117 protein-coding genes and 1 riboswitch (1 of these 118 only partly in view) are annotated in these 112,263 nt (G+C 57.8%); of the genes, 56 read left to right on the forward strand and 61 right to left on the reverse strand.

The window, feature by feature from the left end:
• The 4 genes from V7730_RS04760 to V7730_RS04775 form a co-directional block, all read right to left on the reverse strand.
• Positions 1-271, reverse strand: a 271-nt coding sequence (locus tag V7730_RS04760; protein WP_443070188.1) for a helix-turn-helix domain-containing protein, incomplete at its 3' end; no start/stop codon positions are given.
• A gap of 152 nt (positions 272-423) precedes the next feature.
• Positions 424-1,548 (reverse strand): aminotransferase class V-fold PLP-dependent enzyme, encoded by a 1,125-nt coding sequence (locus tag V7730_RS04765; protein ID WP_335746450.1) that lies wholly within the window; start codon positions 1,546-1,548, stop codon positions 424-426.
• Between the two features lie 132 nt (positions 1,549-1,680).
• Positions 1,681-2,136 carry an Lrp/AsnC family transcriptional regulator gene (locus V7730_RS04770; protein WP_335746451.1) on the reverse strand — a complete coding sequence of 152 codons (456 nt, stop codon included), beginning with the start codon at positions 2,134-2,136 and terminating at the stop codon, positions 1,681-1,683.
• Complete coding sequence (locus tag V7730_RS04775) at positions 2,133-2,588, reverse strand: Lrp/AsnC family transcriptional regulator (RefSeq protein WP_335746452.1); 456 nt, start codon at positions 2,586-2,588, stop codon at positions 2,133-2,135. The genes V7730_RS04770 and V7730_RS04775 overlap by 4 nt, the downstream gene beginning before the upstream one ends.
• Before the next feature lie 130 nt (positions 2,589-2,718).
• Between V7730_RS04775 and ilvC the strand changes: the two genes are divergently transcribed.
• Together ilvC and V7730_RS04785 are read left to right on the forward strand one after the other, a co-directional pair.
• On the forward strand, positions 2,719-3,741 hold the full coding sequence (gene ilvC, locus V7730_RS04780) for a ketol-acid reductoisomerase (RefSeq protein ID WP_335746453.1): 1,023 nt from the start codon (positions 2,719-2,721) through the stop codon (positions 3,739-3,741).
• A 293-nt stretch (positions 3,742-4,034) separates the two neighbouring features.
• On the forward strand, positions 4,035-4,955 hold the full coding sequence (locus V7730_RS04785; protein ID WP_335746454.1) for a DMT family transporter: 921 nt from the start codon (positions 4,035-4,037) through the stop codon (positions 4,953-4,955).
• Between the two features lie 75 nt (positions 4,956-5,030).
• On the opposite strand, the gene glmM is transcribed toward V7730_RS04785, so the two are convergent.
• The 8 genes from glmM to V7730_RS04825 form a co-directional block, all read right to left on the reverse strand.
• Positions 5,031-6,380, reverse strand: coding sequence for a phosphoglucosamine mutase (gene glmM, locus V7730_RS04790; RefSeq protein WP_335746455.1), 1,350 nt, complete (start codon positions 6,378-6,380; stop codon positions 5,031-5,033).
• A 1-nt stretch (position 6,381) separates the two neighbouring features.
• Entirely contained in the window at positions 6,382-7,383 is a 1,002-nt protein-coding gene (gene folP / locus V7730_RS04795) for a dihydropteroate synthase (RefSeq protein WP_335746456.1), read from the reverse strand.
• A gap of 2 nt (positions 7,384-7,385) precedes the next feature.
• Entirely contained in the window at positions 7,386-8,309 is a 924-nt protein-coding gene (locus tag V7730_RS04800; RefSeq protein WP_335746457.1) for a dihydroneopterin aldolase, read from the reverse strand.
• Between the two features lie 93 nt (positions 8,310-8,402).
• On the reverse strand, positions 8,403-9,077 hold the full coding sequence (locus V7730_RS04805) for a cell wall hydrolase (RefSeq protein ID WP_335746458.1): 675 nt from the start codon (positions 9,075-9,077) through the stop codon (positions 8,403-8,405).
• Positions 9,078-9,209: 132 nt separating this feature from the next.
• Positions 9,210-11,777 (reverse strand): putative PEP-binding protein, encoded by a 2,568-nt coding sequence (locus V7730_RS04810; protein ID WP_335746459.1) that lies wholly within the window; start codon positions 11,775-11,777, stop codon positions 9,210-9,212.
• Between the two features lie 66 nt (positions 11,778-11,843).
• Positions 11,844-14,081 (reverse strand): glycine--tRNA ligase subunit beta, encoded by a 2,238-nt coding sequence (gene glyS / locus V7730_RS04815; protein ID WP_335746566.1) that lies wholly within the window; start codon positions 14,079-14,081, stop codon positions 11,844-11,846.
• A 29-nt stretch (positions 14,082-14,110) separates the two neighbouring features.
• Positions 14,111-14,647, reverse strand: a complete 537-nt coding sequence (locus tag V7730_RS04820; RefSeq protein WP_335746460.1) for a DUF6446 family protein — start codon at positions 14,645-14,647, stop codon at positions 14,111-14,113.
• Between the two features lie 22 nt (positions 14,648-14,669).
• Positions 14,670-15,599, reverse strand: a complete 930-nt coding sequence (locus tag V7730_RS04825; RefSeq protein ID WP_335746461.1) for a glycine--tRNA ligase subunit alpha — start codon at positions 15,597-15,599, stop codon at positions 14,670-14,672.
• Between the two features lie 190 nt (positions 15,600-15,789).
• Here V7730_RS04825 and V7730_RS04830 point away from each other — a divergent pair, with 190 nt between their 5' ends.
• Positions 15,790-17,598, forward strand: a complete 1,809-nt coding sequence (locus V7730_RS04830; protein ID WP_335746462.1) for a serine protease — start codon at positions 15,790-15,792, stop codon at positions 17,596-17,598.
• A gap of 91 nt (positions 17,599-17,689) precedes the next feature.
• On the opposite strand, the gene V7730_RS04835 is transcribed toward V7730_RS04830, so the two are convergent.
• The 5 genes from V7730_RS04835 to metZ form a co-directional block, all read right to left on the reverse strand.
• Complete coding sequence (locus V7730_RS04835; RefSeq protein WP_335746463.1) at positions 17,690-19,288, reverse strand: 5-guanidino-2-oxopentanoate decarboxylase; 1,599 nt, start codon at positions 19,286-19,288, stop codon at positions 17,690-17,692.
• Complete coding sequence (locus V7730_RS04840; protein WP_335746567.1) at positions 19,288-20,733, reverse strand: TrkH family potassium uptake protein; 1,446 nt, start codon at positions 20,731-20,733, stop codon at positions 19,288-19,290. Before V7730_RS04840 ends, V7730_RS04835 begins: the two co-directional genes overlap by 1 nt.
• 131 nt (positions 20,734-20,864) lie before the next feature.
• Positions 20,865-21,143 (reverse strand): hypothetical protein, encoded by a 279-nt coding sequence (locus V7730_RS04845; RefSeq protein ID WP_335746464.1) that lies wholly within the window; start codon positions 21,141-21,143, stop codon positions 20,865-20,867.
• A 217-nt stretch (positions 21,144-21,360) separates the two neighbouring features.
• Complete coding sequence (gene folE2 / locus V7730_RS04850) at positions 21,361-22,455, reverse strand: GTP cyclohydrolase FolE2 (protein WP_335746465.1); 1,095 nt, start codon at positions 22,453-22,455, stop codon at positions 21,361-21,363.
• 100 nt (positions 22,456-22,555) lie between these two features.
• Positions 22,556-23,740, reverse strand: a complete 1,185-nt coding sequence (gene metZ, locus V7730_RS04855; protein WP_335746466.1) for an O-succinylhomoserine sulfhydrylase — start codon at positions 23,738-23,740, stop codon at positions 22,556-22,558.
• Between the two features lie 94 nt (positions 23,741-23,834).
• Positions 23,835-23,911: riboswitch (SAM riboswitch) on the reverse strand.
• 101 nt (positions 23,912-24,012) lie between these two features.
• Here metZ and V7730_RS04860 point away from each other — a divergent pair.
• On the forward strand, positions 24,013-24,669 hold the full coding sequence (locus V7730_RS04860) for a glutathione S-transferase N-terminal domain-containing protein (protein ID WP_335746467.1): 657 nt from the start codon (positions 24,013-24,015) through the stop codon (positions 24,667-24,669).
• Positions 24,670-24,694: 25 nt separating this feature from the next.
• Here the strand turns inward: V7730_RS04860 and V7730_RS04865 are convergent, their stop codons facing one another.
• From V7730_RS04865 to ftsY, 3 genes are read right to left on the reverse strand one after another with little or no spacing between them, the layout of a single operon-like run.
• The gene (locus V7730_RS04865) at positions 24,695-25,309 is read right to left on the reverse strand and encodes an inner membrane-spanning protein YciB (RefSeq protein WP_335746468.1); all 615 of its coding nucleotides are present in this window, start codon (positions 25,307-25,309) and stop codon (positions 24,695-24,697) included.
• A 2-nt stretch (positions 25,310-25,311) separates the two neighbouring features.
• The gene (locus V7730_RS04870; RefSeq protein WP_335746469.1) at positions 25,312-26,214 is read right to left on the reverse strand and encodes an EamA family transporter; all 903 of its coding nucleotides are present in this window, start codon (positions 26,212-26,214) and stop codon (positions 25,312-25,314) included.
• Between the two features lie 11 nt (positions 26,215-26,225).
• A complete protein-coding gene (ftsY, locus tag V7730_RS04875) occupies positions 26,226-27,749 on the reverse strand; it encodes a signal recognition particle-docking protein FtsY (protein WP_335746470.1) in 1,524 nt (507 codons plus the stop codon).
• Between the two features lie 104 nt (positions 27,750-27,853).
• Here ftsY and V7730_RS04880 point away from each other — a divergent pair, with 104 nt between their 5' ends.
• Positions 27,854-28,744: a lytic transglycosylase domain-containing protein gene (locus V7730_RS04880; RefSeq protein ID WP_335746471.1), complete on the forward strand. Its 891-nt coding sequence runs from the start codon at positions 27,854-27,856 to the stop codon at positions 28,742-28,744.
• 12 nt (positions 28,745-28,756) lie between these two features.
• Here the strand turns inward: V7730_RS04880 and V7730_RS04885 are convergent, their stop codons facing one another.
• Positions 28,757-30,457, reverse strand: a complete 1,701-nt coding sequence (locus tag V7730_RS04885) for an NAD(P)H-dependent oxidoreductase subunit E (protein ID WP_335746472.1) — start codon at positions 30,455-30,457, stop codon at positions 28,757-28,759.
• A gap of 168 nt (positions 30,458-30,625) precedes the next feature.
• Here V7730_RS04885 and V7730_RS04890 point away from each other — a divergent pair, with 168 nt between their 5' ends.
• Positions 30,626-31,021 carry a hypothetical protein gene (locus V7730_RS04890; RefSeq protein ID WP_335746473.1) on the forward strand — a complete coding sequence of 132 codons (396 nt, stop codon included), beginning with the start codon at positions 30,626-30,628 and terminating at the stop codon, positions 31,019-31,021.
• A gap of 55 nt (positions 31,022-31,076) precedes the next feature.
• Here V7730_RS04890 and xseA read toward each other — a convergent pair whose 3' ends face one another.
• Positions 31,077-32,570 carry an exodeoxyribonuclease VII large subunit gene (gene xseA, locus V7730_RS04895; RefSeq protein ID WP_335746474.1) on the reverse strand — a complete coding sequence of 498 codons (1,494 nt, stop codon included), beginning with the start codon at positions 32,568-32,570 and terminating at the stop codon, positions 31,077-31,079.
• Between the two features lie 72 nt (positions 32,571-32,642).
• Here xseA and purD point away from each other — a divergent pair, with 72 nt between their 5' ends.
• A complete protein-coding gene (purD, locus tag V7730_RS04900) occupies positions 32,643-33,908 on the forward strand; it encodes a phosphoribosylamine--glycine ligase (protein ID WP_335746475.1) in 1,266 nt (421 codons plus the stop codon).
• Positions 33,909-33,947: 39 nt separating this feature from the next.
• Here the strand turns inward: purD and V7730_RS04905 are convergent, their stop codons facing one another.
• From V7730_RS04905 to V7730_RS04915, 3 genes are read right to left on the reverse strand one after another with little or no spacing between them, the layout of a single operon-like run.
• Entirely contained in the window at positions 33,948-34,346 is a 399-nt protein-coding gene (locus V7730_RS04905; RefSeq protein WP_335746476.1) for a hypothetical protein, read from the reverse strand.
• Positions 34,343-35,065: an FG-GAP repeat domain-containing protein gene (locus V7730_RS04910; RefSeq protein WP_335746477.1), complete on the reverse strand. Its 723-nt coding sequence runs from the start codon at positions 35,063-35,065 to the stop codon at positions 34,343-34,345. Before V7730_RS04910 ends, V7730_RS04905 begins: the two co-directional genes overlap by 4 nt.
• A 25-nt stretch (positions 35,066-35,090) precedes the next feature.
• Complete coding sequence (locus V7730_RS04915; protein WP_335746478.1) at positions 35,091-35,414, reverse strand: 2Fe-2S iron-sulfur cluster-binding protein; 324 nt, start codon at positions 35,412-35,414, stop codon at positions 35,091-35,093.
• Between the two features lie 155 nt (positions 35,415-35,569).
• On the opposite strand from V7730_RS04915, the gene V7730_RS04920 reads away from it, so the two are divergent.
• Entirely contained in the window at positions 35,570-36,106 is a 537-nt protein-coding gene (locus tag V7730_RS04920; RefSeq protein WP_335746479.1) for a peptidoglycan-binding domain-containing protein, read from the forward strand.
• Between the two features lie 65 nt (positions 36,107-36,171).
• Here the strand turns inward: V7730_RS04920 and V7730_RS04925 are convergent, their stop codons facing one another.
• The 4 genes from V7730_RS04925 to V7730_RS04940 form a co-directional block, all read right to left on the reverse strand.
• Positions 36,172-38,493 (reverse strand): xanthine dehydrogenase family protein molybdopterin-binding subunit, encoded by a 2,322-nt coding sequence (locus V7730_RS04925; protein WP_335746480.1) that lies wholly within the window; start codon positions 38,491-38,493, stop codon positions 36,172-36,174.
• Positions 38,486-38,959, reverse strand: coding sequence for a (2Fe-2S)-binding protein (locus V7730_RS04930; RefSeq protein ID WP_335746481.1), 474 nt, complete (start codon positions 38,957-38,959; stop codon positions 38,486-38,488). The genes V7730_RS04925 and V7730_RS04930 overlap by 8 nt, the downstream gene beginning before the upstream one ends.
• Before the next feature lie 18 nt (positions 38,960-38,977).
• On the reverse strand, positions 38,978-40,279 hold the full coding sequence (locus tag V7730_RS04935) for a c-type cytochrome (RefSeq protein WP_335746482.1): 1,302 nt from the start codon (positions 40,277-40,279) through the stop codon (positions 38,978-38,980).
• 234 nt (positions 40,280-40,513) lie between these two features.
• Positions 40,514-42,001, reverse strand: coding sequence for a DegQ family serine endoprotease (locus V7730_RS04940; protein WP_335746483.1), 1,488 nt, complete (start codon positions 41,999-42,001; stop codon positions 40,514-40,516).
• Between the two features lie 232 nt (positions 42,002-42,233).
• Here V7730_RS04940 and V7730_RS04945 point away from each other — a divergent pair, with 232 nt between their 5' ends.
• Positions 42,234-43,562, forward strand: a complete 1,329-nt coding sequence (locus V7730_RS04945; protein WP_335746484.1) for an aspartate aminotransferase family protein — start codon at positions 42,234-42,236, stop codon at positions 43,560-43,562.
• Between the two features lie 81 nt (positions 43,563-43,643).
• Here V7730_RS04945 and hflC read toward each other — a convergent pair whose 3' ends face one another.
• From hflC to rpiA, 4 genes are all read right to left on the reverse strand, one after another.
• The gene (gene hflC / locus V7730_RS04950; protein ID WP_335746485.1) at positions 43,644-44,543 is read right to left on the reverse strand and encodes a protease modulator HflC; all 900 of its coding nucleotides are present in this window, start codon (positions 44,541-44,543) and stop codon (positions 43,644-43,646) included.
• Entirely contained in the window at positions 44,543-45,754 is a 1,212-nt protein-coding gene (gene hflK, locus V7730_RS04955) for an FtsH protease activity modulator HflK (protein ID WP_335746486.1), read from the reverse strand. Before hflK ends, hflC begins: the two co-directional genes overlap by 1 nt.
• A gap of 80 nt (positions 45,755-45,834) precedes the next feature.
• Positions 45,835-47,196 (reverse strand): glutathione-disulfide reductase, encoded by a 1,362-nt coding sequence (gene gorA / locus V7730_RS04960; protein ID WP_335746487.1) that lies wholly within the window; start codon positions 47,194-47,196, stop codon positions 45,835-45,837.
• 11 nt (positions 47,197-47,207) lie between these two features.
• Positions 47,208-47,996 carry a ribose-5-phosphate isomerase RpiA gene (gene rpiA / locus V7730_RS04965; RefSeq protein WP_335746488.1) on the reverse strand — a complete coding sequence of 263 codons (789 nt, stop codon included), beginning with the start codon at positions 47,994-47,996 and terminating at the stop codon, positions 47,208-47,210.
• A 236-nt stretch (positions 47,997-48,232) separates the two neighbouring features.
• On the opposite strand from rpiA, the gene V7730_RS04970 reads away from it, so the two are divergent.
• The 6 genes from V7730_RS04970 (at position 48,233) to V7730_RS04995 (ending at position 53,694) form a co-directional block, all read left to right on the forward strand.
• Positions 48,233-49,282 (forward strand): type III polyketide synthase, encoded by a 1,050-nt coding sequence (locus V7730_RS04970; RefSeq protein WP_335746489.1) that lies wholly within the window; start codon positions 48,233-48,235, stop codon positions 49,280-49,282.
• Positions 49,279-49,767, forward strand: a complete 489-nt coding sequence (locus V7730_RS04975) for an isoprenylcysteine carboxyl methyltransferase family protein (RefSeq protein ID WP_335746490.1) — start codon at positions 49,279-49,281, stop codon at positions 49,765-49,767. The genes V7730_RS04970 and V7730_RS04975 overlap by 4 nt, the downstream gene beginning before the upstream one ends.
• A gap of 75 nt (positions 49,768-49,842) precedes the next feature.
• Positions 49,843-50,544, forward strand: coding sequence for a glutathione S-transferase family protein (locus V7730_RS04980; RefSeq protein ID WP_335746491.1), 702 nt, complete (start codon positions 49,843-49,845; stop codon positions 50,542-50,544).
• Positions 50,544-51,917 (forward strand): L-serine ammonia-lyase, encoded by a 1,374-nt coding sequence (locus V7730_RS04985; protein WP_335746492.1) that lies wholly within the window; start codon positions 50,544-50,546, stop codon positions 51,915-51,917. The genes V7730_RS04980 and V7730_RS04985 overlap by 1 nt, the downstream gene beginning before the upstream one ends.
• 101 nt (positions 51,918-52,018) lie before the next feature.
• Positions 52,019-52,690 carry a type 1 glutamine amidotransferase domain-containing protein gene (locus V7730_RS04990; RefSeq protein WP_335746493.1) on the forward strand — a complete coding sequence of 224 codons (672 nt, stop codon included), beginning with the start codon at positions 52,019-52,021 and terminating at the stop codon, positions 52,688-52,690.
• 83 nt (positions 52,691-52,773) lie between these two features.
• Positions 52,774-53,694 carry a DMT family transporter gene (locus tag V7730_RS04995; protein ID WP_335746494.1) on the forward strand — a complete coding sequence of 307 codons (921 nt, stop codon included), beginning with the start codon at positions 52,774-52,776 and terminating at the stop codon, positions 53,692-53,694.
• Here the strand turns inward: V7730_RS04995 and V7730_RS05000 are convergent.
• Positions 53,603-54,322 carry a thiamine diphosphokinase gene (locus V7730_RS05000; RefSeq protein ID WP_335746495.1) on the reverse strand — a complete coding sequence of 240 codons (720 nt, stop codon included), beginning with the start codon at positions 54,320-54,322 and terminating at the stop codon, positions 53,603-53,605. The two genes, V7730_RS04995 and V7730_RS05000, sit on opposite strands and share 92 nt — an antisense overlap.
• Before the next feature lie 138 nt (positions 54,323-54,460).
• Here V7730_RS05000 and V7730_RS05005 point away from each other — a divergent pair, with 138 nt between their 5' ends.
• Together V7730_RS05005 and V7730_RS05010 are read left to right on the forward strand one after the other, a co-directional pair.
• The gene (locus V7730_RS05005) at positions 54,461-56,692 is read left to right on the forward strand and encodes a hypothetical protein (protein WP_335746496.1); all 2,232 of its coding nucleotides are present in this window, start codon (positions 54,461-54,463) and stop codon (positions 56,690-56,692) included.
• A gap of 781 nt (positions 56,693-57,473) precedes the next feature.
• The gene (locus tag V7730_RS05010; protein WP_335746497.1) at positions 57,474-57,989 is read left to right on the forward strand and encodes a L,D-transpeptidase; all 516 of its coding nucleotides are present in this window, start codon (positions 57,474-57,476) and stop codon (positions 57,987-57,989) included.
• Positions 57,990-58,068: 79 nt separating this feature from the next.
• On the opposite strand, the gene V7730_RS05015 is transcribed toward V7730_RS05010, so the two are convergent.
• Together V7730_RS05015 and V7730_RS05020 are read right to left on the reverse strand one after the other, a co-directional pair.
• Positions 58,069-58,302 (reverse strand): DUF2842 domain-containing protein, encoded by a 234-nt coding sequence (locus tag V7730_RS05015; protein WP_335746498.1) that lies wholly within the window; start codon positions 58,300-58,302, stop codon positions 58,069-58,071.
• A 71-nt stretch (positions 58,303-58,373) separates the two neighbouring features.
• A complete protein-coding gene (locus V7730_RS05020; protein WP_335746499.1) occupies positions 58,374-59,666 on the reverse strand; it encodes an adenylosuccinate synthase in 1,293 nt (430 codons plus the stop codon).
• Positions 59,667-59,830: 164 nt separating this feature from the next.
• On the opposite strand from V7730_RS05020, the gene V7730_RS05025 reads away from it, so the two are divergent.
• On the forward strand, positions 59,831-60,226 hold the full coding sequence (locus tag V7730_RS05025; protein WP_335746500.1) for a DUF6524 family protein: 396 nt from the start codon (positions 59,831-59,833) through the stop codon (positions 60,224-60,226).
• A 32-nt stretch (positions 60,227-60,258) separates the two neighbouring features.
• Here V7730_RS05025 and V7730_RS05030 read toward each other — a convergent pair whose 3' ends face one another.
• The 3 genes from V7730_RS05030 to nthA are packed head-to-tail and all read right to left on the reverse strand — an operon-like array spanning position 60,259 to position 61,876.
• The gene (locus V7730_RS05030) at positions 60,259-60,588 is read right to left on the reverse strand and encodes a nitrile hydratase accessory protein (protein ID WP_335746501.1); all 330 of its coding nucleotides are present in this window, start codon (positions 60,586-60,588) and stop codon (positions 60,259-60,261) included.
• The gene (nthB, locus tag V7730_RS05035; RefSeq protein ID WP_335746502.1) at positions 60,585-61,259 is read right to left on the reverse strand and encodes a nitrile hydratase subunit beta; all 675 of its coding nucleotides are present in this window, start codon (positions 61,257-61,259) and stop codon (positions 60,585-60,587) included. The genes V7730_RS05030 and nthB overlap by 4 nt, the downstream gene beginning before the upstream one ends.
• Complete coding sequence (gene nthA, locus V7730_RS05040) at positions 61,256-61,876, reverse strand: nitrile hydratase subunit alpha (RefSeq protein ID WP_335746568.1); 621 nt, start codon at positions 61,874-61,876, stop codon at positions 61,256-61,258. Before nthA ends, nthB begins: the two co-directional genes overlap by 4 nt.
• Before the next feature lie 135 nt (positions 61,877-62,011).
• Between nthA and secG the strand changes: the two genes are divergently transcribed.
• Together secG and V7730_RS05050 are read left to right on the forward strand one after the other, a co-directional pair.
• Positions 62,012-62,371 (forward strand): preprotein translocase subunit SecG, encoded by a 360-nt coding sequence (gene secG / locus V7730_RS05045; protein WP_335746503.1) that lies wholly within the window; start codon positions 62,012-62,014, stop codon positions 62,369-62,371.
• A gap of 195 nt (positions 62,372-62,566) precedes the next feature.
• The gene (locus V7730_RS05050) at positions 62,567-64,213 is read left to right on the forward strand and encodes a CTP synthase (RefSeq protein ID WP_335746504.1); all 1,647 of its coding nucleotides are present in this window, start codon (positions 62,567-62,569) and stop codon (positions 64,211-64,213) included.
• Positions 64,214-64,242: 29 nt separating this feature from the next.
• On the opposite strand, the gene V7730_RS05055 is transcribed toward V7730_RS05050, so the two are convergent.
• Entirely contained in the window at positions 64,243-65,727 is a 1,485-nt protein-coding gene (locus V7730_RS05055; RefSeq protein WP_335746505.1) for an inorganic phosphate transporter, read from the reverse strand.
• Between the two features lie 70 nt (positions 65,728-65,797).
• On the reverse strand, positions 65,798-66,271 hold the full coding sequence (locus tag V7730_RS05060; RefSeq protein WP_335746506.1) for an NUDIX hydrolase: 474 nt from the start codon (positions 66,269-66,271) through the stop codon (positions 65,798-65,800).
• A 184-nt stretch (positions 66,272-66,455) separates the two neighbouring features.
• Between V7730_RS05060 and V7730_RS05065 the strand changes: the two genes are divergently transcribed.
• From V7730_RS05065 to V7730_RS05125, 13 genes are all read left to right on the forward strand, one after another.
• Positions 66,456-67,235 (forward strand): 23S rRNA (adenine(2030)-N(6))-methyltransferase RlmJ, encoded by a 780-nt coding sequence (locus V7730_RS05065; protein ID WP_335746507.1) that lies wholly within the window; start codon positions 66,456-66,458, stop codon positions 67,233-67,235.
• A gap of 30 nt (positions 67,236-67,265) precedes the next feature.
• Positions 67,266-67,562, forward strand: a complete 297-nt coding sequence (locus tag V7730_RS05070) for a DUF1330 domain-containing protein (protein ID WP_335746508.1) — start codon at positions 67,266-67,268, stop codon at positions 67,560-67,562.
• Between the two features lie 81 nt (positions 67,563-67,643).
• Positions 67,644-68,081: a tellurite resistance TerB family protein gene (locus tag V7730_RS05075; protein ID WP_335746509.1), complete on the forward strand. Its 438-nt coding sequence runs from the start codon at positions 67,644-67,646 to the stop codon at positions 68,079-68,081.
• Positions 68,082-68,110: 29 nt separating this feature from the next.
• On the forward strand, positions 68,111-68,545 hold the full coding sequence (locus tag V7730_RS05080) for a tellurite resistance TerB family protein (protein ID WP_335746510.1): 435 nt from the start codon (positions 68,111-68,113) through the stop codon (positions 68,543-68,545).
• A 110-nt stretch (positions 68,546-68,655) separates the two neighbouring features.
• A complete protein-coding gene (locus V7730_RS05085) occupies positions 68,656-69,432 on the forward strand; it encodes an ABC transporter ATP-binding protein (protein WP_335746511.1) in 777 nt (258 codons plus the stop codon).
• A 31-nt stretch (positions 69,433-69,463) separates the two neighbouring features.
• A complete protein-coding gene (locus V7730_RS05090; protein ID WP_335746512.1) occupies positions 69,464-70,201 on the forward strand; it encodes a transporter substrate-binding domain-containing protein in 738 nt (245 codons plus the stop codon).
• A gap of 108 nt (positions 70,202-70,309) precedes the next feature.
• Positions 70,310-71,191 carry an ABC transporter permease gene (locus tag V7730_RS05095; protein ID WP_335746569.1) on the forward strand — a complete coding sequence of 294 codons (882 nt, stop codon included), beginning with the start codon at positions 70,310-70,312 and terminating at the stop codon, positions 71,189-71,191.
• A gap of 160 nt (positions 71,192-71,351) precedes the next feature.
• Positions 71,352-72,158, forward strand: a complete 807-nt coding sequence (locus V7730_RS05100; RefSeq protein ID WP_335746513.1) for an ABC transporter permease — start codon at positions 71,352-71,354, stop codon at positions 72,156-72,158.
• A 97-nt stretch (positions 72,159-72,255) separates the two neighbouring features.
• Complete coding sequence (locus tag V7730_RS05105) at positions 72,256-73,590, forward strand: glutamine synthetase family protein (protein ID WP_335746514.1); 1,335 nt, start codon at positions 72,256-72,258, stop codon at positions 73,588-73,590.
• Positions 73,591-73,594: 4 nt separating this feature from the next.
• Complete coding sequence (locus V7730_RS05110) at positions 73,595-74,278, forward strand: type 1 glutamine amidotransferase (RefSeq protein WP_335746515.1); 684 nt, start codon at positions 73,595-73,597, stop codon at positions 74,276-74,278.
• Complete coding sequence (locus V7730_RS05115) at positions 74,278-75,636, forward strand: glutamine synthetase family protein (protein WP_335746516.1); 1,359 nt, start codon at positions 74,278-74,280, stop codon at positions 75,634-75,636. The genes V7730_RS05110 and V7730_RS05115 overlap by 1 nt, the downstream gene beginning before the upstream one ends.
• Before the next feature lie 36 nt (positions 75,637-75,672).
• Positions 75,673-76,977 carry an NAD(P)/FAD-dependent oxidoreductase gene (locus tag V7730_RS05120; RefSeq protein ID WP_335746517.1) on the forward strand — a complete coding sequence of 435 codons (1,305 nt, stop codon included), beginning with the start codon at positions 75,673-75,675 and terminating at the stop codon, positions 76,975-76,977.
• Positions 76,978-77,085: 108 nt separating this feature from the next.
• A complete protein-coding gene (locus tag V7730_RS05125) occupies positions 77,086-78,246 on the forward strand; it encodes a DegT/DnrJ/EryC1/StrS family aminotransferase (protein ID WP_335746570.1) in 1,161 nt (386 codons plus the stop codon).
• A gap of 90 nt (positions 78,247-78,336) precedes the next feature.
• On the opposite strand, the gene phaR is transcribed toward V7730_RS05125, so the two are convergent.
• The 3 genes from phaR to V7730_RS05140 form a co-directional block, all read right to left on the reverse strand.
• Positions 78,337-78,885, reverse strand: a complete 549-nt coding sequence (gene phaR / locus V7730_RS05130) for a polyhydroxyalkanoate synthesis repressor PhaR (protein ID WP_335746518.1) — start codon at positions 78,883-78,885, stop codon at positions 78,337-78,339.
• A 136-nt stretch (positions 78,886-79,021) separates the two neighbouring features.
• Complete coding sequence (locus tag V7730_RS05135; protein ID WP_335746519.1) at positions 79,022-79,471, reverse strand: phasin family protein; 450 nt, start codon at positions 79,469-79,471, stop codon at positions 79,022-79,024.
• Between the two features lie 175 nt (positions 79,472-79,646).
• A complete protein-coding gene (locus V7730_RS05140) occupies positions 79,647-81,452 on the reverse strand; it encodes a PHA/PHB synthase family protein (RefSeq protein WP_335746520.1) in 1,806 nt (601 codons plus the stop codon).
• Between the two features lie 112 nt (positions 81,453-81,564).
• Here V7730_RS05140 and phaZ point away from each other — a divergent pair, with 112 nt between their 5' ends.
• Both phaZ and V7730_RS05150 read left to right on the forward strand, forming a co-directional pair.
• A complete protein-coding gene (gene phaZ, locus V7730_RS05145; RefSeq protein ID WP_335746521.1) occupies positions 81,565-82,845 on the forward strand; it encodes a polyhydroxyalkanoate depolymerase in 1,281 nt (426 codons plus the stop codon).
• A 7-nt stretch (positions 82,846-82,852) separates the two neighbouring features.
• Complete coding sequence (locus V7730_RS05150; protein WP_335746522.1) at positions 82,853-83,419, forward strand: DUF6151 family protein; 567 nt, start codon at positions 82,853-82,855, stop codon at positions 83,417-83,419.
• Between the two features lies 1 nt (position 83,420).
• Here V7730_RS05150 and V7730_RS05155 read toward each other — a convergent pair whose 3' ends face one another.
• From V7730_RS05155 to V7730_RS05170, 4 genes are all read right to left on the reverse strand, one after another.
• Positions 83,421-84,131 (reverse strand): alpha/beta fold hydrolase, encoded by a 711-nt coding sequence (locus tag V7730_RS05155; RefSeq protein ID WP_335746523.1) that lies wholly within the window; start codon positions 84,129-84,131, stop codon positions 83,421-83,423.
• Positions 84,132-84,197: 66 nt separating this feature from the next.
• Positions 84,198-84,806 carry a hypothetical protein gene (locus V7730_RS05160; protein ID WP_335746571.1) on the reverse strand — a complete coding sequence of 203 codons (609 nt, stop codon included), beginning with the start codon at positions 84,804-84,806 and terminating at the stop codon, positions 84,198-84,200.
• A 17-nt stretch (positions 84,807-84,823) separates the two neighbouring features.
• The gene (locus tag V7730_RS05165; protein ID WP_335746524.1) at positions 84,824-85,249 is read right to left on the reverse strand and encodes a VOC family protein; all 426 of its coding nucleotides are present in this window, start codon (positions 85,247-85,249) and stop codon (positions 84,824-84,826) included.
• Positions 85,250-85,286: 37 nt separating this feature from the next.
• Positions 85,287-86,039, reverse strand: coding sequence for an alpha/beta hydrolase (locus tag V7730_RS05170; RefSeq protein ID WP_335746525.1), 753 nt, complete (start codon positions 86,037-86,039; stop codon positions 85,287-85,289).
• A 122-nt stretch (positions 86,040-86,161) separates the two neighbouring features.
• On the opposite strand from V7730_RS05170, the gene V7730_RS05175 reads away from it, so the two are divergent.
• From V7730_RS05175 to V7730_RS05185, 3 genes are all read left to right on the forward strand, one after another.
• Positions 86,162-86,311 (forward strand): helix-turn-helix domain-containing protein, encoded by a 150-nt coding sequence (locus tag V7730_RS05175; protein WP_335746526.1) that lies wholly within the window; start codon positions 86,162-86,164, stop codon positions 86,309-86,311.
• Between the two features lie 15 nt (positions 86,312-86,326).
• Complete coding sequence (locus tag V7730_RS05180; protein WP_335746527.1) at positions 86,327-86,920, forward strand: SRPBCC domain-containing protein; 594 nt, start codon at positions 86,327-86,329, stop codon at positions 86,918-86,920.
• 73 nt (positions 86,921-86,993) lie between these two features.
• Complete coding sequence (locus tag V7730_RS05185) at positions 86,994-87,347, forward strand: MAPEG family protein (RefSeq protein ID WP_335746528.1); 354 nt, start codon at positions 86,994-86,996, stop codon at positions 87,345-87,347.
• On the opposite strand, the gene V7730_RS05190 is transcribed toward V7730_RS05185, so the two are convergent.
• Positions 87,344-87,574 carry a hypothetical protein gene (locus tag V7730_RS05190; protein ID WP_335746529.1) on the reverse strand — a complete coding sequence of 77 codons (231 nt, stop codon included), beginning with the start codon at positions 87,572-87,574 and terminating at the stop codon, positions 87,344-87,346. The genes V7730_RS05185 and V7730_RS05190 overlap by 4 nt on opposite strands.
• A 50-nt stretch (positions 87,575-87,624) precedes the next feature.
• Entirely contained in the window at positions 87,625-88,899 is a 1,275-nt protein-coding gene (locus V7730_RS05195; protein ID WP_335746530.1) for an MFS transporter, read from the reverse strand.
• Positions 88,900-89,009: 110 nt separating this feature from the next.
• Here V7730_RS05195 and V7730_RS05200 point away from each other — a divergent pair, with 110 nt between their 5' ends.
• The 6 genes from V7730_RS05200 to V7730_RS05225 all read left to right on the forward strand — a co-directional run bounded on the left by V7730_RS05200 (position 89,010) and on the right by V7730_RS05225 (position 94,945).
• Entirely contained in the window at positions 89,010-90,185 is a 1,176-nt protein-coding gene (locus V7730_RS05200; protein WP_335746531.1) for an MFS transporter, read from the forward strand.
• Between the two features lie 86 nt (positions 90,186-90,271).
• Complete coding sequence (thrS, locus tag V7730_RS05205) at positions 90,272-92,218, forward strand: threonine--tRNA ligase (RefSeq protein WP_335746532.1); 1,947 nt, start codon at positions 90,272-90,274, stop codon at positions 92,216-92,218.
• 193 nt (positions 92,219-92,411) lie between these two features.
• Positions 92,412-92,714, forward strand: coding sequence for a BufA1 family periplasmic bufferin-type metallophore (locus tag V7730_RS05210; protein ID WP_335746533.1), 303 nt, complete (start codon positions 92,412-92,414; stop codon positions 92,712-92,714).
• Between the two features lie 73 nt (positions 92,715-92,787).
• Positions 92,788-93,648 carry an MNIO family bufferin maturase gene (gene bufB / locus V7730_RS05215; RefSeq protein ID WP_335746534.1) on the forward strand — a complete coding sequence of 287 codons (861 nt, stop codon included), beginning with the start codon at positions 92,788-92,790 and terminating at the stop codon, positions 93,646-93,648.
• A complete protein-coding gene (locus V7730_RS05220; protein ID WP_335746535.1) occupies positions 93,648-94,400 on the forward strand; it encodes a DNA-binding domain-containing protein in 753 nt (250 codons plus the stop codon). Before bufB ends, V7730_RS05220 begins: the two co-directional genes overlap by 1 nt.
• Positions 94,397-94,945 (forward strand): DoxX family protein, encoded by a 549-nt coding sequence (locus V7730_RS05225; protein ID WP_335746536.1) that lies wholly within the window; start codon positions 94,397-94,399, stop codon positions 94,943-94,945. The genes V7730_RS05220 and V7730_RS05225 overlap by 4 nt, the downstream gene beginning before the upstream one ends.
• Here the strand turns inward: V7730_RS05225 and V7730_RS05230 are convergent.
• Positions 94,942-95,262 carry an ArsC/Spx/MgsR family protein gene (locus V7730_RS05230; RefSeq protein ID WP_335746572.1) on the reverse strand — a complete coding sequence of 107 codons (321 nt, stop codon included), beginning with the start codon at positions 95,260-95,262 and terminating at the stop codon, positions 94,942-94,944. The two genes, V7730_RS05225 and V7730_RS05230, sit on opposite strands and share 4 nt — an antisense overlap.
• A gap of 179 nt (positions 95,263-95,441) precedes the next feature.
• On the opposite strand from V7730_RS05230, the gene V7730_RS05235 reads away from it, so the two are divergent.
• On the forward strand, positions 95,442-95,648 hold the full coding sequence (locus V7730_RS05235; RefSeq protein ID WP_335746537.1) for a cold-shock protein: 207 nt from the start codon (positions 95,442-95,444) through the stop codon (positions 95,646-95,648).
• Positions 95,649-95,702: 54 nt separating this feature from the next.
• Here V7730_RS05235 and V7730_RS05240 read toward each other — a convergent pair whose 3' ends face one another.
• The 4 genes from V7730_RS05240 to thyX all read right to left on the reverse strand — a co-directional run bounded on the left by V7730_RS05240 (position 95,703) and on the right by thyX (position 98,177).
• Positions 95,703-95,879 carry a hypothetical protein gene (locus V7730_RS05240; protein WP_335746538.1) on the reverse strand — a complete coding sequence of 59 codons (177 nt, stop codon included), beginning with the start codon at positions 95,877-95,879 and terminating at the stop codon, positions 95,703-95,705.
• 521 nt (positions 95,880-96,400) lie between these two features.
• On the reverse strand, positions 96,401-96,700 hold the full coding sequence (locus V7730_RS05245) for a hypothetical protein (RefSeq protein ID WP_335746539.1): 300 nt from the start codon (positions 96,698-96,700) through the stop codon (positions 96,401-96,403).
• Positions 96,701-96,822: 122 nt separating this feature from the next.
• Positions 96,823-97,260: a DUF4062 domain-containing protein gene (locus V7730_RS05250; RefSeq protein WP_335746540.1), complete on the reverse strand. Its 438-nt coding sequence runs from the start codon at positions 97,258-97,260 to the stop codon at positions 96,823-96,825.
• Positions 97,257-98,177: an FAD-dependent thymidylate synthase gene (thyX, locus tag V7730_RS05255; RefSeq protein WP_335746541.1), complete on the reverse strand. Its 921-nt coding sequence runs from the start codon at positions 98,175-98,177 to the stop codon at positions 97,257-97,259. Before thyX ends, V7730_RS05250 begins: the two co-directional genes overlap by 4 nt.
• A 191-nt stretch (positions 98,178-98,368) precedes the next feature.
• On the opposite strand from thyX, the gene V7730_RS05260 reads away from it, so the two are divergent.
• The 5 genes from V7730_RS05260 to V7730_RS05280 all read left to right on the forward strand — a co-directional run bounded on the left by V7730_RS05260 (position 98,369) and on the right by V7730_RS05280 (position 102,890).
• Positions 98,369-99,514, forward strand: a complete 1,146-nt coding sequence (locus tag V7730_RS05260; RefSeq protein WP_335746542.1) for a hypothetical protein — start codon at positions 98,369-98,371, stop codon at positions 99,512-99,514.
• A gap of 47 nt (positions 99,515-99,561) precedes the next feature.
• Positions 99,562-100,959: a surface lipoprotein assembly modifier gene (locus tag V7730_RS05265; RefSeq protein WP_335746543.1), complete on the forward strand. Its 1,398-nt coding sequence runs from the start codon at positions 99,562-99,564 to the stop codon at positions 100,957-100,959.
• Between the two features lie 76 nt (positions 100,960-101,035).
• Entirely contained in the window at positions 101,036-101,470 is a 435-nt protein-coding gene (locus V7730_RS05270; protein WP_335746544.1) for a VOC family protein, read from the forward strand.
• Positions 101,467-102,177 carry a DUF1194 domain-containing protein gene (locus tag V7730_RS05275; RefSeq protein ID WP_443070187.1) on the forward strand — a complete coding sequence of 237 codons (711 nt, stop codon included), beginning with the start codon at positions 101,467-101,469 and terminating at the stop codon, positions 102,175-102,177. The genes V7730_RS05270 and V7730_RS05275 overlap by 4 nt, the downstream gene beginning before the upstream one ends.
• Positions 102,174-102,890 carry a DUF1194 domain-containing protein gene (locus V7730_RS05280; protein WP_335746545.1) on the forward strand — a complete coding sequence of 239 codons (717 nt, stop codon included), beginning with the start codon at positions 102,174-102,176 and terminating at the stop codon, positions 102,888-102,890. The genes V7730_RS05275 and V7730_RS05280 overlap by 4 nt, the downstream gene beginning before the upstream one ends.
• Positions 102,891-102,933: 43 nt before the next feature.
• Here the strand turns inward: V7730_RS05280 and V7730_RS05285 are convergent, their stop codons facing one another.
• Positions 102,934-103,755 (reverse strand): class II aldolase/adducin family protein, encoded by an 822-nt coding sequence (locus V7730_RS05285; protein ID WP_335746546.1) that lies wholly within the window; start codon positions 103,753-103,755, stop codon positions 102,934-102,936.
• A gap of 172 nt (positions 103,756-103,927) precedes the next feature.
• Between V7730_RS05285 and V7730_RS05290 the strand changes: the two genes are divergently transcribed.
• Positions 103,928-104,383: a YHS domain-containing (seleno)protein gene (locus tag V7730_RS05290; RefSeq protein ID WP_335746547.1), complete on the forward strand. Its 456-nt coding sequence runs from the start codon at positions 103,928-103,930 to the stop codon at positions 104,381-104,383.
• Positions 104,384-104,486: 103 nt separating this feature from the next.
• Here the strand turns inward: V7730_RS05290 and V7730_RS05295 are convergent, their stop codons facing one another.
• The 3 genes from V7730_RS05295 to V7730_RS05305 all read right to left on the reverse strand — a co-directional run bounded on the left by V7730_RS05295 (position 104,487) and on the right by V7730_RS05305 (position 105,785).
• Positions 104,487-105,005, reverse strand: coding sequence for a MarR family winged helix-turn-helix transcriptional regulator (locus tag V7730_RS05295; protein WP_335746548.1), 519 nt, complete (start codon positions 105,003-105,005; stop codon positions 104,487-104,489).
• Between the two features lie 80 nt (positions 105,006-105,085).
• Positions 105,086-105,376, reverse strand: coding sequence for a succinate dehydrogenase assembly factor 2 (locus V7730_RS05300; RefSeq protein ID WP_335746549.1), 291 nt, complete (start codon positions 105,374-105,376; stop codon positions 105,086-105,088).
• Positions 105,369-105,785, reverse strand: a complete 417-nt coding sequence (locus V7730_RS05305; protein WP_335746550.1) for a helix-turn-helix domain-containing protein — start codon at positions 105,783-105,785, stop codon at positions 105,369-105,371. Before V7730_RS05305 ends, V7730_RS05300 begins: the two co-directional genes overlap by 8 nt.
• Before the next feature lie 118 nt (positions 105,786-105,903).
• On the opposite strand from V7730_RS05305, the gene V7730_RS05310 reads away from it, so the two are divergent.
• Positions 105,904-107,106: a pyridoxal phosphate-dependent aminotransferase gene (locus V7730_RS05310; RefSeq protein WP_335746551.1), complete on the forward strand. Its 1,203-nt coding sequence runs from the start codon at positions 105,904-105,906 to the stop codon at positions 107,104-107,106.
• Between the two features lie 198 nt (positions 107,107-107,304).
• On the forward strand, positions 107,305-107,706 hold the full coding sequence (locus V7730_RS05315) for a hypothetical protein (protein ID WP_335746552.1): 402 nt from the start codon (positions 107,305-107,307) through the stop codon (positions 107,704-107,706).
• Here V7730_RS05315 and V7730_RS05320 read toward each other — a convergent pair.
• The gene (locus V7730_RS05320) at positions 107,703-109,073 is read right to left on the reverse strand and encodes an MATE family efflux transporter (RefSeq protein WP_335746553.1); all 1,371 of its coding nucleotides are present in this window, start codon (positions 109,071-109,073) and stop codon (positions 107,703-107,705) included. The two genes, V7730_RS05315 and V7730_RS05320, sit on opposite strands and share 4 nt — an antisense overlap.
• Before the next feature lie 129 nt (positions 109,074-109,202).
• On the opposite strand from V7730_RS05320, the gene V7730_RS05325 reads away from it, so the two are divergent.
• Positions 109,203-110,381 (forward strand): alpha/beta hydrolase family protein, encoded by a 1,179-nt coding sequence (locus V7730_RS05325; protein ID WP_335746554.1) that lies wholly within the window; start codon positions 109,203-109,205, stop codon positions 110,379-110,381.
• Positions 110,374-111,243 (forward strand): alpha/beta fold hydrolase, encoded by an 870-nt coding sequence (locus tag V7730_RS05330; RefSeq protein ID WP_335746555.1) that lies wholly within the window; start codon positions 110,374-110,376, stop codon positions 111,241-111,243. The genes V7730_RS05325 and V7730_RS05330 overlap by 8 nt, the downstream gene beginning before the upstream one ends.
• Here V7730_RS05330 and V7730_RS05335 read toward each other — a convergent pair.
• A complete protein-coding gene (locus V7730_RS05335; RefSeq protein ID WP_335746556.1) occupies positions 111,240-111,848 on the reverse strand; it encodes a carboxymuconolactone decarboxylase family protein in 609 nt (202 codons plus the stop codon). The genes V7730_RS05330 and V7730_RS05335 overlap by 4 nt on opposite strands.
• A 254-nt stretch (positions 111,849-112,102) precedes the next feature.
• Between V7730_RS05335 and V7730_RS05340 the strand changes: the two genes are divergently transcribed.
• Positions 112,103-112,263 carry the start of a LacI family DNA-binding transcriptional regulator gene (locus tag V7730_RS05340; RefSeq protein ID WP_335746557.1) on the forward strand. Its footprint extends 877 nt past the window's final position, so the window shows 161 of its 1,038 coding nt (coding positions 1-161); it begins with the start codon at positions 112,103-112,105; its stop codon lies beyond the right edge, outside the window.

The following is a 112,263-nucleotide window of genomic DNA, read 5'->3' on the forward strand; positions in this document are numbered from 1 at the left end:
GTCGCTTCAAGGTGCGCGCGATGGATCGCAGGGACATCTGCGCCCGCAGGCCTCTCGATATCTCTTCTCGGTCGATCAAGGTCAGAGAAAGCCGTGACCTAATGCGGTCCCGCGGACGGATGCCGCCAGTGCGCCCTAACAGCGGTAAAATTGATGATGACCCCCGATCAAACACCCGACCAATCGAGCTCATCGACTCTCCGCGTTGCCATCTGTCCCAGATCTCTGACTTCTGTTTGTCCGTAAGAAATATGTGGCGGCGATACTTCACGTTCATCACTCCATCTTTGGCTAAAGATTAAAGTGTTGCGTCGACCCGTTGAAATCACCGCGCATAGCAGACCTTTCCTTACAGGACGATTACTTTCTTAAAGAGAGGCCCCCCAACAAAGGGGGCGCCCAATTTCACATTCCCAATCTGTGTTAAAGAACCTTATCAATCACAGCTTTCAGCCGCGCCAATGTGCCGTCCACGTCATACAGCTTGTCCAACCCGAACAGCCCGATGCGGAAGGTGCTGAAGCTGTCGGGCTCTCCCACTTGCAGCGGCACACCTGCGGCGATCTGCATGCCTTCGGCGGCAAACGCTTTGCCGGTTTTCACGTCCGGATCATCGGTGTAGCAAACCACCACGCCCGGCGCGCCGTAGCCGTCTGCGGCTACAGGCTTCACGCCCTTTTCCGCCATCATTGCACGAACGCCATCGCCGAGCCGCCACTGCGCTTCTTTCAGGCGCTTGAAACCGTATTCCTTGGTCTCAACCATCGTGTCGCGGAAGACCCGCAGCGCATCTGTTGGCATGGTTGCGTGATACGCGTGGCCGCCGTTCAGGTAGGCTTGCATGATCGCGTGCCATTTACCCAGATCAATGGCGAAACTGTCCGACGTTGTTTCGGCAAGCCGCGCCACGCCGCGCTCTGACAGCATTACCAGACCGGCACAGGGTTGCGCGCTCCAGCCTTTTTGCGGGGCAGAGATCAGCACATCAACGCCAAGCGCCTTCATATCGACCCAAGCACAACCCGAAGCGATGCAATCCAACACCAACAACGCCCCTACTTCATGGGCGGCGGCGGCCATTGCCTTAATATAGTCATCGGGCAGGATCACGCCGGCCGAAGTCTCGACATGCGGGGCAAAAACGACCTGCGGCTTTTGCTCACGGATCGCGGTAACTATATCTTCGATCGGAGCTGGCGCATAGGGTGCGGGAGCGGCGTTGCCCTGCGGGCACGCTTTCATCACGGTTGTGTTGGCGGTCAGGCCACCCGTCTCGATGATCTGGCTCCAGCGGTAGGAGAACCAGCCATTGCGCACCACAAGCACATCATTCCCGCGTGCAAACTGCCGCGCTACGGCTTCCATCCCGTAGGAGCCGCCACCGGGGATAATCACAGCGGACTCAGCGCCGTAAACTTCGCACAACATCGCGTGGATATCGCGCATCACCTGCTGGAACGCCGCGCTCATGGAATTGAGCGAGCGGTCCGTGAAAACTACCGAGAATTCTTCCAACCCTGTCGGGTCAACTGTATCAAGCAACGCCATTCTTCGTCCTCCATCGGATCATTTAACTATTGCATAGAAACTGCGCCCGCCGATGGCAAAGTCTATCTGGGCAGAAAAAAGCGAATTTTCCCGCCTTCACCCTGCCAGTGGCGCACAAAAGTTTCCTTTAGGTCAAAGTGGTCCGGCCAGACGTTCCTCACTGAGCAAGACGTTGGCCTCAACCTCCCCTGCCCCGGGGAGCGTCATGATCCGCCGCCGCAATACCCGCTCAAAGTCCGGCAAGTCCCGCGCGACCACCCGCAGCCGGTAGTCATAAAGCCCCAGCACATGCTCTACAGTCTGCACTTCGGGGATCGCTGTGACTGCACGCTCAAAGTCATCGAGGCTGACGCGCCCACGAAGGGCCAGCTTAACCCCCAGAAAGACGGTCACGCCAAACCCCAGCTTTTCGGCATCCAGACGCAACTGCCGACCGCGGATAACCCCCGCTTCCTCAAGCCGCTTGATGCGCCGCCACGTTGCAGGCTGGCTCAGTCCAAGGCGTTTCCCCAAAACTCCGGTGCTCTGCCCGGCGTCCCGCACGAGCGCTTTCAACAGGCGGCGGTCTGTCTCATCCATCTCGATCACAGCGGCAACCCCTCGCTCGCCTTGATCCGTGCGACATGCATCAACGCCTCGATCTCCGAGATATGCGGCAGCGTCAGGATGGAGGCGCGGTAGATCTGCTGATAATGCGCCATGTCCCGCGCAATGATCGAGAGGCGCACATCCACACGGCCCAGAAACGTCTGCAGTTCGATCACTTCGGGCACTTTGCGGGCCTCAGCCATGAAAGCGTCAAAGGCGTTGCCTTGGGTCTTATCCAGCGTGATCCTCAGCGACACTTCCACCGCATAGCCAAGCGCAGCCCAGTCAATCACGGCACCGACACCGCGCACGATCCCCAGCTCTTGCATCCGCGCAATCCGCCGCACGGCCCGTCCTGTGGTCATGCCTGCGCGCTCTGCCAGTTCGCCCTGACTAAGACTTGGCTCTGCCTGCCAGTACCGCAACAATCTCCGATCCGCATCATCAAGCATTGATTTCTCACATATATTTAGTATCGCGCATTAAATTCTCTAATATGCCTTCTAATACCAGCTCCAACCAATAGCAAATGGCGCAGTTTTCCTTATGGTGACCCTCAGAACAAACTCAAAGGATAAAATCATGCGCGTTTATTATGACCGTGACTGCGACGTAAACCTCATCAAGGACGCCAAAGTGGCGATCCTCGGCTACGGCTCACAAGGCCATGCCCACGCCCTCAACCTGCGCGACTCCGGTGCGAAGAACCTTGTTGTTGCTCTGCGCGAAGGCTCCCCTTCCGCTGCAAAAGCCGAAGGCGAAGGCCTGAAGGTTATGGGCATCGCTGAAGCAGCTGCATGGGCTGACGTGATCATGTTCACCATGCCCGACGAACTGCAGGCGGACACATACAAAAAATACGTGCACGACAACATCCGTGAAGGTGCGGCCATCGCATTCGCCCACGGCCTGAACGTACACTTCGGCCTGATTGAGCCGAAAGAAGGCGTTGACGTGATCATGATGGCGCCAAAAGGCCCGGGTCACACCGTGCGCGGCGAATACACCAAAGGCGGCGGCGTGCCTTGCCTTGTTGCTGTGAACCAGAACGCATCCGGCAAAGCGCTGGAAATCGGCCTGTCCTATTGCTCCGCCATCGGTGGTGGCCGCTCCGGCATCATCGAAACCGACTTCCGCGAAGAGTGCGAAACCGACCTGTTCGGTGAGCAGGCTGTTCTGTGTGGCGGTATCGTTGAACTGATCCGCATGGGCTTTGAGACACTGGTCGAAGCTGGCTACGAGCCAGAGATGGCCTATTTCGAATGCCTGCACGAAACCAAGCTGATCGTTGACCTGATCTATGAAGGCGGCATCGCCAACATGGACTACTCCATCTCCAACACAGCTGAATACGGTCAGTATGTTTCCGGCCCACGCATCTTGCCTTACGAAGAAACCAAGGCAAACATGAAAGCCGTGCTTAGCGACATTCAATCTGGCAAATTCGTGCGCGACTTCATGCTCGAAAACGCTGTTGGCCAGCCAACGCTCAAAGCGTCCCGCCGTGCAAACGACGAGCACCAGATCGAAATCGTTGGTGGTAAGCTGCGTGACATGATGCCTTGGATCTCCGCAGGCAAAATGGTCGACAAAACAAAGAACTAAATTGACCTGAAGTATGCGAAAGGCCCGAGGATAATCCTCGGGCCTTTTTTTTGCGTCACGAGTCCGCCTCCTTGACGGTGACCATTCTGGACGCTGATTTTAGGACAGAGTGATGAAGAGGACGCCTATTCACTTCACCCATGAAGGTTGTGTTCGCTCCGTGAGAACTGTCCAAATATACGATCTACCTGTCTAACGACGAGCGGATGCGCCGGATCAGTTCCATTCCCGCCCACCTTTCTTGTTTTGCGACGGCCCTTGCCCCTCCTGTGGCTTTGCCCCTATCTGACCATATGAATACATCCCCCCAGATTACCCCGCTCAGTTGGCTCATGATCGCAATCCTCGGTCTGGTTTGGGGTGGCACGTTTATGGTGACCGAGGTCGCGCTGGCCGGTGGCATGCCGCCGTTCTGGCTCGCGGCTTCACGTGTCGGTTTTGCCGCTTTGCTGATGAGTGCAATCTGGATCTACATGGGTCGCCCGCTTTTTGAAGAGCGCACGACAACTGCGGACAAACGCAATCTGGTGATCATCGGCGCGCTGAGCTCCGCAATTCCGTTTTCTCTGCTGGCGTGGGGCCAGCAATATGTCACTTCGGGATTTGCCGGTGTGTCGATGGCGTCTGTCGCCTTGATCATATTGCCTCTGGCCCACTTCACCGTACCAGGCGAACAGATGACGCGGCGCAGGACTGCAGGCTTTCTGATCGGTTTTGTCGGTGTCGTGATCCTGATCGGAGCGCAGGCCTTTCAAACCACCGGTGCCGCCTTTGAGACCGCAGGGCGCATCGCCTGTGTGCTGGCGGCAAGCTGCTATGCGATCGGGTCTATCCTGTTACGCCGACTGCCCGCCGCCCATCCCATTGGCTTGGCTACGGTCTTGCTGATTGTCGGCGCTAGTTTAACCATTCCTGTCGCCTTAGTCGTCGAGGGACCGCCCCCCGTACCCTCGCCCCACATTCTGGGGGTTCTGATATTCCTCGGGCTTGTGCCAACGGCGGGTGCGAACTTCCTCCGCGTGCTTGTGGTGCGCAGCGCGGGGCCGGTCTTCATGTCGCTGGTCAACTATCAGGTGCCAGCCTGGTCCGTGATTTTGGGCGCCTTGATCCTCGGAGAGACCCTGCCGAAATCCTTGCTCTTGGCAATGACGCTGATCCTGATTGGTGTGGGCCTTAGCCAATATGGCGCCCTGCGACGGCTCTTCACCCGCTAAGGCAGCCTCCGGCGCGCAAGGATGACACCCGCGCGCCCTGAAACATGGCGTGCAGGCATAGCCTGCACCGTGTGGTCAGGTCTTGACGGCATCCTCAACGGCAGCGAGCACGCTACTCACGGCGCGCTGCATCAGGCCTGCATCTTCATGCTCGGCCATGACGCGCACCAAAGGTTCTGTTCCAGACTTGCGAATTAATAGACGCCCACCACCTGCCAGATCACTCTCGGCCTGAGCAATCGCGGCCTGCACCTGCGCATCCTCCAGCGGTGTCTGCCCCGCAGCAAAGCGGACATTTTCCAGCAACTGCGGCACGGGTTCAAACTGGTGCATCAACTCTGAAGCTGGTTTTCCCGCACGGATCATCTCTGCCAGAAACTGCATCCCCGCCATCAAACCGTCACCAGTCGTGGCATAATCGGTCATCACGATGTGGCCAGACTGCTCTCCGCCAAGATTGAAGCCGCCTTCGCGCATCCGCTCTACCACATATCGGTCGCCAACATTGGTCCGCTCAAGCCGAACGCCGCGATCCGCAAGGAAATGCTCCAGTCCGAGATTGCTCATCACTGTCGCCACCAGCGCATTGCCCTTCAGCCACTCTTCGGCTTTCCAGCGTGCGGCCATCAGCGCCATAAACTGATCGCCGTCCCCGATCCGGCCGTTTTCATCCAGCAAGATCACGCGGTCTGCGTCGCCATCCAGACAGATGCCTACATCCGCGCCATGTGAGACGACGGTCTCAGCCGCGATTTGGGGCTGGGTCGAACCACAGCCTTCGTTGATATTGTGTCCGTTGGGTGACACGCCGACAGGGATAACCGTTGCCCCCAGTTCCCACAAAGTCATGGGCGCGACATGGTGCGCGGCGCCATTGGCACAGTCGATCACCACCTTCAGCCCATCCAGACGCATCTGGCGCGGGAAGCTGGATTTTACCCGCTCGATATAACGAAAGCGGCTGTCATCAATCCGTTTAGCCCGCCCGATTTCAGGTGCTGCCGTTGGCTCCACCCCAGCGGCCACCAGTGCTTCGATTTCCGCCTCTACCTGATCGGAAAGCTTGAAACCGTTGGGTCCAAAAAACTTGATCCCGTTGTCCTGCGCAGGATTATGACTGGCTGAAATCATGACCCCCAGATCGGCACGCATGGAGCGTGTAAGAAGCCCGACAGCAGGTGTTGGCACTGGCCCCAGCAACAGCACATTCATCCCCGTAGAGGTCAGACCCGCCGTTAGAGCGTTCTCGAACATATAACCCGACAGGCGCGTGTCCTTGCCAATCACCACACGGTGCACCGAGGATTCGCCCTCGCGCCGGAAGTAGCGCCCAACCGCCGCACCAATGCGCAGCGCCATTTCAGCGGTCATAGGATGGACATTGGCGCGTCCGCGCACGCCATCGGTCCCGAAAAGTTTTGTCATCTTAAATTTCTCCGATGCTCGCCCGCCAAAGGGCAAGCGCCTGGGCTGTCTCGCCCACATCATGCACCCGTGCAATCTGCACGCCCTGCGCGAAAGCTGCAATAGCGACAGCAATTGAACCGGGCGCGCGGTCACGCGCTTGCGGTGCATTTCCAATCGTTCCGATAAATCGTTTGCGCGATGCGCCCAGCAATACCGACACCCCCAAACTGTGAAACAAGCTAAGCCGCGCCAATAGCGTCAGATTGTGATTTTGTGTCTTTCCAAAGCCAATGCCGGGATCTGCGATGATGAGATCACGCGCGATGCCTCGGGCCTCAAGTGCGGTGATACGCTCTTCCAGAAAATCATAGACATCCAGAAGCACGTCATCATATCGCGGGTCGTTTTGCATTGTCGCCGGATCATCCGGCCCATGCATGACGCAAACCGGCACGCCGGCATCTGCCGCCACTCCAGCCAGTTCGGGATCATAGGTAAAGCCGGATACATCATTCACCAGATCAGCGCCCGCTTCCAGTGCCGCCGCCGCAACCACCGCTTTGCGCGTATCAACCGAGATCACACCGCTAAAACCGGCGGCTCGCAGGCCCGCAATGACTGGTGCTGTGCGCGCGATCTCTTCCCCGTGCGCCACGGTTTGCGCGCCAGGCCGCGTGCTTTCGCCGCCTATATCAAGGATATCAGCGCCAGCCAGTGCCATAGCCAGTCCGCCAGCAATCGCATCGTCAGTCGCTGCGTGCAGCCCGCCATCAGAAAAACTGTCAGGCGTCGTGTTCACGATCCCCATAATGCGCGGTTGGTGAAGATGCTGCGGGCGTGGTGCAACAAGCGATTGCGCCGCGCTGTCGGGCAGTTGGCTTGCCGGAACAACAATCGGCGTTTCCCCACGCCGCAACACTTCAACGTCAGAGAACCACCCCCACCCGCCAGCAAGCGTCATAGCACTCTCAGGGCGCGCGACATCACAGCTCACGATAGGACGGTAATAGATTCTTGTCATGGTCAGAGTGTCTCGGTGTCCAATGACACCGCGCGCAATGGCACGCAGGCGTCCTGCGGCACATCCGCGCCAATGACCAGCATCTCACGCGCTTCAAAGGTTCCTGCAAACCACGCCGCCAGCGCCACTGCGTCACGCGGTTGCGCAAACAGGGAATCCACACTGTCGAGCACGATTTTCGAGGGGGCCCAAACACAGGTCTGACCATTCTTCATCGCCCAATCGAGCTCGGTCCGGGTTTCTACGACTACGCAGCGATCATCACGCGCGGCAAGCACCCATGCGTTTTGTTCAATCGCCAAAAGATCAATCCGGCGTTGCGCCATCTTATGCGCAACCTGCGGCGCAGGCACATCGGATGCGCCAACACACAGCACCAGCGGACTTCCTTGCGCATGCAATTGATCAAGCCAGCCGTTCAGAAGCGGAGACGCTATCGCGGCATTACTCAGAAACACCAGTTCCGGATGTGGTGTGGTCTCAGGTGCCACTTCGGCTGGCGGGGCACCATCACGGGCCCGCACGATCTCGACACCCAGCGCGCCGGGTCCACGGTCCAGCTTTTCGATACGAACAAAAACCCGCATCGCTTGCGGTTCAAGCAGAATGCGTTCTGCCACCCGTTCTGCCAATGTCTCAAGCAAGGCCAGACGTTCGACCGACAGTTCCGCCTGAATGGCTTCGGTCACTCGGTCATAAGAAAGAATGCGGTCCACATCGTCGTCAATCGGCCCCTTCAGAGGCTGCACTTCGACAACGATATTAAAACAGATGCGTTGCCTTACGCCCCGCTCGGCCTGAAAAGCCCCGATCTCAACCTCGACGGTGTGATCCCGGACCGAGATACGGTCCAACGTATCAGACGTCGAAGTTGCCGCCGCCCTTTCGGACGGGTGGGCAAAGGCAAGTCGGGTTTCGGATGACATGGGCGCGCTCCCGTCTGATCTGGTACTGGCGCGTTTATACTGCTGTTTCCCCCGCGTCGAGGGTCGCATGCGCCCTAAAGGCGGCGCTTTGCGTCAGTTACTCGCGGTACGAACGCCACGACTGTAGAACAGGTGAACACCAAAACGCGCGGTATTTGTGAATTTACGGGCCCAGCTGGGACGTACGGCAGTGGTGTGATAAAAGGTGGCGCCACTGGTGATATCGGGCGATCTGCCGTCCATGGTGGCACGCGCCACTTTTGCCACGCGCACATAGGCGGCAGGCTCGGCGATGACTTCGGCGCGACCATCACAGGTATAGCTGAACTGGCACTGGTGCTTTTTGCCGGTGCCCTGATTGATAACCGCACAGTAGGAATTCGGGAAGCGGCTGGATTTGACCCGATTACGGATCACTTCGGCGACCGCGAACTGACCTTTGACAGTTTCGCCGCGCGCCTCAAAGTAGAGCGCTTCAGCGAGGCAATTGAATTCGGAAGAGCCGGTGGCCTTGGGCTGGCTCGCAAGCCATGCGCGGGAAAAGACAACATCCGGAACGGTTCCCTTACGAGCCGACGCAGGTGTCAGCACCGCCGCGGGGGACGCAAGGCTTGCCATACGTTCAGCACCGACAGAGGCCAAACCGCGCGCTTCAATCTTGGCGAGGTTCTGGGCGGTGTTGTTCGCCATAGCACCGACAGGCAGCCCAGCAATCAGGCATGCTGCAAGGGCGAATTTCGTTGAACGTAGATATTTCAATGACCACATGGTCGATTTCTCCGGCATCGTTATTCCGATGCCGCGCCTAGCCTGATTGCACTAATGCAACAACCCGCGCCGCCCCTTTTGGGCAAGCTACCGCCTAAGGTGTCCACATACTGTAGCTAAACACCCGAAATATCACTGTATCTTGTCGGCGATTGCCAGCTGAGCCGCAGCGAGCCGTGCAACCGGAACGCGAAATGGCGAGCACGAAACGTAGTCAAAGCCCGCTGCGCGGCAAAAAGCTATCGATTCGGGGTTGCCGCCGTGCTCTCCGCAGACCGAAAGCGTGATGTCGGGCTGTGCCGCGCGGCCACGCTGCGCGCCGAGGGTCAGCAGCTCTCCGACGCCGTCATGGTCAAGCGTGTGGAACGGATCTTCGTCAAAAACGCCTTTTTGTACATAATCGGACATAAAGCGTCCTGCGTCATCGCGCGACAGACCGTAGGTCATCTGTGTGAGGTCATTGGTCCCGAAGCTCAGGAACGAGCAATAGGGCGCAATTTCGCCCGCGCGCAAGGCGGCCCGCGGAGTCTCGACCATTACGCCAAGGCGGTATGCAAAATCCACGCCGCGCTCCTGACGCACGGCTTGGGCAACTGCATCAATGGCGGTTTTGACCAGCTCGACTTCGCGGCGCGCAGACACAAGCGGGATCATGATCTCTGCCATGACCGGATCGCCATTCTGTCCGGCATCCACAATCGCTTCAAAAATCGCACGGGCCTGCATTTCATAAATTTCAGGCACCGTGATACCCAAACGCACGCCGCGTAGGCCCAGCATCGGATTGTATTCGCGCATCGCCTCAATCCGCCGCGTCACGTCAGAGCGTGGTAGACCAAGCGCCTCTGCAAGCTCCCGCTGGCCGCTGGCGTCCATCGGCAGGAATTCATGCAAGGGCGGATCGAACAGGCGAATGCAAACCGGCTGGCCCTGCATGATTTGAAACAGCTGGGTAAAGTCATCGCGCTGCATGGGCAGCAAACGCTCCAACACGGCGCGGCGGCCGTCCGAGGTATCGGCAAAGATCATTTCGCGCATCACGGTCAGGCGACCACGATCAAAGAACATATGCTCGGTCCGGCACAGGCCAATGCCTTCGGCGTTGAAGTTGCGTGCCGTCTGCGCATCTTGCGGGGTGTCTGCGTTGGCGCGCACCTTGATGTCTGCACTATCGGTGGCCCAGACCATCAACTGTTTGAAATAGTCGTCCAATGCAGCTTCTTGCATCGCTGCAGCACCGGCAAGGATTTGACCGGTTGAGCCGTCTACCGTCATCTCGTCACCAGCGCCGAACACGCGGCCGTCTTTCGACGTGATCGTTTTGTCTCGCTGGTTGAAGATAAGGCTGGAGGCCCCAACCACACAGGGCAGACCGATACCGCGCCCGATCACGGCAGCGTGGCTGGTGATGCCACCGCGTTCGGTCAAAACGGCCTTGGCCGCATGCATGCCCCGCACGTCTTCGGATGATGTTTCGCGGCGGACCAGAATACATGCCTCCCCCCGCGCGGCACTTGCCTGCGCCTCGGCAGAGTCGAACACCAAACGCCCCGTGGCGGCACCGGGACTGGCAGCGATGCCCTTACCAACGATGTCACGTCGTGCAGATGGATCAATCTGGCGGTGCAGCAATTCTGTCAGCAAACGCGGCTGAACACGCATCAGCGCCTCTTCGCGGCTGATGATGCCATCCTCCGCCAGCGTCACTGCGATGCGGACCGCCGCGCGAGAGGATCGTGAGACCCGTACACCGTCAAGGATATGCACCACGCCGTCATCGATCGCGAATTCCACCTGCATCTCGGCGCGCAGGCGGTGGCGCATCAGGCTGGCGTATGTCTTGAGCGTCTCGAACGCCTCCGGCAGCTTCTCTTCCAACGAAGGTCCACGCGGATCACGGGTGAGATACAGCGCGTCCGAGTTCCCCTCCAGCGCATCACGGCCCTGACTTTGGCTCAGATAACGACCCGTCACTTGCGGCGCACCCGTGTCACAGTTCACCAATTGCAGCACGCCAGAGCCACACTCCCCGGCGCCCACGCCAAAAATCATCTGCTGCACGACCAGCCCAAGGCCCGCATCTGCAGGCGCGCCTTTGGCCTGCCGCAGCAGGCGGGCGGACGTCCCGCTCCATGCCCGCGCCATCGAGCGTAGGACAGCGGCCAGTTGAATGCTGCGCGATTGCGGGAACTTTTCGTCTGTCTCAAGCTCGTAAGCTTCGAGCGTCTGCGCAAGCGCTGCGCGGCCATCGCCTTCGACATCGTCGAACATGTCGGGGTCCAGACGGGCAACGTTGACCGCATATGACTGGATAAAACGGCTGTATATCGCGGCGGCCGCTTCTTCGCCCATCTTCTGGCTAAAGCTGGCAAATCGCGCATCGTTCATCCCGATGTTCAGCACGGCCCCCGGTCCGCCCCAATCAGGATCCTGACTGGAAGGACGCACACACACCAGCGCATCCTCAGGAAACTGGTCCATGATCCCGCTGACATCAGGCAATTCGCCCTGCGCGATACGCTCAACCGTGCCAAAGGACAGCGCCACCGTTTGTGGCACAGGCAGATCAAGGCGCACCAGCCGTTGCAAACACTTCGCACGCCCGCCGTGGGTCACGGTAGCGATGGGCGCGTTTTGCGTTACAACGGTGGTATCTGGATCATTCTGCAATGCGGCATCCCTTTGGTTCAGGTGCAGCATAGGCCGAATACGGCCCAGAGCAAGCGTTAGCTTACCAACCGGGCCGTAACGTCAAATCGTGTTCGATCAGCCCTCGATCCGCGTCAAATCCGCGACAGATGTACACAGCGTGCGGATGCGGCTGAGCAGGTTGAGGCGGTTGCGACGCAGGGTGCTGTTGTCGGAGTTAATCTGCACTGCGTCAAAGAACGCATCAAGCGCGGGACGCAAGCCCGCCATGGCAGACATGGCCGTGGTGAAATCCTGCGCGGCCATCGCGGGGGTGATCGTCGCCTCTGCTGCGTCGAGGGCGGCGAAAAGCGCACGTTCCTCATCCGTTTCGGCAAACTTCACGTCCGCACCGAAGGAGTATTCAACCCCGTCCGCATCTTCCGCTTGGGAGAGGATGTTGTTGGCGCGCTTGAACGCCTGCAACAGGTTTTCACCATCGACGGTTTTCAACGTGTCCGACAGCGCACGGGCGCGTTTGACCAGAAGGGTCAGATCATCATTGCCTTCCATCGCAATGCACGCGTCGATGATGTCGTGACGGATGCCTTGATCTTTGAGGTAGACCTTAAGGCGGTCATGGAGGAAGGCGAGGAGGTCTCGCGCCTTTTTTACGATGCTCTCAGCTACTGCCATTGATTGGACATCGCCAAATTTCAAATGGTACTTCTCTGCTCCGACCTTTTCAATCTCTTCAGCTACGTCATCCATGCCAATAGCTAAAAGGGCCTCTTCCGCTTTTTGATCCTGCTCAGCGCCCAATTTCCCCCGCATCACACCAGTATGAATTGCAAGCTGCTTAACTATTAGCTGAAGTAAGGGAACACTGAGGTTGTTCTCATTTCCGGCCCGAATAACGCCCAGCGCGGCGCGGCGCAGCGCAAACGGGTCTTTGCTGCCGGTGGGCTTTTCATCAATGGCCCAGAAGCCCGTTAGCTTGTCGATCTTCTCGGCCAGTGCCACAGCGACTGACACTGGTGCAGTTGGCACGTCGTCTGACGGCCCAAGCGGCGCGTAGTGCTCTTCGCTGGCTGCGGCGATTTCATCGCTAAGACCTGCGGCCTGCGCATAGTAGCGGCCCATGAGGCCTTGGAGTTCGGGGAACTCATAGACCATTTCAGAAGAAAGATCGGCCTTGGCGATTTTCGCGGCCTGCTCGGCGGCATCAGGATCAGCACCAACCATCGGGGCCAGTTCACGCGCCAGAACGGCCATACGTTCGATCAACTCGGCCTGTGTGCCCAGCTTGTTGTGGAAGGTCACGTTTTTGAGGTTCTCGACCCATGCGCCCATGCCTGCCTCGGATTTCGCAATCCGCAGATCGTTGTCCCAGAAGAACTTGGCGTCCGCCAAACGGGCGCTCAGCACTTTTTCGTTGCCAGCAAGGATCGTGGCACCATCGTCGGCGGTGGTGCGGTTGGCGACCGTGACGAACCGTTCAATCCGGCCTGTCTTGGGGTTGCGCACGGAAAAGAATTTCTGGTGCTCTTTCATGGAGGTCTGCAAGACCTCTGGCGGCAGGTTCAGGAAGTCATCCCCGATCCGGCCCATCAGAACCACGGGCCATTCGACCAGACCTGCGACCTCGGCCAGAAGGCCTGCATCTTCGACAACTTCCAGACCGCTGGCGAATGCCATGTTGGTCGCGTCATGCCAGATGGCATCGCGCCGCTCAGCCGAGTCCAGCACCACAAACGCGCGTTTGAGCTTGGCTGTGTAGTCGTCAAAGCTGTTTACCGTGATCGCATCAGGCGCAAGGAAGCGATGACCGCGCGTACTGTTGTCAGACACGATCCCGTCGACCTCAATCGGGACGACTTCGGTGCCGTTCTCACGGCTGAGGATGCACAGGATGGAATGCAGCGGGCGCACCCATTTCAGTGTGCCTTCTCCCCAGCGCATGGATTTTGGCCATGGGAAATTGCGAATGGTCTGCTCAAGCACTTCGGCGATGATCTCGGCGGCCGGACGCCCTTCCTTGGTGATCTTTGCGAACAGGATCGCGCCCTTGGGCGTGTCGCGTTCTTCCAGATCATCGCGGGTCAGACCCGCGCCGCGAAGAAACCCTTCGATGGCTTTTTCAGGCGCGTCGGCCTTGGGGCCTTTGCGTTCTTCCACGGTGCGCGGGCTGGCATCCAGCAGGCCCTCAACGGTCAGGCACAGACGGCGCGGTGTGGCGAATGCAGCAGCGGAGGCATAGGTCAGCCCTGCCTCAACCATGCCATCCGTCATAAGCTTTTTCAGGTCGTCCGCCGCGCGCGCCTGCATGCGGGCGGGGATTTCTTCGGAGAACAGTTCAATCAGCAGATCAGCCACTGGAATACCTCTGGTTTGCCGGATCGGCGTTATTGTGTTGGCGCATTTTGGCTTGGTGCGGGCGGGCATTCCTCGCCCACCACGGTGCCGTCATAGGCCTTCTCGCCGCAGTCGTTCAGCTCGTGCCAGACATAGCCGCGCCCGTCGTCGGTGATGGCCACAATGCGGTCCACACCGTAATGCACGTTCTTGGCGCTTAGAAACGTCAGGGCGGTGCCTGCTTCAAGCTCGGCACCGATGGCTTCCGCGTCAAAGCAGTCAAACCAACCCGGAGCGTTGCGCGGTGTTATGTCGTCGACCATCTGAAACGTCTCGGTCAGCAAGGCAAGACTGTAGGGCGTGGTGAAACAGGCGCGGTAGCGGATCGGAGAACTGTCAGCGTCAATCGCACGATACCCTTCAAGCGGGATCACCTCGGGCTGGCCGCTCAAGAGCGACATCAGCGTTATCCCGTCCGCGGGCGCGGCCACCTCGCGGTAGAAACCGTAGATTTGCAAATAGTACAACGCCGCACCGGCGGTCAGAGCAGAGACCATAATAACAATCCCGATTATTTTACCGCTCATGTGCGGGTTCCTGTCATCTTGTTCATGCTGCATCCTCGCGCCAGCCGCCGGCGCGGGTTTGCACAAACGCGTCCGCGCACATCTTTGTCAGCGCACGTACGCGACCGATATAGGCCTGACGTTCAGTCACCGAAATAATGCCGCGCGCATCCAGAAGGTTGAACATATGGCTGGCCTTGATGGCTTGGTCATAGGCGGGGTGTGCCATGACGATCCGCTTGCCGGTTTTTGGGTCTTCGTAGGGCTGTTCGATAATGGCTTTGCATTCGGCCTCTGCCTCTTCGAAGTGGCGCAGCAGGACCTCCGTATTAGCGACATCAAAGTTCCAGCGGGCGTATTCTTCTTCTGTCTGCTTGAACACATCACCATAGCTCAGCGGGATCGGCGCGTCCGGATCGTTGAACGGCATGTCCATCACGTGATCTGCACCAAGGATATACATGGCCAAGCGTTCCAAACCATAGGTCAGCTCCCCCGAGACGGGGTGGCAGTCGTGCCCGCCAACCTGCTGGAAATAGGTGAACTGGCTGACTTCCATACCGTCGCACCAGACTTCCCAGCCCAAGCCCCATGCGCCCAGCGTCGGGCTTTCCCAGTCATCCTCAACAAAGCGGATATCATGCAGGGCCATGTCCACCCCAATCGCCTCAAGCGAGCCGAGGTACAGCTCTTGAAGGTTGGGCGGGCTTGGTTTGATCAGCACCTGATATTGGTAATAGTGCTGCAGGCGGTTCGGGTTCTCACCATAGCGGCCATCGGTGGGGCGGCGCGAGGGCTGTACATAGGCCGCGGCCCAAGGTTGGTCGCCCAGACTGCGCAGGGTTGTGGCGGGGTGAAAGGTCCCTGCCCCTACTTCCATGTCATAGGGCTGCAGAATCGCGCAGCCGTGGCGTGCCCAATAGCTCTGCAACCGCAGAATGATTTCCTGAAACGAACGGGGTGTATCGGCCATCTGTGTGTCCTTTGCCATTTGGCGCTCTTACTATGGTGCAGGCGGCCAAGGGTCAATCAGTGCCGACACAGCACGGGGGCCGAAGCGCCACGAAACTGAAATGTCTGTGAAACACGTGCATCAGATATGGGAATCACAGCAAAATACTGTTTATGTGCCGCAATGTAATTTTTTGAGAGCTTATCCGCCGATGCTGCGAATTTTGACGATCTGTCTGGCCGCCCTGTTTCTGGCCTATACGAGTACCGCCCACGCCCAATCCAATGATCCTGACGAGGTGGTGTGGGTCCAGATCGAAGCGCAGCAATCACTAGCGCGAGCGACTGATCGCGCGCGCGCCTACACAACGTTGTTGCAGGATGTGAACGGTTTTGCCGTGGGTGGTGGCTGGTATGCCATCGTGGTCGGTCCTTACCGCCGCGCAGACGCAGAGCTTGTTTTGCTGCAATATCGCAATGACGGCCTGATCCCCCGCGACAGTTTTGTTCAGCTCTCTGACCGGTTGCGCCAGCAGTATTGGCCTGTGGGCGCAAACATCTTGGGCACAGGTGCCGTTGCCGCACCAGACGGCACTGTTCCAGAGCAGACCGAAACGCCAACGCCCGAAGTGGAAGCTCCGCAAGTGGCCGAAGTCGCGCCGACACCGGAACCTGAGCCAGAGCCTGAAGTCGCAGACGAGACACCCGCTCAGGCCCAACGCTCCGAAGCCAACCTGAGCCGTGATGAGAAAAAAGACCTGCAAAAAATGCTGCAGTGGGCCGGCTTCTACTCCGCAGCGATTGATGGCGCTTTCGGGCGTGGCACACGCAATTCGATGGCCGCATGGCAGGAAGCCAACAATTTCGAAAAGACAGGCATCCTGACAACCCTACAGCGCGCCGATCTTAAGAAGCAGTACAATGCTGTCCTGCAAGGGCTTGGCTTACAGACAGTGCGGGACGCGCAAGCAGGAATCGAGCTGACGTTGCCGACCGCCGTAGTTGCGTTCGACCGCTATGAGCCACCCTTTGCGCAATACAAGCAGATCGGCGATATCGACGCACGGGTGCTGTTGATCAGCCAATCCGGCACCCAAAACACGTTGTTCGGCCTTTACGAGATCATGCAAACGCTTGAAATCGTGCCGCTGGACGGCCCACGCGAGCGCAATAATTCCAGCTTCACACTGGTCGGCGAAAATGGCCGGATGATCAGCTATACAGAGGCGTCGCTAGAAAACGGTGAGATCAAAGGCTTCACCCTGATCTGGCCCGCAGGTGATGAAGAGCGCCGCCGCCGCGTGCTGGCGGAGATGCGCAGCAGCTTCACCCGTATGCTTGGCGTACTCAGCCCATCGGCTGGCAATACCTCTCAGCAGTCGATTGACCTGCTGTCCGGCTTGCAGATCCGCAAACCTAAAATGTCCCGCTCAGGCTTTTTCGTGACGCAAGGCGGGGACGTTGTTACCACTTCCGCCGCTGTTCAAAGTTGTTCACGGATCACATTGGACGGGGATACCGATGCCGAGGTGATTGCAGACGATACAACGCGCGGCGTGGCGCTGTTGAAACCAAAGGTGGCACTGGCCCCGCTGGCGGTCGCCAGCTTTGCCACACAGCCCGCACGGTTGCAAAGCGATATCGCGCTGGCCGGCTATTCCTTTGAGGGCGTGCTCAGCGCGCCTTCCATGAGCTTTGGCACGCTAGCGGATGTGCGTGGCCTTCAGGGCGAGACAAACATCAACCGCCTTGCCATGACCGTGCGCGCAGGCGATGCGGGCGGGCCGGTGCTGGACCGCACAGGTGCCGTGATCGGGATGCTGACCTCACAGCCCGACGGTGGCCCGGTGCTGCCCGAAGGTGTCAGCTTCGCCCTCAATGCAGAGACCGTTGTTGCGGCAAGCACAGATGCGGGCATCAAGCTTCCAGCCGCCGCCGCTGAAGGTGCGGCAAGCCTCACCGCGTTCCAACTCTCAGAAATGGCAAGTAGCATGACCGTGCTGGTCAGCTGCTGGGAATAACAAAGCGCTACAGCGCCAATTATTCAAAAAGCAGGGGCCGGAATTCTCAAAATTCCGGCCCCTGTTTTATGTATTTCTCAGGGTGTATTTCTCAGGCCTTGAGTGCTGGCGTGATGTAAATCAGCGTTGGCCCATCGGCATCAAACGCATCACGTACCGCAATTTGGAACGCTTCGATTGTCTGTGGCGCAGCGGACCTTGCACCAAAAGCCTCTGCCAGTTTGCAGAAATCGGGGTTGCGGGCGACCACAGCATTCGGCGCAATCTGGGCGCGCACCATGCTGTCCTCGATCTCACCCAGCTTGCCATTGTCCCACAGGATGATCGGCAGGCTCAGGCCCAGCTCTACGGCGACGCCCAGTTCCTGCATGGTATAATGGAATCCGTAATCTCCGATGATCGCCATGGTCGGCGCGCCCTTGCGCGCGATTGCTCCGCCAATTGCAGCAGGCGTGGCATAGCCCAACGTGCCAAACCCGTAGGGGTGGTGCCAATGACCAGGGCGGTCCATGTCCCAGACCTCTTTGGCGACATAGGCAAACTGCGTCATATCAGAGTAAATCATCGTCCCGTCAGGGATCGCCACGCGCAAAGCATCGCAAAGCGGCACAATACCCGGACGCTCTGCATCCGTTTCCGCCCGCCAGCGCGCGCGTGCTGTTGTTACTTCCTCAACCGTCCATTCGAAACGCTCGGGCAGACTGGTGTCAGCCGCTAGAATGCGGAAAACACTGCGGGCGTCAGCGTTGTAACGGTGCGTATTGCCCGCTGTGTCCGACAAAACCTCAGGGTCGATATCAATGCGCACCAATGTTGCGCTTTGTCCCAGCGTGTCGCGCCAAATATCAACTTCGGCCAGCTCTGTCCCGACAGCGATCACCAGATCGGACTGGGCAAAGATCGCCGCACTATCGCGGCGTGCCAGCGTGCTGCCGTAGAGATAGGGGTAATTCGCGCCGACAATCCCACGCCCAGCATAGGTCGTGAAGACGGGCACCGGACAGCGTGCTAGCATGGCGCGCACTTCCTCTGACGCCTCCTTGGCGCCGCCTCCCAGAACCAACAGCGGGCGCTTGGCATTGGAAAGCATCCCCGCAATGTCGCGCACTTGGGCGGGATCGATCTGTGCCGCGCCTTCGCTAAGTCCCAAATCACCGCCATCATGGGGCGCGGCCTGCCCTTCCAGAACCGAGATCGGCACCTGAATATGTTTGGGACGACGGCGCTGGCTGTTCATTTCCTGAAAGGCGCGATTAACCAACTGGTATGCAGCCTGCGGCGTGCGTGCCTCAAGCGACCAGCCGCACACTGTATCAGCCGCAGCGCGCTGGTCCTTCATCTGGTGCAACTGCCCGCGCCGTGCTGACGTCTCGTCCAGACAGCTGGAAATCACCAACATTGAGACGGAATCGCTATAGGCTTGGCCCATAGGCGTCATGATGTTGCACAGGCCCGGACCGGTGATCACGTAGGCCAAACCGGGCTTGCCGCTGGCGCGGGCGTAGCCGTCGGCCATAAAGCCTGCACCCTGCTCATGACGGGCCAACACATGGGTGATGCCCGCCTCTTCGATGCCGCGGTACATTTCCTGATTATGCACACCCGGAATGCCGAAAATCACATCAACCCCGCGCGCCTTGAGCATATGGGATATTTGCGCGCCCAGCGGGCGGGTTGGCGTATCGGGCATCAGGCTCTCCAGAAATTGACGGTAAAAATGACGTAGACCACCATAAGCTCCAGACGGCCAACCAGCATGGCGAGCGTCAAAATCCACTTGGCAGGATCGTTGAGCGTGGCAAAGTTGCCGGCCGGTCCGATGATATCTCCAAGACCGGGGCCGATATTGGCCAACGCCGCCGCAGCGCCGGACACAGAGGTCACGAAATCAAGCCCCGTCATCGACAGCGCGACCGAGATCACACCCAATGTCAGAATAAAGAACACAAAGAACGACATCACCGAGGACAGAACTTCGTCAGTTACGGGTCTGCCATCATAGCGCGGCGTGAATATCCCGTGCGGAGACCGGATACGCCGCAGCTGTGCGCGGATGGAGGCAAACAAAAGTTGGTAGCGGAACACCTTGATGGAACAAGCGGTCGAGCCCGCGCAGCCGCCGATCAGCCCCATAAAGAAGAACAGCGCCACCGCAAAGCTGCCCCACTGCATGTAATCGACCGAAGCATAGCCTGTGCCCGAGATGATCGACGTCACGTTAAACAGCGCCTCACGCACAGCTTGCTCGTTGTCCAGATGCACGCTCTCTTCCAGCAAGACAATCAGCAACAGCACCAACACGAGGATGGTCAATACAAACCCGCGCACCTGCGGATCACGGTGCAGCGCCAGCGGGTTGCCGTTGATCAGTTGGACATAGCGCACGAACGGCAGCGCTGCGAGAACCATGAAAATTGACGCCACATATTCGATTGGGCCGGAGAACACGCCGAACGACGCGTCATAGTTCGCAAATCCGCCGGTTGAGATGGTCGTCATCGCATGCGCTGTTGCATCAAACACGTTCATCCCGAAATACAGGTAGGTGAGCGCACAAATCAGGGTGAACAACACATAAAGTCCTGAAATCTGGGTCGCAATCTGCCCTGCACGGGGCAGGATTTTCCCGAAGGTATCAAAGCTTTCAGATTTGAAAATCTGCATACCGCCGACGCGCAGTTCAGGCAGGAAAACCATCGCTACAACAATGATACCGATGCCGCCCAGCCATTGCAGAATGGCGCGCCAGATCAGCAATCCTTTGGGCAGATCGTCCAAACCCGAAAAAACAGTGCCCCCTGTGGTGGTCATCCCGGACATCGCCTCGAACACCGCATCGACAAACCGGGCGTCTGTCTCCCCCAGAATAAAGGGGATCGCGCCAAACAACGGCAGCGCCACCCAAACAGAAGTCGTGAGCAAGAAGGTCTGCTGGATTGTCAGCCCTTCCTTGACGCCACTGGCACAGGCCAGCGCAATCGCGGTGCCGCCCAGAATAGTGATAACAGAGCTTTGAAGAAACACTGGCCACTGCTCTCGGCCTTCGGCAAGATCGACCAGCAAAGGCACCAGCATCGCCGCGCCCAGCACAGCCACCAACAGGCCAATTACATATCCAACAGGGCGCAGGTCCATTGCGCAGGGTTGGCGCGCCCGGGCGTCAGTGTCAAGCAACCGCGCGCACGCAAGGCCCTCAAAACGCAAAAGACCCGTCACGTCACCCTTCGGGGATCTGTGCACGGGCCTTTTTAGCAAAGCGTCAAGGATCAGACGTAGAAGAGATCCTTGAACACGTGGTACGCGATGTCGTCGCGCTTGATGCCGAGTGCGGCCAGTTCATCGTCAGATTTGGACTGCAGCACTTCGACTTGGCGTGTGCGTGAGGAAGCTTCAGCAGCTTTCGCCAGACCGGTGCCAATGCTTGTGAACATGGAGACGACCAGATCCAGACCACGGCGCGCAGTCAAAAATGGTGCGGATGTAATGCTTTGGCCGCTGGCTGGGATGCGGGCGGCGAAGTGTTCGGATGCGGATTGATAGGTCATTTGATATGCCTTCCGTTATTCTAATCAGTAAGGGATCATTCCCTTGCTCCATCAGATAGGGTTCGCTGCAGCGCAGCACCACCTTCAAAACTGCATAGCCGTTGCGCGTTTTCTGCACTCATCTTTTGTATCGTTTCCTCAGTCAGATCAGCCCGACATGAAAATGGCTGCCCCTTGAGGGAGCAGCCATTAGAGTTATTTGAAGGAGTTGCGAAATCTAACCTACGTGAAACAACGTGTTAAAAAGCTTCGGGTCAAGGCTGGCCTGCGCGAACGTCGGACCTTCGGTCAACACGCTTACCGCGTCGTGGCTGTGCAGGCTTTCCTGATGGCTGGCCACAACACGGAAGTCTGAAATGCGTTCATCGGCCAACAATTGCTCACAAAACAAGCGCGCTGCATCCTCGACAAATATTGGATTGGCGGCGTTGAGCTCTGCAAAGGCCTGCTCGTCTTCGCGCTTTACCATTACTTGGGTTTCTGTGGGGACGGCGCGGCGGCAAGCCTCGATCAGATCCTCGAACCACAGGCAATTTGCGCCGTCTTCCAACAGCACAGAAATCCGCGCGACAGAGCGTTGCGAGTGCGGCGTAGCAAGCTGATTGCGCATAGCGCGCGCGTGCTCGGATAGTTCCAGCGAGCATGGGCATGTGCTGGAATAGACGTAATCAAGGTGGATAATCTGTTGGCGTACACCCGCCTGCTCTACCAACTCAAGCGCCACGTCGTAATATTGGTAGCCCTCCAGCCCAGACCGCAGGCTGGCAATCTTCATCGGGAAGGAAAACCGCATCTGGATCCGCGCATCAAAGCTTTCCAGATCGGTGATGTAGTCATCGAGAGCTGCTTCTATCACTTGAAAGCTGAATGTCTGCTCTGCGTGTTTGTAAAAGCTGCGCATGATGCGGGACATGTTGATGCCCTTCTTATCCGCATCAAGGCTCACTGTGCCCGTCACCGATGTTTCCAGCGTGAGCGGACTATTATCGCGCGTCTCATACCGGACCGGTAGGCGGAAATTGGAGATGCCGACGTGCTGGATCTGCTGGTTGGCGCCTTTGATCAGGCTTGAGGGGCCGTTTTGCAGGTCAGGCAGGCTCGCTTTATACTCCGGCTCAATCTCGAAATCGGCGGGATATTCGCGTTGGAACAGCGGATAGGCTTCCCCGCCCTTCAGGAGTTGCAGAATTGCAGGGTCAAGCGTCGCCAGATCGACCGCATCTGCCGAAACAGCCCATTGGCGCAGTGTTTCCAGCGCAGCCTCAGCCGCTAAACGGTCCGGTGTCGGAGTGATCGGTGTTGCGATATTCATGGGTCGGCCCCCTTGTAGGTCATGAGCCATATGTAGGCGTCCTGACCCATATTGCCAAAAAAATATTCGCATCAAACGGGGAAATGTTGCTGCGTGGTCTTTAATTGATGCTGTCCAGCGCCTGCAGGAGGTCTGCGATCAGATCACTTTCGTCCTCAAGGCCCACGCTCATCCGCACCAAACCGGGCGTGATACCCAATGAAAGCTTCTGCGCATCAGGCAAGCGTTGGTGAGTGGTGGTGGCAGGATGGGTCACGATTGTCTTGGCATCGCCGAGGTTATTGGAGATGATCGCAATCTCCAGAGCATTGAGAAATTTGAACGCCGCTTCCTTGCCGCCTTTGACATCAATCGCAAGCACGGTGCCCCCTGCCCCCATCTGGCGCTGAACCAGCGCGTTCTGAGGATGACTGTCAAGCCCTGGATAAATCACCTGCTCCAGCGCAGGATGCCCTGCAAGTGCGCTCGCGATGCCCAAAGCCGCGCTTGCCTGTGCGCGCACCCGCAGGCCCATGGTTTCCAGACCTTTGAGCATGATCCACGCAGTAAACGGCGACATCGAGCCGCCTGTATGCTTCATGTAGGGCTCAACCGTTTTGCGAATAAACTCCTTACTGCCAAGGATCACACCGCCCAGCGCGCGGCCCTGGCCGTCTATGTGTTTGGTAGCTGAGTAAATCACCACATCAGCACCTTGTTCAAAAGCGCGTGAGAAAACAGGTGTCGCAAATACGTTATCAATCAGCACAAGCGCGCCTTTTGCATGGGCAAGCTTTGCCACTGCTTCGATGTCAATCACCTCAAGTGTGGGGTTGGAGATGGACTCAAAGAACACGGCCTTTGTATCGCTGCGGATCGCAGCCTCCCACTTGGCCAGATCGGTCCCGTCTACAAAAGTCACCTCGACACCGAAACGGGTCAGAATGTCCTCCAGCACATAAAGGCAGGACCCAAACAGCGCGCGCGACGACACCACATGATCCCCCGCCTTCAGCATTGAGGTCAGCGCGCCAGAAACAGCCGCCATGCCAGAAGCCGTTGCAAAAGCGTCTTCTGCGCCTTCAAGTGCGGCAATCCGCTCCTCGAACATCTTGACGGTCGGGTTGCCATAGCGGGCGTAGATGAATTCATCCTCACCGGACGCGATAAAACGCTGCTCGGCGTGCTCGGCGCTTTCATAGACAAAGCCCTGCGTGAGAAAAATTGCCTCCGACACTTCGCCGTATTGGCTGCGCCGTGTGCCTGCGTGCACCGCTTTGGTGCCGGGTTTCCAAGTGTTGCCCATGATCATTTTCCTTTGCACACCGTTAGTGCGACCTTCTGTGCGCCCGAGGTGAGGGGCCGGGCACAAAAAAAACCCAAACGCGGTCAAGCGAAAGGGGGCTTTCATCCTGACCTTTTAGCGGAATGTTTAACGTGGCCCGCAATCCGGTAACAAATCGCCACACCGCCGGATTAGGCCAAAGCGCGATGCAGGTCAAGCAATGCGCGCCTCTCTTGCCCTGTGCGCAAAAAACGGCACAGTGGTGATTGTATTCAAAGCAAGGGCCGACAGACATGAGCGCACCAATTGATCTATATTACTGGCCCACGCCGAACGGCTGGAAAGTCTCTGTTTGCCTTGAGGAAATGGGCCTGCCCTACAACACGCATCTGATCAACATCGGCAAAGGCGACCAATTCGCCCCCGATTTCCTGAAGATCGCCCCCAACAACCGGATGCCAGCCATCGTTGACCCGAACGGGCCGGATGGCGCTGCGATCTCGATCTTTGAAAGCGGGGCGATCCTGCAATATCTGGCGCGCAAGACTGGCCTCTTTTACGGCGAGACTGAACGAGAGCGGATTGCCGTGGACCAGTGGTTGATGTGGCAAATGGGCGGGCTTGGCCCCATGGCCGGTCAAGCGCATCATTTTCTAAAATTCGCGCCAAAGGCCAGTCCACCGCAAGACATACCCTACGCCAAAGACCGCTACCGCGCGGAAACTGCGCGGCTTTACGGCGTTTTGGATCGTCAGTTGGCGCAGAACGAATATGTTGCGGGTGACTTTATCTCAATCGCGGATTTCGCGATCTGGGGGTGGGCATCGCTGTGGGAAGGCCAGCAGCAAACACTGGAAGACAAACCCCACATGGGGCGCTGGCTTGATCTAATGGGACAGCGCAAAGGCGTGCAAGCCGGCCGCGCGTTGTTCGCCGAACTACGCGGCTAGGGCGAACTTCCGCAGAAGAATTGCCTCAGTGTGCAGCGTCCTCGCTGTCTTCGATGACATAGTGTTGCAACTGGGCGAACTGCCAAAACAGGAAAGCCATCAGCGCGATCGGAAAGCCGAACGTCTCAATCTTGACCCAAGCGTCTGTGGACATCGTGCGCCAGATCAACTCGTTTGCGACTGCAAGCGTCAGAAACGCCATGGTCAGACGCTTTGTCAGGATCATCCAGCCCTCGTGCTGCATGGGCAGCATGTCTGCCATGACAAATTCCAGATAAGACCGCCCGCGCATAAGGCCGATACCAAGAATCACCGCCAAGAGGCCATAAACGATGGTTGTCTTCATCTTGAAGAACCGCTCATCGTTGAACCACGCGGTCAGTCCGCCAAAGAAGATCACCATAAACGCCGTGAACACCTGCATCCGGCTTAGCTTACCCGTAAGAGCCCACAGCGTGGACATAGCAACCAATAGGATCGGGACAAAGACCACAGCAGACACGATAAAGCCGCTGTATTCTGTTCCGCCGATGGTGAACGTGTCCTCCTTGATCCTGATATATAGGACAAAGAACGCCACCGTGGGGCCCAGTTCCAGCACCTGATTCAGGATCGGGTTGATCTCACGCTTGTTCGCCATCACTAGCCTCCGAATTCTACGATTACAGCGCCTGCAGCGATCAACGCCATCAGCGCAATCCGGCGCGGGCCGACTGTTTCTTTAAGCACCAGCCACCCGATCAGGGCGGCAAATACTGTTGAAGTCTCTCTTAATATGGCGGCCTCGCCGACCTTATCCAGACGGGTGGCCAACATAATCGAACCAAAGCTGAGAAACGCGACCAATCCGCCAAACACGCCGCGCTGCATAAGAGGGCCTATGGCGGGTGCATCCGGCATCGCACGCCAACGCCGGAATGCGATGATCGGGAACAAGAACCCGTCAATCATGAAAAACCATGCAAGGAAGGTAAAGGGATTGGCCGTGGCACGGATGCCGTAGGCGTCATACGTTGTGTAAAGCGCCACAAACAGCCCCGTCACCACCGCCAGCCCAAGTGCAAGGTTCAGCGTCTCCCGTTCGGAAACCAGATACATCAGGTTGTACAAAGCCAGCCCGAAGATGCCCGACATCAGGACGGCGACACCAAACCATTGTGCGCCGTTAAAAACCTCACCAAAGAGGAAATACGCCCCGATAACAGTGAACAGCGGCCCCGTACCGCGCACGACGGGATAGACCACCGTATAGGCGCCCTTGGTGTAGGCCGCCGCCTGTAAGATTTTATAAAGCGAGTGAATGATCCATGCGCCTATCAAGATGGGCCACATATGCGGCTCTGGCCACGGCACCACGAATAGCGCAAAGGGGGCGGCCATCAGGCAGTATGATCCGTCAATCGCCCCACGGGTCAGCCAAGGGTCATGGCGCCCCTTTTGCAGCGCGCCAAACACCGCGTGCAAGAACGCTGCCATCAGGGCAAGTACCAAAGCAACGCTATGCCCTGCCTCAGTTCCCTCGATGCTTAAAAGCCAATCGGTCATATGCGGTGCACTTAGCGGTCCAGCCCTGTCAGCGCATCTGCAAATTCTTGGGGGTCAAACGGTTGTAGGTCATCAATCTGCTCGCCGACGCCGATGGCGTGGATTGGCAGACCAAATTTATCCGCCAACGCAACCAGCACGCCGCCTTTGGCAGTGCCGTCAAGCTTGGTCATCACAAGGCCGGAGACGTCGGAAATTTCCTGAAACACTTTCACTTGGTTCAGCGCATTCTGCCCCGTAGTCGCATCCAGCACCAACAACGTGTTGTGCGGCGCATCTGGGTCCTTCTTACGAATAACGCGGACAATTTTCGCCAACTCTTCCATGAGGTCGCTGCGGTTTTGCAACCGGCCTGCGGTATCGATCAGCAACAGATCGGCACCGTCCGCCTCGGCGCGGCCCATCGCATCAAAGACAAGGCTGGCCGGATCGGACCCTTGAGGCGCTGTCAGCACAGGCACCCCTGCCCGCTCTCCCCAGACCTGCAACTGCTCAACAGCTGCGGCGCGGAATGTATCGCCGGCAGCGATCACAACCCTCTTGCCCGCAGCGCGGAATTGGCTTGCCAGCTTGCCGATAGTCGTCGTCTTACCCGAACCGTTCACCCCTACCACCAGCACCACCTGAGGTGTCTTCTCATAAAGTGGCAGCGGCTTTGCGACAGGCTCCATAATGCGGGCAATTTCGTCGCTCATCAGGGCTTTGATCTCTTGCACTGACAGCTTTTTACCCAACCGGCCTTCGGCCATGTTTGCAGTGACACGCAGCGCGGTATCCACGCCCATATCGGAGGCAATCAACAACTCTTCAAGTTGTTCCAGCATGGCATCATCAAGGACACGGCGCACAACAGGAGCGGCATCAGCACGGCCCATTAGACGGCCCAAAATGCCGCGCTTTGGCGCTTCCGGCTCTGGCGCTGCATCCGCTAGCATAGGCGCAACAGGCGTCAAAGTGGTGCGCAACGGCTCAGCTGTTTTTTCTGCGGCGGCGATCTCTGCCTGCCGTGCAGCTTCCTCTTCAGCGCGTTTTACGGCTTCTTCTTCGGCGCGCTGTGCAGCAAGGGCTTCTTCAGCAGCTAGGCGGCTCGCTTCTGCGCGCGCTTGACTGTCCTGCTCGGCCTGTGCAGCTTCGGCAGCGGCTTGCGCCTTTTGCGCGGCCTGCGCTGCCTCGCGTTTTTCATCTTCTTCGGCGGCAGCAGCAGCCACCTCAGCCTGCCGTGCAGCCTCAGCCTTTGCGCGCGCGTCCGCTACGGCCTGCGCTGCGGCTTCTGCCTCATGGGCACGCCGTGCCTCTTGAGCTTGGCGGGCAGCTTGCTCTGCCGCATCGTGTTCAGCGCGCAGCCGCGCTTCTTCGGCGGGATCAGGTTCAACGGCCTCGGGAATTTCTTGCAGAGCCAGTGCAGGGGCGTCCATCACCTCGTCCACGGCAGCAGCTTCGGCTTCGCCGCCATCGCTGACAATCGCCTCAAGCCCCTCGTCGATCTTCGACGAGGATTTGAACAGACGGTCTTTGAGCTTTTTGAAAAACGCCACGCGAGGGTCTCCGGCTTGTGCTTCTTACTTGATCTAACCCCTTGAGACACAGGATGGAAGGGTGTGCGATTGACAAGCGTGCCACTGCGCGCCACCACAGCGTTATGCGCCTTATTGTTATCTTATTATCACTGTTTTGGGCGGGTTCGGCGCTGGCCGATCCCCGCACTGGGCACTGTAGCAGCGGCAAGTGGGGCCATGTGCAATGCATCAGGCCTGACCACTTTGTTTACGACACCTGCAACGCGATTGAGGTCTTCTCGAAGCGGCACGGTTTGAACAACGGGTTTTTCGCGCGCCTGATCTGGCAGGAAAGCCGGTTCGACCCCAACGCGCTCAGCCATGCGAACGCGCGCGGCATCGCACAATTCATCCCTTCCACGGCGCGGCTACGAGGCCTGAAAAACCCTTACAACCCGGCAGATGCACTGGAGCATTCCGCGCAATATTTGGCTGAAATGGTGCGCCGCTACGGCAACGAGGGCATGGCCGCTATTGGCTATAACGGCGGTGAACGCCGTGCAGAAGGATTTCTGGAGGGCAAGGGTCTTGCCCCCGAAACCGTCAACTATGTGCCCATCATCACCGGCCTGCCCGCCGAACAATGGCGTGACGCACCGCCCAAGGATCACGATTTTCGTCTCGCACCGGACAAGAATTTCTACGCAGCCTGTAGTGACATGGCCCGCAAGCGACGCCTGACGCCAATGAAACAAGCGAAGCCCGCGTCTCCTCCGGTCAAGCCGTGGGGCGTTCAGCTTGGGTTCGGCACCTCGCAGAAAGCAGCCCGCGCCAAGATCAAATCACAAACCACCATTTGCCGTGCGCAGGTGGGCCGCGAAAAGCTGGATCTGATCTATGTGAAAAACCGCGTGTCAGGCAAAAAGGGCTACTTCTTTGCCCGCATCGGGCGCAACACCCGCGATGGCGCTCAAGACCTGTGCAAAAGCCTTAAGCGCCAACGGTGTTCGTGCCTTGTGGTGCAGAACAAATAGCTCTGCCCAAACTTAGATTTCGTCCGGAAAATGCTTCATTGTCATAAGGATGGGGTTTGGCGCCGCCTGTCCAAGCCCGCAGATAGACGCATCGACCATCGCGGTTGAGAGTTCCTCCAGCAGCCCCTGATCCCAGCGGTCCGCCTGCATCAGCTTGACGGCTTTTCCACACCCGACACGGCAAGGCGTGCATTGTCCGCAGCTTTCATCCTCAAAAAACCGGAGCATGTTGAGTGCTGCATCGCGCGCGCGGTCATTCTGGGACAGCACAACTACTGCCGCTGAGCCAATAAAGCTGCCGTGCGGTTGTAGGGTGTCAAAATCAAGCGGGATGTCGCTCATGCTGGCTGGCAGTAGACCCGAAGATGGGCCGCCAGGCTGGTAAGCTTTGAACGTATGGCCTTCTGCCATGCCGCCTGCGGCCTCGATGATATCGGTAATGGTGGAGCCTGCGGGCAACAAATGCACACCGGGCTTCGCCACGCGACCAGAAACCGAATAACTGCGCAATCCCTTGCGGCCGTTTTTCTCGACCGAGGACAGGATTTCCGGCCCCTCGCGGCAAATGCGGGCAACCCAGTGCAACGTCTCGATATTATGGACCAGCGTCGGGCGGCCAAAGATGCCGACCTGCGCTACAAAGGGTGGACGGTGGCGCGGCATGCCGCGCTTGCCCTCAATGCTCTCGATCATCGCGGATTCTTCGCCACAAATGTAGGCACCGGCTCCACGGCGCAGCTCGATATAGCCCAGTTTGACGATGCCAGCATCCTCGAGCGCGGCGATCTCGTGCGCAAGGATGTGCAGTACGGCAGGATATTCGTCCCGCATATAGATATAGGCACGCTCTGCCTCGACGGCCCACGCGGCGATTAACATCCCCTCAAGGAACAGATGCGGCGTGCGCTCTAGGTGGTAGCGATCTTTGAACGTACCCGGCTCGCCTTCGTCGCCGTTCACGGCGAGGTAGCGCAGGCCTGCGTTGGCGCGCACAAAGCCCCATTTCTTGCCCGATGGAAAACCTGCGCCCCCGAGGCCGCGCAGACCGGAGGCCAGCACTTTTTCTTGCACGGCTTCCCAGTCACCGTTCTGGCGCAAGTCGGCCAGCGTCGTGTACCCACCGTTTGCGGTGTAGGCGTCATAGTTTTCATACGCGGGGATATGGGCATGCGTGTGGCCAGCGGCAATTGCAGCATGGACCTTCTCTGGTGTCGCATGATCGATGTGGGAATGCCCCAGCTCCAACACTGGCGCGGTATCACAGCGGCCCATGCAGGGCGCACGCAGCACGCGGACCTCTGCCGGATCTAGACCATCCTCAAGCGCGGCCTTCAACGCTTGGGCACCCGCCAGCTCACAGCTCAACGAATCGCAGACACGGATGGTGAGTGCGGGCGGGGGCGCTTCGCCTTCTTTGACCACGTCGAAATGGGCATAAAATGTCGCGACCTCATAGACTTCGGCCATGCTCAGGCGCATTTCCTCGGCCAGTGCCCGCAAATGCGCGGCGGACAAATGGCCAAAGCGGTCTTGAATGAGATGCAGGTGCTCGATCAACAAATCACGGTCTCGTGGCTCGGCCCCCAGCAGGTCGCGCACTTGCGCCCACGCTGTGTCGTCCAACTGGCGCCCCTTGGTGTGGCGTCGCCCTTTACCCTTGCCCGATTTCCAAACACCTTTGTCCGGCCCGTTCTTATCTGAATCCAGCGCCATGGCCACGTCCCCTTGTTTATTGCGCTGGTTTAGCAAAACCGGCCCGTCAGGTTGAGGCGAAAAGCGACAATTCAGCAGCCCTTTGCGCGGTGCGCGGCGCCGTGCCGATCCCTATCGGAAACCTTTGTCCCTCTGGCCCCTCCTGAATGCTTCTGTCATTATGCCGGTATGAGAGCTTTTTCCCTGATCTTTTTGTTGTCCTTGCCCCTGCCTGCGTTTGCGCAATCGTTGATGAACGCAGAGCAGTTTGATGCCTACACCCGTGGCAAGACACTTTATTACGGGAACGGGCCGGAGCCCTATGGTGCCGAGATTTACCTACCGAACCGTCGGGTGCGGTGGTCGTTTCTGGATGGTCAGTGCAAGAATGGAGAGTGGTACGAGGCGGACGGTTTGATTTGCTTTACCTACTACGACAATCCCGACCCGCAATGCTGGAGCTTTGAACAAGGCGCGCGCGGGTTGATCGCCCGGTTCGAGAATGACCCAGCCGTCACCCCGCTTTATGAGGCAAACGAAAGCACCGAAGAGCTGCTTTGTCTGGGACCAAAAATCGGGGTGTAATCGCACCGCCTTTGTAGCGCCAAAATCTCCCGAGATTTTCCACAAAAATTAACCGCTAGAGTTTAACGGTAATTTTGCCGTCTCTGAACTGGATTTCCAGTGACGTGTGCTGTTGGGCGGCTTGGGTGGTCGTTATAAGGGTATCGCCGCTGCGCACGACCGCAAAACCGCGTTCCAAGGTTGCCTCGTAGCCGAGAGTGAGCCGCAGGCGTTCCGCGGCATCAATCTGGTTGCGCCATCTGTCGATCTGGCGCCGCGCCACATCAGACAGGGATTTGCCTGCACGGTCAAATCTTGCCTGTTGCAACATCCGCTCGCGGGTAAGCGCAGGACCAAGGCGCATGGACCGGCTTGCAAGGCGTTCTTTCTCTTGGGCGATTCTGTTGCGCAGGGTCGCGGGGCGCAGGCCACCGGAAATGCCTGCAAGCCGCATCTTGCGTCGTTGCACACCAGTCATCAGCGCCGGATCAAGGCGCGCTGCCGCACGCTCCAGCCGCAGTTTTGGCGCTTCGGTCAGTGTTGCGGCACGGGCAAGGCGGTCGCCGGCGCGATCAAGGCGCTGGCGCGGACTATCAAGCAGGCTATCGGGACGCGGCAGCGCGCGCGCCATATCGCGCAGGCGTTGGCCACGCTGGACCAAACCCTGGCTCAGTGCACGGCTCATCCGGGCGTGTTGCTGATCGAGATAGGCCATAAGCTCCACCCTTACCGGCACGGCAAGCTCGGCTGCTGCCGTGGGGGTCGGCGCGCGTTTGTCAGAGGCAAAGTCGATCAAGGTTGTGTCTGTCTCATGCCCGACAGCAGAGATTAGCGGGATATCGGAGGCGGCAGCGGCGCGCACCACGACTTCTTCATTAAAGCCCCACAAATCCTCAACGGAGCCACCACCACGAGCAACGATGATCAAATCGGGGCGCGGCAAGGCCCCGCCCGGTGTCAGACGGTTGAACCCGGCAATGGCATTCGCCACCTCGGGCGCGCATTTCGCACCCTGCACGGCCACCGGCCATATCAACACTTTGCGCGGGAAACGGTCCCGCAGACGGTGCAGGATATCGCGGATCACGGCACCGGAGGGCGATGTCACCACGCCGATAATTTCGGGCAGATAGGGCAAGGGTTTCTTGCGTGCTGGATCAAACAGGCCTTCAGCGGCCAGTGCTGCCTTGCGCTTTTCCAGAACAGCCATCAGCGCACCCATGCCGGCAGGTTTAATATCTTCAATGATGATCTGGTATTTGGACTGTCCCGGGAACGTGGTGATGCGCCCTGTGACGATCACCTCCATCCCCTCTTCGGGCTGTGTGTCGAGCTTTGAGGCGACGCCCTTCCAGACGATCCCCGCCATCACAGCACTGTCATCTTTGAGATCTAGGTACAGATGCCCTGATCGCGGACGGTTCACACGGCCAACTTCGGCGCGCAAACGCACGTGGCCGAATTCATTCTCGATCACCCGTTTGATCGCACCAGAGAGCTCAGCCACCGTGTATTCGGGGCGGTTACCCTGTTCAGGGCCATCTTCGGGCTGGTCGTCAAACAGATCCATCTATCGCATCCTTGTGCATGGCGCGCGTGCAGCATAAAACGCCCAGCAAGTAAGGCCAAGGGAGTGCGTGCGATGAATATTCTTATCTTGGGCAGCGGTGGTCGTGAGCACAGTCTGGCTTGGGCCGTGTTGCAGAACCCCAAATGCGACAAGCTGATCGTGGCACCGGGCAATGCAGGCATAGCGCAAATCGCTGATTGTGCGGCAATTGACATTAATGATGGTGGCACAGTGGTCGAGTTTGTTGCCCGCAACAACGTGGATTTTGTGATCATCGGCCCCGAAGCCCCCCTAGCCAACGGCGTGGCGGACCGCTTGCGCGAGTCGGGCATTCTGGTCTTTGGCCCCTCCAAAGCAGCGGCGGCGTTGGAAGCATCCAAGGCATTCACCAAAGAAATCTGCGACGCTTGCGACGCCCCCACTGCCGCCTACGGCCACTTCACCGATCTCGCTGCCGCCAAAGCCTATGTGCAAGAACAAGGCGCACCGATTGTCGTGAAGGCCGACGGGCTGGCCGCAGGCAAAGGCGTGATCATTGCAGAGACCGTGGCGCAGGCCGAAGAGGCGCTTGAGGATATGTTCGGCGGACAATTCGGTGCAGCTGGCGCCGAAGTGGTGATCGAGGAGTTCATGAGCGGCGAGGAGGCATCATTCTTCGTGCTGTGCGACGGCGAGAACGTAATGCCTATCGGGACAGCCCAAGATCACAAGCGCGTGGGCGACGGCGACACCGGCCCCAATACCGGCGGCATGGGCGCATACTCTCCCGCGCCAGTGCTGACAGATGAGATTGCCGAACGCGCATTGGCCGAAATCATCCGCCCAACCATGGCCGAGATGGCGAAGCGCGGGATGCCCTATCAGGGCGTGCTTTACGCGGGCCTGATGATTGAGGATGGCAAGCCCCGACTGGTTGAATACAACGTGCGCTTTGGCGATCCGGAGTGTCAGGTGCTGATGATGCGTCTGGGTGCGCAGGCATTTGACCTCATGCATGCCGCAGCCGAAGGGCGGTTGGCCGATATGCAGGTTCACTGGGCCGATGACCATGCCCTGACAGTGGTAATGGCCGCAGCCGGCTATCCGGGTGACTACGAAAAAGGGTCGGTCATTGGCGGGCTTAAGGGTCTGGCAGAGGATAGCAGCAACATGGTGTTCCACGCAGGCACCGCAGAGCGTGATGGCGATATTGTTGCTGTGGGCGGGCGCGTGCTGAACGTCACCGCGCGGGGCGAGACGCTGGCGCAAGCGCGGGCGAATGCCTATGCCGTTGTGGACAAGATCGACTGGCCCGAAGGCTTTTGCCGCCGTGACATTGGCTGGCGCGCACTGACCTGAACTTGCCGGAAACGGGTCAAGAACCCAGGCAAATACTATTCAAGAGCTCGGAGCGCCTTCGCAGACGACCGGCTTGTCGCTGATGTCTGAAATGCGCTGCACTTCTCTTGAGCCTTGCGAAAGCACCAGAAGTTTGCCTTTGTCGTAGAACGGTATCCAGCAATTGTTCGGGTCCGGCGCGTCCTCATACACAAAGCAAAGCAGCGGGCCGCGAATTTCGATCCGGCCATAGGTGCAGCGTCCGCTCCGATCGGCCCATACGGACAAATCGCGTCGCAAGAACTGTTCTACACCGACCTCACCGCCCCTGATCATGCTGGAAAAGGTCAACGTGCGGCCATGAACAAGGTCAAGAAACCCGTCAGGTGTCATCTGTTCCTGAGCGTGTGCAGGCAGCGCCGATAGGCCGAGCAGAAATATCAACGCAGACCGCTTCATTCACACGCCAACGCATTGGCAAAGCTGTTGCGGTCTTGGTGTGGCCCGATATCACGTGCCGTCAGTGCCGTGCCGTTGAACGTCACCGCCTTAAGGCGCTGCCAATCCGCACTTGCGACGACCATTTCGGGTGACGCGCCGCACAGCCTGAGACCACCTGCAATATCACGCTCTCCGCTGCGGTGGTTGGTCAGCCCCTCAAGCGCTGCGATCTGGGTCAACTGACCCTCAGCAAAGCGCCAGACGCGCAGGGTCTTGGCCAGATGCGGCCTGTCTATATAGGCAAGTTCGACAAACCCGTCGCCATCCAGATCAGCGACGGCCACAGGAGCAAGCCAGCGGTTGGGCTGCCCGATATAGGGCGTGGCCGCGACCAGTCCGTCACCATTGTAAATCGCCAATCGTGCGCCTTGGGATCGGTGGCTTTCCACGACAATAACGTCGCGCTGGCCGTCACCGTACACATCAAATATGCGCGGTTCGGTGTCTTCAAACACGCGATCTTCCGGCAGACGCAAAACAATGCGCTTGGCGATGCCCTCGTAAGTAAGCACCAGCGCGCCGTGCTCGATTTCATCCCCCAACACACCGTGAGGGTAGCGCGTAGTCGGCTCGGCATAGGTTGCCGAGACAAGCGGTGTTTCGGGAGCCTGCGCATTTCCGATGGCAGGCAATAGCGCAAGGCAGAAAACGCTTATCGCTGGCAGAACGCCCCGCATCAGCATGCCCCGCCCTGTTGGCGCATCAGATCTGTTTTTCCGGCATCTGCACGCGCAGACCGTCCAGCGCGTCTGTCACTTTGATCTGGCAAGTCAGGCGAGACTTTTCCGCGTCGGGCTCATACGCGAAATCTAGCATGTCTTCTTCCATGTCGTCTTTTGCCGGAATCTTCTCAACCCAAGCCGCATCCACATAAACGTGGCAGGTCGAGCAGGCGCAAGCGCCCCCGCAATCAGCTTCGATGCCGGGGATGTTATTGTCGCGTGCGCCTTCCATAACGGTGAGGCCGTTGGCGACTTCTACAACATGTTCGGTGCCATTGTGTTCGACGAAGGTAATCTTGGCCATCAAAGCTGCCCTTTTTCAGATGAATTTTCCCTTTTCTACGCAAGGCCCTGCCTGCGCGCCAGCCCCTTTTGTGACAAGCGATCGGGGTTCTAGGCAATTACTCCAAATCACGCTAGTATGTGGCAACACAACACAGACCCAAAAGGCATTGGGCAATGAAACAGGTACGCTTCCATCACACCGCGTCGCGCGTTGCTGCTCTTATGGGCGCTGTCGCGCTGTCCGGCTGTCTGCAAACCCAGACAGTCTCTCAAAGCGGTATGGTCCTTGGAAACGGGCTGGCGCCAGTTGGCGCGCCTCCCGGCACATGCTGGGGAAAAATTCCGACGCCTGCTGTGATCGAAACCGTGACGGGGCAGGTTCTTGTTACTCCGGCCAAGATGAATGCAGATGGCACGATCGCCACCCTGCCCGTCTACCGCGAAGAAAGCCGTCAGCAAATCTTGACCCCGCGCACCGACCGCTGGTTCGAGATCCCCTGCCCGCCGGCTTTTACGGTTGAGTTTGTTTCGACTTTACAGCGAGCCTTGCAAGCACGGGGCCTATATAGCGGTGCGGTCAACGGAAACATGGATGACGCCACGCGGCGCGCAGTGCTCGCGGTTCAGAGCGCGCGCGGATTGCCAAGCGACGTGTTATCGATTGAAACTGCACGGGAGTTGGGCATCGTGGCTGTACCGCGCAAGCCCTGACATCGCAGCAAACATCAAAGAAAAAGGGGCCCGAATTTCTTCGGACGCCTTTCGATTTTTCAAAATCAGGCCTTCAAAGCTGACACGATATCGTCAGGCTTGATCGGCAAATGCCGCAGGCGCGCGCCGACTGCGTTGTAGATCGCGTTGGCAATGGCAGGCGCGATGACGGTTGTACCCGGCTCGCCCAAGCCTACCGGCACCTCGGTGCTCTCGACAAAAGAGATGTCCATCTCTGGCGTATCGATCATGCGAAGCGGCGTGTAGGTGCCAAGGTTGCGGTCAACGACGTTACTGTCCTCGATTTTCGTGCCTTCATAGAGCGCCATGGAAAGCCCCCAAAGGGCCGCCCCTTCACATTGGGCAAGGGCACTGTCAGGGTCGACAACGGTGCCGCAATCAAAGGCGAGCCACATCTTCTGCACGTCAATCTGACCCGATACACGGTCTACATGTAATCGCACAGCACCAGCAGTCCATGTCGGCATGCTACGCGACTGGCCAAAGGTAGTGGCAATGCCAATGGCCGTACCCTCGGGCAAATCAGTGGTGCCATAGCCCGACATCTTCGCGACCTTTTCCAAGACCGCCGCCTGACGCGATGCGCCGCCAACAGCATTCGGCGCAGAGCCGGCATTATAGCCTTCTGCCTTGAGGTGCTGCAGACGGAACTCCAGCGGATCAACACCCGCCCTATGCGCCGCCTCATCCATAAAGCTTTCTACCGCGAAGTTGGTCCAGCCGGGTCCGACCGAACGCAGAAATCCGGGGCGGAAGGTCTTGTTGGCAAGGTCATTAAAGATCGCTCGCACGCGGTGCGCGCCGACAGTGTACCAGTGGTCAGCCCCGTCAACCGCGAAGGGATCGTAAGGCTCGCCGTTTGCGCCTTTGGGCATGAAGGAAGGCACCATAACGGCCGTGGGCCAGCCCGCAGCGGCGTGATGCTCCATCCCGAGGACTTTCTTATCACCGTCGAACGCCATCCGCAACTTTTGCACGCTAGGCGAACGCGGGCTGTCGAATTTGGCATCATCTTCACGCATGAACACCAGCTTGACTGGTTTGCCGCCCAACGCTTTGGATGTCAGAGCCGCAGGCACAGTGTAGTCGCCGTTTAGACGCCGACCAAAACCGCCGCCCAACATATAGGTGCGCATCACAATCTTGTCCGCAGGCGCTTCTAACGCCGCCGACAATGTCGGAAGGATCAAGGACTGCCACTGGTTGCCAGTGTGGATTTCCCAGATGCCCTCTTCGTTTTGGAAGGCGGTCGCATTTACCGGCTCCAATTGGAAGTGCAGCACAGTTTGAGTGACATATTCGGCCTCAAGCACCTCCGCAGCGCCGTCGAACGCGGCTGTCGTATCCGGCGTTTCCGTGTGCAGGATACTGCCGGATGTACCATCTGCGATCAGCTCGCGGGAGCGGTTATTGATGTCGGCCTCGGACACGGCTGCTGTTTCGCCTGCATTCCAGCTAACCTTTACAGCTTCGGACGCCCATTTCGCGGCCACGAGGGATGTGCCCAGTACAACAACCCAGCCTGGCACTGTGCCTGAAGGATCTTCTAACGCAAGCGTCTGCAGATATCCCTTCACGCCCTTTGCACCGCTGTCGTCGATGGACGCCACGGCAGAGCCAAGACGCGTTGGCGGGATCATCGGGACAGCGTAAACCATCCCCTCGACCTTGGCGTCGAGGCCGTAGATCGTTTTGCCATTGATCTTGTTCTCGATATCAAGCGCGGTCACGTCCTTGCCGACCAGACGCAGTTCCGAATGCGGCTTGAGCGGCAGCGCCTTCAACTCATCCTCGGTAAAGCTGCGTTCCAACCCAGCCCCTACAAGTTCGCCATAGGTGATAGAGTTCGTGCCATCAGTGACAGTGCCGTTGCGCGCAGTGCATGTTGCAGCATCGACGCCCCATTGCGAAGCAGCAGCTTCGATCAGCGCCGTGCGGCCCGCAGCGCCCGCCTGACGGTAGACAGGCCAGCTTTGCCAGACCGACCAGCTACCGCCGGTGACCATGGTGCCCCATCTCTCAGCAGTGTCGACGTGGGTGATGTGAACATCTTCCCATGCGACTTCCAGCTCATCCGCAAGAATGCGCGCGATGGCTGTGCCAACGTGCTGGCCCATCTCAGCGCGAATGATGTTGACATTGACGCGCCCGTCACTGTCGATCCAATACCACAGCGTCGGCTCAAATGTCTGCCCGTTGCTCGAGACAGGGAAGCCGTCCGCAGCGGCAGGATCCATCGCGGCGCTTGACGCGCGCGGGAACCCGAAAGCAACGCCTGCGGCGGTCATTGAGACCATAAAACCACGGCGGTTCATCTCGGATGAATTGTCGGAGCCGGTGAGGCGTGAAAGCAATTTGTTACCCATTGTCTTGTGCTCCGTTCATTGCAGTAGCCGCATTGCGCACAGCTTGGCGGATGCGGGTATAGGTCATGCAGCGGCACAGATTGCCGGTCATTACCGCATCAATGTCTTCGTCAGTCGGCGTGGGAATGTCCTGCAACAGCGCTGCGGCCTGCATGATCTGGCCGGATTGGCAGTAACCACACTGCGGTACCCGCAGATTGCGCCATGCTTCTTGAACGGGGTGGTTTGCCTCTGCGTCGAGACCTTCGATCGTTGTGATCTTGGTGTCGGCGACATCCGACAAAGGCGTGATGCACGACCGCGTCGCGCGGCCGCCCACATGCACGGTACACGCCCCGCACATGCCGATGCCGCAGCCAAACTTCGTGCCCGTCAATCCGATCTCGTCCCGGATGGCCCACAGCAGTGGTGTATCGGGATCTGCGTCGACGCTCTCGCTGCGTCCGTTGATCTCAAACTTTATCATGGTTCATTTCCTTCGGTATTAGTGCGATGTGGGGCCGTTTTGACGGATATCGGCAACGGTCTCAGATAGGTTAGGCCACGCAGGCTGATTGGCACGCTTGTCGCGCAGGTAGGCGGCGATGGCCGTGACCTGCTCATCATTCAATGCACCACGGAAGCCCGGCATGACCACGCCCGCCATGCCTTCAGGGGCATTCACCCCATCCAGAATGACGTGAATCAGGTTGTTCGGCGTATCAAGGTTGGTGGCAGAGTTGATCCCGAGGTCAGGACGCCCCGCCTTGATCAGCTCGGCGTTGTAGTGACACGAGGCGCAGGCAGTTGCGTACAAGCGCTCTCCCAATTCGCGGCGGTACTGCGGATCAGGCTGGTTGCTGCGCAGGCTGGCGAGTACGATTTCGCTCTGGCTTGGATCGTCTTCGGTCGCGCCAACCTGATCGGCCAGATAAATAGCGAGCGAGTCGATGTCACTTTCGGGAAGGTCGCGGACACCTTCATGTACAACCGGCCCCATGGGACCTGCGGCGATGCCGTGGTAGGTTGTAACACCCTCAATGAGGTATGATTTGAATTCAGGTGCAGTCCACGGCACTGACGATTGGTTCGCGGCTGTCAGGGCTGGTGCAATCCAGCTGTCGATCTCGGCGCCAGCATATTGCTCAGTGGATTTCTCTGCCCCGACGATGTTGCGCGGCGTGTGGCACGCGCCACAGTGCGTCAGACCCTCCGCCAAATATGCGCCACGGTTCCATGCCTCGGAATGCTCTTCGTCAGGCTCGAAGCGGCCAAGATCAGCAAAGAGCATCTTCCACCCCGCTTGCAAGAAGCGTTGGTCCAGAGGGAACGGCAGCTCGTTCTCTTTTTGGACAGTTTTGACGGGCTCAACTTCGGCCATGATGTAGGCATAGATCGCGTCGACGTCTTCATCTGTCATCTTGGTGAAATGATCATAGGGAAAGGCAGGGAAAAGGTGGCGGCCTTCGCGATCGACGCCTTCGTGCATCGCGCGGCGGAAAGCCTCTTTTGAATAGGTGCCGATACCGGTCTCCACATCAGGCGTCAGGTTGGTGGAATAAAGCGTCCCGAACCCTGTCTCCATCGCAAAGTTCCCTGCGTAGGGCTCTCCGTCTGCTGCTGTGTGACAGGTTGCGCAGTATCCGGCAGAAGCAAGGATGCGGCCCTTTTCGACTTCTTCCGGTGTGAAGCTGGCGGTCTGGTCGGGGCTGATCGGATCAATGGGGGATTTGTACACGTAAAGCCCGAAGCCGGCTGCGCCGACAATCACGACAGCAAGCCCTCCAAGAATGAGATTTTTTGTCATGTGCCAGTTTCCTCGAATTTGTAGTACCAAATCATCGCGACGCAGCCCGAAAGGGTCCGTGCCTGATAACAACAGGTCAGACCCAGTAGGGTTCCATAATTCATTAAATTAATTCTATTTTTTAGCGGCCACTATGGACGCGACGACGAACCGGAGGACCGAAGGATTGGGGAATGCCCTAGAAACGCAAAAGGCGCCCACAAAGGGCGCCTTAAGTTGCCTTGGTTTAGGCGATTACTCTTCGTCGAGCGTAAGCGCGACAAAGCGGGGGTCACCAGCGCGCCGCACCAGAAGCAGAAGAGATTTGCGGCCAGCCTCGCGTGCAGCATCAATACGGCTGTTCAGATCAGCGATCGTTTTGATCTCCTGCTGGCCGGCTTCTGTGATGATGTCGCCTGCACGCAGGCCCTTTTCAAACGCCTCCGAGCCATCCTCGACCTCAGTTACAGCCAGACCTTCCATATCGTCCGCTGCACCAAGTTCTTGACGCATCTCGGCTGTCAGTGGTGTCACGGTCAGGCCAAGCAGTGATGTTACCTCAGGTGCGTCCGAACTATCGGGCTCTTCTTCCGCATCTGGCGTCTCTGCGCTGTCGGCATCCTCACGGCGGCCCAAAATTACAGCAATGGTCTGGCTCTTGCCTTCACGCATCACGGTGACACGCACGGTTGCACCAACGGGGCTATTGCCAACCTGACGCACCAAACCGCGCGTATCGGCCACATCCACGCCATCAAAGGACAAGATGACATCGCCAGTCTTAAGCCCTGCCTGTTTGGCCGGACCTTCAGGAACATCAGTAATCAGCGCGCCAGTGGCAGCTTTGAGGCCCATGGCGTCGGCCACATCCTGTGTGACGTCCTGAATTCGCACTCCCAGCCAGCCGCGCCGCGTCTCTCCGAACTCTTTGAGCTGGTCCACAACGCGGGTCACAACATTGGACGCCATTGAAAACCCGATGCCGATGGAGCCGCCGTTTGGCGACAGTATTGCTGTGTTCACGCCAATCACGGCGCCGTCCATGTTGAACAGCGGACCACCGGAGTTACCACGGTTAATCGCCGCGTCGGTCTGGATGTAGTCATCATAGGTGCCTGACAGCGCCCGGTTGCGGGCGCTCACGATGCCGGCCGAGACGGAAAAGCCCTGACCCAGCGGGTTTCCCATGGCAATTACCCAGTCGCCCACACGGGCCGCATCGCTGTTGCCGAAGCTCACGAATGGCAGCGGACGATCAGCTTCGACCTTCAGCAGGGCAATGTCCGTGTTGGGGTCTGTTCCAATCACCTTGGCAATCAGCTCGTCCCCTGAGAAAAATTCGATTGTGATCTCGTCAGCGCCCTCAATCACGTGATTGTTGGTCACCACATAGCCGTCTTCAGAAATGACAAAACCCGACCCCAGCGCAGAGGAGCGCCGCGGTGCGGGTGTATCGTCATCACCGCGGTTTCGGTCCTGAAATTCACGGAAGAAATCTTCGAACGGCGATCCTTCGGGAACGATGCCGCGCGGGCCTGTGCGGCCTTCGACCAGCGTCGATGTTGTGATGTTAACCACCGACGGGCTGATCTTTTCTGCCAGCGGTGCCAAGCTTTCCGGCTTTGCCAGCGCCATGACGGTTTGTGCCACCACCATCGTTAGCGCCATAAGCGCAATAATAGCTGCGCGCAGGGCTGGTGAGGGTGAATTGACTTGTGTCCGGGCCACCACTTTGGGCTGCATATATCGTCTCCTGATCGAAATCTGACCCTCTTCGGGGCGATTTTACTTAACGGCAGAGTGCATGGTGACTGCACCATCCGCAATATTAAAGATGTGCCTTCGTGGATTGATTTCAAGCGCTGCTAACAATGCTGTGACAGGCAGGTTGCAATGAGGTGAAATTCCAGCGCCCTCTCCTTATACCTATGCCACAAATGTCCAGACTCACCCGATCACAAGAAAGCATTCCAGCATGAGCCATGTCCTTCGCCGAAGTCTCACAGCCGCGCAACCAAGCATTGTCGGGGGAGAAGGCGCCTATCTGATTGATGACAGTGGCAAACGTTATCTGGATGCCTGCGGAGGGGCTGCGGTGTCCTCATTGGGCCATGACAACGCGGCAGTGCGCAAGGCGATCTGTGATCAGGTCAACACATTGGCATTCGCGCATACGGGTTTATTTACAAACCAATGGGCAGAAGAATTGTCAGATTATTTGGTCGCCCATGCGCCCGAAGGCACGGGCGAAGGCCGCGTGATGTATCTGGGCAGCGGCTCTGAGGCGATGGAAGCAGCGCTGAAACTCGCGCGGCAGTACCATGTGGAGCGTGGTGATACCGGCCGCGCCCATATCATCGCGCGCGCGCCTTCCTATCACGGCAACACCCTTGGCGCTTTGGCTGTCAGCGGGCATGCGGGCCGCCGCGCGCCGTTTGCGCCGTTGCTGATCGAGACACAGCACATCGACGCGACTTACAACTATCGCCTGCAGCACGAGGGTGAGAGCGACACCGATTTCGGCCTGCGGATGGCCAACCAGCTTGAAGCCAAAATCCTTGAATTGGGCGCCGAAACCGTCTGCGCTTTTGTGGCGGAACCTGTTGTGGGCGCGTCGCTGGGTACCCAGCCTGCGCCTGTCGGATATTTCAAACGTATCCGCGAGATTTGTGACACTTACGGCGTGCTCTACATCGCGGATGAGGTGATGTGCGGAATGGGCCGGACCGGTAGCTTGTTTGCGCTGGAGCAGGAAGGCATCTGCGCCGACATTACAACGATGGCCAAGGGGCTTGGAGCAGGTTATCAGCCGATCGCGGCGGTGATGGCCTCGCAAAAAGTCTGTGATGCGATCATCGCAGGCTCGGGCAAGCTGTGGAACGGTCATACGTACATGAGCCACGCAGTGGCCACGGCTGGCGCGATGGCCGTCATGCGCGAGATTGAGGTCCATGATCTGTTGGGCGCGGTCCGTGAGCGCGGCGCGCAGCTTGAAGCAGGTCTGCGCGCACGGCTCGGCCAGCATCCCCATGTGGGCGATATACGTGGGCGCGGACTATTCTGGACCACAGAGCTTGTAGCGGACCGCGCAACCAAAGCGCCGTTTGACGTCAGCCGCAATGTGGCGGGCAAGGTCCAGCAGGCTGCGATGGATGCGGGCATGATCTGCTACCCTGCGCAGGGCTGTGCGGACGGCTCGTCAGGCGACCACGTTTTACTCGCGCCCTGCTTCACCTCAACACCTGAAGAAATCGACATCATCATCGAAAAGCTCGCGGATGCGATTGATCTGGTAACTGGCTGATCCGCTTCCTCGCAGTGATCGACAAGGAAAAGGGGCCGCATTTTCATGCAGCCCCTTTTGAATTGGTTTCACGCTGTCAGTTTAGCGCGTTTCACCCTCATCAGAGCGTGAGCCCTGATCGGAGCGCAGGTAGTTGAAGAACTCGCTGTCAGGCGACAAAACCATAGTGGAATTGCTGCCCTTCAGGGATACTTCATACGCTGCCAGTGAGCGGTAGAATTCGAAGAATTCCGGGTCTTTGGAGTAGGCCTGCGCAAAAATGCGGTTCCGCGCGGCGTCTGCTTCACCCTCGATGATACGCGCATCGCGGCGCGCCTCGGAGATGATTTCCTCGAATGTACGGTCCGCAAGGGCGGTCACACGCTGGGCAGCTTCACGGCCCCGCGCCCGCTCGTCCGTCGCTTCGCGATCACGCTCAGCGATCATACGGCGCAAGGTTGCGTCAAAGTTCTGCTCCGGCAGGTTGGTCTGGCGCAGACGCACATCGACCACTTTGAGGCCCAGTGCATTTGCACGCGCATCGGCCCGCACACGAATCTGGTCCATCAGCGCGGAACGCTCTGGCGACAGGATCGTGTTTGACGTCACGCCCTGCGAACCAAGTACCGCACGGATCTGGGATTCCAGAATACCGCTGAGGTCATTGGCCGCGCGAGCTTCACCGCCGGAACCGACAGCCTGACGGTACTGCACCACATCATCGATACGGTAGAGCACGAAAGCGTCGACCCGCAAGCGGCGGTCATCCGCAGGCGTGACTTCGATTACAGGCGTCTGTACGGACAGAATACGGTCCTCGAAACGAGCAACTTCGTCGATCAACGGCACCTTAAAGCCGATGCCCGGCTCGGTTAGCACCTGTTTGATCTGGCCAAAGCGCAGCACAAGTGCCTTTTCACGCTCGTCCACCACAAAGATTGAGGACAGCAGCGCTGCACCAATGATCGCGACAATCGGTATCAGAAAGCTGGTCTTGTTCATCAGTTATTCCCTCCGCTGCGGCGCAGCTCATTCAGTGGCAGATACGGGACAACACCCTGTGCGCCGCCATCGCCGCCGTTTTCAAGAATGATCTTGTCTACCTGACCAAAGACCTTTTCCATGGTCTCGATGTACAAACGCTTGCGCGTTACATCGGGAGCGGCTGTGTATTCGGTCAAAACCGCTTCGAAACGCGATGCCTCACCAATGGCGCCGTTGACCTCGCGTGCACGGTAACCTTCGGCAGCTTCCAGCAGCTTGGCGCTTTCACCACGGGCTTCCGCAGTTTTCTGGTTGGCGTAGGCATCCGCCTGACGCTCCAGACGGTCCCGCTCCTGCTCGGCAGCTTGCACATCACGGAACGCATCCACAACGGATACGTTGGCCGTGTTACCGCTTGCGTCCGTCACCGCAACCGTCTCTTGCGGCGGATCGACTTTGTTCACGTTCACACGCAGGATATTGATGCCCGTCTCGCGGTTATCAAGCGTCGTCTGAATGAGCTCTTTGACCTGCTCTTCCACCAGACCACGGTCACGGTTGAGAATTGGTGCCAGCTCGGATTGAGCAATGACTTCGCGCATCGCCGATTCAGAAATCGCCCGCACGGAAGCATCTGGAGCACGCAGCGAGAATTTGAACTGCTCGGCGTCCTTGATGTTCCAGACAACCTGAAAATCGATATCGACGATGTTTTCGTCCGTGGTCAGCATCAGGCCGTTGTTGTCGTCCTCGCTCCGGCTTACGCCTAGCGTCTCGGTGCGGTTGGTGGTGACGTCAAACACTTCGGCTGTGACCACCGGCCATGGCGCAAAGTTCAGACCTTCGGTGCCAATACCAGAGAACTTGCCAAGGAAAAGCTCGATGGATTGCTGTTCGGGGCGCACTGTGTAGGTGGAGGCAAAAAGCCATGCCGCCGCTGCAACCAATACACCGACACCGATGGTGCCACGCGTCAACGCTGGACCGCCTTCGCCGCCGCCGCCGCCAGAGCCTCCTGTCCCGTTTGAGCGGCTACCGCCACCCATCAGAACCCGCAACCGTTCCTGGCCCTTCCTCACCAACTCGTCGATCTCGGGGATCGGTGGTTTCTCTCCGCCACCCTTGTTGCCACGGTCGCCGCCTTGATTGCCGCCCCCCGGATCTCCGCCGTTGTTGCCGCCGCCCTGATTGCCGCCGCCGCCCCAAGGACCGCCTGTGTTTCCAGCCATAGTTATTTCCTTCTTTAAGTCGCCCCGTTGCGGAGCAGGCTTGTAGTCTTATGTGTAAACTGGGCGCTTACACGTTGAATTCAAGATGTACGTACCGGTGTGCGCATCGTTACCAGCTCTTCGGACATTGTTGGATGTACCGCACAAGTCTGGTCAAACTGTTCTTTTGTTGCGCCCATCTTGATCGCAATCCCAGCAAGTTGGATCATCTCACCCGCTTGTGGTGCGACGATATGACAGCCCAGAACAGTCCGGTTCTTCTTGGACACGACCAGCTTCATCATCACACGATCCTCGCGCTCTGCAAAGGCTGTTTGCATCGGCTTGAAGGACGTCGCATAGACCTCGATCTCTTCTTGCTCGCGCGCGGCCTCCTCAGTCATGCCCACAGTTCCCATTTCGGGCTGGGTGAATATGGCTGACGGGATGAGTTCGTGATCGACTGGGGTTGGATTGCCGCCAAAGACGGTTTCGACAAAGGCCATGCCTTCGCGGATCGCTACTGGTGTCAGGTTCACGCGGTTTGTTGAATCGCCAATCGCATAGATTGAGGGCACACCTGTCTGGCTGTATTGGTCAACCTCGACCGCGCCATTGCGACCCAGCTTTACGCCCACATCTTCCAGACCCATGTTATCTGTGTTCGGACGGCGGCCAGTTGCGAAGAACACCTTATCGAAGATTTTTTCATTACCCAGCGTCGACTTAACGCAGATGCCGCCTTCGCGCTCGTCCATTTGAAGAATGCTCGCGCCGGAGTGCATGCCGACACCGCGCATGCGCATCTGCTCTGCCACCAGCCCGCGCGCCTCGTCGTCGAACCCGTTGAGGATTTGACCGCCGCGATAGTACATGGAGACGTCCACGCCCATGCCATGCAGGATGCAAGCAAACTCACACGCAATGTAACCGCCGCCCACAATCAGCATGGATCGCGGCAGCGCGTCCATGTGGAAGATATCATCCGACACAAGGCCCAGCTCTGCGTTCTCAAGCTCGGGGCGAACAGGGCGACCGCCAGTCGCGATGAGGATATGCTTGGCCATCTTTTCCTCGCCGGTGGAGAGGGTCACGGTATGGGCGTCCTTGATGGTCGCACGCGCATCGAATTTTTCAACACCGGAGTTATCAAGCAGGTTGCGGTAGATGCCTTCGAGGCGGTCCAACTCACTGCGCATTTTTCCGGCAAAAAGGTGCCAGTCGAATGGGCCGTCGCTGATTTCCCAGCCATAGTTGCGCGCGTCCTGAAACGTGTCTCGATATGAGGAGGCGAAGACCATGAGTTTTTTTGGCACACAGCCACGGATCACGCAGGTACCGCCATAGCGGTCTTCCTCAGCCAGTCCTACACGTGCGCCATATTCACCAGCAGCCACGCGGGCAGCTCGCACGCCACCAGAGCCACCACCGATGACAAATAGATCATAATCAAAATCGCTCATATACTGGCCTCTCAGTCACTCAGGTCGGAAAACAAGTTATCACTCTCAACGAAATCAAGTCGCTCTGTGTCGATCGTGCCATCGTTGATATCGCGCACTTCCACCCGGCCGTCGCCATAGCCAATAACAACTGTGTCACAGATGTCTATGAACAGGCCGTTCTCGACCACGCCGGGCATCTGGTTGATCGCAAGCGCAAGCTGGCGCGCATTGCCGATACGGTTAAGGTGGAGATCAAGGATATAGTTACCCTCGTCGGTATGGAAAGGTCGGCCGCCATTCATGCGCAGAGTGCTGTTGCGTCCCAACACATCCATCGAGATCAACGTTTCCTCAACCAATGCTTGCGTTGTTTGCCAGCCGAAAGGAATAACCTCGATTGGCAGCGGGAACGCGCCCAGATGTTCGACTTCTTTGCCGATATCCGCGATCACAATCATCTGGTCACTGGCCGTGGCCACGATTTTTTCCTGAAGCAACGCGCCGCCGCCGCCCTTGATGAGGTTCAGGTCACCGTCAAATTCGTCCGCGCCGTCGATGGTAATATCAAGCCATTTCGCCTCGTCGAGCGAGATTACCTCAATCCCCACTTCGCGGGCCAGTTGGGCCGTGCGGCTGGAGGTCGGGACGCCACGAATTTTCAAGCCGTCATCGCGCACCATCTCACCCAGACAGCGCACAAGCCACGCCGACGTTGAACCGGTCCCAAGGCCAACTCGCATACCGTCTTCTACAAACTGGGCAGCGCGTTTGGCGGCCACAAATTTCGCTTTGTCGATGGGCGACAGGTCTCCGGACATGGGGCAGCTCCCTTTGAAGTATCTCTGCGCTTATAGGAAAGATGTGCGCGGGGTGCGAGGGGCAAATATCTTCTATTCATCACGTCATCTCGATCCGGTCCCGCGCGGCCGACGTCAACCACCTGCGCCTGACAATCCAGCCGCAAAGCGCGCGCAGGGTGTCACAGGTTAGCTTTACCTTCGCGAAAGTAGCCTAAGTTGATTCAAAGTTGAGTAATGAATGGATTGCTTCATTGATGGACGTCACCCTTCTGGGACTTGGCACTGCCTTGCCACCCTACCCCCTGCCCCAAGACACGGTGCTGGAGCATGCCCGCAGGCTTCTCGGGCCGAAATACCCCGCCTTTGGGCGGCTGGTGCCTGCGTTCGAAAACGCCGGCGTTGATATGCGCCACGCAGTGATGCCGCTGGAATGGTACGCCGAAGATCACGGATGGGCGGACCGGATGGCTGCCTATTTGCCCGCCGCCACGCAGTTGTTCATGGATGCCGCCACAGCAGCGCTCGATGACGCGGGGCTTCGTGCTGGTCAGGTGGACATCGTTGTCACAGTCTCCTCCACTGGCATCGCCACCCCAACGCTTGAGGCGCAGGCAGCGCGCGCGATGGGTTTTCGCGCGGATATCTCACGCGTGCCGGTATTTGGTCTTGGCTGCGCTGGCGGCGTGACGGGGCTGTCTATCGCGCGCAGGCTTGCTGTGGCAGAGCCTGACAAAACAGTGCTGATGGTCGCGGTTGAGACATGCAGCCTGTCTTTCCGCACCGACCGCCTGCAAAAAGCCGACATCATCGCCACGGTGTTGTTCGGAGATGGCGCGGCTGCGGCGGTTCTGCGCGCGGGCAGCGGCACCATCACACTTGACGCAGGGCACGAGCATATGTGGCCAGAGAGCTTGGCGATCATGGGATGGGATGTGGATGACACGGGCCTTGGCGTGGTCTTTGACCGCTCGATCCCTGAATTTGTGCAACAGAATTTCCGCACTGCCGTGACTAAGGTGCTCGAGGCTGCGGGTGAGCCGCTGGAAAATATCAGCCGATTTGTCTGCCATCCCGGCGGCGCAAAAGTGCTTGAGGCGATCGAAGATACCATGGCATTGCCCATGGGGTCACTTGATGCGGAACGGCGCGTGCTGAAGGCCGCGGGAAACATGTCAGCGCCAACAGTATTGTTTGTCCTTAAGGATGTTCTGGCGCAGGGTCATACTGGCCGGATGGCGCTTGCCGCACTCGGGCCTGGATTTACGGCATCCCTCATGCCCTTCACGGTAAAGGATTTTACATGACCCTTCTGACAGGACTGTTTCTAGGTTTTCTCATCCTGCAACGCTTGGGTGAGCTGGTGATCGCCAAACGTAATACTGCCGCCCTCATGGCACGCGGCGCGCACGAAGTCGGTGCGGGCCACTACCCTGTGATGGTGGCAATGCATAGTGCGTGGATCGTGGCGCTGGTGGTATTCGGCTGGACCCAGCCTGTGCATCTGGGCTGGCTGGCGCTTTATGCTGTGCTGCAAGTGTTCCGGATCTGGATACTTGGCACCCTTGGCACACGTTGGACCACGCGGGTGATCGTGCTGGACGACGAGACGCTCGTTGCGCGCGGCCCGTTCCGCTATTTCCGGCACCCCAACTACATGCTTGTGGTGGCTGAGATCATCGTCGCCCCGATGGTTCTGGGGCTATGGTGGATTGCAGCACTTTGGACCGTGCTAAACGCATTGATGCTGCGTCACCGAATCAAGGTTGAAGACAATGCATTGCGCGGATGACACGCTGCCAGAAACGCGCGCCACAGGGTCGCTTTCAGGCGTGCGTATTTGTCGACGTGCAGGCAGATAGCTAGCATGACCTATGTTCTACATTACGCACCCGACAACGCCTCGCTGATCATCCGCCTTGCACTTGAGCATCGCGGACTTCCTTATCGCGCGCAGTTGGTTGATCGCGCCGCCCAAAGCCAGCGCGCACCGGCCTATCTGGCGCTGAACCCTAACGGGCTGATCCCAGTGCTTGAAACCCCGCGTGGGCCGATCTTCGAGACAGGCGCAATCCTGCTATGGTTGGGCGACACCCATGGCGGACTTGGGCCCGCACCTACGGACACAGCGCGGGGAGATTATCTCAAGTGGCTGTTCTACACGGCTAACACCCTCCATACTGCGCTGCGGATGATGTTCTACCCCGAGAAATACATCGGCACAGTTGAAGCACATCAAGAGGCATTGCGAACAGGTCTGCAGAACCAGATCATGTCCGCATTCGACCAGCTTGAGGCCATCGCGTTGCAGAGGCCAACATGGCTGGGGGCAGACGCGCCAACGGGATTGGACTTTTATATTGCAGCTTGCCTGCGCTGGTGCGCCCTATACCCTGTTGACGCGCCACGAAACTGGCTTGCGACAGGTCGCCTACCTGCCCTAATGCAGATGGCAGCGCATGTTGAAGGTTTACCCTGCATTGCCGCGCTGCAATCTGCCGAAGGGTTGGGGCCTACGCCCTTCACCTCACCTTCTTACGCTAACCCGCCTCATGGGAGTGCCACCTGATGTTTTTGTCTGTATTCGAGATGTTCAAAGTCGGGATTGGTCCCTCCTCCTCCCATACCATGGGTCCGATGGTTGCTGCGGCCCGGTTCCTTGACCAAATGCGGGCATCGCCCTTCCATTTCGCCGGCCTGCGGGCATCGCTTCACGGCAGCCTTGCGTTCACCGGCGTCGGGCACGCCACGGACCGCGCCACGATCCTTGGCCTCGCCGGTTTCACGCCAGAAAGCTACGATGCCGAGAAGGCCGAAGAGACGCTGAAAGGGGTCAATGAAACGCACACTATCCACGCGCCCGACCTGCCGCCCCTTAGCTTCAATCCGAAGAAGGATCTGGTGTTTGACTATGACACCACGCTTGATGGCCATGCCAACGGTATGATCCTGATGGCCACGGATGCGCAGGGCGATGTTACAATGCGGCAGGTCTATTACTCCATCGGCGGTGGCTTTGTGATGACCGAAGAGGAGCTTGCCGCAGGCAAGGACACCGACGAAGGCACGCCGGTCCCCTACCCCTTTAAATCCGCCGTCGAGATGCTTGAGATGGCCCGCGCCTCCGGCAAAACCATCGCCGCAATGAAGCGCGCCAACGAGGAAGCGCGCGGCGGGGCCGATAATTTACGCGCAGGCTCCAAGCGCCTTTGGCAGGTGATGACCAATTGCATCGATCGCGGACTGCAGACTGACGGCATCCTGCCTGGCGGCCTTAACGTCAAACGTCGCGCCAAAGGCATCCATCAAGCACTGTTGGCAGAGCGTGGCCTGAACCAATCCGCGCCGCACACCATCAACGACTGGATGAGCGTCTATGCCATGGCCGTGAACGAAGAAAACGCCGCAGGCGGCCAAGTGGTGACAGCCCCGACAAATGGTGCAGCCGGCGTAATGCCCGCGACGCTGCGCTACTACCTTGACCACGTCCCCGGCGCATCAGAGAGCCATATTGAAGACTTCCTGCTCACCGCCGCTGCCATTGGCGGTTTAGTGAAATTCAACGCCTCCATCTCTGGGGCCGAGGCAGGCTGTCAGGCGGAAGTCGGATCAGCCGCCGCAATGTCTGCGGCCGGACTGTGCGCTGTCATGGGCGGTACACCTGAACAGGTAGAGAACGCCGCAGAAATCGCTTTGGAGCATCATTTGGGCATGACATGCGACCCTGTGCGCGGCCTCGTCCAAGTCCCGTGCATCGAGCGTAACGGTCTCGGCGCGATCAAGGCCGTATCGGCTGCGTCTCTTGCTCTGCGCGGTGATGGCACCCATCTGGTGCCGCTTGACGCCTGCATCGAGACAATGCGCCAGACCGGTGCGGACATGAGCGTGAAGTACAAAGAAACGTCCTTAGGCGGCTTGGCCGTGAATGTTCCAAACTGCTGACCTTAGGTCACGTTCGAATAGTGGGAACGCGATGATGTCTCAGGCGTTGACTATGTGACTTGCGCGCATTTGGCGTGCCTGAACTGTTTAAGGATACCTACATGAAAATTCTGATGATCCTCACGTCGCATGACAAACTTGGCGACACCGGTGAAAAGACGGGCTTCTGGCTAGAAGAGTTCGCGGCCCCCTACTACGTCCTCAAGGATGCTGGCGCAGAAATCACCCTGGCTTCACCCAAGGGGGGGCAGCCGCCGCTTGATCCGAAAAGCGATACAGATGACGCACAGACCGAAGCCACCAAACGCTTCAAGTCTGACGATGACGCGCAGGCGGCGCTTGCATCAACGCACAAGCTGTCCGAGATCACCGGCGAAGGTTATGACGCCGTATTCTATCCGGGCGGTCATGGTCCTATGTGGGATCTGGCCGAAGATGCAGACAGCATCCGCCTGATCGAAAGCTTCGCCAACAAAGACCTGCCAATCGGCGCAGTCTGCCACGCACCGGCGATCTTCAAGCACACCAAATTGGGTGACAAGCCACTGGTGGCCGGCAAGCAGGTGACCGGTTTCACCAACAGCGAAGAAGAAGGCGTCGGCCTGACCGATGTGGTGCCGTTCCTTGTTGAGGACATGCTCAAGGCCAATGGCGGCGTCTATGTTCGTGGTGATGACTGGGCAAGCTTTGTGACTTCCGATGGCAAGCTGGTCACAGGCCAGAACCCTGCCTCTTCGGAAGAAGCCGCCAAGAAGTTGCTTGAACTCATCTAAAATCAATCGCCGGGGCGCATGTATGCCCCGGCGATTCATCACTCCCTCTTGTCAGCGCAAAGGTCTCGCCGTAGCCCTGTGGCATGAACAGAGACAGGCCAACCTTGGGAATACTGCTGATGCTAGGATTTTGCGTCCTTGCACCGCTTGGCGACGCTTGGGCAAAAGTGCTTGGCCCGTTCATCCCTTTGGGACAACTGGTGTTGGTGCGTTTTGCTGCACAAGCGGCATTGCTGATCCCGCTGGTCATACTTTCCGGTATGAAATGGCGTATGACGCTGCGCATTTTCCGCTTGGCGGTGTTGCGTACCGTTCTGCATATTTTCGGCATTGGCGGCATGTTCACCGCCTTAAAGTACCTTCCGCTTGCCGATGCCATCGCAATTGTCTTCGTCATGCCATTCATCATGCTGTTGCTAGGCCGCTTCGTGTTGGACGAGAAAGTTGGCGCACACAGGCTCGCGGCCTGTGGCGTTGGCTTTATCGGGACGCTTTTTGTGATCCAGCCTAATTTTCTTGCAGTCGGCTGGATTGCGCTGCTGCCGCTTGGCGTGGCGGTGATTTTTGCGTTTTTCATGCTCACCACCCGCCAGATCGCCAAAGAGGTAGACCCCGTTGCACTTCAGGCCGTCAGCGGCGTGATTGCTGTAGTGATCCTGTTGCCATTTGTGGCCCTTGGCATTCACCTTGAATTCGCCCCGTTGCAGATGGTCCGGCCAGAGGGCGCTGAGTGGAGCCTGCTTGTCGCGATCGGCATTCTGGGCACATTGGCACATTTGCTGATGACATGGTCGCTGCGCTTTGCGCCCAGCGCCACGCTTGCGCCCATGCAGTATCTCGAAATCCCTGTCGCTGCGGCTGTAGGGTTCTGGATATTCAATGAATGGCCCGACACACTGGCGGGCTTCGGCATTATGCTAACGGTTGCGGCGGGGGTGTATGTTGTCCTGCGCGAGCAGGCCAGCGCGCGCCGCCTTGCACGAAATGTCCCACCAATTCCCTGAGATACTGGCGCGGCACGATCAGCAGCATGCCCGGCGCGTCAAGAGACACCGCCACTTCGCCCAAAGCCCTATTGGATGTGCCGATAAAGCGGGTCGGATCAAATGCCAGACCATCAATCGGCCACTCCAGCCCGCTGCTCTGGCCTGATACCTCCACCAGTGGAAACAATGAAACAGTATCACCCCGTTCCATTCCCAAAGATAGCTTCGGCGGCGCAAGCAGGATGACTTCCTCCGCTCCCAACAGAAGACAGGGGCGGTCAGCATGCACCAGAAGCGTGTGAAAGGCGGCCAATTGGTGATCCACGCGCCCTCCGCAAAAGCCGACACCTACCACCACAGGGGTATCTACATGACGAAGTGCCTTGTCGAAATCGGTAGATTGTTGTTCACTTATACGGTGCTGCTGTGCCTTGGGAACAAGGGCAAGCGCCTCTGGGGGGGCGCTGTCCATATCACCGATGACCGCATCAGGTAGCATGCCTGCCAATTGCGCGGTAACCAGCCCGCCATCAACGGCAACAAGTTTCGGCGCCAGGATTAAGGCCTCGGCAAGGTCTTCTGCGTTAGCATGCCCCCCACCTAGAAGTGTGATTGGATCGGAACTGTGAACAATGACTTGTGACATAGGGCTTTCATGCCGAAATTGGAAACCGACCACAATAACGCCACACAATGATACCGTGGCTTGCACAGTTTGGAGCCGCTTTGGTCTTGGACAACATGGTAAACATATCGGAACAACGACGCAGAGGACGAGCATCCGATGATCAATAATAACAAGATTCTTACAGTATCCTATGGCACTTTCTCGTGCACACTTGAAGGGTTCGATGATTCCTTTGGGACCATGAAGGCAATCGCAGAGTATTTTCGCGATCTTGCTGCGGATGACAGATACTTTGGGGCGGAACCACCACAACCTGACGCACAAATGCTGGCCCGCATCGCCCAACGCGAGATTTCGCGCCATGTAGAGGCCCGCGAGGACGAAGGTCGCATTGTACTGTCAGCCAAGGACACCGCACAGACAGCATCACTTGTTGCTTCTGATGTTGTGGATGACGTGGCCACAGCAGTGGCGGATGCGACTGTCGCCAAAGCCAAAATCGAAGACAGCACGCCTGCTGCTGAGACGCACGAAGCGAACGCCGTTGTTGCCGATGATATGCAAGACGACGCCATCAAAGATGCCGACGATGCGTATGACGAGGTAAATGAATTCTCCATCGAAGATGAAGATGACGTTGAAGATACTGCCGACGTATCTGATGAAACTTCTGAAGAAGCCGAAGACACGCCAGCCGAAACAATTGCAAAAGTAGACGAGCCCGACATCGTGCCCAGCCTGCCCAATGCAGAGGTCGAAGCTTTCTTCGCAGAGCGCGCAGAAGAGCAGGATTCGGTTGAGGAATTCGATGAGGCGGTGGACGAACCGACGCAAGAACGTGCCCGCGCCGACAGCATCGCTGACAAGCTAAAGCGGATTCGCGCAGTGGTCTCACAGCAGACTGATGCTCAAACTGCGCCTGACTATTCCGAAGACCAGCACGCCGATGCCCAGACGCTCAATGCGGCAATGGCTGAAATGCCCTCCGCAGAAGATTTCGCGGATGATGAGGACAGCGCCGATGTCTCCAATGACATGCTGGCCGACACACTGCGCGATCTCGAAGACGCACTGGATGCCGATGACGAGATGGACGAAGTGCAAGAGACTGCTGAAGACGCGTCTTTTGACGATACCGAAAACCAAGACGACGATATCACCGCAATTCTGAGTCGTTTGGACAGTGAAGCCGATTCCGCTGAGTTGACCGTTGGTGAAGCAGAGCCTAACGCTGATGCGTACGACGATGACGAGATGGACGGCAATATCCTTGCCGCTATGGACACTGTCGAAGCGGTTGACGATGTCGAAGAAGACAATCTGTTTGACGCCGAAGAGCCTGCACCGCAGGCCGAAGCCCCCAAGCCTGCCGCCCCTCGCGCCCGCGTGCTCAAGGTAAAACGCGCAACGCTTGAAGCGGCTATCAAGGCCGGCAAGCTGGAAGAATATGAAGACGAGGACGAAGACGAGGATGATGCTCCGGTGCAGGCCGCTTCGGAACCGCTGCGTAAGGCGCCTCTCGCCGATAGTTCATCGCTGAGCGATGAAGCGGAAGAAGAGCTTGCGCGTGAGTTGGCCGAGCTTGAAGCCGAAATGGCCGCAGACCATGACCAAGACTTCAGCGATGAAGTCGAGGACGCCGAACTGGACGACTTCGAAGATGAGCTGGAAGAACTGGCCGAAGAAGAAGCTCCTGCACCACGTGCCGAAATTCGCCGCAGTGCCGATGCAGATCTTTCGCGCCTGATGGAAGAGACAAAGCAACAGATGCAGGAGCCTGAAAGCGCTACGCGCCGCGATGCTTTTTCACATCTGCGTGCTGCTGTTGCCGCTAAAAAGGCCGATGAGGCCGTCGGCGGCTCACTAGATGAGACAGAAACCGATGAGGCGTACCGCGATGATCTGGCCAGCGTGGTCCGCCCGCGCCGTCCCGTCAGCGGTGAGGGTACCCGCACAGAGCGCCCGTCAGAGCAGCGCCCGGCACCGCTCAAACTGGTGGCAGAGCAGCGCATTGACGTCTCTGAGGTAAGAAAAGTTGCTCCCGTGCGTCCGCGCCGTGTTGCCGCAGTGGCGACAGGGCCTGTGGTGGAAACGGCAGACGCTACCAGCTTTACTGACTTTGCCAGCGAGATGGGTGCAGAATCACTGCCAGACTTGCTCGAAGCCGCAGCCGCATATCTGTCTTTCGTCGAAGGCCACGAGCAGTTCTCGCGCCCGCAGTTGATGATAAAAGTGCGTCAGGTAGAGCAAGACAACTTCACACGCGAAGACAGCCTGCGCTCATTCGGCAAGCTGCTGCGCGAAGGCAAAATCGAAAAACTTAAAGGTGGCCAGTTTCAGGCCTCGGAGCAGATCGGGTTCAAGCCGGATGCGCGCGCCGCAGGCTGATCTTTCACAAATCAGACATGGTATGAAGGCGGGCTCATCAGCCCACCTTTTTTATTGCGGACAGGCCATAGGAACAAATTCGTTGTCGGCAGCGGTGGCTTCCCCCCGTTCCCGTTCAATTCAACGTGAGCGTGATTGACCGGCGGTCCTTTTTTCACCCACCTCACACACATGCGAGTTCTGAAACCCTTTATAGTTGTTTTGCTTTTGGTCAGCATTCTGCCCTGGGGTGCCTATGCTGCGGCGTGGTCTGCTTCCACGCGCGTTTCCGATACACAATTTGCCGAAACGGTTTCGCGGGACGCTCTGACGGAACCAAGGGTAAATAGGGCGGCTGTGGGACACACAAAATTGTCCACAGTCAAAAGATGCCGCATTGCCACCTTGCCCGGAATTCGGTGCAGCACAGACCATGCATTGGTCCCTACGCAGCCTCAGCCACGATTCGAGGCTTCCCGTGGCGCCGCAATCGCGGAAGCAGTCTCCGCTTGGCGCGATCTGTCTCCCGCCCCGCCATGGTCACCTCCACGCTCTTTTTGATCGGAAAACCGGCGTTCCGCGCCATTCCCGTAAAGAAAGACAGGAGAGTCTTATGTTAAGCAAACGTAATTTTATCGCCATGGGCAGTTTGGCGGGCCTTGTAGCCTGTGGCCAGACAATTTCAGATCAACCAACCCGCGCCGCAATCGCACCCCAAGCGCCTATTTATCCGCCTTTGCCAGATTTCTATCGGGCAATTACGGACGAACAGTTCCCGATTCCCACCGTATAGGAGGGCCGCTTGGCGCCCGAGCTTTGGCGGCAGGAGGTAGACAACCCGTGGCCCGACCGGCCACACGGCACCATTATCATCGATCCGGATGCAGCCCTTCTCTATTTCATAGAAACGTCCGACCATGCGACACGCTACGGCGTGAGCGTGGGGGCCGCTGGCTTTGATTGGAATGGCACGGCACGGCTCCAGTTCTGGCGCAGCTGGCCGCGCTGGAATGTGCCGGATTCGATGGTTGCCCGCCGCCCCAAGCTTGAGCCCTACTCGGTTGCCAATGGAGGGATGGACGCTGGGCCGGGCAACCCCATGGGCGCGCGGGCGCTGTACCTGTTTCAGGACGGCGTCGATACGCTCTACCGCGTCCACGGTGACGCCTCGGCGCGCGAGTTGGGTAAGCCGGTATCTTCAGGGTGCATCAGAATGTTGAATCAAGATGTCATCCACTTGAATGATCGCGCAATCCACGGTGCAGCTGTGACCGTTCTTCCCTCGATCAAACCGTCCAGACTGACCCAGCTTTATTAAATTCGTTTGGACGACGACTGAATAGCAAAAAGGCGGGCCTGACGGTCCGCTTTTTTGCTATTTGCCTCTAAGGATGTGTTTAGACCAGCGGGTCTTGCGGTCCTTCAGGGTCTACCTGCCCGACCCCCTTAAACACCACCTTGAGCGGGAAGGCCCAGATCACGCCGGAGCCTACATAGATCGCCAGCTCCAACCAAAAGGGAGGTCGGTCAAACAAAGAAATCACCCAGATCATGGCGACGATGTAGACCGGCAATCCGATCAGCAGCACAAATAGTGACCAGCGGCGGCGGGCCTTATAGCTCAGAGCCATGAGATTTCCTCGGGTTTGGGGCAGAACGTTCCAACATCTGGCCCGCCCTGCCCCAATTTCAAATGCGACACTTAATCCGCAAAGGGATCGGTCACTAGAATCGTATCCTCACGCTCGGGTGAGGTGGACAACAGAGCCACCGGACAATCGATGAGTTCTTCCACGCGTCGCACATATTTGATTGCTTCCGCGGGCAGGTCAGCCCAGCTCCGCGCGCCCTCGGTGGATTGGGACCAACCGGGCATTTCCTCATAGATCGGGGTGCAGCGTGCCTGCTGGTCTGCGGCAGTGGGCAGATAGTCCAACCGCTTGCCGTCAAGCTCATAGGCCACGCAGATTTTCAGCGTCTCGAAGCCGTCGAGCACATCCAGCTTAGTGAAAGAAATACCATTCACGCCCGATGTCGCACATGTCTGGCGCACCAGAACAGCGTCGAACCAGCCACAGCGGCGCTTGCGGCCTGTTACGGTGCCAAACTCATGGCCCCGCTCGCCCAGACGCTGACCGTCTGCATCGTGCAGCTCGGCCGGAAACGGGCCTTCGCCTACACGGGTGGTATAGGCTTTCACAATGCCCAGCACAAAATCGATCGAACCGGGGCCAATGCCCGTGCCTGTCGCTGCCTGCCCTGCGATCACATTAGAGGACGTCACGAAGGGATAGGTGCCAAAGTCGATATCCAGCAAAGCACCTTGAGCGCCTTCAAACAGGATACGTTTGCCCGCACGGCGTTTATCGTTGAGGATTTTCCAAACTGGCGCAGCATATTCCAGCACAGAGGGCGCAATGGCGCGCAGATCGGCCAGCAGACGCGCGCGGTCAACAGGCTCCAGCCCAAGACCACGGCGCAGCGCATCGTGGTGCACCAGCGCGCGGTCGACGCGCAGCTCCAGCGTTGCATCATCCGCCAGATCCGCAACGCGGACCGAGCGGCGGCCGACTTTATCCTCATAGGCGGGGCCGATGCCGCGCCCCGTGGTGCCAATCTTGGCAACGGATGTTTGCTCTTCGCGTGCGCGATCCAGTTCACCGTGGATCGGCAGGATCAGCGGCGTGTTCTCGGCGATCATCAGTGTTTCGGGTGTGATGGTCACGCCCTGACTGCGCAGTTGCGCAATCTCTTTTTCAAGGTGCCAAGGGTCCAGCACCACACCGTTGCCGATGACAGACAGCTTCCCGCCACGCACGATGCCCGAAGGCAGCAAACTCAGCTTAAAGACCTCGCCGTCAATGACCAGCGTGTGGCCTGCGTTATGACCGCCCTGAAAGCGCGCGATCACATCGGCGCGCTCGGACAGCCAGTCCACGATCTTGCCTTTACCTTCGTCACCCCATTGGGCGCCTACGACAACAACATTGGCCATGATATTCCTCTCAAAGCAGCGGCAGACCAGTCATTTGTGCGGTCAAACCGGCACCCGTATAGCGGCGCGCGCGCGCGCATGGAACCGCAAACTGAAGCTCGGGCATAGACTTTTACGGCTGCGCCTTCGATATTGCACCCAAACGATACAAAGGACGACCCGATATGGGCTTTATTATGCGCTGGGTTTGCGCGTTTCTTCTGCTCGCAGCTACGTTTAACCCGACCGAATATAACTACGTTCAATGGGCCCGCAGTTATGGTAGCATGAACATCTCCATTGCAGTGCTGACGGGATTGGTCCTGCTGGTCGGCTTTATCATCTATCTGCGCGCCACCCTGCGCAGCATCGGCGGATTCGGCATGGTTCTTGTGCTCGCCGTGGTCGGCGCAGGTCTTTGGGTACTGTATGATCTGGGTGTGCTTCGAATGGATGATCCAAGTATGAATGTCTGGCTGGGCCTTGGCGCTCTCAGCTTCGTGCTCGCCATCGGGCTAAGCTGGAGCATTGCGCGCCGTGCGTTGTCAGGTCAGGAAGACGTGGATCATGTCGATGTCTGAATGCGGGACGGTGGGCGGGGCGGCTTGAGCCTTCACGGCTCAACAGCGCCATCTATCGTCACAGGCGCGCCGTGGGGCGTTGTCAGATACGCTCGCTCCCACGCGGCGCGTACGTCCTCCACAGAAGCAGGATCTGCCAGGGCGATCTCTTCAAGGAATGCCTCAAGTGTCTCCAACCAAGCGATAAAATAATCATCTCCGCCATTCAATTCTCGTGAAAGCCCGTGCTTGGCAAGGGTCGCAGCAAATCGTGCCGCCCAGTCCGGCCAATCGAACTTGCCCGTTTCGTTCAAATGCACTGTCAGCGCAAATAGCTGCGCGTGCCACGGCGCTTCGAACACTGGCTCAGGTGCGCTGCTCATGCCGCCGCCAAATAGCTTTGCCACAGATCCAACACGACCTCGTCGCGCGGATGCTCGGGGTGTTGCCACAGTTCGAAAGCAGGGAAGACCACGGCGTATAGCGGCTCGGGTGCCTCCCCCAATCCGTGCGCATTGCTGTCAGGCAAAACATGCGTGCCGTGATAGCGCAGGATGCGCCCTTGCACGCCCGCCGCATATGAGGGCAACCGCGTGTGACCGCCTTCAACCAATACGTTCTCTGCAATTCGCCGCGTGATGACCGCATCCCCGACTGCAAAGATCGGCGCCACGGCGCTGTCGCGGTCGGCAGGTCCGCCGCGGGCCAACACGCCCGCAACCTGATCTGCTGTCAGCTTTTTTAAGGCAAGATCACTAATCTCAGCCTCAGTCTTACCGGCGAGCTCGTCGCGCGACAGCACTCCACTATCCACCAACAAGGCCGCAAGACCGCCCATCCATTTCTCATAATAGCTGAACGCAGTGTAATCCTGCGGGCTTAGACACTCGCGCGCATGGCGCGAGACGTCGATATTCCATTTACCCAAAGAACCGGCAGCCAACGTCAGAGCAAGCGCGCGCGGATGCCAGTCCGCATGAAAAATGACATCTTCGGCTTCGGGAATCACCGCTCCATCCCCGAACCGTCCGCCCATGTCATGAACGCGGCTCATGACGGGGCCCCGGCCACTGCGGTTCCGATCATGCTGTCGCGCGACACGAGGTCCATCAAAGCCTCTTCGCCCCAGCCGTCAGTGTCCTCCGGCCTCATCGGCAACACCAAATAGCGCACCTCGGCCGTCGAATCCCAAACGCGAACAGCTGTATCCTCGGAAAGTGTCACGCCAAAATCAGCGAGAACGCGGCGCGGTTCACGCACAACGCGAGCGCGGTAAGCATCGGATTTGTACCAGCCGGGCGGGATGCCCAGCAAAGGCCAAGGGTAGCAACTGCACAGGGTACAGACGACCAGATTATGCGTCTCTGGCGTGTTTTCGACCACCACCATATGTTCGCCCTGTCGCCCGCAATATCCCAAATCTGACAGGGCCGCGGTGGCATCATCGCGCAGCGCTTGGGCAAAGTCGGGCTCGCGCCAAGCCTTCGCCACCACATGTGCGCCGTTGCGCGGGCCTATCTTGTTTTCATAGGTATCTATGATCTCATCAAGAGCGGCAGGATCAACCAGCCCCTTACGCGTGAGGATCGTCTCTAGCGCCTTGACCCGCAAGGCAGGTTCAGGTGGCAAGAGGGCGTGCGGGTGATCATGGTCATGGCTGTCATGGGGCATAAGCGGCAGATTGCCCTGCAACAATCGGCTTGTCTATGGCCTTGCGTGCACTTCACCGTGCATCCTCCCTTGCCCCCATAGCTAAACTTGCCTAGACACCCCCAAACCGACCCAGAAAAGAGCAGTCAGCATCCCATGGAAAATGTCGTCCTGATCATCCACCTTATCCTTGCGCTTGGCCTGATCGGCGTAGTGCTGTTGCAACGCTCAGAGGGCGGCGGCCTTGGCATTGGTGGCGGCGGCGGCAACTCCGGACGTCCTGCAGCAACGCCAATGAGCAAGCTCACATGGCTTCTGGGCGCCGCATTCGTTGTGACCTCGATCACGCTGACCATCGTATCGGCACAAAAATCCGCAGGGGTTTCCGTGCTGGACCGGCTAACAGCATCGCCTCCGGCATTGAACCAGAATGACGCACCAACGGCACCTGACCTTGATAACCTGCTGCCACCTTCCGAAGGTGACAACACGCCGCTGGTTCCAACAGTCGACTAATCGACTAAACTCAATACCTTGAGGCAATGCGACATTGCGCAACATCATGTTGCGGCCATCGCCTTGCCTTGCCCATCCGAATCCTGTTAGACTGAACTCCCGTGATGGTGCGCTTTTCGCACCGCTTTTGGGTGGCTTTTGACAGGCCCATCAGACGCAATTCAGACGCACAGACGCGCACGGGAGAGATTTCACATGGCACGCTATATTTTCATCACCGGCGGTGTGGTATCCTCGCTTGGCAAGGGCCTCGCCTCTGCCGCTCTTGGTGCTTTGTTGCAGGCACGCGGCTTTTCGGTACGCCTGCGCAAGCTTGACCCCTACCTCAACGTTGATCCCGGCACGATGAGCCCGTTTGAACATGGTGAGGTGTTCGTCACCGATGACGGCGCAGAGACCGATCTGGATTTGGGCCACTATGAGCGCTTCACCGGCGTTTCCGCACGCAAGACCGATTCCATCTCATCTGGTCGCGTCTATTCCACCGTGCTCGAGAAAGAACGCCGCGGCGACTATTTGGGTAAGACCATTCAGGTCATACCGCATGTCACCAACGAGATTAAAGAATTCCTGCATGTGGGCGACGACGAGGTCGACTTCATGCTTTGTGAGATTGGCGGCACAGTCGGCGACATCGAAGGTCTGCCCTTCTTCGAGGCCATCCGCCAGTTCTCTCACGACAAACCACGCGGCCAGTGTATCTTTATGCATCTCACGCTGCTGCCCTACCTTGCTGCTTCTGGTGAGCTGAAGACAAAACCCACGCAACACTCGGTCAAAGAACTTCAAAGCATCGGCATCGCGCCCGATATCCTTGTCTGTCGGTCCGAGCATCCGATTCCCGAAAAAGAGCGGGAGAAGATCGCGCTGTTCTGTAACGTGCGCAAGGATGCCGTTGTTGCGGCCTATGATCTGAAATCGATCTATGAGGCGCCGCTGGCCTATCACGCACAAGGGCTGGATCAGGCGGTTCTGGATGCATTTGATATTTCCCCTGCCCCGCGTCCTGATCTTACGGTCTGGCACGACGTTTACGATCGCATCCACAATCCCGAAGGTGAAGTGAAAGTCGCAATCGTCGGCAAATACACCCAGCTCGAAGACGCCTATAAATCCATCGCAGAAGCGTTGACCCACGGTGGCATGGCAAACCGTGTACGGGTCAAGGTCGAATGGGTAGACGCAGAGCTGTTTGAAAAATCCGACGATGCCGCATCGCATCTGGCCGGCTTCCACGCGATCCTTGTGCCTGGCGGCTTTGGCGAGCGTGGCACCGAAGGTAAAATCAAAGCGGCCCAATATGCGCGCGAGCATAAGGTACCCTATCTGGGCATTTGTCTGGGCATGCAGATGGCCGTGATCGAGGCCGCACGCAATGTGGCTGGGCTGTCGACAGCCGGTTCTGAAGAATTCGACCATGAAGCTGGCAAAAAGCGTTTCGAGCCTGTGGTCTACCACCTAAAGGAATGGGTGCAGGGCAACCACAAGGTCGAGCGGAAAGTCGGAGATGACAAGGGCGGCACCATGCGTCTGGGCGCCTATGACGCCACGCTCAAGGAAGGCTCCCGCGTTGCGGAGATCTACGGCACCACGTCGATCGACGAGCGCCACCGCCACCGCTATGAGGTCGACATGGCCTACCGCGAGCAGCTTGAAAAAGTGGGCCTAATCTTTTCGGGCATGTCCCCAGACGGCAAGCTGCCCGAGATTGTCGAATGGTCAGATCATCCGTGGTTCATCGGTGTGCAATTCCACCCCGAACTGAAGTCAAAGCCGTTCAAACCGCACCCGCTGTTCAAAGGCTTTATCAAAGCTGCCAAGGAAATGTCGCGGCTGGTTTAATCCAGCCACGCTACCACGTTAGCGGTGGGTCACCCCACCGCGAGAGTGATCAGAACAAAAATCAAAGCTGACAGTCCCGCAGCAGCTGGCACTGTAATCACCCAAGCAGCCAGAATGGTCATAAAGTGTGACCGGCGTACAAGCTTGCGGCGGCGCCGCTCTTCCGGTGCAAAGATCGGCCGATCGGGCATGGCCATACGCTGATGGCGAATCCGGCGCTCGGCGTCCCACTCACGGAAAAAGCCAACACCAAACACACCGCCCACGGCGATATGGGTAGAGCTAACCGGCAGGCCCAACCAGCTGGCAACAATCACCGTCAGAGCCGCCGAAAGTGCCACACAATAAGCGCGCATCGGGTTCAGCTTGGTGATCTGGCCGCCAACCATGCGGATCAGTTTAGGCCCGAACAGGAACAGGCCAAACGAGATACCGAACGCACCGATCACCATCACCCAGAACGGGATACTAACGGCACCGGTGAAGCTTTCGGATTGCGAGGCTTGCACGATTGCCGCAAGGGGCGCGACCGCATTTGCCACGTCATTGGCTCCGTGAGCAAAGCTCAGCAAAGCGGCAGAGACGACCAGCGGGATGCCGAACAGGATCTTGAGAGACTTGTTGCGGTTTTCCAACCCCTCGGACTGTTTGCGGATCACAGGGATCATCGCGATCCAGACCAGCACACCGGAAGCTGCCCCAATGATAAGCGCTGTCAGCATGTCGATCTTGATCAGCTGTTTAAGACCCTTGAGCGACAGATAGGCCGCAAAGGCTCCAGCCATTATACCTACCAAAATAGGCACCCATGTGCGAGCCGCCGCAATTTTGTCATCGCGGTAGATGATCCGCGATTTTATCAGCCACAAGAACATCGCGGCGATCAGACCGCCCAGCAAGGGCGAGATCACCCAGCTGGCAGCGATCCCCGCCATTGTTGGCCAGTTTACCGCTGCAAATCCGGCCGCGGCAATGCCTGCACCCATCACGCCACCCACAACCGAATGGGTGGTAGAAACCGGAGCCCCCACCCATGTGGCAAGGTTCACCCAAAGAGCTGCGGACAGCAGTGCTGCCATCATCGCCCAGATAAACACTGATGAAGTGCCCATACTTTCAGGTGCGATAATGCCCTTCGCAATGGTTGAAACAACATCCCCGCCTGCAATCAGCGCGCCCGCACTTTCAAACACCACAGCAATCGCGATGGCCCCGCCCATGGACAGCGCATTCGCCCCCACAGCCGGCCCCATGTTGTTGGCCACGTCATTGGCCCCGATGTTGAGCGCCATATACGCGCCCAGACAGGCAGCAATCACCACAATCATCAGATTGCTGGTTTGCTCAAAGAACAGCATCGCGCTGAGCCCTGCAATCAGGATGAAGACAAGCGCAATGCCCGGCCCCACCATGGGTCGCGAGACATAGCTCGTTGCGAGCTCAAGATTGGAATAGCGCGCCAGATCACGATCCAGCGTTTCAAGATGGCGTGGATCGCCTTGTTGTTGTGTCATGTTTGGTAGCCCCCGATTGGCCAAGAGCCTTACCGCCCAACCGGACCCAAAATCAACAAAACAATGCGGATTACGCGGAATTACCCATCCGGCTACGGAAAATAGATTGCAGTTCGGGTTCGTTCACCATCTCTGATGCGGCCTCTGCAGTGACCCATTTCCGTTTCCGTTCATGCGCTTCGGGGAACTCTTTGGCCAAATCTTCGACCGCGACCGAGAATACCAGCGTCTCCACTGGAATCTCTAAGCCCGACGGCTGCCGTTTTGCGTAGCAATACCGCCCGATGGGAGCACTGGACGCACGGCTATGGCGCACGCCTGCTTCTTCCCACGCTTCTTGCAAAGCTGTCTCATTCGACTTGAGACCCCGAATGGGCCAGCCTTTGGGGATGATCCAACGCCCTGTATCGCGGCTGGTGACCAGCAAATACTTGGTGTTCGCCCCCTCACCGCGATGGCACAGTGCTGCTACCTGCAATTTCTTTGGTCGCTGCAGTAAGGGGCCGGGAAATATGTTCCAGACCCTGCGAAGAGAGACATTCATGTCGTAAACCACTCAATCTTTTTTTCTTATTAGGATAAATCTACCATATCATTAAAGAAAGTTCAAATTTCCCTAACGCGGATCCAGCGGCGGACAGGTGCCGACGTCGTGTCGGGGATAAATGAGGACCTGCAGGCCCGAGTTTTGACATTGCATGCGCGGGCCTGTGCGATACACCGCTTCCATGCTCAGTTACCAACACATATATCATGCCGGAAATCTTGCGGACGTGCACAAGCACAGCCTGCTGGCCTGGATGCTGGCCTATCTCACGCGCAAGGATAAGCCGCTCACCTACATCGAGACGCACGCAGGTCGGGCGCTCTATGATCTTAGTGCTGAAGAATCGCTGAAAACCGGTGAGGCCGCAGCAGGGATCGCCCAAGTCCGCCGCTGGTTCGGAAAAGAGCATCCTTACGCGCAAGTTCTTGACCGTGTCGTGGCAGAGGACGGGCCCAATGCCTATCCCGGCTCGCCTCTCATCGCGGCGCATCTGTTAAGGCCCACGGACCAGATACATCTGGCAGAACTACACCCGCGCGAACATGCAGCGCTTGAACTTGCCATGTCGCCCACCGGCGCCAAAATTCACCTGCGCGACGGGTTCGAGACCGCCTTCGCCCTGTGCCCGCCGACCCCGCGACGCGGCATGATGCTGATTGATCCCAGCTACGAGATCAAAACAGACTACACTGACATCTTCCGCCACATCGCCAAGCTGCACCGCGCGTGGAACGTGGGCATCATCGCGCTGTGGTATCCGATCCTGACCAACCGCGCCCATGAGCCGATGCTGGACGCGCTGAGCGCACAGCACAAAGACGCGCTACGCCACGAGGTCCGCTTTGGGCCCGCGCGGCCTGGTCACGGTATGGTAGGCTCTGGAATGTTTGTGCTAAACCCGCCTTACGGGCTGGCGGAAGAGGCGAAAAGCCTATCCGCCCGCTATGCCAAATTGCGATAAAACGCGAAACCTGAAGGGGAGAGACGGACTATGGGGAAAAAAGGATACTGGATCGGGAACATGGATGTCCGCGACGCGGCAACCTATGAAAAATACCGCGCCGCAAATGCGAAACCCTTTGCAGATTATGGTGCGAAGTTTCTGGTGCGCGGCGGCACCCAGCAAATCCGGGAAGGCAACGCAAACTCTCGCACTGTCGTGATCGAATTTCCAAGCTATGCTGATGCAGTCGCCTGCTATGAAAGCCCCGGTTATCAGAATGCCAAAGACATCCGTATGGCTGTGGCAGACGGTAGCCTGATCATCATCGAAGGCTATGACGCCTAAATTGGCGCGGCGATGCGGACAAATTCCGCCCCCTCAATATTGAATTTGGCAAACTGCTCCATCTCGGTTAACAGAAGCCCCATGTTAGAACGCCTTTTCCCGCGCCGCGCGCCCTTGCCCCGCCCCTTGCCACAACCCAATGCGCAGCTTGCGCTTGGGGCGCTTCTGGTGCGTGTGGCATTGGCGAACCGTCAGTATCTCGCTTCAGAGGTTGCGCAGATTGACCGCACCCTTGCCGCAACGTTCAAGCTCAAGCAGCTGGACGCAGCCAAGCTGCGGGCCGAGTGCGAAGCGCTGGAGCGTCACGCCCCTGGCACGCCTGAATTTACAAAAATCCTGCGCGACGAAGTGGCCTATACCGACCGCAAAGCATTGGGCGATGCGATGTGGCTTGTTGCCATGGCCGATGGCCGACGCGACGAGGATGAAGAGCTGCAGCTTTTGGCGATCGAGACGGCCCTTGGCCTAACCGACGAAGACATCGAGAACGCGCGCAAAAACGCGCTTGGCGATTTGTAATGACAGCAGAACGGCCTAAATAATCAAATATGTTTGCAGATTTTCTCAAAAGGCTGACAGATCCAGCCCCCGCCCAATTGCCCGACACCGATGCGCGTCTGGCCCTGACTGCTTTGCTGGTGCGCGTTGCACGCTCTGATCATAACTATACCGGCGCTGAAAGATCACGGATTCAGGGTATTATCAGTGCCCGCTACGGTCTGGACGACAACGCCCGCGATGCGCTCCTGAGCGACGCCGAGACGTTGGAGACTGAGGCGCCCGACACTGTCCGCTTCACCAGATCCATCAAAGATGCGGTGCCCTACGATGAGCGCCTCGCAGTGGTAGAGGCGCTGTGGAAGGTCGTGCTGGCCGATGGCGCACGCGCCAAAGAAGAGGATGCGCTGCTACGGCTGGTCGCAAACCTGTTGGGCATCACCGATATGGACAGCGCACAGGCCCGAAAACGCGTTGAAGGCTGAAAAATTCGGCTGACCTAACGATAGGTCAACCGGTCACTTCCCATTCCGCGTTGCATGTCTTGCGATTTTCGCGTCATATTCGCGGTGCAACAACGATAGATGGCCAAGAAGTGACCACAGAAGTCCCAGTAATCGAGATTCGCAACCTTCACAAAGCCTATGGCGCACTGGAGGTTCTAAAGGGCGTCAGCATTGCTGCCCCCAAAGGGCATGTGATTTCCCTGATAGGGTCTTCCGGCTCTGGCAAGTCAACATTGCTGCGCTGCTGTAACTTGCTTGAAGATAGCCAGCAGGGTGACGTCCTGTTCAAGGGAGAGCCGGTCACTTGGCGCGGCGCGGGCCACGGCCGCCGCCCATCCGACCCAAAACAGGTGCTGCGCATCCGTACGAACCTCAGCATGGTATTCCAGCAATTCAACCTTTGGGCCCATATGACCATCCTGCAAAATGTCATGGAAGCGCCCCTTACCGTTTTGGGCCGCGACCGCGCCGAGGTTGAGGCCGCCGCCCGCGCCTATCTTGATAAAGTGGGTATCGGGGACAAATGCGATGTCTACCCTGCGCAACTTTCAGGTGGCCAACAACAGCGCGCCGCCATTGCACGCGCGCTGTGCATGGAACCCGAAGCCCTGCTGTTTGACGAACCCACCTCGGCGCTGGACCCCGAGTTGGAGCAGGAAGTCGTCAAGGTGATCAAGGATCTCGCCGCTGAAGGGCGTACAATGATGATCGTGACGCACGATATGAAATTGGCCGCTGATGTGTCTGACACAGCTGTGTTCCTGCATCAGGGGCTGATCGAAGAACAAGGGAGCCCAGAGACACTGTTCGGCGCACCCAAATCAGAGCGACTGCGCGGGTTCCTTTCGGCAACCCACGCCGCATAAACCGTAAACGGTATCACTTGGGAGAGACCACATGAAAAAGATTATCCTCGCGACTGGCGCGCTGGCGCTGACAGTCGGCTTCGCCTTTGCAGATGGCCACGGAAAAACCATCCGCATGGGCACCGAAGGCGCCTACCCCCCCTATAACTTCATCAACGACGCCGGCGAAGTTGACGGCTATGAGCGCGAAGTCGGCGACGAGCTGTGCAAGCGCGCCGAGCTGACTTGCGAATGGGTCACAAACGAGTGGGACAGCATCATCCCGAACCTCACATCCGGCAACTATGATACCATTATCGCTGGCATGAGCATCACGGACGAGCGTGAGCAGGTGATCGACTTCACCCAGAACTACATCCCACCAGCCTCCTCTGCTTATGCGGCGCTGTCTGCCGATGCAGACCTGACGGGTGGCGTGATCGCAGCGCAGACCAGCACAATTCAGGCAGGCTACGTTGCCGAAAGCGGTGCGACCTTGCTGGAATTCGCAACTTATGACGAAACCGTTGCTGCCGTGCGTAATGGCGAAGCCGACGCGGTATTTGCTGACAAAGACGCACTGGTGCCAGCGATTGACGAATCCGCCGGCGAATTGGTGTTTGCTGGTGATGACGTGCAGCTGGGCGGCGGCGTAGGCATGGGCCTGCGTGAAAGCGACCCCGAGCTGAAAGCAAAATTCGACGCGGCTATCACTTCCATGAAGGAAGACGGCACATTGAACGCAGCAATCATCAAATGGTTCGGCGAAGAAGCAACCGTTTACGAATAAGTCCTGCACAATACGAAGGGGCGCAGCATCTCGCGCCCCTTCTTTATTCTGTCAGTAAACTCGACTATTGCGGCCCCTACCGGCCCCCTTATCCAAAAGAGCGTGCCCATTTTTAGCTATTGCGCCGATCCTTCCCAGATTGAGGGCCTGAAATGGCTCAGCTGCTACCTAACGACAGGCAAGCACCTCAATCTCTATTGGTCCTTACTCACGGTGCTTGCCCTCTTGGCCATCACCGCCCCTACAGCACTGGCGTTCGGCTTTTTCGGCGCTTCGGCGGCGCGGTCACGGATCGCGCCCCTGCGCTGGATCGGCAAGACGTACATTGCGGTTGTGCGCGGCGTGCCCGATATCGCCTTTTTCCTGTTTTTCGTGATCGCCCTTGATCAGGGGATCGAATTCCTGCGCCACAAGGCGCTCTGCTCCGATTGGGACCAGCCGATCCGTCAGGGCAATGATTTTCTGGTGTGTCAGGCCGCGAAGATGCCACTTGGATCCTCGCCACAATGGGTGCATGAGATCTACGGCTTCTCCCTAGCGGTCCTGACCTTCGCCATTGTATTTGGCGCTTTCGCTGCAAACGTGCTGTTTGGTGCCATGCGCGCCGTGCCGCACGCCCAACTTGAGACCGCCGAGGCCTACGGTATGTCCCCTCGCCAGATATTCCGCCGCGTGCTGGTCCCGCAGATGTGGGTCTACGCGTTGCCCGGTCTTGGTAATCTGTGGATGGTGCTGATCAAGGCCACGCCATTGCTGTTCTTACTTGGTGTCGAGGACATCGTTTATTGGGCGCGAGAGCTTGGCGGCTCCAAAACCACCCGGTTTACCGATTACCCCCATCCGGACTGGCGCATGTGGTACTTCCTTGGTCTGCTGGTTTTCTATCTGATCTTCACCCGTATCTCCGAAATCGTCATTGCACGTTTGATGCAACGTCTGACCGTTGGTCAGGCCACCACCGGCGGCGAAGCGCAAAGGAAAATGGCTTGATTGGTAATTTGCTTATCACAGGGGCATACCCTGCATCGGCCGCGTTGCTCTTGCCGGAGCAACGGGCAACTGCGCTTTGCGTTCTTTCTGCACTGTGGGCCGAACGGGCATCCTTCGGATACCCTGCCTCGGCCGCGTTGCTCCTGCCGGAGCAACGGGCATGAGCTGCATTCAAACCATTCAGGATTACGGCCTACGCGCCATCGGCATCGGCGAGCGGTTGCTCCCCCGCGAAGACTTTACCCTGTGTGAGCAGTTTACCCTGATCGGCTCGGGCATGATCTGGAACGTTTACTTCGGTCTGACGGCGCTGGTCTTGGGGTTCTTTTTTGCCACCGCGCTTGCGCTCGGCAAGGCGAGCACGAACAGACTTCTGCGCAAACCATCCGAATGGTTCATCTTCATCTTTCGGGGCTCGCCGCTGTTCATCCAGTTCTTCTTTGCCTACTTCGTATTTCTCAGCCTCAAGTCGATGTCTCCGGTGTTTGACACTTTCACCTCTGCATGGCTGGGCGCGGCAATTGTGCTTTTCTTCAACACATCCGCCTATTCCGCTGAGATTTTCTACGGTGCGCTGCAATCCATACCTAAAGGGGACGTAGAGGCCGCCGATGCCTATGGATTAAGCGGTTGGGCCCGTTTCAAGCGGGTGATCTGGCCCACCATGCTGCGCCTTGCCTGGCCCGCCTACACAAATGAGGCGATCTTTCTATTTCACGCGACGACGCTGGTCTATATCTCCAGTTTTCCTGCGTGGCAGCAACGTGGCGATGCGCTATATTACGCGAGCTATTTCGCAGATAAAACGTTCAATCCGTTCATCCCCTACCCGATCCTTGCGGGCTATTTTATTGTTCTAACGCTTGTGGTTATCTCGGTTTACGGGCTCGTGAACCGGCGGCTAAATCGTCATCTTCCCGCCGAGCGGAGGCAAAAAATACGCTTGCGCCCCAATCTGATACGGTAGTAAGCATAATTTGATCAAAAACCCGCGGCGCTGGCCGCAGGCGTCGGATGCGCTCAATCGAGCGTGCTGTCATGGCCAGCGCACCAAATGGTGACCTATGCATAACTGGCTTCGAAAACATCCCAACGTCCGCACAATCCGCGTGGCTGCCGCCGATCTTAATGGAGTGGCCCGCGGCAAACGTATTCCCACACGCTTTGCAGACAAAATCACGCAGGATGGCACACGCTTTCCTCTTTCGGTGCTTAACCTCGATATCTGGGGTGAGGATATTGAAGACAGCCCGCTTGTTTTCGACAGTGGTGACCGCGACGGCGTTCTGCGCCCGACTGAACGGGGCTTTATGCCGATGCCATGGCTTGAAGCGCCCTCTGGCCTGCTGCCTATCTGGATGTTCCACGAAGATGGCCGTCCTTATGCCGGCGATCCGCGCCACGCGCTGCGCGCCGTGTTGGAGCGGTTCAAGGCACGTGGCCTGACACCTGTCTGCGCGGTCGAGCTTGAATTCTTCCTGATCGACGACTCAGGCCGCAAGCTGCAGGTTCCTCTTAGCCCGCGTTCAGGCAAACGGCGCAAGGGTGCCGAGACGCTGAGCATCCGAGCGCTCGACCAGTTCGATGAATTCTTCACCGATCTCTATGACGGCTGCGAGGAAATGGACATTCCCGCTGATACCGCCATCTCTGAGGCTGGTCTTGGCCAGTTCGAGATCAACATGATGCATTGTGACGATGCCCTGCGCGCCGCCGATGATGCATGGCTGTTCAAAATGCTGGTGCGCGGCCTTGCACGTCGCCACGGCTTTGCCGCCAGCTTTATGGCAAAACCATACGCCGACTACCCAGGCTCTGGCCTGCACACGCATTTCTCGGTGCTGGACACCGAGGGCAACAATGTCTTCGACAACGGTGGGCCGGAAGGCACTGACGTCATGCGCCACGCGGTTGCCGGATGCCTTGAGGCGATGGCGGGGTCCGCGCTGATCTTTGCGCCGCACGCCAACAGCTTTGAGCGGATGGTACCGGGCAGCCACGCGCCAACTGGCGTCAGTTGGGCATATGAGAACCGCACTTCGTCCATCCGCATCCCTTCAGGCTCCAGCGCTGCGCGCCGGATTGAACACCGAGTTTCGGGCGGCGATGTGAACCCCTATCTGATGCTGGCCGCCGTGCTAGGCTCTGCCATCAATGGCATCGAGGACGGCAAAGAGCCCCCCGCCCCCATCACTGGCAACGCTTATGCTGCTGAATTGCCGCAAATCCCGAACACATGGCAAAGCGCCATCGACGCATTCGAAAAAGATGCGGCTGTTGCCCGCATCTTTCCGCCGGAGCTGATCCAGAACCTTGTTCTGACCAAGCGGCAGGAGTTACATTATATGGAAGAGCTCAGCCTGGCCGAACAGGTCGAAATTTATCTGGATACGGTGTGACCCAATGAAAATAGGTATCCTGCGCACAGGCCATTCCCCCGAAGGCATGATCGAGACCATGGGAAATTACGATGTCATGTTCGAGCGCATGCTCGACGGTAATGACTTTGAGTTTCAGACCTTCTCCGTGGTGGACGGTGAGTTTCCAGCTGGCCCGCAAGACGCGGACGGCTGGCTCATCACCGGCTCCAAACACGGTGCCTATGAGGATCACGACTGGATCCAGCCGCTGGAAACGTTGATCCGCGAGATAAGCGTCACCGGTAAACCGATGATTGGCGTGTGCTTTGGTCACCAGATCATCGCGCAGGCACTTGGCGGCAAGGTAGCTAAATTTGATGGCGGCTGGTCTGTGGGCCGCACCGAATACACGCTGGACGGCAAGCCCGTCGCGCTTAATGCGTGGCATCAAGATCAGGTGGTTGAGCTGCCCGGAAGTGCCCGCGTGGTCGGATCGTCTGACTTCTGCGCCAACGCCATGCTTACTTATGGTGACAACATCTGGACCGTCCAGCCGCACCCCGAATTCAGCAGCGAATTTCTCGACGGCCTGATCCGGACGCGTGGCAAGGGCGTTGTGCCTGACGACCAGCTCGAGGCCGCCAGCAGCACCTTAGCGCTCCCCCTAAACAACACAGATATCGCCGCGCATATGGCGCAATTTTTCAAAAGCAAAGCGAGGGCCTAATGGCCGATTGGAAAGACCAGCTGCCTGAGGCGGCCAGAAACTACCTCAAAGACCGCAATCTGGACGAGGTGGAATGTATTATTCCAGACCTCCCCGGCATTGCCCGTGGCAAAGCTGTTCCAGCATCCAAGTTCGCGCGGCAAGACAGCTTTCACCTGCCCGACAGCATCTTTTACCAGACTATCACTGGCAACTGGGGCGAAGCCGCCGGCGATGAGGGCTTTATCGAGCGTGACATGATCCTGCGCCCAGATATGACAACTGCCACAGCCGCGCCATGGACTGGTGACTGGACGCTGCAAGTGATCCACGATGCCTATGACCGCGATGGCAATGTTGTGCCGTTCAGCCCGCGCAACGTGCTCAAACGAGTGGTTGACCTTTACCACGCCGAAGGTTGGGAGCCTGTGGTCGCGCCTGAGATGGAATTTTACCTCACCGCACGGAACCTCGATCCGGCGCAGGAAATCAAACCGATGATGGGCCGCTCCGGGCGTCCGGCAGCGGCGCGACAGGCCTATTCGATGACCGCCGTGGATGAATTCGGCCCTGTGATCGACGATATCTACGACTTTGCCGAAGCGCAGGGATTCGAGATCGACGGGATCACCCAAGAAGGTGGCGCTGGTCAGCTTGAGATCAACCTGCTGCATGGTGATCCGGTCAAGCTGGCGGATGAAGTATTCTATTTCAAACGTCTGATCCGCGAAGCCGCCATGCGCCATGATTGCTACGCCACATTCATGGCCAAACCGATCGAGGATGAGCCGGGTTCGGCAATGCATGTGCACCACTCGGTGCTGGACATCAAAACCGGCAAGAACATGTTCTCGAATGCGGATGGCAGCGAGACGGAGCCATTTATGCACTTCATCGCAGGGCTTCAGAACCACATGCCCGCAGCATTGGCCGTGATCGCGCCCTATGTGAACAGCTACCGGCGCTATGTGAAAGATCACGCCGCCCCGATCAATCTGGAATGGGGTCGGGATAACCGCACCACAGGCATCCGCGTGCCAATCTCAAGCTCCAATGCACGGCGCGTAGAAAACCGTCTGGCGGGGATGGATTGCAACCCCTATCTGGGCATCGCAGCCTCGCTTGCTTGCGGGTATCTCGGCATGAAAGAAGGCAAGATGCCGCTGCCGGAATTCAAGGGCGATGCCTATGATGGCGAAGGCGATATCCCCCGCACCATGGGTGAAGCGCTGGATATCTTCAGCGAGGCGACTGCCCTGCACGAGGTTCTGGGACCGGATTTCGCCCGTGTCTACGGCATTGTGAAAACTGCCGAGTACGACGAGTTCTTGCAGGTCATCTCCCCTTGGGAGCGTGAGCATTTATTGCTGAACGTCTAATCCCGCCTCGGCGGGGTTTTTTAGAAGGCTGTCCTGATGAACCTGCTTTTTGCCAACGACAAACGTGGCGCGTATCCGCCCAGCTGGTATGCCGCGACGGCCACGTCGCTTGCGCCCTTTGAGCCTCTTAAGGGCGCGCACAAGGCGGATATTTGTGTGATTGGCGCAGGCTATACGGGCCTGACGGCAGCGCTGCATCTGGCGCAGGCAGGGCGCGATGTCGTTCTGCTGGACGCCCAGCGCGTCGGGTTTGGTGCGTCGGGGCGCAATGGCGGGCAGCTTGGCTCCGGTCAGCGGATGGAACAGGACGCGCTTGAGGCACTGATGGGTGATCCCGAGGCTGCAAAGCTGTGGGATCTGGCAGAGGATGCCAAAGCGCTGGTCAAATCGCTGATCGCTGAACATGGGATCGACTGCCACCTGAAACCCGGTGTGGCGTGGACAAGCTCAACCGCTGGCGATGTGCGGCACTTGCATGACTACGCCGACCATCTGGCCCGCAAATACAGCTACGACCAGATTGAAACACTGGACAATACGGCGCTGCAATCAGTCTGCCCCTCGCCCGACTATCGCGGTGGTATTCTGGACATGGGGGCCGCGCACCTGCACCCACTCAACTACGTGCTTGGCCTTGCACGCGCCGCCGCAGCCGCAGGCGTGCGGATACATGAGCGCAGCGCCGTGCACCATATCGACGAAGGCACGCCAGCCACCGTGCGCACCGACGGGGGCCACGTTGTCGCCGATCATGTGATCCTTGCCTGCAACGGGTATCTGGGCGGGCTGAACCGGCGCGTCGCTGCCCGCGTGATGCCAATCAACAACTTCATTGTGGCGACCGAGCCTTTGGGCGCACGGGTCAAAGACATCCTGCCGCGCGATGTGGCCGTGGCTGACAGCCGGTTTGTGGTCAACTATTTCCGTCTCAGCCATGATGGTCGGCTGTTGTTTGGTGGTGGCGAAAGCTATGGCTATCGCTTCCCCACCGATATTGCCGCAAAGGTACGCAAACCGATGTCTGTGGTGTTCCCTTCCCTGTCGGACGTGAAGATCGACTATGCATGGGGCGGCACTCTTGGCATCACGATGAAACGGTTGCCCTATTTGGTGCGGTTGGGGGCTAATATGCTCTCGGCATCAGGGTATTCTGGTCACGGCGTCGGCACAGCCACCCATGCAGGGCAGCTGATGGCGCGCGCCATTGAGGGCGACGGCGACGGCTTTGACACGCTTGCCGCGCTGCCCAGCATGCCTTTCCCAGGCGGACCCGCCATGCGCTCTCCTCTGTTAGTGCTGGCAATGAGCTGGTACGCGCTTCGGGACAAGCTCGGCGTTTAAGGGCCTGTTTTACATTACCGTTACCAAACCGTGCTTGCCACTGCGGCCCGCTGATTTATGCTGCGCAAAAGAAACCGATCAGGATTATGACCATTGAATAGCCCAGATATGCACAGCGCCGAAGCACTTCCCGAAAGCTTGCGCGCCGAAGTAGACAGGTTGCTCAGCAGTGGTGATCTGTTCCGCTACACCGCTGACAGCGGATCGCCAGCGACCCTACTTGAGGCTGAGTTCGCGGAAATGATGGGCAGCCGCTTCGCCCTTGCAGTGTCATCATGCTCGGCCGCCTTGTTCCTATCGCTCAAAGCGCTTGATCTGCCGCGAGATGCGCGCGTTCTGATCCCCGGCTTTACCTTTGCAGCTGTCCCGTCCGCGGTAATCCATGCCGATTGCCTGCCTGTGCTTTGCGAAGTAGGCGATAATTACCGCATCGACATCGAGGATTTCAAAGCCAAACTGCCTGACGTTCAGGCTGTGATCATCAGCCACATGCGCGGCCACACATCGGATATGGATGCGATCATGGCGCTGTGTGAGGCAGCAGACGTTCCTGTGATCGAGGACGCGGCCCACAGCCTTGGCACCACGTGGCACGGGCGCAATATTGGCACCATGGGTAAAATCGGCTGTTTCTCGTTCCAAAGCTATAAGATGATCAATGCAGGCGAAGGCGGCATTCTTATCACCGACGATGCCGATTTGGTGGCGCGTGCCATCATCATGTCCGGCGCCTATGAGCATAACTGGAAGAAGCACCCTGTGTTGCAGGACGCCTTTGCGCGCCACCAGAACAAGCTGCCGCTCTACAACCTGCGCCTCAACAATCTGTCGGCGACCCTTGCGCGTGCACAACTGCCCGAGCTGCCGCGCCGTATTGCAGATGGCCTGCGCAACCATGATCTGGTTGCGGCCAGATTGGCGGCCTCCCCATATATCGAGGTGCCTGCGCCGCTTCCTCCGGAAGTACGCGCGCCGGATTCGATCCAATTCAACCTCACGGGCCTATCAGATGAGACAGTCCGCGCCTTTGCGGCAACCGCAGCGGCGTCGGGCATCAAGGTTCAGGTGTTCGGTCAAAGCGCGGATAATGCGCGTGCGTTCTGGAACTGGCAGTTCATTCCCAACCTGCCGGAACTGCCTTCGACCCGCGCTATGCTGATGCGCGCCTGCGATGTACGGCTGCCGGTCCACTTCACGACTGAGCACTGCGAAAACATCGCGGCTGTCCTGCTGGCAGCAATGGAAAAAGTCACCAAAGACGCCGCCTGATCCGGGCCGTCACACATATTACGGGAATGTCGCTGCGCAAGCGGCGGCAGGATTATCGCCCATGGCATTCCTGCCACGGGCTGCGAAGTGTTACTTTAACTTCGACAACTTATCCTGAAGCTCTGCCAGTTGGCGCTTGATCGCGGCCAGATCTTCATTGCTCTCGGGTTGGGCCCCTTCAGGTCCTGGGCCAGTCTTACCGGGCCAAGTGCCTGTCATGGCCTTCATGAAGGCCTCTTGCTGCGCCTGCATAGCATCAAACCCGGGCATCTTGGCGATCGGGTTCAGCGTGGTCATGTTTTCCATCACCTTGGCCTGCCCGTCCCGAAGCATCGCGAATGACTGCTGGAGGAATTCAGGCACAACGCTGACCTTGCCAGTCATATAACTGCGCACCAGATCATTGAGCACGTCGACAGGCAAAACGCTTTCGCCGCGGCTCTCGTGCTCCGCAATGATCTGCAACAGATATTGACGCGTCAGATCGTCGCCAGATTTCAGATCAACGATCTGGACCTCGCGACCGTCACGGATGAAACCCGCGATATCTTCAAGCGTCACGTAGTCGCTCGTTTCGGTGTTGTAGAGGCGCCTGCTGGCGTATCTCTTGATCAGAAGGGGTTTGCCCGTATCTGCCACGTAAGTTCCTCCGCAAAAGATGTGCTGCAGTGCAGCCTAGACGCCGCTTTCGCAAAAAGAAAGGGTGAGCTGCATGCAGCTCACCCTTCCTTTAACCAATGCTTCCGCGAAGAAGCAGGCAGTCTGGTATCCAGACTTACTTAGCTGTCGCTTTTTTCGCAGCGGCTTGAACGTCGCCGGATACTTTAGACATAGCTGTTGTTGCTTCATCGGACATGTCTTTGCCAGCAGCCATCATCAGTTCAACTGTTTCCATCTGAACTTTTTTCGCAACTTCAGCGAAAGCAGCCATGTGCTCTGCAGCAGCTTCGGAGTAAGCTGTCGCGAAGTCTGTCATTGCTTTTGCGTAGTCAGCAGGCTCGGACTTTGCTTTTGCCATGTCGGACAGTTTTGCAACTGTGTCTTTGGTCCACTTGGAAGAAATCTCTGTGGATTTCTCAACTGCTGTCAGGGCAACGCCGGACAGTTTTTCGTTCAGTGTGGCGGATGTTTTGAAAGATGCTTCCATGGAAGTAGTATCCACTGGGAATGCGCCCATCATGTCTTTGAGCATCGCCGTCATATCAGGTGTTTTTGCGTTAGCCATTATAGTCATCCTTTGTTTGCATCTTCAGGGCATGATCGCCCTTTTAGAATTACTGCATGCCCTAGGGTCACCCAAGTGCTGCGTCTGCAAACAATATATATGCTGCAGCGCAGCATTGCAAGCTTTTTCTGCACTGCAGCATCCAGTTATTGCGGTGCTAAAACTACTTTCAAAATCAGCCCCTTGCCTTTACGGCAACATAGGTTCCCGGCGCGTCGCACAAAATTTCTTGCCCGCCTTCACCCGGAATTCGGGCGGGAATCACCGCACCTGACTGCTTGCGTAGCCACTTTTCCCACCGTGGCCACCAAGAGCCTTCGGTGAAAGTGGCTCCTTCAAGCCAGTCCGCGTGATCCAGTGTCAGGTCCTTGTTGGTATAATGGCCGTATTTGCCTTTGCTGGGTGGATTTACGATCCCTGCGATGTGCCCTGACTGGGTCATGATGAAGGTCTTGTCCTTGCTGCCCATCAACTGGACGCCACGATAGCTGTCCTTCCACGGCGCGATATGATCGGTCTCACAGGCAATGGCACAAAGCGGCACGTCGACTTCGTCCAGTACCAGATGGTGACCGCAAAGATCATAACCGCCATCTGCCAGCTCATTACGCTGACATAGGCCGCGTAGGTATTGCACAGCCATTTTGGCCGGCAGATTGGCACCATCCCCGTTCCAGTAAAGCAGATCAAACGCAGGAGGAGTTTCCCCCATCATATAGCTTTTGACAGCTGGGCCGTAGACCAGATCATTCGACCGCAGGAACGAAAAGGTCCGCGCCATCACGATAGAGGGCAGGATGCCTTTGTCTTCTGTCTCCGCCACGATCCCGTCGATAAAGTCATCGGTAAGGAACGGCTGGAATTCACCCTGATCCGAGAAATCCGTGAGCGCGGTAAAGAAGGTCGCTGATTTGACAGTGTCATCGCCGCGTTGCTTGAGCAGCGACAGCGTCAGGCTCAATGTTGTACCGGCAATACAATAGCCCACCGCATTCACGTGCTTCTCGCCGGTGATCGCCTTCACCTGATCAAACGCCTCGACGTAGCCATCCAGCACATAGTCTTCCATACCGACATCGCGGTAGGATTTATCCGGATTGACCCAGCTGACCATGAACAAAGTGTAGCCTTGATCGACTACCCACTTCACGAAAGAGTTCTGCGCCTTGAGGTCCAGAATGTAGAACTTGTTGATCCAGGGCGGGAACACCACAAGCGGGGTGCCGTGTACTTCTTCAGTTGTGGGACTGTACTGGATCAGCTCGAACATGCGGTTACGGAACACCACCTTGCCCGGCATGGTGGCGATGTTGCCGCCAAGCTCGAACGCGTCTTCATCCGCCAAGCGTACGATCAACTCACCGTTGTTGGCCTCCAGATCAGAGATCAGGTTTTCCAGTCCCTTGATCAGGCTCTCGCCTTCCGTCTCGACCGCACGCTGCAGAGCGTCGGGGTTGGTCGGCAGAAAATTGGTCGGGCTCATCATGTCGATGATCTGCCGTGAGAAGTATTTCAGCCGCTTTTTCTCGTGCGGCTCCATGTCTTCTACGTCTTCCACGGCCTGTGCCAGCGCTTCGGAATTCCGCATGTATTGCTGTTTGACGAAGTTGAAATACGGATGCTGCTCCCACAGGGGGTTGGAGAACCGGCGGTCAGTGCCAGTGCGGTCTTGGGGCGCTGAAAGTGTCCCCTTTGACAGGGCTTGCTGGGCTTCGACAAAATGGGTCAGCGACTTGGTCCAATACTCCAGCTGATGCTCGATCAGTTTGGCAGGATTGGTCATAGCCTCTTGCATGTAGGCCTTTGCAGCTTTGGTAAAAAGCTCCTGATTCGGCCCGTCTAACGATGACTGATGTGTATTTCTGTTGGCCAATACCGAGGTCAGACGCTCTCGAAGCGCTTCGACTTTGCTCAGGTTTTCTGTCATTCGGGCAAGGGCCTCGGCCGATGGTTGACCAGTGTCTGAGGAATTTGTTGTCATCTTAAGGCTTCCGTCCTATGTTTGCACCTGCAGCATTTTCGCATGGCGGGCCATTTCAGACGCCCCGGCGTCAGTGTAGCCCGAATTTGGGTTTTGAGACAGGAGTTCCGCAATGCGCTTTATGGCATCTTACGATATGATGGAAACAATCCGAAACACTAATCAGTGGCTCGGTGCTTCTGCTACAGCAATGGCCTCCTACCCTGCCTTATCTATGTTCCCCAATCCCGCCCTCGAGTGGATGAGCGCATGGGGCGAAGTGACTGAACGGACGTTCAGCCGGATGGTGGTAAAACCTGACTGGAACATCCCCCCTTTCGTAGGCGCCAATGGCACCGACCGTCTTGTATCAACTCAAGTCGAGATCAACGGACCGTTTGGCGATCTGCTGCACTTCAAGGTGCAAGGCCGCACCCAAAAGCGCCGCAAAGTTCTGCTGGTGGCGCCGATGTCTGGTCACTATGCGACCCTGCTGCGGTCAACCGTGATCAGCCTGCTGCCCGATTGTGATCTCTACATCACCGATTGGCACAATGCGCGCGACATTCCCGTCAGCGCAGGCAAGTTCGATATCGAAGACTACACAATGCATCTGGTGGACTACATGCGCCACCTCGGCCCGGATTCCCACGTGATTGCCGTGTGTCAGCCTGCTCCGCTGACCCTTGCTGCGACTGCATACCTAGCAGAAGAAGATCCGGCTGCGCAGCCCCGCTCGCTCACGCTGATTGGTGGTCCGATTGATCCAAGTGCCGCGCCGACCGAAGTAACCGATTTCGGTCATTCCGTGACGATGGGCCAGCTTGAGCAATCCATGATCCAGCGCGTCGGCTTCAAACACGCAGGGGTGGGCCGCAAGGTTTATCCTGGCCTGTTGCAGTTGTCCTCGTTCATCTCGATGAATACCGAAACGCACCGTGACGCGTTCGTCAATCAGATCCAGCGGGTCGCCAAAGGCGAAGCGCACGAGCATGATAAGCATAACAAGTTCTATGATGAATACCTTGCTGTGATGGACATGCCTGCGGAATTCTACCTCTCGACCGTTGATCGCATTTTCAAGAACGGCGAGATCGCCAAGAACGAATTTGTTGTTAACGGCAAGAAAGTCGACATGGGCAAGATCACTACCGTTGCGGTCAAAACGGTTGAGGGCTCGAAAGACGATATCTCGGCGCCCGGTCAATGTATTGCCGCGCTGGCGCTTTGCACGGGCTTGCCCGACAGCAAGAAAGCAAGCCATGTTGAAGAAGGCGCCGGTCACTACGGCATCTTTGCCGGCAAAAGCTGGCGCACCAATATCCGTCCACTGGTGCTGAACTTCATTGATGCCAATGACATCAAAGATGATGCGGATGCCAAACCGGCGGCCAACAAGAACGCGGCGGCCTAATCTCGCTATGACTGACGTGCCCTTCTCTTGCCCCTGTGGCGAGGTGAAGGGCACGTTGTATGGCGCAGCCCCGACATCCGGCAACCATGTGCGTTGCTGTTGTTCGGCCTGCCGCGCCGCGGTTCTTTACACCACAGGCGTTGACCTAGAAGATCACGGTGTCGAACTATATCAAACCACGCCTGATAAGATCAGTTTTCAGCACGGACAAGACAAACTGGCAGTCTTCTTCTCACCGAAAAAGCTGCTGCGATTTCGCGTGTCCTGCTGTGGCGCGCCTTTGTTCACGATGCTACCAACCCCGAAATTCGCGCTGACCGGTGTGATGACAAATCTTCTGGCGGACAAAACCGCCATTGGACCCGTCGCAATGGAGGCGTTCATCCCGCAACCGGACGGATCGTCCAAACACAGCTCTGTCATGCGGCTATATGGCGGAACGATGTGGCGCGCACTGGTTGCACGCGTGACGGGGCGCTGGAAGCAGACACCCTTCTTTGATGTCGATACGGGCAGGCCTGTGGCAGAGGTCTATATCCCCACCGCAGAAGAACGCGCGCGTCTGCCGCTTTGATCTATTGAAGCACGTAAGGCTGGGCGAGCCATTCGCGCAGGGCGGCTGTGGTCTCTTCGGGCTGTTCCAGCGTCGGCAGGTGGCCTGCGTTATCCAACACACGTAACTTAGCATATGGTATCAATTCAGCCATAAATTCATGGCGTTTGACGGGGCATAGCGTGTCATAGGCGCCGCACATCACCAGCGCCGGCACCTTGCAGCGGCGCAGCGTGGCTTGCTGGTCTTTGCGGCGTTGCATGGCCCGCGCTTGACGGATGTAGATTTCCGGCCCCAGCGTGCGTGCCATCTCCATCACCAGCCCCAAAACCTCGCCTCGGTAGGGACCGGGGGCAAGAGTACTTGCCCCAATCTCGGAACGCATCACCTCATCCAGACGACCGGAGCGAACCTTTACGATCATCGGCTCACGATTGGCGGCAACGACGGGCGTTTCGGCCAACGGGTGCGTGTCAATCAAAGCGATGCGGCTGACTCTATCCGGTGCGCGACGCATGATTTCCATCGCCACCACACCGCCCATAGATAGACCCGCCAGCGCAAAACGCTTTGGCAGGATATCCAGCAAGCCGGACGCGATCTCTTCGATCCGCTCACCTTGGGTCACGGGTGCCACCATGACGGCTGTATCATTTGACAGCTCGGCAATCTGCGGCCCGAACAGGCGCGCATCGCACATCATTCCCGGCAATAGAACCAGTGGCTCTTTCATAGGGGTGCCTCACTCCGGTTGCCCTGCCCCGTGTGCATGCCGTGCCACGCCTGCAGGTGCAAGCCCTCAGGGCTTGGCAATGCCGCGTAATGGGGGGAAATCCGCGTATCGTGCTTGTCGGGCAGACGGATCTTCCGAAGGGTCATAACCCGCTCGCAGCAGCGTGCCACGCGGTGCGATATAGCTGGATATGGTGCGCAGCGGCGCAGGTCGCCAAACCAGATTGAAAGCCGCCAGTTTCGGGAAAAACCACATCTCAGAGTACGGCAGATGATCATGCACCCACCACGCCAGATCGCGCCAGTCCCGCCCCTGTGCGTATTGATCGGCGAACCATGGGATCACGATTGAGGCCCCCGCAATCGGCCGGTCGGGCCAATCCCAGATATGGCATTCAATCGGATTGTCACTGCGTGCACAGTTCAGGCGGTTTTCATTGCCGTAAGTGTTAAGCGCTGCAGACCGGTAGCCTGAGCGCACCGCAACGCGGCCAAAGGTTTCTTCCAACGGGTCAAGCAATTCTTGGCACAGGTCACTGCCGTGACGGATCGCCAGATCAGGCGTGTCAGGGATGTTGGGCACCCCGTGAAATGCGCTGATCTCGCTCATCAGAAAATCACGCATGTAGAAGTGTTTGGACAATCGCACGCGGCCAAGGGTCTCAAGGCTCCACATGCTGGCCGGTTTGCGCATCAATAGCCGTTCCAGCGGAAAGCACCGTCCAGGGAAAGGGTGGAAAAGGGATTGTGCGCGACCTCCCAGATCGTGCCTTCGGGGTCTGCGAAATAGCCAATGTGACCGCCCCAAAAAACATCTCCCGCAGGCCGCAGAATTTTCCCTCCCACTGCTTTTGCGCTTGCAAGAAGAGGCGCCACTTCCTCCTTTGTGCGTACGTTATAGGAGAGTGTGGACGCACCGCGCCCCAGCGCATCAACAGGCATCCCGATGTCCTCGGCCAGCTTTTCAATCGGGTAAAGACCCAGCGTTTGGCCGATCAATTCAAAAGCAATCACGCCGTCCCGCGCCTCGACCCGTTCCCAGCCCAGCGCCTCATAGAAGGTGGCGATGCTCTCCATATCGCGCACGCCAAGGGTGATCAGGCTGATCCGTTGGTCCATGATGAAGCACTCCTAATCTAGTTTGGTGTTACGGGCGCTATATCACACCAGCGAGAACATCCTTCACGGCCTGCTCAATCAGCGCGAGGCATGGTCCGTCAGAGAACCGGTGATCTGCATCTTTGACCAGCAATAGCTGCATGTCGGGGCTGGCCGCATGTTCCAGAAGTCGCGTTGCAGTGGCCACACTTACCGCAGTGTCGGCAGTGCCTTGCAACATGCGCACGCAAAACGGCAGCTCAAGCGGATCGCGCAGCACCAGATGGTTGCGTCCATCCTCAACCATACGCCGTGTCACCACATAGGGCTCCATGTAATCCGAAGGCAGCTCGACCCTGCCCTGCTCCTGTAGCTGCGTCTTTTGGGCTTCGTCAAAGCCTGCCCACCAGCCGTCTTCGGTGAAATCCGGCGCTGCGGCGATGGTGACCAGACCTGCCAAACGCTCTGGCCGCGCGCGGGCCAAGAGCAGCGCCTGCCAGCCGCCCATGCTTGATCCCACAGGCACAATCGCATCTTCGGTCAGCGCATCTACGGCGGCCAGTGTGTCAACGTGCCAGTCCCCGATGCAGGTTTCTTCAAACGTGCCAGAGGACTGGCCATGGCCCGAATAGTCAAACCGTAGAAACGCACGCCCCTCGGCACGCGCCCAATCCTCTAAATGCACCGCTTTGGTGCCTTCCATATCGGATTTCAGCCCGCCCAGAAACACCACACAGGGCCCTTCCCCTTCGGTCAAATGGTAAGCGATAAGCCGCCCCTGCGCTGTCTCAAGATATGATGGATCTGACATATGCACCCCCGCAAAATTTGGCGCGATCATGCGCAGCCGCTGGCTGGAGAGCAACCGCAGGCACAAAATAAATTAGGTTACCATATTATCACGTGACTACATGGTCACCTTTAAGCGATTCTATGGACTTGGTTTTCAAAGCTCTCTCAGACCCTGCCCGCCGCACCTTGCTGGAGGCATTGCGCCAGCGTGACGGGCAATCATTGGCAGAACTGACAGAGTTGCTGGATATGTCGCGCTTTAGCGTGATGAAGCATCTGGGCGTACTGTAAGACGCCGGCCTGATCGTGACCCGCAAGGTTGGACGGTTCAAATACCACTACCTCAACGCCGTCCTCCTCCAACAAGTCATGGACCGCTGGATCGAGCCCTTGCTCGTTAAACCGGCGGCCCGAGCGGTGCTGAACCTGAAATTACAACTCGAAGGAACCACACCCATGCAAGACAAGATAACGAAGCCCGACTTTATGATGCAGACATTTATCCACTGCACCCAGGTTGCGCTGTGGGACGCGCTGAGCGATCCCGACCAGATGGCAGCCTACCATTTCATGTGCGACCGCGTGGACGGCACTGCGCAAGAGGGTGGGCAAATGGCGTGGATACGCGCGGACGACTCTACCATGTTGACCCAGACCGCTACGAAAGTAACCCCCAAGACCCGCATTAAAGCCACGTTCGAGCCGCTATTTTTCGGACCGGATGCGCCTGCGTCACGCATGGCGTTCGAGATCGGAGCGCAAGGGCCTTTCTGCAAACTGACCATTCTGCATTATGACATTCCCGAAGGGCAGGATGGCGTTGCTGAGAGGTGGGCGCGCCTAGCCGCCTCGCTCAAATCCTGGTTGGAGACAGGCACCCCCGTGAAGATGGAGATGTAGGACGGCTTTTCCAACAGAGCTGGGCATTCTTGCCTGACTGATGATCCTCGCCGCTTCGCTGTGAATCCCTTACGTGACCGGCATCAACTCGGCATCCGAAGGAAGTTTACCCGCTGATGCGCCAGACGGTTTCGTTCGGATCAGCAATCCGGCGCTGCACCGTCCGTGGGTTCAGCGGGCTTACCGCGCGCATCTCAATCTGCTCGAACAGACCATGCCCTTTGCCGTGCTGGTGCTGCTGGTGGACCGATTGGACGGGTTCACCGCCCTCACCTACTGGACCGCGATCGCGTTCTTTTGGCTGCGTGTGGCCCATGCCGTCGGCTACATCATCGGAACCGCACGCCTGCCATTGCGCCCGCTGATTTTTCTGGGCGGCTGGCTTTGTTGTTCAATCATGGCCGCAGCAGTCATTATGGCAGCCTAGCCGCCGACGTAAGGCTCTTTGCTAGGCCGAAAGAATACCTTCTGATTGTGAAGGCGGCCCAGCAAATCATCGATATCGCGTATATGATCGTCGCCCTCAACTTCGGGCAGCAACGCGCGTGATCCTTCGCGACCCAGCGACAGGTCACGTTTGACCACGTTCAGGGCAGCTTCGATCAGGTCGATATCGCCGAGAGTGAGGTCGAAATTCCGGTTGTATTTAGACATTTGGTGACCTTTCAGTGATACTGTGATTGTGCCTCAGCAATGACAGGCGTTCAAGCTCCCTCCGCTTCCGGCAGGCCTTTTGCCGCCACCGCCGCGCCAAGCGCCATCACAGAAAATAGCGCCAATACCACTTGCGGCCCAAACAGCGCGGCCCCACCGCCAGCTACCCCTGCTACCAACAGCAGCACGCCGATCACAGTATTGGCCACCGCTGCATAGGCCGAGCGTTCATCGGCGGGCGAGATGTCGACCAGATAGGTCGAGCGCCCCTGACGCACCCCGTGATAGGGGATCATCAACGCAAATAATGCAACCGGCATCGCCCAAACCGTCTGCGCAAGCCCCATCTGCGCAAACGCAAGCGCCAGACTGATTGCCAGCGCGCCGCAAATACCCGTAAGCATCAGCACACGACGGCTGGACTGGTCGGATAGGCGGCCCCAGACGTAGGAACTGATTAACGATGCTGCCGCCGATGCAAGCACCAAGGCTCCCAATGATCCCAAAGAGCCACCGTGCTCACCTCCGAGAATCACGAAGTACGGCGGGGCCAGCGCGGTCGACACAAGCAAGCCGCGCACGATGATAAATCGCCACAGAACGGGGTTGTTTTTAAGGACTGAAAAAGACGCTTTCAGATCACCTTTGGTTTCGCTCGGTTCTTCCTTGAGCGTTGAAAACAGAACGGCGGCCAACACCCATAGCGCTGCGGCAAGACCGATTGCCGCGATAACGGCGCCGCGTTCTTGCAAGATGCCGGAGATCAACAGGCCCGCAAATATCAGCACGCCGATGGAGGAGACTGAACCGGCAAGGCCGGTCACAGACCCGCGACGCGCCTGACCCACCGTCTTGCCCAAAATATCCTTGTAGGAGACCGAACAAAGGGCGCGAAACACCGCCAAAGCAGCAAGCGCCCCACATATCGCTAAACCGGCAGCCGCGCCTTCAAGGCTGAGCGCGGCAAGAACGATAAGCCCTGCGCAAAGCCCTTGACCGGCTGAGCCGATAATCCACGCCCATTTACGCCGCTGCAAGCTTTGCACCCATCCTGCCATCACGATCTGCGGCAATAGCGCGCCGCCTTCTCGCAACGGCACAAGCGCCCCGGCATAAACAGCAGGTGCACCAAGGGAAGTCAGCAACCAGCTCAGCACCAGTTTGGGATCAATCAGTCCATCCGCCACCTTCGTCATGCTCAAAGAGGCGGCATGGCGCAGGCCGTTCGCAGCTTCTGCATCGCGCGACGCATCTTTCAGGCTGTCCGAAGGCCCTTCTGTGCCGGAAATTGCGTGAAAGGCCTTGTCAGTCAAGGTCTGCTGCATGAGGTCATGTTCCTTATCGTGCGCTGTTCAATACCCTGTGCCGCAACGGCACTTCGCCCGCTCTGGCGCTGTCGCTTGCAGGTCAACCCAACGGTGGTAAACCGATTGGCATGGATACAACGCAACCAGATCGCCTTTTGATCCCAACTCTTTCCGCCTGTAACTTCATCATCGGGATCGGTGCCTTTGTTATCATCGGCATGCTAGAGCCGCTGGGCGCAGATCTGGGGCGCAGTCCTGCGCAGGCGGGGCAGTTGATGACCGTATATGCCGTGGCCTACGCAATCCTGTCTCCTCTGCTGGTTGCGATTACGGGCACTGTCGGGCGCAGGAGGGTGATGGCCGCGGCTTTCGCGATGTTCGCATGCGCCGCTGCCCTGTCCGCACTTGCACCTAATTTTGCATTTCTGGGCGCTGCACGGGTTCTGGCTGCTGCGGGTGCCGGCATTTTCACACCACTCGCGGCCGCGGTTGCAGCCGGCCTCTACCCAGAAGCACAGCGCGCGCGCGTGCTGGCGGCAGTGTTCTTTGGCCTGACCATCAGCCAAGTCGCGGGCGTGCCGGCGGGCAGCTGGGTTGGCTATACCTTTGGCTGGCGGTGGGCGCTTTGGATGGTGTTTGCGCTGGCCCTGCCCTGCATCTGGCTGATCTGGACGCGGGTGCCTGTCGGGCTGCGTTTCCAACCTGTCTCACTGCGCGATTTGCGCAATGTTATGAGCGAAGGGCGGCTGATGCTGGCCATCGCCTTCACCGGTACGTTTATCGGCTCACAGTACATTCTATTCACCTACATCACACCGCTACTGTCCGAGACGATGGAATTTGGCCGTGACGGGATCACGCTGATCCTTGTGATTTCTGGTCTTGGGGCCGTCCCGGGGAATATCATGGGCGGGTTCCTGTCGGACCGCTTTGGCTGGCGCGTGACGCTAACGGGTCTGTGTCTGGCGCAGATGTGCGTCATGCCCATGTTCTCGCTGTTGCCGCTAAGCTTGCCGCAGCTGTTTGTCTTGGTATTTCTTTGGGCCATGTGCAGCTGGTCATTCATGGCCGCTCAACAAGGCCGTTTGATCGGGCTCGCGGGGCACCGTGCGCCTGTCGTGCTCGCCCTCAACGCTGCTGCGATCTATGTGGGCGCGGCCATCGGTTCCGCCATTGGTGGCGGGATGATTGCTGGTTACGGGCTGATATCTCTGGGGATTGCTGCAGGCATCGGGGCCAGCATTGCACTGGTACATTTAGCACTATCGATACGGCTCAACCCTTTGCGCGGCACCACCTCTTGACGCCGCGCGCGCAGACCGTCACATACGCTCCCACATAAACCCGCAACCGGGCGTCTCGTAGGCGCCAAACTGACGAGGAGGCCCACATGGCCCAGATCGCACTCACCCTTCCCGATGGCAACGCACGACACTACGACGCAGGTATCACTGCGGGCGAGGTCGCGGCCGATATTTCAAAATCCCTTGGCAAGAAAGCCATCAGCGCGACAGTGAACGGAGCGCACTTTGATCTGGCATGGCCGATCAACGATGATGCAGCCATCGCCATCCACACCATGGCAGATGAAGAGCAGGCAAATGAGCTAGTGCGCCACGATCTGGCACACGTCATGGCGCGTGCCGTTCAGGATATCTGGCCCGACACCAAAGTTACCATCGGCCCCGTCATCAAAGACGGCTGGTATTATGACTTTGACCGCAAAGAGCCGTTCACGCCCGAAGACCTTGGCCTGATCGAAAAGAAGATGAAACAGATCATCAACGCCCGTGACCCCGTCCGCACCGAGGTCTGGGACCGTCCGCGCGCGATCAAGCATTACGAAGATTTGGGCGAGCCTTACAAGGTTGAACTTATCGAGAGCATTCCGGGCGACGAGCCGCTGCGCATGTACTGGCATGGCGATTGGCAGGATCTGTGCCGTGGCCCGCACCTGCAACACACTGGCCAGCTGCCCGGCGATGCGTTCAAACTGATGAGCATTGCCGGCGCTTACTGGCGTGGTGACAGCAACCGCGCGATGCTACAACGCATCTACGGCGTGGCCTTCACCGGCAAGGAAAAGCTGAAGGCCCACCTGAACATGCTGGAAGAAGCGGCCAAACGCGACCACCGCAAGCTGGGCCGCGAGATGGACCTGTTCCACATGCAAGAAGAAGCACCCGGTCAGGTGTTCTGGCACCCCAACGGCTGGATGATCTACACTCAATTGCAGGATTACATGCGCCGCCAGCAGCGCAAAGGCGGCTATGTCGAGGTGAACACCCCGCAGGTCGTGGACCGCAAGCTCTGGGAGGCCTCGGGCCACTGGGAAAAGTATCAGGACCATATGTTCATTGTCGAAGTGGACGAAGAGCACGCGCGCGAAAAAACCGTCAACGCGCTGAAACCGATGAATTGCCCCTGTCACGTCGAAATCTTCAAGCAGGGTCTAAAGTCCTACCGCGACCTGCCGCTGCGTATGGCCGAATTCGGGTCATGCAACCGCTATGAGCCCTCCGGTGCCTTGCACGGCATCATGCGGGTGCGGGGTTTCACCCAAGACGACGCGCACATTTTCTGCACCGAAGACCAGATCGAAGCAGAGACCGCAAAATTTATCGACTTTCTGACAAACGTTTACAAAGACCTCGGGTTTGAGTCCTTCAAAGTCAAATTTTCCAACCGGCCCGACAGCCGCGCCGGCTCGGACGAGGTTTGGGACAAAGCCGAGGCTGCCCTGCTTTCCGCGACCCGCGCCGCCGGGATCGAGCCTGAGCTCAACCCCGGAGAAGGCGCGTTTTATGGCCCCAAGCTGGAATTCGTGCTGACCGATGCGATCGGGCGGGATTGGCAATGCGGAACGCATCAGGTGGACTTCGTGCTGCCGGAGCGGCTCGACAGTACCTATATCGGTGCGGACGGGGCAAAGCATCGGCCTGTTATGTTGCACCGCGCAACCCTTGGCTCGTTCGAGCGCTTTATCGGCATCTTGATCGAGGAACACGCAGGCAAGCTGCCCTTCTGGCTGGCACCACGTCAGGTTGTCGTGGCCTCTATCACTTCTGATTCAGATGCCTATGTGGCAGAGGTCGTAGCACAACTGCAAGCTGAAGGCGTGCGCGCTGAAGCGGACATCCGCAACGAAAAAATCAACTATAAGGTACGTGAACATTCGGTCGGCAAAGTGCCGGTGATCCTTGCTGTGGGGGCCCGCGAAGTGGAAGAGCGTACCGTTTCTGTCCGCCGTTTGGGGGAAAAGCAGACCTCTGTTCAAGCGCTCAGCGATGTTACAGCCGCGCTGAAAACAGAAGCCAAACCACCGGATCTTCTGTAACAATTGACGCAGAAGGGGGGCCTTGTGCCCCCTTTTTGTTTCAGAACTGGAACATTTTGCGTTTAACCCGGCTAATTCCACACAAAAAATCTGACACAGCTGTGACACACTGCCTCGTGAGTAGATTTACCGCAGCTGTCCTGCTTAACTGACCTACAGATATTCACCACGACCTCAAAAAGGGAGAGACCTGATGTCCACAACCATGAAAACACTCGCCATTGCCGGTGCCGTTGCAGCGTCAATGACAGGCGTGGCAACCACCGCCGACGCCGCCTCGAAAGAGAAATGCTACGGCGTATCGCTGGCTGGTAAAAACGACTGCGCCGCAGGCCCCGGCACTACATGCGCAGGAACATCCGTGACAGACTATCAGGGCAACGCATGGTCCTTGGTTGACGCAGGCACGTGTGACGCCATCGAAATGCCCACTATGGCAGACGGCACATCCCGCACAGGCTCGCTCGAAGCTCTGGACCGCGACCTGCCAGCATAAGACTGCACCATTCGCAGGGCCCAACGTATATTATGGGCCCTGCACCCCACTGCAAAATACGGAGTGCATTGCTATGTTTGACCAATCCTCTCCTGCCCGACCTTTGCCCATCGGCGTAGGCGTTGGCTACAAGCCCCAGCATTTCAATGATCTGATGGCAGCGCCCGCGCCAGTGACCTGGATTGAGGTCCACGCCGAAAACTACATGGGGGATGGCGGACGCCCCCCTGCGCAACTGCGTGCCTTGTCAGAGCATTTGGCCCTTTCCGTCCATGGTGTCGGCCTATCCATCGGCGGCGAAGCACCGCTGGACCGCGATCACCTTAACTGCTTGAAAATTCTGTTGGAGAGAAGCAATCCAGCAAGCTTTTCCGAACATCTGGCATGGTCCACCCACGGCGCCGAATTTCTCAATGATCTGTTGCCCCTGCCCTACACACAAACAACGCTAGACTGCGTGGCCGATCACATTGATCAGGTGCAGGACACGCTGGGCCGGCAAATGCTGCTTGAAAACCCCTCAAGCTACCTCGCCTTTGCTGAAAGCACCTTCTCTGAAACCGACTTTTTAGCGGCACTTGTCCGCAAGACTGGCTGCGGTTTGTTGTTGGATGTGAACAATGTCTTTGTTTCATCCACAAACCTCGACGTCAGCCCGCATGCCTATATTGATAGCTATCCATTGTCGGCAGTGGGCGAAATCCATGTCGGCGGCCACGACGAAGATCACGATGACGCAGGCGCACCCCTGTTGATTGACAGCCATGGCGCGCCCGTAGTCGATCCTGTCTGGGCGCTGCTGGATTACACCTTACAGCGCACAGGCCGCAAACCTGTGCTGGTAGAATGGGACACTGATGTGCCCGACTGGCCCGTACTGCGCGCAGAGGCGGAGCGCGCTGCGACCGCACTTGCAGTAATTGGGGTGCGCTGATGCAAGTCAGCCAATCGCTTTTTCGCGCGGCTTTGCTGGATGCGGATGCGCCTGTTCCTGACGGCTTGCTGGACGCACAAGGTGCGCCCGCTGGCAGACGCTATGCCGTCTACCGCAACAACGTGACCGTCTCATTGATTGAGGCAATGAAAGCGGCTTTTCCGACAGTGCGGGCGCTGTTAGGCCAGCAGAACTTTGACACGCTGGTTCCGATGTTTGTGCGGGCACATCCACCACGCTCTCCCTTGATGATGCATTATGGTGCGGATTTCCCAACCTTCCTTGAAGGCTTCGCGCCGCTTGCGCATCTGGGTTATCTTGCCGATGTTGCACGGCTAGATCTGGCGCTGCGCGCGTCCTATCACGCCGCTGATGCTGCCGCTTTCGACCCGACACTTCTACAACAACCGCCCGAAGCCCTCTCGGCGCTCAGGCTGCACCGCGCCCCTGCGACGCGTCTTCTCCGTTCGCGCTGGCCGCTTTATGATCTGTGGCGTCGCGCCAATGAAACGGATGCGCCGAAACCGCGCGCCGCCGGCCAAGCGGTTCTGATCACACGCCCTGCGTTTGACCCCGAAGTGCACCTGCTCCCCACTGGCGCTGCCACATGGCTCATTGCGCTGGAAACACACCCCCTCGGCGAAGCAATCGAAGCAGCGACAGCCGCTGCACCCGACTTCGACTTCGCCGCCACATTGACACTCGCCCTGCAAGCCCACGCATTTTGCAGCCCTGACAAGGACAAAACATGACTGCTCTTTTAAACGCTTACCGCTCACTCACCGACACGCTGGACCGCGCTGATTGGCTGCTGCCGACCCTTGCGCGGTTTTTATTCGCTGCGATCCTTCTGATGTATTTTTGGGTCTCCGGCCTGACGAAGCTGGGCAATGGGCTGATGGGTATTTTCGCGCCCTCAACAGGTGCTTACGTCCAAATCTTCCCACGCTTGATGGAGGCGGTCGGCTATGACACCGATCAGTTCACAATGGTGCACAAGATGTTTGTGCTGGCCGGCACATGGGCCGAGTTCATCTTGCCCGCGCTCATTGTGATCGGCTTGTTCTCGCGCCTTGCGGCGCTTGGCGTGATCGGATTTGTGGCCCTGCAATCGCTGACCGACCTTTACGGCCACGGCGGCTGGGAAGACCCCAAAGTGCTGGGCGCGTGGTTTGACCGCTTCCCCGACGGGATCATCATGGACCAGCGCGCCCTGTGGGTTTTCGCCCTGCTGGTGATCGTGATCAAAGGTGCAGGCCCACTGTCGTTTGACCGCGCCCTAAGCCCGCGCAACTAAAGCGTGGCCTGCACTGCTGCTTGTGTCTGGGCCGTCCACCCCAGAAACAGCGCATCCCCGATCTGGATAAGCGGACGCTTAATCAATGTCGGGTGCGCGGCCAGCAGCTCAAGCGGCGGCGCGTTCCGCTCATCCGCATCCAATCCGCGCCACGTAGTGGAGCGCGTGTTGAGCAATGTGTCGCCGAATTGCGCAAACGCCCGCGCCATTACCGCATCAGGCACGCCTGCTTCGCGCACGTCGAAAAAAGTTGCCTCTGGCAGTGTTTTCAGGGCCTTTCGGCAGGTATCGCAGTTTTTGAGACCGAACAGGCTGATCATTGCTTAAATACTCCTCAGTTGAGTTTGGCAGGCGTATGATTTTAGAAAAACTACGCGCCGTGCCTTGATTTTTTCCAAAATTGACCAATCCTTTATTATGCGTGGGCGTCAAGATGGCCTTGGCTCCCTGCCCCGTTTTACAGCGGGAAGTTACTAGAACAGGAGGCGCGGAAGCGATGCCAACGGGAACCGTCAAATGGTTTAATACAGCAAAGGGCTTTGGATTCATTGCCCCAGAAGGGGGCGGGAATGACGTGTTTGTACACATCTCGGCCGTGGAACGTTCGGGGCTGACGGGCCTCGCGGATGATCAAAAGGTAAGCTACGAGCTTTCCGAGGGGCGTGACGGACGCCAGATGGCCGCAGACCTCAAGCTGCTGTAACCCCTGCCCCGGCGTCTGCGAGGGCGCCGGAGTTTCCAGAGCGGTTTGAAACGCTTAGTCGAACGTACAGCCTTTTGTCCCGATGGGGCAATCAGCGCGCGCATGGTAGGTTTTGCGCTTCACTTTATACGCCTTGTGGACCTTTTTCTTGGCCACGGGATGCGCCATGGCCGACTGATAGCTGACGTGCTGGTTCGGCGTGCCGCAACAAATCACCCCGTTGATCGACACAGGCTGAAGGCCCGTGGGGCAATAGTTTTGCGATGTTTTATACGGTTAAATTTTGGCCTCTGCGCTGGCTGATTGCGGCATAACTGCGGCCAGCCCAAGTGCTGCGACAAGCGCCAATCCATTGAATTTTGACATAATAACCTCGGTTCTAATTGTATTGAGGTCAGTTTTGCCAATGCGCCGGTTCAAGTCCAGCTTTTTCAGGCCCCGTTCCACTCAAGAATATGCACAGCGCCCGAACCGAGGGGGGGGGAAGAAAATCGCCCACCCCTCGGTTCGGGCGCTGCCCAATCGGAGATTGGGCATGTGTGTGGTTCGCGTATTGTTTTCGAAACGTAGGGTGAGTGAAAACCAACAAATGCGCGTGGGTTTCACTGCGCTCTCTATTCCGAACTATCGTCTGCCTTTCTTAGCGCTCTTTGCTGATCCAAGAATGCAAGCACTGCTTGGCCTTTATTGTTGAGGAAACTGCGCCTCCATATTACGCCAGCAACTTTTTCGTTCTCTGCAAGTCCATGGATTTAAAACTTTGGAAGAACACTAAAATAAAGAAATGTTTCGAAGTCAGTTGCATTTTCTGCATCTGTAACGCCATTTACGACTTGGTTCCGGCTTAAGTCCATAAGATCAAGCAGGCTCCGCTTTCCTTGTTCGCCGCCCGATATTTCCCCTGGCACAACGACTTCTATGGACTTCAGAACATCAATCAATGCTTCGAAACTACTATTTGAAGTTTCTGACTTGCTAGCGCCTTTCAGTTTTGAGATTTGATCTCTCAAATTCAGATTTTCATCTCTGGCTGCACTCAATGTTTCTTCCAAGCCAGAAAGGTCCTTAACGTATTCGCCAGAAACCCACCCCTTTCAACCAGAAACCCACCCCTTCAAATCGGGATTTGTTGACAATTCCCCAAGACTTTCATGGACGCATAGCTTGATATCTTTCAATTCATCAAAGAATGAAGAAATATTCGTAAGAACCTTTTCTCGAAATTGCGCCAGTTTTTTAGGGTTCTCTTTTTCCATCGTTGCGTGCCGAATTCACGAACCTTTACTTCAAGCGCATCATGGTTAATTACAACCGCAAATACTGGCTTGCCAGCTTCGATCGCATAGTCATATTCTAACTCTGTATAGCCAAGTTTGGTTTTGGGTTCTAGTGAGCCATATCGCCCCCCAAGGATCAGCATGTATATGTCAGATTGATCAATCCATCTTCGAATTGTGTCCATCTGAGACTGGTCCCCCGCCGTAAAAAGCTCCATTCCAGCAGGAATATGTCCCGACTTAAGAATAGCACTCACCGCAGCCTGTCGTTCAGAAATTAGATCCGTGAAAGTGCTAGAAACAAATACAATTAGCTTCCCTGGGATATTACTCACTTAAGCGCCCCCTCAAACTCACGCCACTCCCCCTTGCTCATCCCGCTATTCTCCTGCGTGACCTCTTCGCCTTTCAGCATGCGGCGCACGCAGTCCAGTGCTTTGCCTGACAGGGTCGCGCCACCCAGACGGTAATCCTCGAACGCGCCATAAGCAGCCGGCACCCAGTCGGCGACGACTTTGCAGATGGCATCGGCGTAGACGCGGATTTCGTATTGGGCGTGTTCGTCCGCGCGCAGGCGCAGGAAGTGGAACAGGTTGTGCAGGTCCACTTTCCAGTACCACTGGGTATAGATGTTGGTGGGCAGGTTCATGCGGGCCAGTTCGCGGGCAAGGCCGTCTTGCGCTTCGCCGTCGGGGCCGGTTTCCCCGATCATCGCTTCGTAGTTGTCATAGGCGCGGTTGGAATCGGACTTGAGGATTTCCAGCACCCGCGCGGCCTCGGCCCCTTCCAGCACGCCACCGCGGCCCTGATTGTTCACCACGCTCTGCGCGTTCACGTGTTCAGGCGCGGGGATGTAGAACTCACGATCGAGAATCGAATAGCGCGCAGAGTATTCGTTGACGTTGGCCGTCCGGTGGCGAATCCACTGACGTGCGACGAAGACGGGCAGTTTCACGTGTAGCTTGATCTCGCACATCTCGAAGGGGGTGGAGTGCCAGTGACGCATCAGGTAGCGGATCAGCCCTTCGTCGTTCTGAACAGATTTTGTTCCTTTTCCGTAGCTTACGCGTGCAGCCTGACAGATGGCGGCATCATCGCCCATATAATCAATGACGCGGATGAACCCGTGATCGAGCACTTCGTGCGCGGTATAGAGGTGCGCCTCCATCCCCGGCGAGACAGCCCGCAAGGTCGGTTGCGGCGTGGCGCGCTGTGCGTCGATTTCGGCTTGTTGTTCTGGGCTGATGGGCATGATGTGTCCTGTCGGTGGGATTCGTCTACAACTATATCTGGTGTATGGCTCCGCGTGAACGCCATATAGGGTATTGTATTTTCGTCATGGTGTTGCGGTTTATGCGCTACCTCCCTTTGGCAGCGTTGACAAACGGGGGGACGGACGGTGATTGTTGCTGAAAATGAGAATAATGCTTTGAGGGCAGGCCTGTGAAAAATAAAATTATCAGCCTCGCATTGATTGCGGGATTGGCAGCGTGTAGCGGTGGTAACCCGTTTGATGAGACGGACACGGATGGCGGTACAACCGGCGGGACGAATGGCGGCACAACCGGCGGGACGAATGGCGGCACAACCGGCGGGACGGATGGCGGCACAACCGATGGCACGGACACTAGTGGTGAGACGGACGGCGACGGTATCGCTGTTGACGGCATTCCCCCCGGTACAGAATCCCCTAACGCCGGCTCCACAATCTACCGGAGCGAAGCGCGCGTCGATTCTTCGTCTGCCTCAGGTTACGGCAGCGGTTTTGCCAATTCTGTCAGCTACAACAGCACAGATGATACGTTCACCGTGAATAACCTCGCCTTTGACGGCGACAGCCCATATGTCCGCGGCGAAGACGTGAGCAGCTTTCACGAAGGAGAGGACCTAGGACGATTTTCCGTCTATGAGGCCGAAGAACTGGCGAACGATCCGATTTCCGGTGATGCCATCAACCAGTTCACCTACCGCGCTATCTACGGAACCAGCCGCAACCGGACAGGCGAAAATAATGAGTTGGCGTCTACCCAGTTTGCGATCATCCGGACGGGTAACTACGTACGATACGGCTTTGGCGGGTTTGTATACCAGCGAGACGATTCCGTGATATTGCCAGAAACCCTGCAAGCCAAGTACACAGGCAGATCTGCCGGTTTGCGTGATTTCAATACAGATGGCGGATTGCAGTACACCACGGCAGACGTAGAGATCATCATCGATAGTGAAGACTTTGATGAGGGTGCTGGCGTGGATGGGACAATCCGCAACCGCCGCGTCTACGATCTTGCAGGCAATGATATCACCAGCACGGTTGCCAACGGCATCTCTCCGAACCTTACCGAAATTCCGGTAGCCCAATTCGTGATCGGGCCCGGCGTTCTTGAGGACAGCGGCGATCTGGTAGGTGAAATTACAAGCCAATACAGAAACGCTGAAGGTGAAATTATTGCTTACGAAGAAGGCAATTACTACGCGATTGTGTCCGGTGATGATGCGGACGAGATTGTCGGCATCTTCGTTTTGGAAGCCCTCGACACGCGTGATACCGGCGGCTTTATCGTTTATCGGGGCGACCCTGTAACGCAATGATGCGGTTAAGACAGCAGATTAGAGCTTTTACAATTGGCGCGGCGGTTTTGACCGCTGCGCCTGTTGCGTTGGCACAGCAAGCACCTGAAACGGCGGTCCACTTGTCGGTCGAGCAGATGCGCCGCGCCGCGGAACTGAACTTGCGTAATGAGCAATACGGCCGCGCGTTGGCCTTTGCGGATGCCTTGCTGGAACGTGACCCTCAAGACGTCACCGCCTTGCTGATCCGCGCTCATGCACTGAGAGCGCGTGCGAAGTATGGCGAAGCGCAGCAGGCCGCACGCGATGCATGGCGTCTGGCCAAGACCTATAACCAAAAATTCACCGCTTCTATGCTAATGGCTCAGGCACTGTCGTCGGATGGCAAACGCACGCGTGCGCAATTCTGGCTGCGCCGTGCGGCGCAAGTTGCGCCGACAACGGCACATGCGAACCGTGCGGTGCAGGACTTCAGATACGTCCAACAACGCAACCCGTGGCAGACCAATCTCTCGTTCACCTTCCAGCCCAGCTCCAACATCAACAACGGCTCCGCGAACGACAGCTCCACATTGCTGTACGAAATTCTCCATCGCATTCTGGGCGACAGCGAAGTCGCTCTTGGCGCGTCCAGCAAGGCACTATCGGGCCTGGAGACGGGTTTAGCGCTGCAATCGCGCTATCGGTTCTATCAGACCGAACGAACAGCACATGATCTGCGGATTGGTCTATCCTACCGCACGTACCGGCTATCAAATTCCGCCAAGGACGATCTGGCGGCCGAGGATGCCGCCCGTGTGGCACGGGGAGAAGCCCCGCTTGACGTGTCGGGTGCGGATTTTGCGTTTGGTACGGTGCAGGTTGGCTACGGCTACAAACAACTGCGCGCAGACCGTCGGGGAGAGTTCAGCCTGAGCGCCGACATCGGCCAAAGTTTTTACGGCGGCGCGCGCTACCAACGTTACCTGCGCGCGGGCATCGGGCAGTCCTACTATCTTGATGCCAAGAACAAGCTCGATTTTGGATTAAGCACCGATATCCGGCGCGCCCAGCGCGGTGGAGACCAGGAACAACTAAGCCTCAGCGGCGGCATCAGCAAACGTCTGGCAGGCGGAGATGGTCTGTATCTGGGGGCGGCGGTCAGCACCATGCGCTCGGATACCGAGCGGCTGGAATATGACGAGGTGCGCCTGCGTTCGGGCTATCTTTTTGGCCGCGAAGTGATGGGGACATCGCTCCAACTAGGTCTCAGCACCAGCTATCGCGATTATAATGTCACGCCCCATGGCCCTGACGGGCGGCGTGAATTCCAAGTTGCTGCCGAGGCAACCGCAACGTTCAAGAACATCGACTATATGGGTTTTAACCCCACGGTCAGCCTGAGCGCCTCAACCACCAACAGTAACATCGGGCTGTATGATGTGAACCGTGTCGGGCTGAGCATCGGAATTGCGTCGGCATTTTAGCGCGCCTTGGCTCGACAGCGGCGTGCGCAGTGCTAGGATATGCTGCAGATAACATTGCCGATAAAGGAGCCCTGCAATGCCGATCAAATACCTGCACACCATGGTCCGCGTCAAAGACCTTGATGCCTCAATCGCCTTCTACAAACTGCTTGGGCTGGTCGAGCGCCGCCGGATCGAGAATGAAGGCGGGCGGTTCACGCTGGTGTTTCTCTGCCCACCCGGCATGGATGACGGCCACGCAGACGTGGAGCTGACCTATAACTGGGACGGCGATGATGGGCTGCCTTCGGACGGGCGCCACTTTGGTCACCTCGCCTACACGGTCGATAACATCTATGAGACGTGCCAACATCTGATGGATAACGGCGTGACCATCAACCGCCCTCCCCATGACGGCCGCATGGCCTTTATCCGCTCACCTGACAACATCTCGGTCGAGTTGCTGCAAGAAGGTGATGCCCTGACACCGGCAGAGCCTTGGACTTCTATGGGCAACACTGGTCATTGGTGATCCGCACGTTAGGCCTTGCGGCGGGGGTTACCCTCGCCGCGCTGCCTGCGATGGCAGTCGAGTGCCGGTTGGCGTTGGCCTTGGCAATCGACGTTTCCAGTTCTGTTGACGCGGCGGAAGACGCCTTGCAACGCGGCGGTGTTGTGGCGGCGCTGACTGCTCCAGAGGTAGAGGCGGCGTTCTTTGCCGCAGACCTGCCAGTAGCCTTGGCCGTTTACGAATGGTCGGGCCGCTACAATCAGGAAACCATTCTGGACTGGACCCTGATTGACAGCCGCGCAGCCTTAGTCCGCGCTGCCGAGACCGTGGCGCAGTCCAAACGAAGTCATAACGATTTCCCCACAGCCATGGGCTATGCGCTGGGATATGGGGCGCAACTGCTTGATCGTGGCCCGGATTGCTTGCGCAAGACGCTCGACATGGCGGGCGACGGGCAAAGCAACGAAGGTTTCGGACCCGCGAGCGCCTACCGAGAGTTTCCCTTTGACGGTGTGACGGTCAACGGGTTGGTGGTAAATGCTGCCGATTTCGAGGGCGAAGTCGAGTTGATTGCGTTCTACCGAGGTGAGGTGATCCATGGGCCAGGAGCGTTTTTGATAATCGCTGACGGTTTTGAGGACTATGAGCGTGCCATGCGCCGCAAGCTGGAGCGTGAGCTAACGCCGCCTTCGATCGGAGCACTGCAGACCGAAGGAAACGCCGGATGAAGGCTGCGCTCCTTGTCGCACTCCTTGTGGTTGGCGTGGTGCAGGCTGCGGCCGCGCAGACGTGTCGTCAGGCTTTGGCCTTGGGGCTGGATGTGTCCGGTTCCGTGGATGCACGCGAGTACCGGTTGCAGATGAGCGGGTTGGCGACAGCTTTGAGCAGTCCAGCGGTCCGCGCGGCCCTGTTAGAGCAACCCAACGCACCGGTTGAATTGCTTGTCTTTGAATGGAGCGGGCCGCTGGACCAGACAACTTTGGTACCTTGGACGCAGATCACCGATGCGGCGGCGCTTGAGAGCGTGACCGACGCGCTTGGCGCTGCGCAGCGACGCGAGGATGCGACGCCCGGCACTGCGTTGGGGGTGGCGATGGCACGCGGGGCGCAGATGCTGGCCCAACGGAGCCAGTGTTGGCGGCGCACGCTGGATATCTCTGGTGACGGTAAAAGCAATCTTGGACCGCGACCGCGCAGCGTCAAACCTCAGCTTGCGCACAAGGGGATCACTATTAACGCGTTGGTGATCGGCGCGGGCAATCCCCCAAGCGGGGACAATCGGCAAAGTGACATCGCTGAATTAAGCGCCTATTTCAGTGCAGAAGTGATCGTAGGACCCGATGCATTCATCGAGGTCGCACTTGGGTTCGAGGACTACGCCGCCGCCATGGAACGTAAACTGTTGCGTGAATTGGACGGGCTTATCGTTTCGATGAGATAGGTATGTCACTGACCACCCAAGCGAGCGGCCAGTGACAGGAACATTACTGATCGTGGCCCGGGTTCTGGCGCGCCAGCTTGCGCATTAGGCCGGGCCAAACCAAATTATCGCCCATGCCCGGCGTGAAGGCGCCAGCCGCCTGCCCTGCAACGGTATCAGCCATGGCCTGAGGTTCTTCATGTAGGTTTTCGGTGCCTGCAGCCTGTGCGAGGATCTGCGTCTTGCAGGCATTTTCGAGGAAATACATCCGCAAGAACGCAATCGCGCAGTTCGGGCCAACGGTCAGCGTGCCGTGATTGCGCAGCATCAGCAGGCTCTTGTCGCCGATATCCGCGACAATCCGTTCCCGCTCATTCAGATCCAACGCGATACCTTCATAGTCGTGGTAGGCCAGATCATTAGAAACGGTCATGGCAAATTGCGTATAACGGCGCAGCCCACCACTCTGGACCGATACGGCAACGCCGTATGGCGTATGCACATGGATAACGCAGCCGGCATCATGGCGCGCGGCATGAATTGCGCTGTGGATTGTGAAGCCCGCCGGATTTATAAAATATGGTGTTTCCGAGCAGATATTGCCTTGCAGGTCGATCTTGACCAGACAAGAGGCCGTCATCTCGTCGAACATCACACCGTACGGGTTTATCAGAAACCGCTCTTCGCCATTCTCGTCCGGCAGCCGCGCCGAGATATGGGTGAACACAAGATCGGTCCAGCCATGCAAGGCGCAGAGGCGGTAGGTAGCGGCAAGCTGGCAGCGCAAATCCCACTCTGTTTCGCTGACTTGGGCTTTAAGGCTTGGCAGGCTTTGCGGGTCGGGTATGTCGAAGCCGCCTGAGCGTAGGGCGCTTTGTGTGTTCATTTCTGTCTCCGGTCTGTTTGCTGTTAGGTCAGGAGGAGTGTCAGGTGCGGCCCTGCCATGTGTCAACGATGCTGCTGCGGCGTGACGCGGCGTAGTTCACGAAGATGTTTCCGCACAGCAGCGTAATCTCAGCTAGGATCGTGGTGATCAGAATGAACACAGGACACCTGATATGACGCTGCTTTCCCGCCGGAAAATGATGCACATCAGCGCTTCAACTGCTGCACTTTGCCCTCTGCCGCTACGCGCAGCCTCTGCGCCTGTTTCAGTGAACAGCGCAGGGGTTCCGATTGATGGGTATGATACGACAGCCTATTGGCAAATGGCATCGGCGCAAAAGGGCACGGCGACCTATACCGCCTCCTGGCGCGGGGTGACTTGGCAGTTTTCGTCGCAAAAGAACGCGGACGTATTTGCGACCACGCCATCAAACTTTGCACCACAATTCGGCGGCTTTTGCACCCGCGCAATGTCTTTCGAAAAGGTCGTCAATGGCAATCCGGAGGTTTGGCGCATCTACGAAGGCAAGCTTTACCTCTTTGCACGTCCTGTAGGGGGCGAGAAGTTTGACGAAGGACAGGACGCGATGATTGCAAAGGCGCAAGCCCACTGGGAGACAATGGCGTGACGGAGACATTATGCTCCGCCACTTAACACAGTTTATCAAACCCTGATCCGCAAATCCCTGCGCTGATAAACGTGCCCATTCAACACGAGCGCAGTGACCCCGATCAGTAGATATAGCGAATCTGATCGGTCCAGTAGCGTTCGACCCGTTTGAGCGAAGCGGTAATTTCAATCACGCCGGCGGGTCCAAGCACACCGCGATCTTCCAGACCGCCTGCGTGGCGCAGGAATAGATCGTTGACCACATCGCGAATATAGCGGCCCTTCTCTGTCAAACGCACGCGCACCGAACGGCGGTCGATCTCGCAGCGTTGGTGATGCATATACCCCATTTCCACCAGCTTCTTAAGGTTGTAGCTGACGTTGCTGCCCTGATAATATCCGCGGCTCTTCAACTCACCCGCAGTGACCTCGTTGTCGCCAATGTTGAACAGCAACAACGCCTGAACGGCATTGATTTCCAACACGCCGACACGCTCGAACTCGTCCTTGATAACGTCCAACAACAACCGGTGAAGCCGCTCTACAAGTGAGAGCGCCTCCAGATATCCGGTCATAAACCCTTTTTCAGGGTGGGGCATTGTCTCATTGATTGGCAGACCAATGGGATCCTGAATACTCATACTACTCTCCGACTCTTTGTGGCTCTAAGGTCAGAATGCAGAATAAATCAGAATATTTCGTTAAAGGCTTTCGATCCATATTATCCTTTAGAAACGTGCGCTTGGATATCCGAGATCAGTGTAGCATAGGGTGGCTTTGCCACAGTTTGGCCGGTGACCCACTGGTAAAGGTCATGGTCGTTCTCGTTGAGCATGTCGTCATAGATATCCAAATCCGCCTCGCCCATGTCCGCCAAACTGTCCGTTGCAAACGCGGACAGGATCAGGTCCATCTCTTTGATCCCCCGCCGCATGGAGCGCATGGCAAGGCGCTTTACACGAACGTCACGTGGCTCGCCCAGCGGGCGTTGTTGTGTTGGAATTTCAAGCATCCGAAGTCTCCGTTAACAGGGCGCGCAGGCGTTTCTCAAGCTGCGCAAACCGTTTGTTGTTTTGCAGCATCTCGACTCGCAGGCTGCGCATTTCCGACAGTATATCAGCGGCGTCTGCCGTCAGCACGCCCGATTCTCCGGTCCCGTCCAGCCCTTCGCCTTCGCCGTTGATTAACCACATCATTGAAACATTAAGCAGCCCAGCCAGCATCGACAGCCGGTTGGCGCGCGGCTCTGACAGATCGTTTTCCCACGCATGCAATGTAGGAGCCCGCACGCCCAAACGGCGCGCCAGCACTGGCTGGCTCATGCCGGCGGCCTCCCGTGCTGCGGCAACACGGTCGCCAAATGTGGCGGCCTCCGGTGCGTACCAGTCAGTTTGATCAAGTGGTTCCTGAGATTGTGTCATGGCGTGCTCCTTCAGCGCCAGAGGCGCTTGTATTTCATCAGTCGGCGGCAGAATGCTTGCAACTGCGGGGGGACCCCCTATGAGTGGATTTACTTACATATAGCGCAACGAGGCCAAAATGGAACTGCTCTCCCGTACACTTGCCCGCGTCAAACCATCGCCAACCATTGCTGTTACAACCAAAGCACAAGAGCTCAAGGCCGCTGGCCGTGACGTAATTGGTTTGGGCGCTGGTGAGCCGGACTTTGACACTCCCCAAAACATAAAGGACGCGGCTGTTGCTGCAATTGCAGCGGGTAAAACCAAATATACGGCTGTGGACGGTATTCCCGAGCTAAAGCAAGCGATCTGCGCCAAGTTCAAACGCGACAACGGGCTGGACTATGTTCCCGCACAAGTCAGTGTATCCGGTGGCGGCAAGCAGGTGTTGTACAACGCGCTGATGGCCACGATGAACCCTGGCGAGGAAGTGATCATTGCAGCCCCGTATTGGGTCAGCTACCCCGATATGGTCCTGCTTGCAGGTGGCACGCCTGTGGTCGTGGAATGCGGCATTGAGCAAAACTTCAAGATGGCTCCCGACCAGTTGGAAGCGGCCATTACGCCCAACACCAAATGGCTGATCTTCAACTCGCCTTCCAACCCTACCGGAGCGGGCTACAGCTGGGATGAACTGAAAGCATTGACGGACGTACTGGTGCGCCACCCCCAAGTCTGGGTGATGACCGATGACATGTATGAACACCTTGCCTATGACGATTTCAAATTCTGCACTCCTGCGCAGGTCGAACCGTCGCTGTATGACCGCACGCTGACGGTGAATGGCGTGTCCAAGGCCTATGCCATGACCGGCTGGCGTATCGGTTATGCGGCTGGGCCGGAAAAGCTGATTGGCGCGATGCGCAAAGTTCAGTCGCAATCCACCTCGAACCCCTGTTCGATCAGCCAATACGCCGCTGTTGAGGCTTTGAACGGTACGCAGGATTACATCGCACCACACAACGAAATGTTTGTACGCCGCCGCAATATTGTCGTCGAAGCGCTGAATGCAATCGAGGGGGTCACCTGCCCTGTACCAGAGGGAGCGTTCTACGTTTATCCCTCCATCGCCGGATTGATTGGCAAAACAAGCCCAGCAGGTACGTTGATCGAGAATGACGAGGTCTTCGCAACCGCGTTGCTGGAAGAAACCGGCGTGGCGGTTGTATTCGGTGCCGCCTTCGGGCTGAGCCCGAACTTCCGCATCAGCTATGCCACATCGGATGAAAATCTGGTCGAAGCATGCAAACGGATCACGGCGTTCTGCGCTGGTTTGCACTAAAATAAACCATTGGCCCCATGCGCGTTGACGTGCGGGGGCCTTCACGTCACATACTACTACGTAAAGCATGGAAAATTCAGGAAATGCTTGCATTATTGCCATGACCTGACAGAACTGCGCCTGACTGTTTGTAAGTGGCTTTGCCTGTGATGCGACTGGTACTCGCCACATACCAGAGCAATTTTGTGAGGGTATCCGATGGCTGAAAAGTTGCCAGAATATTACTTCCGAGTACGCGAGAACGGGGCATTTGTCTTCCGTCTGGATACAGAAAACCGCCAGCGGCGGATAGAGATGGATCAAATTGCCGTCGTCAATATGCGCAATGGCGAGATCAAACCGCATGGCGACCGGACGCTCAGCGCAGCTGACATCGACGCGATCAAAAGCTGGATGACAGAACGCGCCCAAACATTGGCCTACCGCGAGATCGACGATATATTTCGCGCGATTGATTACCTCAACAACACAACCCATTGGGTGCAATCACGGGCCACGGACGAACAGCTTGAGGCAGTGACAGACAATTTGCTACTGGCGATGCATGACCTACGCAGCACGTTGGTCCGAAAAAAGGCCGACCGGTTGATGAAGGGTTAGGCAGCAGCCTGACGCCGACGGATACGGGGCAGCACGCCGCGCCAGAACCGCAGGTTCAGCAATATTGCAGCCACACCAAGCCCGATACCCAGACCGGCCCAAATGCCGATACCTTCTAGCCCCAGCGTAAAGCCCACCAGGTAAGATGTCGGCACGCCAATCCCCCAATAGCTGATGGCGGCATAGATCATTGGCATGCGCGTATCCTGAACGCCGCGCAATACGCCAAGGGCGATGGCCTGCGTCCCGTCGACCAGCTGGAACAACCCAGCCATAAACAGGATGCCCACGCCAATTTGCAAAATCTGGTCCCGTGCAGGGTCGTCGGCCAGAATGAAAATGCCGATGAACGCTTCGGGGAACAAGAAAAACAACAAAACAGTGATGACCGAAAAGATCAGTGACATCGCCGTGACAACCTGCGCACCACGCGAAAGATGCGCAGCATCGCTGCGTCCGTATGCATTGCCCGCACGCACAGTGCCGGCGTTGCTCAACCCCAAATGCACCATGAAAGTAAGCGAGGCGAGCTGCACCGCAATGCCGTGCGCGGCAAGCGGGATCGTCCCCAGCCAGCCCATCATCACAGCCGACGCTGCAAACAGTCCGACTTCGCTCAGCGATGTGACGGAGATAGGCCAACCAAGGCGAAACACCTGCGCCATCATATCCCAATCCGCGCGCCACAGACGGCGGAATAAATCATGTTGCGGCACGAAGATGCGGACATACAGGACCACTCCAACCAACGAGATGATCTGTGTACTAAGCGATGCAATCGCCGCGCCAACCACGCCCAATTCGGGTGCGCCCCAGTTACCGAAGATCAGCGCATAATTGACCACGGCATTCGCAATCGCCGCCAAGACGGTAATCCACAGAACCACCTGAGTACGTTCAAGCGCGGCAAGATAGCTTTTTAGCACCATAACAAACAGCGCGGGCAAAATACCCCAGCCCGCCACAGCCAGATAACCAGAGCCACGGATCACCACATCCTCTTCCTGCCCCATCAGACGCAGGATCGGCTCAGCAAAGATCATCGCCGGCAATGCCAACACCGCAAATCCAAAACTCAGCCACAGCCCCATGCGCGTGGCACGACGGATTGAGGTTTCATCCTCTTCCGCCTGAAAGGAGGCGACCATCGGCATCACGGCCCAGGCGAAGCCGGAACCGAAGATGAAGATCACAAAGAAATAGGTGGAGGCCAGCGTGACGGCCGCCAGCGACTCGACCCCGTACCAACCCAGCATGACGGTATCGGTCACCCCGATGGCCATTTGGGCCAGATGCCCGCCAATGAGCGGCAAGCCCAAAGTGGCGATGGCCTTGGCGTGGCCGGAGGTAGACATGATCTTTCTCATCGTTTCTGTCTAGGCTCTGGAGCTTCACGGCGAAAGCCGTGAAATGAACGCGCAGGCAATATTGTGATGTTGCGTCATTTGGACAGGCAGTGATTGTGTGGAGGGCTTGCTCCGGCTTAGGCTTGCACAATGAATACAACCGCCCCCCAAACCCGCATCGACCGCATCACCCCCTACGCACCAGAGTTGGCGGCGCGCGGCCCCCACCGGATTGGTGTTCGCAGCACAGTGATCACACTGAACGATCAACCGGATGTGGCAGCCTCAGCGCCAGACGGGGCTGAACGGTCACTCCCGTTAGAAATCTGGTATCCGGCAGCGGAGGACACGGCGGCGGGCGGAACCTATGACACGCTGTTGCGCTGCGGAGAGCGGCGCGCGGTATTGGTTGGGCAAGCCCGACGTGATGCGCCAGCGGCAACTGATATGCGTGCGCCCCTGATCGTGATCAGCCACGGCTATCCCGGCAACCGCTTTCTGATGGTGCATCTGGCCGAAAGCCTCACGGGGAAAGGCTATGTTGTGGCAGCGTGCGACCATACAGCCAGCACCTATGACGATCAGGATGATTTCGGCATCACATTGCTGCACCGCCCGCTTGACCAACGCGGCGTGTTGGAGGCGATGGCACAGATGGGTGGCGACATCGGCGCGCTGGTCGATTGCAACCGCGCAGGCCTTATTGGCTATTCCATGGGCGGCTACGGTGCGCTTATCACTGGCGGTGCGGGCCTGACGGAAGCCGCTGTGGGTTTCGAACGCGCACCCCCTTCTCGCCTACTGGCGCGTCACGTGGCAGGAACAGCCATCCATGCGTCACTTATGGATCATCGGTTTAAGGCCATCATTCCCATCGGCCCTTGGGGAGGGCTTTACGGGATGTGGGATCCCAAGGGGTTGGCGGGCTTGCAGGTGCCCACGCTCATCATGGCTGGCACCGACGATAATGTTTCAGGCTACGCTGCGATGCGCGAGATATTTGAAGGCGCCACCAGCGTTGACCGGCATTTGCTTAGTTTTCAACACGCAGGCCACAATGCTGCAGCCCCCTATCCGGCGCCGGAAGCCTCTTACACTGTGTCAGAGAAGCTCGGCTGGGCCCCGTTCGAGCATTACGGCGATCCGGTCTGGGATACGGTGGTAATGAACAACATCGCCCAGCACTACGCTGTAGCGTTTTTCGGGCAGCATCTAAAACAGGACGCCGACATGGCCGCATATCTGAACGATGGCTTAAAAGGATTTCGCGAAGGCACACACGCCGGCCTGCGGTTCGAGAGCTTACACGGGGAGAGAGACAATGGTTAAGCAGTGGACAGAAACAACGGAGCTGAATGGCCAGCAGTTCTTTGTCCGCCATTGGGGCGACAAGGATGCGCCAAAGCTACTGATGCTGCACGGCTTTCCGGAATACTCCGGCGCGTGGGCTGATCTTGCACCACTGCTGGGTACGCGCTTTCACTGCATCGCCCCCGACCAACGCGGTTACGGGCAAAGCTGGCGACCGGCGGAGGTGGAAAACTATAAGGCCGCGCTGCTGGTGTCGGACATGGTTGCCTTGATCGGTGATGAGCCGGTGATCGTACTAGGCCATGACTGGGGCGCGTCAGTGGCCTATGCGCTGGCCATCTCACGGCCTGATCTTGTGTCCAAATTGATCATCATGAACGGCGTGCACCCTGCACCATTCCAGCGCGAGCTGGCAAAGGGCGGGCCGCAAACGGATGCGTCACAATACATCCACTTTCTGCGCCGCGAAGGATCCGAAGATATTCTGGCCGCAGACGATTTCGCCAAACTCATGGGGCTGTTTTCGGCGCATATGGATATGGACTGGCTTCAGGGCGAAACGCTGGCAAACTACAAGGCCGCATGGCGCGATGCGTCTGGTTTGCGCGGCATGGTCAACTGGTATCGCGCCTCACCACTAAAGCTGGGTAAGACGGGCGAACCCATTAACGGGCTAAGCTTTGACCCTGCGCGCCTGCAAGTGTGCTGCCCGCATCTGTTGATCTGGGGTACGGCCGACACGGCGCTAATGCCCGCCGCGACCGAAGGGCTGGAAGAATACGCGCCCGATCTCACCCGCGTAGAAATTGCGGGTGTGGATCATTGGCTACACCATCAAAAACCCCAAGAGGTGGCGGACGCGATCCTCGGCTGGCTTTAGCGGTGGTTCCAGTCGTCAGGATTGTCCGAGTTGTTGGGGCTTAACCCGATGACATCGCCATCGGTCGAGCATCCAAGCCCCAGCACCGTGCGGTTGGCGTAAGAGAAATACGCCATCACCTGATTGATCTCCAATATCTCGCCATCTTCCCAGCCAGCCATACGCAGGGCTTCGACGTCCATCTGCACCATATCCGCAGGGCTCTGCGTGAGCCTTTGCGCATAGCGCATCGCCGCATGCTGGCCCGCGTCCAGCGGCATGGCGGGGATGTCTCCCGCCTCAATCGCGTCGCGCAGCGCGTCCGAGCGTGGATCATCGCCGAGCAGCCGCTTCATACCCGCAAAGTGATGCTCAACACAGTAAGCGCAGCCGTTGAGATGCGAAACCCAGACTCCCAACGCCTCAAGAAACCACTTGGGGATTGTGTTGCCACTGTGGTGCAGGATGTATTTGTACACCGCCATATGCGCTTCCATCGTGTGCGGGCGCAGCGAATGCACCATCATGATGTTGTCGACATTATTATCAGGGCCAGTAACCCGCCTATAAAGCTGTTTGAGCTTGCCAGTAGCAGCGTCGAAGGGAATGGTTTTGATCCAGGCCATAGGGAACTTTCGGTTCAGGGTGCATTCCATCTAATCCTAGAAGGGAAGCATGGACTACGCATGTGTTGCCTTCAATAACTTGGACTTTTCCCACGACAGCAAATCCGAAGGCTCTTGCCCGACTTGCTGCCTGCTACCCGCACCTCAGAACCTTGTAAAAATTTTCGTCCATAAAAGTTTTCGCGTGTAAATTTTATGGACAGGCATATTCATATTGCTATGGTAACAACTAACAACTTGGAAGGAACACCACCGTGACAAAGCCCCGGATCAAAACAATGGAGGAGCTATCGGTTGCGATAGGCGTCTCCCGCCCAACTCTGTCGCGTTTCTTTCAGGATCCGAGCCTCGTCAAAAAGAAAACAATCGACCGGATCGAGGAAGGCCTGGCGCAAGTGGAGTACGTACCGAACTT

Origin of the sequence: Sulfitobacter sp. (genome assembly GCF_036961165.1) — a bacterium.
In the GTDB taxonomy this organism is placed as follows: Bacteria; Pseudomonadota; Alphaproteobacteria; order Rhodobacterales; family Rhodobacteraceae; genus Sulfitobacter.

What these genes read in the sequence shown, in the direction of transcription:
- V7730_RS04765 (WP_335746450.1), bottom strand. Translation starts at nt 1,548, where the DNA reads ATGGCGTTGCTTGATACAGTTGACCCGACAGGGTTGGAAGAATTCTCG.
- V7730_RS04775 (WP_335746452.1), bottom strand. Translation starts at nt 2,588, where the DNA reads ATGCTTGATGATGCGGATCGGAGATTGTTGCGGTACTGGCAGGCAGAG.
- ilvC (WP_335746453.1), top strand. Translation starts at nt 2,719, where the DNA reads ATGCGCGTTTATTATGACCGTGACTGCGACGTAAACCTCATCAAGGAC.
- V7730_RS04785 (WP_335746454.1), top strand. Translation starts at nt 4,035, where the DNA reads ATGAATACATCCCCCCAGATTACCCCGCTCAGTTGGCTCATGATCGCA.
- glmM (WP_335746455.1), bottom strand. Translation starts at nt 6,380, where the DNA reads ATGACAAAACTTTTCGGGACCGATGGCGTGCGCGGACGCGCCAATGTC.
- folP (WP_335746456.1), bottom strand. Translation starts at nt 7,383, where the DNA reads ATGACAAGAATCTATTACCGTCCTATCGTGAGCTGTGATGTCGCGCGC.
- V7730_RS04800 (WP_335746457.1), bottom strand. Translation starts at nt 8,309, where the DNA reads ATGTCATCCGAAACCCGACTTGCCTTTGCCCACCCGTCCGAAAGGGCG.
- V7730_RS04805 (WP_335746458.1), bottom strand. Translation starts at nt 9,077, where the DNA reads ATGTGGTCATTGAAATATCTACGTTCAACGAAATTCGCCCTTGCAGCA.
- V7730_RS04810 (WP_335746459.1), bottom strand. Translation starts at nt 11,777, where the DNA reads ATGCTGCACCTGAACCAAAGGGATGCCGCATTGCAGAATGATCCAGAT.
- V7730_RS04820 (WP_335746460.1), bottom strand. Translation starts at nt 14,647, where the DNA reads ATGAGCGGTAAAATAATCGGGATTGTTATTATGGTCTCTGCTCTGACC.
- V7730_RS04825 (WP_335746461.1), bottom strand. Translation starts at nt 15,599, where the DNA reads ATGGCCGATACACCCCGTTCGTTTCAGGAAATCATTCTGCGGTTGCAG.
- V7730_RS04830 (WP_335746462.1), top strand. Translation starts at nt 15,790, where the DNA reads ATGCTGCGAATTTTGACGATCTGTCTGGCCGCCCTGTTTCTGGCCTAT.
- V7730_RS04835 (WP_335746463.1), bottom strand. Translation starts at nt 19,288, where the DNA reads ATGCCCGATACGCCAACCCGCCCGCTGGGCGCGCAAATATCCCATATG.
- V7730_RS04840 (WP_335746567.1), bottom strand. Translation starts at nt 20,733, where the DNA reads ATGGACCTGCGCCCTGTTGGATATGTAATTGGCCTGTTGGTGGCTGTG.
- V7730_RS04845 (WP_335746464.1), bottom strand. Translation starts at nt 21,143, where the DNA reads ATGACCTATCAATCCGCATCCGAACACTTCGCCGCCCGCATCCCAGCC.
- folE2 (WP_335746465.1), bottom strand. Translation starts at nt 22,455, where the DNA reads ATGAATATCGCAACACCGATCACTCCGACACCGGACCGTTTAGCGGCT.
- metZ (WP_335746466.1), bottom strand. Translation starts at nt 23,740, where the DNA reads ATGGGCAACACTTGGAAACCCGGCACCAAAGCGGTGCACGCAGGCACA.
- V7730_RS04860 (WP_335746467.1), top strand. Translation starts at nt 24,013, where the DNA reads ATGAGCGCACCAATTGATCTATATTACTGGCCCACGCCGAACGGCTGG.
- V7730_RS04865 (WP_335746468.1), bottom strand. Translation starts at nt 25,309, where the DNA reads ATGGCGAACAAGCGTGAGATCAACCCGATCCTGAATCAGGTGCTGGAA.
- V7730_RS04870 (WP_335746469.1), bottom strand. Translation starts at nt 26,214, where the DNA reads ATGACCGATTGGCTTTTAAGCATCGAGGGAACTGAGGCAGGGCATAGC.
- V7730_RS04880 (WP_335746471.1), top strand. Translation starts at nt 27,854, where the DNA reads ATGCGCCTTATTGTTATCTTATTATCACTGTTTTGGGCGGGTTCGGCG.
- V7730_RS04885 (WP_335746472.1), bottom strand. Translation starts at nt 30,457, where the DNA reads ATGGCGCTGGATTCAGATAAGAACGGGCCGGACAAAGGTGTTTGGAAA.
- V7730_RS04890 (WP_335746473.1), top strand. Translation starts at nt 30,626, where the DNA reads ATGAGAGCTTTTTCCCTGATCTTTTTGTTGTCCTTGCCCCTGCCTGCG.
- xseA (WP_335746474.1), bottom strand. Translation starts at nt 32,570, where the DNA reads ATGGATCTGTTTGACGACCAGCCCGAAGATGGCCCTGAACAGGGTAAC.
- purD (WP_335746475.1), top strand. Translation starts at nt 32,643, where the DNA reads ATGAATATTCTTATCTTGGGCAGCGGTGGTCGTGAGCACAGTCTGGCT.
- V7730_RS04905 (WP_335746476.1), bottom strand. Translation starts at nt 34,346, where the DNA reads ATGAAGCGGTCTGCGTTGATATTTCTGCTCGGCCTATCGGCGCTGCCT.
- V7730_RS04910 (WP_335746477.1), bottom strand. Translation starts at nt 35,065, where the DNA reads ATGCGGGGCGTTCTGCCAGCGATAAGCGTTTTCTGCCTTGCGCTATTG.
- V7730_RS04915 (WP_335746478.1), bottom strand. Translation starts at nt 35,414, where the DNA reads ATGGCCAAGATTACCTTCGTCGAACACAATGGCACCGAACATGTTGTA.
- V7730_RS04920 (WP_335746479.1), top strand. Translation starts at nt 35,570, where the DNA reads ATGAAACAGGTACGCTTCCATCACACCGCGTCGCGCGTTGCTGCTCTT.
- V7730_RS04925 (WP_335746480.1), bottom strand. Translation starts at nt 38,493, where the DNA reads ATGGGTAACAAATTGCTTTCACGCCTCACCGGCTCCGACAATTCATCC.
- V7730_RS04930 (WP_335746481.1), bottom strand. Translation starts at nt 38,959, where the DNA reads ATGATAAAGTTTGAGATCAACGGACGCAGCGAGAGCGTCGACGCAGAT.
- V7730_RS04935 (WP_335746482.1), bottom strand. Translation starts at nt 40,279, where the DNA reads ATGACAAAAAATCTCATTCTTGGAGGGCTTGCTGTCGTGATTGTCGGC.
- V7730_RS04940 (WP_335746483.1), bottom strand. Translation starts at nt 42,001, where the DNA reads ATGCAGCCCAAAGTGGTGGCCCGGACACAAGTCAATTCACCCTCACCA.
- V7730_RS04945 (WP_335746484.1), top strand. Translation starts at nt 42,234, where the DNA reads ATGAGCCATGTCCTTCGCCGAAGTCTCACAGCCGCGCAACCAAGCATT.
- hflC (WP_335746485.1), bottom strand. Translation starts at nt 44,543, where the DNA reads ATGAACAAGACCAGCTTTCTGATACCGATTGTCGCGATCATTGGTGCA.
- hflK (WP_335746486.1), bottom strand. Translation starts at nt 45,754, where the DNA reads ATGGCTGGAAACACAGGCGGTCCTTGGGGCGGCGGCGGCAATCAGGGC.
- gorA (WP_335746487.1), bottom strand. Translation starts at nt 47,196, where the DNA reads ATGAGCGATTTTGATTATGATCTATTTGTCATCGGTGGTGGCTCTGGT.
- rpiA (WP_335746488.1), bottom strand. Translation starts at nt 47,996, where the DNA reads ATGTCCGGAGACCTGTCGCCCATCGACAAAGCGAAATTTGTGGCCGCC.
- V7730_RS04970 (WP_335746489.1), top strand. Translation starts at nt 48,233, where the DNA reads ATGGACGTCACCCTTCTGGGACTTGGCACTGCCTTGCCACCCTACCCC.
- V7730_RS04975 (WP_335746490.1), top strand. Translation starts at nt 49,279, where the DNA reads ATGACCCTTCTGACAGGACTGTTTCTAGGTTTTCTCATCCTGCAACGC.
- V7730_RS04980 (WP_335746491.1), top strand. Translation starts at nt 49,843, where the DNA reads ATGACCTATGTTCTACATTACGCACCCGACAACGCCTCGCTGATCATC.
- V7730_RS04985 (WP_335746492.1), top strand. Translation starts at nt 50,544, where the DNA reads ATGTTTTTGTCTGTATTCGAGATGTTCAAAGTCGGGATTGGTCCCTCC.
- V7730_RS04990 (WP_335746493.1), top strand. Translation starts at nt 52,019, where the DNA reads ATGAAAATTCTGATGATCCTCACGTCGCATGACAAACTTGGCGACACC.
- V7730_RS04995 (WP_335746494.1), top strand. Translation starts at nt 52,774, where the DNA reads ATGAACAGAGACAGGCCAACCTTGGGAATACTGCTGATGCTAGGATTT.
- V7730_RS05000 (WP_335746495.1), bottom strand. Translation starts at nt 54,322, where the DNA reads ATGTCACAAGTCATTGTTCACAGTTCCGATCCAATCACACTTCTAGGT.
- V7730_RS05005 (WP_335746496.1), top strand. Translation starts at nt 54,461, where the DNA reads ATGATCAATAATAACAAGATTCTTACAGTATCCTATGGCACTTTCTCG.
- V7730_RS05015 (WP_335746498.1), bottom strand. Translation starts at nt 58,302, where the DNA reads ATGGCTCTGAGCTATAAGGCCCGCCGCCGCTGGTCACTATTTGTGCTG.
- V7730_RS05020 (WP_335746499.1), bottom strand. Translation starts at nt 59,666, where the DNA reads ATGGCCAATGTTGTTGTCGTAGGCGCCCAATGGGGTGACGAAGGTAAA.
- V7730_RS05025 (WP_335746500.1), top strand. Translation starts at nt 59,831, where the DNA reads ATGGGCTTTATTATGCGCTGGGTTTGCGCGTTTCTTCTGCTCGCAGCT.
- V7730_RS05030 (WP_335746501.1), bottom strand. Translation starts at nt 60,588, where the DNA reads ATGAGCAGCGCACCTGAGCCAGTGTTCGAAGCGCCGTGGCACGCGCAG.
- nthB (WP_335746502.1), bottom strand. Translation starts at nt 61,259, where the DNA reads ATGAGCCGCGTTCATGACATGGGCGGACGGTTCGGGGATGGAGCGGTG.
- nthA (WP_335746568.1), bottom strand. Translation starts at nt 61,876, where the DNA reads ATGCCCCATGACAGCCATGACCATGATCACCCGCACGCCCTCTTGCCA.
- secG (WP_335746503.1), top strand. Translation starts at nt 62,012, where the DNA reads ATGGAAAATGTCGTCCTGATCATCCACCTTATCCTTGCGCTTGGCCTG.
- V7730_RS05050 (WP_335746504.1), top strand. Translation starts at nt 62,567, where the DNA reads ATGGCACGCTATATTTTCATCACCGGCGGTGTGGTATCCTCGCTTGGC.
- V7730_RS05055 (WP_335746505.1), bottom strand. Translation starts at nt 65,727, where the DNA reads ATGACACAACAACAAGGCGATCCACGCCATCTTGAAACGCTGGATCGT.
- V7730_RS05060 (WP_335746506.1), bottom strand. Translation starts at nt 66,271, where the DNA reads ATGAATGTCTCTCTTCGCAGGGTCTGGAACATATTTCCCGGCCCCTTA.
- V7730_RS05065 (WP_335746507.1), top strand. Translation starts at nt 66,456, where the DNA reads ATGCTCAGTTACCAACACATATATCATGCCGGAAATCTTGCGGACGTG.
- V7730_RS05070 (WP_335746508.1), top strand. Translation starts at nt 67,266, where the DNA reads ATGGGGAAAAAAGGATACTGGATCGGGAACATGGATGTCCGCGACGCG.
- V7730_RS05075 (WP_335746509.1), top strand. Translation starts at nt 67,644, where the DNA reads ATGTTAGAACGCCTTTTCCCGCGCCGCGCGCCCTTGCCCCGCCCCTTG.
- V7730_RS05080 (WP_335746510.1), top strand. Translation starts at nt 68,111, where the DNA reads ATGTTTGCAGATTTTCTCAAAAGGCTGACAGATCCAGCCCCCGCCCAA.
- V7730_RS05090 (WP_335746512.1), top strand. Translation starts at nt 69,464, where the DNA reads ATGAAAAAGATTATCCTCGCGACTGGCGCGCTGGCGCTGACAGTCGGC.
- V7730_RS05100 (WP_335746513.1), top strand. Translation starts at nt 71,352, where the DNA reads ATGAGCTGCATTCAAACCATTCAGGATTACGGCCTACGCGCCATCGGC.
- V7730_RS05105 (WP_335746514.1), top strand. Translation starts at nt 72,256, where the DNA reads ATGCATAACTGGCTTCGAAAACATCCCAACGTCCGCACAATCCGCGTG.
- V7730_RS05110 (WP_335746515.1), top strand. Translation starts at nt 73,595, where the DNA reads ATGAAAATAGGTATCCTGCGCACAGGCCATTCCCCCGAAGGCATGATC.
- V7730_RS05115 (WP_335746516.1), top strand. Translation starts at nt 74,278, where the DNA reads ATGGCCGATTGGAAAGACCAGCTGCCTGAGGCGGCCAGAAACTACCTC.
- V7730_RS05120 (WP_335746517.1), top strand. Translation starts at nt 75,673, where the DNA reads ATGAACCTGCTTTTTGCCAACGACAAACGTGGCGCGTATCCGCCCAGC.
- V7730_RS05125 (WP_335746570.1), top strand. Translation starts at nt 77,086, where the DNA reads ATGCACAGCGCCGAAGCACTTCCCGAAAGCTTGCGCGCCGAAGTAGAC.
- V7730_RS05135 (WP_335746519.1), bottom strand. Translation starts at nt 79,471, where the DNA reads ATGGCTAACGCAAAAACACCTGATATGACGGCGATGCTCAAAGACATG.
- V7730_RS05140 (WP_335746520.1), bottom strand. Translation starts at nt 81,452, where the DNA reads ATGACAACAAATTCCTCAGACACTGGTCAACCATCGGCCGAGGCCCTT.
- phaZ (WP_335746521.1), top strand. Translation starts at nt 81,565, where the DNA reads ATGCGCTTTATGGCATCTTACGATATGATGGAAACAATCCGAAACACT.
- V7730_RS05150 (WP_335746522.1), top strand. Translation starts at nt 82,853, where the DNA reads ATGACTGACGTGCCCTTCTCTTGCCCCTGTGGCGAGGTGAAGGGCACG.
- V7730_RS05155 (WP_335746523.1), bottom strand. Translation starts at nt 84,131, where the DNA reads ATGAAAGAGCCACTGGTTCTATTGCCGGGAATGATGTGCGATGCGCGC.
- V7730_RS05160 (WP_335746571.1), bottom strand. Translation starts at nt 84,806, where the DNA reads ATGTGGAGCCTTGAGACCCTTGGCCGCGTGCGATTGTCCAAACACTTC.
- V7730_RS05165 (WP_335746524.1), bottom strand. Translation starts at nt 85,249, where the DNA reads ATGGACCAACGGATCAGCCTGATCACCCTTGGCGTGCGCGATATGGAG.
- V7730_RS05170 (WP_335746525.1), bottom strand. Translation starts at nt 86,039, where the DNA reads ATGTCAGATCCATCATATCTTGAGACAGCGCAGGGGCGGCTTATCGCT.
- V7730_RS05175 (WP_335746526.1), top strand. Translation starts at nt 86,162, where the DNA reads ATGGACTTGGTTTTCAAAGCTCTCTCAGACCCTGCCCGCCGCACCTTG.
- V7730_RS05190 (WP_335746529.1), bottom strand. Translation starts at nt 87,574, where the DNA reads ATGTCTAAATACAACCGGAATTTCGACCTCACTCTCGGCGATATCGAC.
- V7730_RS05195 (WP_335746530.1), bottom strand. Translation starts at nt 88,899, where the DNA reads ATGCAGCAGACCTTGACTGACAAGGCCTTTCACGCAATTTCCGGCACA.
- V7730_RS05200 (WP_335746531.1), top strand. Translation starts at nt 89,010, where the DNA reads ATGGATACAACGCAACCAGATCGCCTTTTGATCCCAACTCTTTCCGCC.
- thrS (WP_335746532.1), top strand. Translation starts at nt 90,272, where the DNA reads ATGGCCCAGATCGCACTCACCCTTCCCGATGGCAACGCACGACACTAC.
- V7730_RS05210 (WP_335746533.1), top strand. Translation starts at nt 92,412, where the DNA reads ATGTCCACAACCATGAAAACACTCGCCATTGCCGGTGCCGTTGCAGCG.
- bufB (WP_335746534.1), top strand. Translation starts at nt 92,788, where the DNA reads ATGTTTGACCAATCCTCTCCTGCCCGACCTTTGCCCATCGGCGTAGGC.
- V7730_RS05220 (WP_335746535.1), top strand. Translation starts at nt 93,648, where the DNA reads ATGCAAGTCAGCCAATCGCTTTTTCGCGCGGCTTTGCTGGATGCGGAT.
- V7730_RS05225 (WP_335746536.1), top strand. Translation starts at nt 94,397, where the DNA reads ATGACTGCTCTTTTAAACGCTTACCGCTCACTCACCGACACGCTGGAC.
- V7730_RS05235 (WP_335746537.1), top strand. Translation starts at nt 95,442, where the DNA reads ATGCCAACGGGAACCGTCAAATGGTTTAATACAGCAAAGGGCTTTGGA.
- thyX (WP_335746541.1), bottom strand. Translation starts at nt 98,177, where the DNA reads ATGCCCATCAGCCCAGAACAACAAGCCGAAATCGACGCACAGCGCGCC.
- V7730_RS05270 (WP_335746544.1), top strand. Translation starts at nt 101,036, where the DNA reads ATGCCGATCAAATACCTGCACACCATGGTCCGCGTCAAAGACCTTGAT.
- V7730_RS05280 (WP_335746545.1), top strand. Translation starts at nt 102,174, where the DNA reads ATGAAGGCTGCGCTCCTTGTCGCACTCCTTGTGGTTGGCGTGGTGCAG.
- V7730_RS05285 (WP_335746546.1), bottom strand. Translation starts at nt 103,755, where the DNA reads ATGAACACACAAAGCGCCCTACGCTCAGGCGGCTTCGACATACCCGAC.
- V7730_RS05290 (WP_335746547.1), top strand. Translation starts at nt 103,928, where the DNA reads ATGACGCTGCTTTCCCGCCGGAAAATGATGCACATCAGCGCTTCAACT.
- V7730_RS05295 (WP_335746548.1), bottom strand. Translation starts at nt 105,005, where the DNA reads ATGAGTATTCAGGATCCCATTGGTCTGCCAATCAATGAGACAATGCCC.
- V7730_RS05300 (WP_335746549.1), bottom strand. Translation starts at nt 105,376, where the DNA reads ATGCTTGAAATTCCAACACAACAACGCCCGCTGGGCGAGCCACGTGAC.
- V7730_RS05305 (WP_335746550.1), bottom strand. Translation starts at nt 105,785, where the DNA reads ATGACACAATCTCAGGAACCACTTGATCAAACTGACTGGTACGCACCG.
- V7730_RS05310 (WP_335746551.1), top strand. Translation starts at nt 105,904, where the DNA reads ATGGAACTGCTCTCCCGTACACTTGCCCGCGTCAAACCATCGCCAACC.
- V7730_RS05315 (WP_335746552.1), top strand. Translation starts at nt 107,305, where the DNA reads ATGGCTGAAAAGTTGCCAGAATATTACTTCCGAGTACGCGAGAACGGG.
- V7730_RS05320 (WP_335746553.1), bottom strand. Translation starts at nt 109,073, where the DNA reads ATGAGAAAGATCATGTCTACCTCCGGCCACGCCAAGGCCATCGCCACT.
- V7730_RS05325 (WP_335746554.1), top strand. Translation starts at nt 109,203, where the DNA reads ATGAATACAACCGCCCCCCAAACCCGCATCGACCGCATCACCCCCTAC.
- V7730_RS05330 (WP_335746555.1), top strand. Translation starts at nt 110,374, where the DNA reads ATGGTTAAGCAGTGGACAGAAACAACGGAGCTGAATGGCCAGCAGTTC.
- V7730_RS05335 (WP_335746556.1), bottom strand. Translation starts at nt 111,848, where the DNA reads ATGGCCTGGATCAAAACCATTCCCTTCGACGCTGCTACTGGCAAGCTC.